Annotated in this window: 91 protein-coding genes (1 of these 91 only partly in view); 73 read left to right on the top strand and 18 right to left on the bottom strand. The window is 66.8% G+C overall.

Features of this window, described 5'->3' with window-relative positions:
• The 14 genes from ygfK to ade form a co-directional block, all read left to right on the top strand.
• On the top strand, window positions 1-1,960 hold the 3' portion of the coding sequence (gene ygfK, locus HMPREF1008_RS01075) for a putative selenate reductase subunit YgfK (RefSeq protein WP_009277997.1). 1,037 nt of this gene lie to the left of the window's left edge; 1,960 of the gene's 2,997 nt are visible here — the last part of the coding sequence; its start codon lies beyond the left edge, outside the window; the stop codon is at window positions 1,958-1,960.
• Window positions 1,961-2,065: 105 nt separating this feature from the next.
• Window positions 2,066-2,533 (top strand): 4Fe-4S binding protein, encoded by a 468-nt coding sequence (locus HMPREF1008_RS01070; RefSeq protein WP_009277996.1) that lies wholly within the window; start codon window positions 2,066-2,068, stop codon window positions 2,531-2,533.
• Between the two features lie 12 nt (window positions 2,534-2,545).
• A complete protein-coding gene (xdh, locus tag HMPREF1008_RS01065; protein WP_009277995.1) occupies window positions 2,546-5,317 on the top strand; it encodes a selenium-dependent xanthine dehydrogenase in 2,772 nt (923 codons plus the stop codon).
• Between the two features lie 110 nt (window positions 5,318-5,427).
• Window positions 5,428-6,939: an ABC transporter ATP-binding protein gene (locus HMPREF1008_RS01060; protein ID WP_009277994.1), complete on the top strand. Its 1,512-nt coding sequence runs from the start codon at window positions 5,428-5,430 to the stop codon at window positions 6,937-6,939.
• 12 nt (window positions 6,940-6,951) lie between these two features.
• A complete protein-coding gene (locus tag HMPREF1008_RS01055) occupies window positions 6,952-8,067 on the top strand; it encodes an ABC transporter permease (protein WP_009277993.1) in 1,116 nt (371 codons plus the stop codon).
• Window positions 8,067-9,002 (top strand): ABC transporter permease, encoded by a 936-nt coding sequence (locus HMPREF1008_RS01050; RefSeq protein WP_009277992.1) that lies wholly within the window; start codon window positions 8,067-8,069, stop codon window positions 9,000-9,002. Before HMPREF1008_RS01055 ends, HMPREF1008_RS01050 begins: the two co-directional genes overlap by 1 nt.
• A 193-nt stretch (window positions 9,003-9,195) precedes the next feature.
• Window positions 9,196-10,296 (top strand): BMP family protein, encoded by a 1,101-nt coding sequence (locus HMPREF1008_RS01045; protein WP_009277991.1) that lies wholly within the window; start codon window positions 9,196-9,198, stop codon window positions 10,294-10,296.
• Window positions 10,297-10,410: 114 nt separating this feature from the next.
• Window positions 10,411-10,908, top strand: a complete 498-nt coding sequence (locus tag HMPREF1008_RS01040) for a nucleoside deaminase (protein ID WP_009277990.1) — start codon at window positions 10,411-10,413, stop codon at window positions 10,906-10,908.
• 113 nt (window positions 10,909-11,021) lie between these two features.
• Window positions 11,022-12,098, top strand: coding sequence for a BMP family protein (locus HMPREF1008_RS01035; protein ID WP_156797650.1), 1,077 nt, complete (start codon window positions 11,022-11,024; stop codon window positions 12,096-12,098).
• Between the two features lie 515 nt (window positions 12,099-12,613).
• Window positions 12,614-14,956, top strand: a complete 2,343-nt coding sequence (xdhA, locus tag HMPREF1008_RS01030) for a xanthine dehydrogenase subunit XdhA (protein ID WP_009277988.1) — start codon at window positions 12,614-12,616, stop codon at window positions 14,954-14,956.
• Window positions 14,956-15,837: a xanthine dehydrogenase subunit XdhB gene (gene xdhB, locus HMPREF1008_RS01025; RefSeq protein ID WP_009277987.1), complete on the top strand. Its 882-nt coding sequence runs from the start codon at window positions 14,956-14,958 to the stop codon at window positions 15,835-15,837. Before xdhA ends, xdhB begins: the two co-directional genes overlap by 1 nt.
• Entirely contained in the window at window positions 15,837-16,343 is a 507-nt protein-coding gene (xdhC, locus tag HMPREF1008_RS01020; protein WP_009277986.1) for a xanthine dehydrogenase subunit XdhC, read from the top strand. Before xdhB ends, xdhC begins: the two co-directional genes overlap by 1 nt.
• Window positions 16,344-16,580: 237 nt before the next feature.
• The gene (locus tag HMPREF1008_RS01015) at window positions 16,581-17,963 is read left to right on the top strand and encodes an NCS2 family permease (RefSeq protein WP_009277985.1); all 1,383 of its coding nucleotides are present in this window, start codon (window positions 16,581-16,583) and stop codon (window positions 17,961-17,963) included.
• A gap of 54 nt (window positions 17,964-18,017) precedes the next feature.
• On the top strand, window positions 18,018-19,844 hold the full coding sequence (ade, locus tag HMPREF1008_RS01010; RefSeq protein WP_009277984.1) for an adenine deaminase: 1,827 nt from the start codon (window positions 18,018-18,020) through the stop codon (window positions 19,842-19,844).
• Window positions 19,845-19,961: 117 nt separating this feature from the next.
• Here the strand turns inward: ade and HMPREF1008_RS01005 are convergent, their stop codons facing one another.
• Window positions 19,962-20,441, bottom strand: a complete 480-nt coding sequence (locus HMPREF1008_RS01005; protein WP_009277983.1) for a hypothetical protein — start codon at window positions 20,439-20,441, stop codon at window positions 19,962-19,964.
• A 198-nt stretch (window positions 20,442-20,639) separates the two neighbouring features.
• Between HMPREF1008_RS01005 and HMPREF1008_RS01000 the strand changes: the two genes are divergently transcribed.
• The 13 genes from HMPREF1008_RS01000 (at window position 20,640) to HMPREF1008_RS00935 (ending at window position 39,748) form a co-directional block, all read left to right on the top strand.
• On the top strand, window positions 20,640-21,287 hold the full coding sequence (locus HMPREF1008_RS01000) for an MptD family putative ECF transporter S component (RefSeq protein WP_009277982.1): 648 nt from the start codon (window positions 20,640-20,642) through the stop codon (window positions 21,285-21,287).
• Window positions 21,277-21,999 (top strand): energy-coupling factor transporter transmembrane protein EcfT, encoded by a 723-nt coding sequence (locus HMPREF1008_RS00995; RefSeq protein WP_198003129.1) that lies wholly within the window; start codon window positions 21,277-21,279, stop codon window positions 21,997-21,999. The genes HMPREF1008_RS01000 and HMPREF1008_RS00995 overlap by 11 nt, the downstream gene beginning before the upstream one ends.
• Window positions 21,996-25,283: an ATP-binding cassette domain-containing protein gene (locus tag HMPREF1008_RS10535; protein WP_009277980.1), complete on the top strand. Its 3,288-nt coding sequence runs from the start codon at window positions 21,996-21,998 to the stop codon at window positions 25,281-25,283. Before HMPREF1008_RS00995 ends, HMPREF1008_RS10535 begins: the two co-directional genes overlap by 4 nt.
• Window positions 25,280-27,004 carry an ABC transporter ATP-binding protein gene (locus HMPREF1008_RS00980; protein WP_009277979.1) on the top strand — a complete coding sequence of 575 codons (1,725 nt, stop codon included), beginning with the start codon at window positions 25,280-25,282 and terminating at the stop codon, window positions 27,002-27,004. The genes HMPREF1008_RS10535 and HMPREF1008_RS00980 overlap by 4 nt, the downstream gene beginning before the upstream one ends.
• Window positions 27,005-27,314: 310 nt before the next feature.
• Window positions 27,315-28,529: a diaminopropionate ammonia-lyase gene (gene dpaL / locus HMPREF1008_RS00975; RefSeq protein ID WP_009277978.1), complete on the top strand. Its 1,215-nt coding sequence runs from the start codon at window positions 27,315-27,317 to the stop codon at window positions 28,527-28,529.
• Window positions 28,530-28,632: 103 nt separating this feature from the next.
• On the top strand, window positions 28,633-30,012 hold the full coding sequence (locus tag HMPREF1008_RS00970; protein WP_009277977.1) for a YgeY family selenium metabolism-linked hydrolase: 1,380 nt from the start codon (window positions 28,633-28,635) through the stop codon (window positions 30,010-30,012).
• Between the two features lie 91 nt (window positions 30,013-30,103).
• Window positions 30,104-31,306: a knotted carbamoyltransferase YgeW gene (gene ygeW, locus HMPREF1008_RS00965; protein WP_009277976.1), complete on the top strand. Its 1,203-nt coding sequence runs from the start codon at window positions 30,104-30,106 to the stop codon at window positions 31,304-31,306.
• Window positions 31,307-31,415: 109 nt separating this feature from the next.
• Entirely contained in the window at window positions 31,416-32,384 is a 969-nt protein-coding gene (locus tag HMPREF1008_RS09730; RefSeq protein WP_009277975.1) for an NTP transferase domain-containing protein, read from the top strand.
• 65 nt (window positions 32,385-32,449) lie between these two features.
• Window positions 32,450-33,802 carry a dihydropyrimidinase gene (gene hydA / locus HMPREF1008_RS00955; RefSeq protein ID WP_009277974.1) on the top strand — a complete coding sequence of 451 codons (1,353 nt, stop codon included), beginning with the start codon at window positions 32,450-32,452 and terminating at the stop codon, window positions 33,800-33,802.
• Between the two features lie 67 nt (window positions 33,803-33,869).
• Window positions 33,870-34,253: a Rid family detoxifying hydrolase gene (locus HMPREF1008_RS00950; RefSeq protein WP_009277973.1), complete on the top strand. Its 384-nt coding sequence runs from the start codon at window positions 33,870-33,872 to the stop codon at window positions 34,251-34,253.
• Window positions 34,254-34,606: 353 nt separating this feature from the next.
• On the top strand, window positions 34,607-35,398 hold the full coding sequence (locus HMPREF1008_RS00945; protein ID WP_009277972.1) for a xanthine dehydrogenase family protein subunit M: 792 nt from the start codon (window positions 34,607-34,609) through the stop codon (window positions 35,396-35,398).
• Window positions 35,395-38,274, top strand: coding sequence for a molybdopterin-dependent oxidoreductase Mo/Fe-S-binding subunit (locus tag HMPREF1008_RS00940; protein WP_009277971.1), 2,880 nt, complete (start codon window positions 35,395-35,397; stop codon window positions 38,272-38,274). Before HMPREF1008_RS00945 ends, HMPREF1008_RS00940 begins: the two co-directional genes overlap by 4 nt.
• 157 nt (window positions 38,275-38,431) lie before the next feature.
• Window positions 38,432-39,748 (top strand): uracil-xanthine permease family protein, encoded by a 1,317-nt coding sequence (locus HMPREF1008_RS00935; RefSeq protein ID WP_009277970.1) that lies wholly within the window; start codon window positions 38,432-38,434, stop codon window positions 39,746-39,748.
• A 40-nt stretch (window positions 39,749-39,788) separates the two neighbouring features.
• Here the strand turns inward: HMPREF1008_RS00935 and yqeC are convergent, their stop codons facing one another.
• Entirely contained in the window at window positions 39,789-40,529 is a 741-nt protein-coding gene (gene yqeC / locus HMPREF1008_RS00930; protein ID WP_198003128.1) for a selenium cofactor biosynthesis protein YqeC, read from the bottom strand.
• Between the two features lie 263 nt (window positions 40,530-40,792).
• On the opposite strand from yqeC, the gene yqeB reads away from it, so the two are divergent.
• The 12 genes from yqeB (at window position 40,793) to hisS (ending at window position 51,342) form a co-directional block, all read left to right on the top strand.
• On the top strand, window positions 40,793-41,587 hold the full coding sequence (gene yqeB, locus HMPREF1008_RS00925) for a selenium-dependent molybdenum cofactor biosynthesis protein YqeB (RefSeq protein ID WP_009277968.1): 795 nt from the start codon (window positions 40,793-40,795) through the stop codon (window positions 41,585-41,587).
• Between the two features lie 86 nt (window positions 41,588-41,673).
• Window positions 41,674-42,687, top strand: a complete 1,014-nt coding sequence (locus HMPREF1008_RS00920; RefSeq protein ID WP_009277967.1) for an XdhC family protein — start codon at window positions 41,674-41,676, stop codon at window positions 42,685-42,687.
• A 76-nt stretch (window positions 42,688-42,763) separates the two neighbouring features.
• Entirely contained in the window at window positions 42,764-43,636 is an 873-nt protein-coding gene (gene modA / locus HMPREF1008_RS00915) for a molybdate ABC transporter substrate-binding protein (RefSeq protein ID WP_009277966.1), read from the top strand.
• 6 nt (window positions 43,637-43,642) lie between these two features.
• Entirely contained in the window at window positions 43,643-44,326 is a 684-nt protein-coding gene (gene modB / locus HMPREF1008_RS00910) for a molybdate ABC transporter permease subunit (protein WP_009277965.1), read from the top strand.
• Entirely contained in the window at window positions 44,326-45,381 is a 1,056-nt protein-coding gene (locus tag HMPREF1008_RS00905; protein WP_009277964.1) for a sulfate/molybdate ABC transporter ATP-binding protein, read from the top strand. The genes modB and HMPREF1008_RS00905 overlap by 1 nt, the downstream gene beginning before the upstream one ends.
• Window positions 45,378-46,340 (top strand): GTP 3',8-cyclase MoaA, encoded by a 963-nt coding sequence (gene moaA, locus HMPREF1008_RS00900; RefSeq protein ID WP_009277963.1) that lies wholly within the window; start codon window positions 45,378-45,380, stop codon window positions 46,338-46,340. The genes HMPREF1008_RS00905 and moaA overlap by 4 nt, the downstream gene beginning before the upstream one ends.
• A gap of 2 nt (window positions 46,341-46,342) precedes the next feature.
• A complete protein-coding gene (gene moaC, locus HMPREF1008_RS10340; protein ID WP_009277962.1) occupies window positions 46,343-46,846 on the top strand; it encodes a cyclic pyranopterin monophosphate synthase MoaC in 504 nt (167 codons plus the stop codon).
• Window positions 46,827-47,306 (top strand): MOSC domain-containing protein, encoded by a 480-nt coding sequence (locus HMPREF1008_RS10335; protein WP_009277961.1) that lies wholly within the window; start codon window positions 46,827-46,829, stop codon window positions 47,304-47,306. The genes moaC and HMPREF1008_RS10335 overlap by 20 nt, the downstream gene beginning before the upstream one ends.
• 34 nt (window positions 47,307-47,340) lie before the next feature.
• The gene (locus HMPREF1008_RS00885) at window positions 47,341-48,369 is read left to right on the top strand and encodes a molybdopterin-binding protein (protein WP_009277960.1); all 1,029 of its coding nucleotides are present in this window, start codon (window positions 47,341-47,343) and stop codon (window positions 48,367-48,369) included.
• Window positions 48,369-48,881, top strand: coding sequence for a molybdenum cofactor biosynthesis protein B (locus HMPREF1008_RS00880; RefSeq protein ID WP_009277959.1), 513 nt, complete (start codon window positions 48,369-48,371; stop codon window positions 48,879-48,881). Before HMPREF1008_RS00885 ends, HMPREF1008_RS00880 begins: the two co-directional genes overlap by 1 nt.
• 306 nt (window positions 48,882-49,187) lie before the next feature.
• A complete protein-coding gene (ahpC, locus tag HMPREF1008_RS00875; RefSeq protein ID WP_009277958.1) occupies window positions 49,188-49,751 on the top strand; it encodes an alkyl hydroperoxide reductase subunit C in 564 nt (187 codons plus the stop codon).
• A gap of 277 nt (window positions 49,752-50,028) precedes the next feature.
• Window positions 50,029-51,342 carry a histidine--tRNA ligase gene (hisS, locus tag HMPREF1008_RS00870; RefSeq protein ID WP_009277957.1) on the top strand — a complete coding sequence of 438 codons (1,314 nt, stop codon included), beginning with the start codon at window positions 50,029-50,031 and terminating at the stop codon, window positions 51,340-51,342.
• 51 nt (window positions 51,343-51,393) lie between these two features.
• Here the strand turns inward: hisS and HMPREF1008_RS00865 are convergent, their stop codons facing one another.
• Window positions 51,394-52,797 carry a Na+/H+ antiporter NhaC family protein gene (locus HMPREF1008_RS00865; protein ID WP_009277956.1) on the bottom strand — a complete coding sequence of 468 codons (1,404 nt, stop codon included), beginning with the start codon at window positions 52,795-52,797 and terminating at the stop codon, window positions 51,394-51,396.
• A 156-nt stretch (window positions 52,798-52,953) separates the two neighbouring features.
• Between HMPREF1008_RS00865 and HMPREF1008_RS00860 the strand changes: the two genes are divergently transcribed.
• The 7 genes from HMPREF1008_RS00860 to HMPREF1008_RS00835 all read left to right on the top strand — a co-directional run bounded on the left by HMPREF1008_RS00860 (window position 52,954) and on the right by HMPREF1008_RS00835 (window position 60,410).
• Window positions 52,954-53,886, top strand: a complete 933-nt coding sequence (locus HMPREF1008_RS00860) for a LysR family transcriptional regulator (protein WP_009277955.1) — start codon at window positions 52,954-52,956, stop codon at window positions 53,884-53,886.
• 191 nt (window positions 53,887-54,077) lie between these two features.
• Window positions 54,078-55,736, top strand: coding sequence for an amino acid adenylation domain-containing protein (locus HMPREF1008_RS00855; RefSeq protein WP_009277954.1), 1,659 nt, complete (start codon window positions 54,078-54,080; stop codon window positions 55,734-55,736).
• A 10-nt stretch (window positions 55,737-55,746) separates the two neighbouring features.
• Window positions 55,747-56,925, top strand: a complete 1,179-nt coding sequence (gene dltB, locus HMPREF1008_RS00850; protein ID WP_009277953.1) for a D-alanyl-lipoteichoic acid biosynthesis protein DltB — start codon at window positions 55,747-55,749, stop codon at window positions 56,923-56,925.
• The gene (gene dltC / locus HMPREF1008_RS00845) at window positions 56,918-57,175 is read left to right on the top strand and encodes a D-alanine--poly(phosphoribitol) ligase subunit DltC (protein ID WP_009277952.1); all 258 of its coding nucleotides are present in this window, start codon (window positions 56,918-56,920) and stop codon (window positions 57,173-57,175) included. Before dltB ends, dltC begins: the two co-directional genes overlap by 8 nt.
• Window position 57,176: 1 nt before the next feature.
• Window positions 57,177-58,481, top strand: a complete 1,305-nt coding sequence (dltD, locus tag HMPREF1008_RS00840; protein ID WP_009277951.1) for a D-alanyl-lipoteichoic acid biosynthesis protein DltD — start codon at window positions 57,177-57,179, stop codon at window positions 58,479-58,481.
• Window positions 58,481-58,672 (top strand): hypothetical protein, encoded by a 192-nt coding sequence (locus HMPREF1008_RS10530; RefSeq protein WP_009277950.1) that lies wholly within the window; start codon window positions 58,481-58,483, stop codon window positions 58,670-58,672. The genes dltD and HMPREF1008_RS10530 overlap by 1 nt, the downstream gene beginning before the upstream one ends.
• Before the next feature lie 4 nt (window positions 58,673-58,676).
• Window positions 58,677-60,410, top strand: a complete 1,734-nt coding sequence (locus tag HMPREF1008_RS00835) for a serine hydrolase (protein WP_156797566.1) — start codon at window positions 58,677-58,679, stop codon at window positions 60,408-60,410.
• A 178-nt stretch (window positions 60,411-60,588) separates the two neighbouring features.
• Here the strand turns inward: HMPREF1008_RS00835 and HMPREF1008_RS10330 are convergent, their stop codons facing one another.
• A complete protein-coding gene (locus HMPREF1008_RS10330) occupies window positions 60,589-60,888 on the bottom strand; it encodes a hypothetical protein (RefSeq protein ID WP_198003126.1) in 300 nt (99 codons plus the stop codon).
• A 1,390-nt stretch (window positions 60,889-62,278) separates the two neighbouring features.
• Between HMPREF1008_RS10330 and HMPREF1008_RS00825 the strand changes: the two genes are divergently transcribed.
• The gene (locus HMPREF1008_RS00825) at window positions 62,279-63,007 is read left to right on the top strand and encodes an RluA family pseudouridine synthase (RefSeq protein ID WP_009277947.1); all 729 of its coding nucleotides are present in this window, start codon (window positions 62,279-62,281) and stop codon (window positions 63,005-63,007) included.
• Between the two features lie 225 nt (window positions 63,008-63,232).
• Complete coding sequence (locus HMPREF1008_RS00820; RefSeq protein WP_009277946.1) at window positions 63,233-64,855, top strand: 4Fe-4S dicluster domain-containing protein; 1,623 nt, start codon at window positions 63,233-63,235, stop codon at window positions 64,853-64,855.
• A gap of 286 nt (window positions 64,856-65,141) precedes the next feature.
• Here HMPREF1008_RS00820 and HMPREF1008_RS00815 read toward each other — a convergent pair whose 3' ends face one another.
• From HMPREF1008_RS00815 to HMPREF1008_RS00795, 5 genes are all read right to left on the bottom strand, one after another.
• Entirely contained in the window at window positions 65,142-65,450 is a 309-nt protein-coding gene (locus HMPREF1008_RS00815; protein ID WP_009277945.1) for a hypothetical protein, read from the bottom strand.
• A 259-nt stretch (window positions 65,451-65,709) separates the two neighbouring features.
• Window positions 65,710-66,360, bottom strand: a complete 651-nt coding sequence (locus HMPREF1008_RS00810; RefSeq protein WP_009277944.1) for an HAD family hydrolase — start codon at window positions 66,358-66,360, stop codon at window positions 65,710-65,712.
• Window positions 66,361-66,549: 189 nt separating this feature from the next.
• Entirely contained in the window at window positions 66,550-67,782 is a 1,233-nt protein-coding gene (locus HMPREF1008_RS00805; RefSeq protein WP_009277943.1) for an ABC transporter permease, read from the bottom strand.
• Window positions 67,779-68,510, bottom strand: a complete 732-nt coding sequence (locus HMPREF1008_RS00800; RefSeq protein ID WP_009277942.1) for an ABC transporter ATP-binding protein — start codon at window positions 68,508-68,510, stop codon at window positions 67,779-67,781. Before HMPREF1008_RS00800 ends, HMPREF1008_RS00805 begins: the two co-directional genes overlap by 4 nt.
• A gap of 8 nt (window positions 68,511-68,518) precedes the next feature.
• Window positions 68,519-69,982 (bottom strand): efflux RND transporter periplasmic adaptor subunit, encoded by a 1,464-nt coding sequence (locus HMPREF1008_RS00795; protein WP_009277941.1) that lies wholly within the window; start codon window positions 69,980-69,982, stop codon window positions 68,519-68,521.
• A gap of 553 nt (window positions 69,983-70,535) precedes the next feature.
• Here HMPREF1008_RS00795 and aspS point away from each other — a divergent pair.
• From aspS to HMPREF1008_RS00770, 5 genes are all read left to right on the top strand, one after another.
• Window positions 70,536-72,311 carry an aspartate--tRNA ligase gene (gene aspS / locus HMPREF1008_RS00790; RefSeq protein ID WP_009277940.1) on the top strand — a complete coding sequence of 592 codons (1,776 nt, stop codon included), beginning with the start codon at window positions 70,536-70,538 and terminating at the stop codon, window positions 72,309-72,311.
• Window positions 72,312-72,411: 100 nt separating this feature from the next.
• On the top strand, window positions 72,412-72,783 hold the full coding sequence (gene crcB / locus HMPREF1008_RS00785) for a fluoride efflux transporter CrcB (protein WP_009277939.1): 372 nt from the start codon (window positions 72,412-72,414) through the stop codon (window positions 72,781-72,783).
• 142 nt (window positions 72,784-72,925) lie between these two features.
• Window positions 72,926-73,240, top strand: a complete 315-nt coding sequence (locus tag HMPREF1008_RS00780; RefSeq protein ID WP_009277938.1) for a glutathione S-transferase N-terminal domain-containing protein — start codon at window positions 72,926-72,928, stop codon at window positions 73,238-73,240.
• A gap of 39 nt (window positions 73,241-73,279) precedes the next feature.
• A complete protein-coding gene (locus HMPREF1008_RS00775; protein ID WP_009277937.1) occupies window positions 73,280-74,425 on the top strand; it encodes a glycerate kinase in 1,146 nt (381 codons plus the stop codon).
• Between the two features lie 143 nt (window positions 74,426-74,568).
• Window positions 74,569-75,819, top strand: a complete 1,251-nt coding sequence (locus HMPREF1008_RS00770; protein WP_040656655.1) for an FAD-dependent oxidoreductase — start codon at window positions 74,569-74,571, stop codon at window positions 75,817-75,819.
• Window positions 75,820-75,863: 44 nt separating this feature from the next.
• On the opposite strand, the gene HMPREF1008_RS00765 is transcribed toward HMPREF1008_RS00770, so the two are convergent.
• Together HMPREF1008_RS00765 and HMPREF1008_RS00760 are read right to left on the bottom strand one after the other, a co-directional pair.
• Window positions 75,864-77,048, bottom strand: a complete 1,185-nt coding sequence (locus HMPREF1008_RS00765) for a hypothetical protein (protein WP_009277935.1) — start codon at window positions 77,046-77,048, stop codon at window positions 75,864-75,866.
• A 453-nt stretch (window positions 77,049-77,501) separates the two neighbouring features.
• Complete coding sequence (locus tag HMPREF1008_RS00760) at window positions 77,502-78,911, bottom strand: lipopolysaccharide biosynthesis protein (RefSeq protein ID WP_009277934.1); 1,410 nt, start codon at window positions 78,909-78,911, stop codon at window positions 77,502-77,504.
• Window positions 78,912-79,145: 234 nt separating this feature from the next.
• On the opposite strand from HMPREF1008_RS00760, the gene HMPREF1008_RS00755 reads away from it, so the two are divergent.
• The 9 genes from HMPREF1008_RS00755 (at window position 79,146) to HMPREF1008_RS00715 (ending at window position 92,542) form a co-directional block, all read left to right on the top strand.
• Entirely contained in the window at window positions 79,146-81,908 is a 2,763-nt protein-coding gene (locus HMPREF1008_RS00755) for a phosphoenolpyruvate carboxylase (RefSeq protein WP_009277933.1), read from the top strand.
• Between the two features lie 336 nt (window positions 81,909-82,244).
• Window positions 82,245-82,526 carry a FeoA family protein gene (locus tag HMPREF1008_RS00750; RefSeq protein WP_231782223.1) on the top strand — a complete coding sequence of 94 codons (282 nt, stop codon included), beginning with the start codon at window positions 82,245-82,247 and terminating at the stop codon, window positions 82,524-82,526.
• A gap of 60 nt (window positions 82,527-82,586) precedes the next feature.
• On the top strand, window positions 82,587-82,823 hold the full coding sequence (locus HMPREF1008_RS00745) for a ferrous iron transport protein A (protein ID WP_009277931.1): 237 nt from the start codon (window positions 82,587-82,589) through the stop codon (window positions 82,821-82,823).
• Window positions 82,824-82,947: 124 nt separating this feature from the next.
• Window positions 82,948-85,614: a ferrous iron transporter B gene (locus tag HMPREF1008_RS00740; protein ID WP_009277930.1), complete on the top strand. Its 2,667-nt coding sequence runs from the start codon at window positions 82,948-82,950 to the stop codon at window positions 85,612-85,614.
• Window positions 85,615-85,737: 123 nt separating this feature from the next.
• Window positions 85,738-86,613 (top strand): AraC family transcriptional regulator, encoded by an 876-nt coding sequence (locus HMPREF1008_RS00735; RefSeq protein WP_009277929.1) that lies wholly within the window; start codon window positions 85,738-85,740, stop codon window positions 86,611-86,613.
• Window positions 86,614-86,822: 209 nt separating this feature from the next.
• Complete coding sequence (locus HMPREF1008_RS00730) at window positions 86,823-87,125, top strand: hypothetical protein (RefSeq protein ID WP_009277928.1); 303 nt, start codon at window positions 86,823-86,825, stop codon at window positions 87,123-87,125.
• A 6-nt stretch (window positions 87,126-87,131) separates the two neighbouring features.
• Window positions 87,132-89,249, top strand: a complete 2,118-nt coding sequence (locus HMPREF1008_RS00725) for a heavy metal translocating P-type ATPase (protein WP_009277927.1) — start codon at window positions 87,132-87,134, stop codon at window positions 89,247-89,249.
• Window positions 89,250-89,375: 126 nt separating this feature from the next.
• The gene (locus tag HMPREF1008_RS00720) at window positions 89,376-90,086 is read left to right on the top strand and encodes an ABC transporter ATP-binding protein (RefSeq protein ID WP_009277926.1); all 711 of its coding nucleotides are present in this window, start codon (window positions 89,376-89,378) and stop codon (window positions 90,084-90,086) included.
• Window positions 90,087-90,091: 5 nt separating this feature from the next.
• Window positions 90,092-92,542: an FtsX-like permease family protein gene (locus HMPREF1008_RS00715; RefSeq protein WP_009277925.1), complete on the top strand. Its 2,451-nt coding sequence runs from the start codon at window positions 90,092-90,094 to the stop codon at window positions 92,540-92,542.
• A gap of 208 nt (window positions 92,543-92,750) precedes the next feature.
• Here the strand turns inward: HMPREF1008_RS00715 and HMPREF1008_RS00710 are convergent, their stop codons facing one another.
• A complete protein-coding gene (locus HMPREF1008_RS00710; RefSeq protein ID WP_009277924.1) occupies window positions 92,751-94,313 on the bottom strand; it encodes a DUF438 domain-containing protein in 1,563 nt (520 codons plus the stop codon).
• A 146-nt stretch (window positions 94,314-94,459) separates the two neighbouring features.
• Complete coding sequence (gene gpmA / locus HMPREF1008_RS00705) at window positions 94,460-95,224, bottom strand: 2,3-diphosphoglycerate-dependent phosphoglycerate mutase (RefSeq protein ID WP_009277923.1); 765 nt, start codon at window positions 95,222-95,224, stop codon at window positions 94,460-94,462.
• A gap of 738 nt (window positions 95,225-95,962) precedes the next feature.
• Between gpmA and HMPREF1008_RS00700 the strand changes: the two genes are divergently transcribed.
• The 11 genes from HMPREF1008_RS00700 to HMPREF1008_RS00650 all read left to right on the top strand — a co-directional run bounded on the left by HMPREF1008_RS00700 (window position 95,963) and on the right by HMPREF1008_RS00650 (window position 109,601).
• The gene (locus HMPREF1008_RS00700) at window positions 95,963-96,628 is read left to right on the top strand and encodes a DUF3793 family protein (protein WP_083823443.1); all 666 of its coding nucleotides are present in this window, start codon (window positions 95,963-95,965) and stop codon (window positions 96,626-96,628) included.
• Between the two features lie 94 nt (window positions 96,629-96,722).
• Complete coding sequence (locus HMPREF1008_RS00695; RefSeq protein ID WP_009277921.1) at window positions 96,723-97,127, top strand: flavodoxin domain-containing protein; 405 nt, start codon at window positions 96,723-96,725, stop codon at window positions 97,125-97,127.
• A 153-nt stretch (window positions 97,128-97,280) separates the two neighbouring features.
• Window positions 97,281-98,570, top strand: coding sequence for a phosphopyruvate hydratase (eno, locus tag HMPREF1008_RS00690; protein WP_009277920.1), 1,290 nt, complete (start codon window positions 97,281-97,283; stop codon window positions 98,568-98,570).
• Between the two features lie 151 nt (window positions 98,571-98,721).
• Window positions 98,722-98,943 carry a hypothetical protein gene (locus tag HMPREF1008_RS00685; RefSeq protein ID WP_009277919.1) on the top strand — a complete coding sequence of 74 codons (222 nt, stop codon included), beginning with the start codon at window positions 98,722-98,724 and terminating at the stop codon, window positions 98,941-98,943.
• Between the two features lie 161 nt (window positions 98,944-99,104).
• The gene (locus HMPREF1008_RS00680) at window positions 99,105-100,451 is read left to right on the top strand and encodes a glutamine synthetase family protein (protein WP_009277918.1); all 1,347 of its coding nucleotides are present in this window, start codon (window positions 99,105-99,107) and stop codon (window positions 100,449-100,451) included.
• A 264-nt stretch (window positions 100,452-100,715) separates the two neighbouring features.
• The gene (locus HMPREF1008_RS09720) at window positions 100,716-102,965 is read left to right on the top strand and encodes an ABC transporter permease subunit (protein ID WP_304411986.1); all 2,250 of its coding nucleotides are present in this window, start codon (window positions 100,716-100,718) and stop codon (window positions 102,963-102,965) included.
• Entirely contained in the window at window positions 102,955-103,824 is an 870-nt protein-coding gene (locus tag HMPREF1008_RS00670; protein WP_009277916.1) for an amino acid ABC transporter ATP-binding protein, read from the top strand. Before HMPREF1008_RS09720 ends, HMPREF1008_RS00670 begins: the two co-directional genes overlap by 11 nt.
• 147 nt (window positions 103,825-103,971) lie before the next feature.
• Window positions 103,972-104,646 carry a winged-helix domain-containing protein gene (locus tag HMPREF1008_RS00665; RefSeq protein ID WP_009277915.1) on the top strand — a complete coding sequence of 225 codons (675 nt, stop codon included), beginning with the start codon at window positions 103,972-103,974 and terminating at the stop codon, window positions 104,644-104,646.
• Window positions 104,647-104,855: 209 nt separating this feature from the next.
• Complete coding sequence (locus HMPREF1008_RS00660) at window positions 104,856-106,301, top strand: S1C family serine protease (RefSeq protein WP_009277914.1); 1,446 nt, start codon at window positions 104,856-104,858, stop codon at window positions 106,299-106,301.
• A 163-nt stretch (window positions 106,302-106,464) separates the two neighbouring features.
• Window positions 106,465-106,788 carry a metal-sensing transcriptional repressor gene (locus HMPREF1008_RS00655; RefSeq protein ID WP_009277913.1) on the top strand — a complete coding sequence of 108 codons (324 nt, stop codon included), beginning with the start codon at window positions 106,465-106,467 and terminating at the stop codon, window positions 106,786-106,788.
• A gap of 38 nt (window positions 106,789-106,826) precedes the next feature.
• A complete protein-coding gene (locus HMPREF1008_RS00650; protein WP_009277912.1) occupies window positions 106,827-109,601 on the top strand; it encodes a heavy metal translocating P-type ATPase in 2,775 nt (924 codons plus the stop codon).
• A gap of 325 nt (window positions 109,602-109,926) precedes the next feature.
• Here the strand turns inward: HMPREF1008_RS00650 and HMPREF1008_RS00645 are convergent, their stop codons facing one another.
• From HMPREF1008_RS00645 to HMPREF1008_RS00625, 5 genes are all read right to left on the bottom strand, one after another.
• Window positions 109,927-111,153, bottom strand: coding sequence for an MFS transporter (locus HMPREF1008_RS00645; RefSeq protein WP_009277911.1), 1,227 nt, complete (start codon window positions 111,151-111,153; stop codon window positions 109,927-109,929).
• 305 nt (window positions 111,154-111,458) lie between these two features.
• Complete coding sequence (locus tag HMPREF1008_RS09715) at window positions 111,459-112,292, bottom strand: DUF1700 domain-containing protein (protein WP_009277910.1); 834 nt, start codon at window positions 112,290-112,292, stop codon at window positions 111,459-111,461.
• Complete coding sequence (locus HMPREF1008_RS00635; RefSeq protein ID WP_009277909.1) at window positions 112,289-112,603, bottom strand: PadR family transcriptional regulator; 315 nt, start codon at window positions 112,601-112,603, stop codon at window positions 112,289-112,291. The genes HMPREF1008_RS09715 and HMPREF1008_RS00635 overlap by 4 nt, the downstream gene beginning before the upstream one ends.
• 147 nt (window positions 112,604-112,750) lie before the next feature.
• Window positions 112,751-113,521, bottom strand: coding sequence for a S9 family peptidase (locus HMPREF1008_RS00630; RefSeq protein WP_009277908.1), 771 nt, complete (start codon window positions 113,519-113,521; stop codon window positions 112,751-112,753).
• Window positions 113,522-114,061: 540 nt separating this feature from the next.
• Window positions 114,062-115,093, bottom strand: a complete 1,032-nt coding sequence (locus HMPREF1008_RS00625; RefSeq protein WP_050796575.1) for a hypothetical protein — start codon at window positions 115,091-115,093, stop codon at window positions 114,062-114,064.
• Between the last annotated feature and the right edge of the window lie 250 nt (window positions 115,094-115,343).

Raw genomic sequence — 115,343 nt, 5'->3', positions numbered from 1 at the left:
CGGCAAGCTGCGCATCTCGTACTCCGGCGGTGCCGACGCCAACAACGTGGCCTGGCTCGTCTCGGCCGGCATCTGGCCCGTCACCGTGGCGACCACCATCCTCAAGCCCGGTGGCTACCAGCGCTTCGGCCAGATCGTGCGCGTCCTCGAGTCCGTCGAGGCCAAGGCCTTCGACGGCGTTGACGCCAAGGCCGTCCGCGGCATGGTGGGCGAGGCCGTGAGGGGTGACGCCTACCGCAAGCCCATCAAGCCCCTGCCCGAGCGCCACGTCGCGGCGAAGCTTCCCCTCATGGACTGCTTCACGGCGCCCTGCCGCCACGACTGCCCCATCCACCAGGACATTCCCGGCTACCTCATGGCCGTGGACGAGGGCCGCTACGAGGACGCCCTCAACGTCATCCTCGAGCGCAACGCCCTGCCCTTCGTGACCGGCACCATCTGCCCGCACCACTGCGGCGACGGCTGCATGCGCAACTACTACGAGGAGCACGTCCACATCCGCGAGGCAAAGCTCAAGGCCGCCGAGGCGGCAAGCGAGAAGGTCCTGCCCACGCTCGCCCGCAGGGCCGAGGTCAAGGGCAAGAAGGTCGCCGTCATCGGCGGAGGTCCTGCCGGCCTCTCCGCCGCGTCCTTCCTCTCCCGCGCCGGCGTCGACGTGACCGTGATCGAGCGCACCCAGAAGCTGGGCGGCATCGTCCGTCATGCCATCCCCGAGTTCCGCATCTCGGGCGAGGCCATCGACCGCGACATCGAGCTCTGCAGCGCCTACGGCACCAAGTTCGAGTGCGGCGTCGAGGTCAAGTCGGTCGACGAGCTCCTGAAGCAGGGCTACACCGACGTCGTCATCGCCATTGGCGCCTGGGCGCCTGGTCGCGCCACCCTCAAGTCCGGCGCCGAGATGGACGCCATCGACTTCCTCGTGGCCGCCAAGGGTGACCCCGACTCCCTCGAGCTCGGCAGCGACGTCGTGGTCATCGGTGCCGGCAACACCGCCATGGACGTGGCACGTGCCGCCAAGCGCATCAAGGGCGTCGAGAACGTCCGCCTGGTCTACCGTCGCACCCGCCGCTACATGCCCGCCGACGAGGAGGAGCTCGCGCTCGCGCTCGAGGACGGGGTCGAGTTCATGGAGCTCCTCTCGCCCGACACGCTTGCCGATGGCGTCCTGACCTGCGAGGTCATGGAGCTTGGCGCTCCCGACGAGTCTGGCCGCCGCTCGCCTGTCTCCACCGGCAAGACCACGACCATCCCCGCCACCACCGTCATCGCCGCGGTGGGCGAGAACGTCGAGGGCACGCTCTTCGAGGCCTCCGGCATCGAGGTCGACCGCAAGGGACGCCCCGTGGTCGACGCCAGCTACAAGACCAACCTGCCCCACGTCTATGCCATCGGTGATGCCCGCCGCGGGCCTGCCACCGTGGTCGAGGGCATCGCGGACGCCGCCATGGTGACCGTCGCCATCTCGGGCGCGGACTTCAACGGCAAGGTCGAGTCCAACGTCAAGGCCGACTACGACGCCCCGCTCGCCAAGCGCGGCGACCTCTGTCTGGACGTCAAGGGCTGCGACAGGACCCGCTGCCTGGGCTGCGCCACCGTCTGCGAGACCTGCGTCGAGGTCTGCCCCAACCGCGCCAACGTCGCGATTCGCGTGCCCGGCATGCGTCAGCGCCAGATCGTGCACGTCGACGGCATGTGCAACGAGTGCGGCAACTGCGCCGTCTTCTGCCCCTACCAGGTCGGCCGTCCCTACAAGGACAAGCTCACCCTCTTCTGGAGCAAGGAGGACTTCGACAACAGCACCAACGAGGGCTTCCTTCCCGTCGACGGCGGCATGCTCGTCAGGCTTGACGGAGGCGCCAAGGTATACGATGTGAATGACAAGGACTGCGGACTGCCCGAGTCGGTGCGCGCCACCATCGCTGCCGTGCAAAGCGACTATGCCTACCTCATGATCGGCTAGCCTCGCGAGGCGCTGTGCCACAGCCTCAAACACAAACCGAGGGCCGGGGGTGGCGCGCTTCGGCGTGCCACCTCCCGGCGCTCATTCCGGGGGGATAGGCTCAATATGGCCAAGAGAAGGGACAAGGTAGCCGTCGTACATTGCTGGGGGGGAGCCAGCGGGTACTGCAACTACGGCTGCGTCGGCTGCGGTGCGTGTGTCGCCGCCTGCAAGGTCGACGCGATCGGCCTCAACGAGAACAACACCGCGCAGGTGAGGCGCGAGGCCTGCATAGGCTGCGGCCTCTGTGCGAGGGCCTGCCCGCAGGGAATCATCGAGATAGTCCCCCGCGAGGCGACGATCCTGCCGCTCTGCTCCAACCCGGACCCGGGCTCGGTCGCACGCAAGCTCTGCGACTCGAGCTGCATCGCCTGCGGCGCCTGCGAGCGAGCCTGCCCGGCGGATGCCATCCACGTGACGGACAACCTGGCAGTGACGGACGTCGAGCTCTGCATCGCCTGTGGCATGTGCGCGACCAAGTGCCCGCGCGGCGTCATCCGTGACGCCAACGGCATCCTGGCCAAGGGCTTCTAGAGGGGAGGGGACATGGGAAAGTACAGCTTCTTCGTCAACGGCGAAGAGATCTCGACGGACGAGAACGTATCGCTCCTGCGCTTCCTGCGCGACGAGCTCCACCTCACCTCCGTGAAGGACGGCTGCTCCGAGGGCGCCTGCGGCACCTGCACCGTCGTCATCGACGGGATTGCCACCAAGGGCTGTGTCATCACCACCAAGCTTGCCCAGGGCAAGCAAATCCTCACCGTGGAGGGCCTTGGCGAGGAGGAGAAGGAGGCCTTCGTCTATGCCTTCGGCGCCGTGGGGGCCGTGCAGTGCGGCTTCTGCATCCCCGGCATGGTGATGAGCGGGGCAGCCCTCCTGAGGGCCAACCCCAATCCCACCGAGGACGACGTCAAGGTCGCGATAAAGGGCAACGTCTGTCGCTGCACCGGCTACAAGAAGATCATCGAGGGCATCCTGCTTGCCGCCCAGATCCTCAGGGGAGAGAGGCAGATCGACCCCGAGCTCGAGAGAGGCGACGACTACGGCGTGGGCAAGCGCGCCTTCCGCGTGGACGTGCGCCGCAAGGTCCTGGGCTACGGCGTGTATCCCGACGACCTCAACGAGACCGACTACCCCGACATGGCCTACGCCTCGGCGGTGCGCTCGAAGTACCCGCGTGCCCGCGTGCTCTCCATAGACAGCTCCAAGGCCGAGGCCCTGCCTGGCGTCCTGGGCGTGCTCACCGCCAAGGACGTGCCCGTCAACCAGGTGGGCCACCTCATCCAGGACTGGGACGTGATGATCGCCGAGGGCGACGTCACCCGCTTCGTGGGAGATGCCATCTGCCTGGTGGTTGCCGAGGACGAGAAGACCCTGGCAAAGGCCAAGAGGCTCGTCAAGGTGATCTACGAGGAGCTCGAGCCCGTCCGCAACATCGAGGAGGCGAAGGCCGAGGGCGCCCCCATCATCCACGACAGCTTCCTGGCCTTCGGCAACGTCGTCGAGCTCCACGACAACGTCTGCCAGAGCCGCCACGTGACCCGCGGCAACGCCAAGGAGGCACTCGCCAAGTCCGCCCACGTGGTGACCAAGACCTTCGAGACGCCCTTCACCGAGCATGCCTTCCTGGAGCCCGAGTGCGCCGTGGCCTTCCCCTACAAGGACGGCGTCAAGGTCCAGAGCACCGACCAGGGCGCCTACGACACGCGCAAGGAAGTCGCCCACATGTTTGGCTGGGACGAGACGCCCGAGCGCGTCGTCGTCCAGACCATGCTGGTCGGCGGCGGCTTCGGCGGCAAGGAGGACGTGAGCGCCCAGCACCTCGCCGCCCTCGCCGCCCTGCACTTCGGGCGCACGGTGAAGTGCCGCTTCACGCGCAAGGAGTCCATCGACTTCCATCCCAAGCGCCACGCCATGCAGGGCACCTTCACCCTGGGCTGCGACGAGGAGGGCAACCTCACCGCCCTGGACTGTGAGATCAACTTCGACACCGGTGCCTACGCGAGCCTCTGCGGCCCCGTCCTCGAGCGCGCCTGCACCCATTCGGTCGGTCCCTACAAGTACCAGAACACCGACATACGTGGGTATGGCTACTACACCAACAACCCGCCTGCGGGCGCCTTCCGCGGCTTCGGCGTGTGCCAGAGCCAGTTCGCCCTCGAGTGCCTCATCGACGTGCTTGCCGACGAGGTGGGCATCTCTCCTTGGGAGATGCGCTACAAGAACGCGATCGAGCCCGGCGAGGTCCTGCCCAACGGCCAGATCGCCGACTGCTCCACCGCGCTCAAGGAGACCCTCCTGGCGGTGAAGGACGCCTATGACGCCAACGCCGACCACTGCGGCCTCGCCTGCGCCATGAAGAACGCGGGCGTGGGCGTGGGCCTGCCTGACGCCGGGCGCTGCAAGATCGTGGTCGAGGGCGGCAAGGCGATGGTCTATTCCGCGACCTCCGACATCGGCCAGGGCTGCAACACCGTCTTCCTCCAGGACGTGGCGGAGGCCAGCGGCCTTCCGCGCGCTCTCATCCGCAACGGCGAGTGCTCCACCGAGGCGGCGCCCGACTCCGGCACCACCTCCGGCTCGCGCCAGACCGTCATCACCGGCGAGTCCGTGCGCGGTGCCGCCTTCCTGCTCCGCGACGCAATGCTCGCGTACGAGGCGGGGGAGGGCGTGCCCCAGGGACCCGTTCGCGCCAGGGGTGACGGCGTCAAGGTCGAGTACGAGGACGGCAGGAGCTACGACGTCCATGCCTGCGAGCTCAAGGCCGGCGGCGGACGCCACGCCAATGACCCCGCTTCCGCGCTGGCGACGCTCGAGGGCTGCGAGTTCAGCTACGTCTACTTCGAGCCCACCGACAAGCTGGGGGCGGCCAACCTCAACCCCAAGAGCCACGTGTGCTACGGCTTTGCCACGCACCTGGTGATCCTGGACAAGAAGGGCAAGGTCTCCCAGATCTACGCCGCGCACGACTCCGGCAAGGTTGTCAACCCCATCGCCATCCAGGGCCAGATCGAGGGTGGCGTGCTCATGGGCATGGGCTATGCCCTCACCGAGGACTTCCCGCTCAAGGACTGCGTGCCCACCGCGCGCTACGGGACCCTTGGTCTCCTGCGTGCCAGCCAGATTCCCGACATCCACGCCATCTACGTGGAGAAGGACGAGCTCCTGCCCGTGGCCTACGGCGGCAAGGGCATCGGGGAGATCGCGACCATCCCCACCGCGCCTGCGGTGCAGAACGCGTATCGTCGCGTCAGCGGCAGGCTCCAGACCAAGCTGCCGCTCGTCGACACGCCCTACGAGAGGAGGCCGCGCGGGTAGGCCGATCCCTAGGATATTCAGGGGCCTCCTGCCGCCGTGCCGGGGGCTCCTGGGCAATGCAACACCCCGAAACGTGAGACCGGAAGAGCTGCGAAAGAGGTGGTCGTAACATGGGAGAGCTCTTGAGGATGGAGGGCGTCGACAAGCGCTTCGGCTCGTTCTACGCGAACCGCAACGTCACCCTCTCCATACAAGAGGGCGAGGTGCACACCCTGTTGGGCGAGAACGGAGCGGGCAAGTCGACGCTCATGAACTGCCTGATAGGCCTGTACACGCCGTCTGCGGGCAAGATCTACATGAGGGGCGAGGAGGTCCACATAGACTCCCCGCGCGATGCCGTCGCGCACGGCATCGGCATGGTGCACCAGCACTTCATGCTGGTGGAGGACATGAGCGGCCTCGAGAACATCATCCTGGGCGACAAGCGCCACAACACGCCCCTGCTCCAGAAGGCCGACGACCGCAAGACCATCGAGGGGCTCATGCAGCGCTACGGCCTGGAGGTCGACCTCGACCAGCGCGTGGGCGACATGTCCATCGGCATGCAGCAGCGCGTCGAGATCCTGAAGGTCCTCTTCCGCGGAGCCGACCTGCTCATCCTCGACGAGCCCACCGCCGTCCTCACCGACCTCGAGGTCCAGGGCCTCTTCGACATCATGAACTCCCTGACCGACGAGGGTAAGTCGATCATCTTCATCTCGCACAAGATGCGCGAGGTCATGCACATCTCCGACCGCGTCACGGTCCTGCGTCGCGGCGAGTGCATCGACACGGTCGAGGTCTCCAAGACCACCGAGCAGGAGCTCGCCGACCTCATGATCGGCCAGAAGTTCACCGAGAGCACCTACCAGAAGGTGGACGCGACCGACCAGTCCATGCTCACGCTCACCAACGTGTCCTACCATCCCGAGGTCAAGCACGGCGGCCTGAAGGACGTCACCCTCACCCTCCACAAGGGAGAGATCCTGGGCGTCGCGGGCATCGACGGCAACGGGCAGGGTGCCCTCGCCGAGGTCGTGACCGGCCTCATCGCCCCCGAGTCCGGCGAGGTCGTCGGTCCCGACGGCTCGAGCATCGCGCTCTTCTCGCCCCAGGCCTTCATCGACGCCGGCTTCGGCAACATCCCCGAGGACCGCAACAAGATGGGGCTCGTCGGCGACATGACGATCGCCGAGAACCTGGTCCTCAAGCAGACCAACACCGAGCGCTTCTCCGCAGGGCACGGCGCCTGGCTCAAGATGGACGCCATCCAGGAGTTCGCCGAGCAGCTGCGCGAGGAGAACGACATCCGCTGCACCTCCGTCAGCCAGACGGCCCGCAGCCTCTCGGGCGGCAACCAGCAGAAGGTCATCCTCGCGCGCGAGCTCGACAGCCACCCAAAGCTCCTCGTGGCCGTCTATCCCACGCGCGGCCTGGACATCGGCGCCACCGGCTTCGTCCACGACCAGATCGTGGCGCAGCGCGACGCCGGCTGCTCGGTGCTGCTCATCTCGGCTGACTTCGACGAGGTCCTGAAGCTCTCGGACCGCATCGTCGTCCTCTTCGAGGGCCAGATCATGGGAACGTACCCCGGCGCGAATCCCCCCATCAAGGAGATCTCGCTCGCCATGGCAGGAAAGTAGGAGGGAGGAACAATGGCAAAGAGCTCTAGCTCTGACAACAGCCGCGAGAAGCTGCTGACGACGCTCACCCCCGTCGTCTCGGTCCTCCTCGCGCTCATCGTGGGGGCCATCATCATCGCATGCCTCGGCAAGAGCCCCGTCCAGGGTTACGCCGCCATGCTCCAGGGCTCCCTGGGCTCCCTCTCCAAGGTCGCCAAGACCCTGGAGCGCTCCTGCCCGCTGATCATCACCGGCCTCTGCGCCGTGTTCGCCTACAAGTGCGGCGTATTCAACCTCGGCGGCGAGGGCCAGTTCATCATGGGTGGCTGCGCCACCGCCACCGTCGTCCTGGGCCTTGGCCTCGATGGCCCCATCGGCATGCTCTGCGGCCTCACTGCCGGAATCGTCGTGGGCGGCCTCTGGGGCCTGCTTCCCGGCATCATGAAGATCACGCGCGGCCTCAACGAGATGATCACCACGATCATGCTCAACTACGTCGCCATGTACTTCATGGAGTACGTCTTCAAGAACCTCTTCTCGGACAACGGCCTTCCCAAGACCCTTGCCATGCCCAGCGCCGCTCGCCTGCCCGGCATCGGCGGCATGCACGTGGGCGTCATCCTTGCCGTCCTCCTGGGCCTCTTCCTGTGGTACCTGATCTTCCGCACCTCCTTCGGCTTCAAGATCCGCGCCGTGGGCATGAACCCCATCGCCTCGCGCGTGAGCGGCTTCCCGGTGAACAGGCTCGTCCTTCTCGCCTTCGTCATCTCGGGTGCCATCGCCGGAATGGGCGGCGCCGTCGAGCTCCTGGGCAAGACCCCCTACCGCCTGGCGGCGGGCTTCGGCGCGGGCTTTGGCTTCGACGGCGTGGCCATCGCCCTCATCTCGCAGCTCAACCCCATAGCTGCCATGCTGGTCGCCATCCTCTTCGGCATCCTCAACACGGGCGGCACCATGATGCAGAGCGTCATCGGCGTCCCCACCGCCATCGTCGACATCATCCGCGGCCTGATAATCATCTTCGCCGTCGCCGGCATGGCCATCGTCAAGCTCCCCAAGATCATTGCGTTCTTCAGCTCCCGTGGACCCAAGCAGGGCGCGAACGAGCCTGAGGTCGCCACCGACAAGAAAGCGGAGGTGACGGCGTAATGGACTTCTTCATGACCTCGCTGCCCACGATCCTCAACGCCACGACCCTGAGCGCCGTGCCCATCCTCCTGGCCGCCCTGGGCGAGCTCTTCTCCGAGCGCGCCGGCCTTGTTAACATCGGCCTCGAGGGCATCATGGCCGTGGGCGCCTTCGTCGCCTTCGCCGTGGGCAAGATGACGGGCAACCTCTGGCTCGGCGTCTGCGCCGCCATCGTCGCCGGCATCGCCATCAACATGATCTACGCCTTCTGCACCGTCACGCTCTGCGTCGACCAGGTGGTCGTGGGCATGGCCATCAACATCCTTGCGCCCGCCCTGGCGCTCTTCGGCTACAACATGTTCGTCGGATCCAACTCCGCCAACGCCACCGGCGTCATCATGGAGAGGATCCAGATCCCGGGGCTGAGCGCGATACCCTACATAGGTGGGCCGGTCTTCGGTCAGCAGCTCCTTGCCTATCTCGCCTTCATCCTGGTGCCCCTCGTGACCTACTTCTTCAAGAGCTTCCGTGGCGGCCTCTCGTTCCGCTCGGTGGGCGAGAACCCCCAGGCTGCAGAGACCCTGGGCATCAACGTCATCCGCATCAAGTTCGTGGCCTGCGTCGCCTGCGGCGCGCTGGCTGGCATGGGCGGGGCGTTCCTCTCGGTCTGCATGACCCCGATCTACATCGACGGCATCGTCATGGGCCGCGGCTTCATCGCGCTGGCGACGGTCATCTTTGGTCGTTGGAGCGCCGTGGGCATCATGGCCGCGAGTCTGCTCTTCGGCTTCTTCGACGGGCTCAACGTCGCCCTGCAGGCCCAGTTCAACGCCGCGCCCGTCATGTTCTTCAAGATGATCCCGTACATCTTCACGATCATCGCCCTGATCTTCTTCGGTTCCAGGCACGCCGGGCCCAAGGCGAACGGCCAGCCCTACTACCGCGAGTCGCGTTAGTCCGCTGCCGCCCGGGCAACGCCCGCTGGGCAGCGCGATTTACAAAAGCACCGTTCAGCGTGCAAGAATGGGATATAAACTCTGGGCCTTTTGGCCATCGAGTCGAAGGGAGTGGGCACAGCACAGAGACACGAGGTTGGAAGTTCTTCGCATGTGTCAGTGGCAGGAATGTCTTCTTAGAAAGGGAACTACCATGAGCGAGTCCAAGTTCAACTTCATGCTTAACAGGCGTCAGGCCATCGCGCTGGGCCTCGGATCCGCGGCCACGGTCGCCCTCGCCGGCTGCAGCGGCGGAAGCGGCAGCGACGACAAGGCAGCGGGCGGGGATTCCTCCGAGGGCAGTTACAAGGTCGCCATGATCATGTCCGGCACCATCACCGACGGCGGCTGGGACCAGGGCCACTACGAGTCCCTGAAGCGCGCCATCGAGTCCCACCCCAAGTGGGAGATGCTCGAGCCCAAGGAGAACACGCCCGACGCCGATGCCGCCACCGCCGCCCAGAGCTACGTCGACCAGGGCGTCGACCTCATCATCGGCAACGGAAACCAGTTCGCCTCCGACTGGGCCGAGGTCGTCGCCGACGCGGAGGGCAACGACAAGGTCCACTTCCTCATCACCAACACCAACCCCACCTCCGAGATGGCCGACTACAAGTCCCTCGCCAAGGTGGAGACGGTGCTGCCCAACTTCAAGCAGACCGGCGCCCTCGCGGGCGTCGTCGCCGGCCTCATGACCAAGACCAACAGCATCGGCTTCATCGGTGGCATGAAGCTCCCCTCCACCGAGGCCAAGTACGCCGCCTACCTGGCCGCCGCCCAGAAGATCAACCCCGAGATCAAGGGCCAGTACAACTTCGAGGCCGGCTTCACCGACGCCTCCCTGGGCACCAAGCTGACCGAGAACTGGATCAGCACCAACAACGTCGACGTCATGTGGGGCGACGCTTCCGCAGTCGACAACGGCTCGCGCCAGGCCCTCGAGTCTGCCGGTGCCGACACCCACTTCGACATCGCCCAGCCCATCGACATCGCCGGTGCCGACCAGCCCACCGTCGTGACCTCCACCGTCACCGACTGGAAGATCGACCAGGCCATGGACGAGATCGAGAAGGGCGAGTTCGGCGACGGCAGGGTCATCACCGCCGACATGTCCAACGGCGGCGTCTCGCTGGGCAAGTTCTCGGACAAGGTCCCCGAGGACGTCCAGGCCAAGATCAAGGAGCTCGCCGAGCAGATCAAGAGCGACTCCTTCGTGACCGACGCAGAGGTCGAGGCCATCGCCTCCACCCTCTAGGCCAAGGCGCACAGGCGCCAAGACGCCCCAAAGCGGCGCCGGGATGTCCAGCGGGCACCCCGGCGCCGCACTTTTCAGGCGGCGGGGATGCCCGTCGCGCGGACGGGAGGTCGCATGGCAAGGAAGGACTTCAGCCACGAGGAGGACGTCGCACTGCTGAGGAGGTGCATCGAGGTCTCGCGCCGGTCGCGCGAGCACGGCAACACCCCCTTCGGGGCGATCCTGGTCTCCCCGGACGGGGAGGTGCTGCTCGAGCAGGAGAACATCGAGATCGACACACACCGCTGCACCGGGCACGCCGAGACCCAGCTGGTCGACCGCGCCTCGCAGATGTTCGACAAGCCCTATCTCGCGGACTGCTCGCTCTACACCTCGGCAGAGCCCTGCGCCATGTGCTCCGGCGCCATCTACTGGGCGGGCGTGGGCAGGGTCGTCTACGCGATGACCGAGCGGTCGCTGCTGCGCCTCACGGGCGCGAACGAGCAGAATCCCACCTTCGACCTGCCCTGCCGGCAGGTGTTTGCGGCGGGTCAGAAGGACATCGAGGTCGTCGGACCCTTCGAGGAGCTCGAACAGGAGGCCGCGGACGTCCACCGGGGCTACTGGGACTGAGGTCGGCGGTGGCTCTCGCCAGGCGTCGGACGAGAGACGAATGCAAGAACCGGTTGGTCTTTGAGGAGAAGGGAAGCTAGTCAATGAGTGGCATTCTTGGACTTCGCAAGGCAATGCCGAGCAGGCGCGAGGCCCTGGCCCTTGGGGCTGGGTCCGCAGCCCTCGCCGCAGGGCTGCTCGCGGGATGCGGCTCCGGCGGCAGCGCCGATCCCGGAACGGGCGAAGATGGCCAGCCCAAGCGCGTGGCGATGGTCATCAGCAGCCCAAAGAACGACGGCGGCTGGGGCCAGGGCCACTACGAGTCCCTGAAGCGCGCCATCGAGTCCCACCCCAAGTGGGAGATGCTCGAGCCCAAGGAGAGCGTGGCGGACGCCGACGCGGCGGATGCCGCGCAGAGCTACGTCGACCAGGACGTCGACCTCATCGTGGGCGCCGGCAACGAGTTCGCATCGGTCTGGGCCGAGGTCGTGGCGGAGGCGGCGGAGTCGCACCCCAAGGTCCACTTCCTCATCACCAACACCGACCCAGCCGTCGACCTGGCCGACTACCAGACCCTCGACAACCTCGAGACGGTGCTCACCGACCTCAGCCAGTCGGGGGCGCTTGCCGGCGTGGTGGCAGGCCTCATGACCAAGACGAAGAGCATCGGCTTCATCGGCGGCGCCAAGCTGCCCACGACCCTCACCAAGTACGCGGCCTACCTCGCGGCTGCCCAGAAGGTCACCCCTGGCGTCGAGGGCCACTACAACTTCGAGGCCGGCTTCACCGACGCCTCCCTGGGCGCGCGCCTGACCGAGAACTGGATCGCTGCCAACGACGTCGACGTCATGTGGGGCGACGCCTCGGCGGTCGACAATGGTGCCCGCCAGGCGCTGGAGGAGGCGGGGGCCGACACCCACTTCGACATCGCCCAGCCCATCGACATCGCGGGGGAGGGCCAGGCCACGGTCATCACCTCCACCGTCATCGACTGGAAGATCGACCAGGCCATGGACGAGATCGAGAAGGGCGAGTTCGGATCGGGCAAGACCATCTCGGCGGACATGTCCAACGGCGGCATCTCGCTGGGCAAGTTCTCGGACAAGGTCCCGGCCGACGTCCAGGAGAAGATCAGGGAGCAGGTCGAGCTCATATCGGCCGGCAACTTCCTCACTGACGCCGAGATTGACGCGGTGAGGTCCACCCTCTAAGGGCACGCCAAGCAAGGTGCAGGACGGCGGCATCCCTCTGTGGTGCCGCCGTCCCCGTATGAGCGCTGCTCTCAAATGACTAAACAAATGCAAAGAACACTGGTCAGCTCCCAGTTCGTTATATATAAAAAAACATAACGAAAAAATTGGTAGGCAAACAAACTTTTTGCCATTTGCCGTGCCTTTCGTACCGTATGCGGTAGCCGAGTAAAATCGTAAGGCGCGTGCACTGATAGCATGGATATAGCTAACGAGGTGGGAGAGGGCTAAACAATGGCTGATTTGCGGCAGTAAACGTCACCTTGGAGGCAGGGGGGACGGACGCAGGGGAGGGTTGCGCCCACGACATCCCAACGCGAGCTTCGGCACTTCTGGTCAGGAACACGGCAGCGCCGGAACCTGGCTTTTGTAGCATAGGAAGTTACGCCCCTCGAAGTCTGGGGAGCGCGGAGAGAGGGAAGCCGGGCAGGGAGGGAACGCCCGGTTGCGTGGGAGACCAAGCGAAGGGGTGAACCATGGAGAAGTTGAAGGAGGTCGGCAGGCCTCTGGTGCGCGTCGACGCGTACGACAAGGTCACCGGACGTGCCATGTACACGGACGACCTCTGCCCGAAGCCCTGCCTGGAGGCTCGAATCCTGCATTCGACCATCGGCAACGGCGTCGTGAAGTCCATCGACATCAGCGAAGCTCAGAAGGTTCCGGGAGTGGTGGGTGTCTACACCTGCTTTGACGTGCCCGACCATCCGTACCCCGTGGCAGGACACCCCTGGTACGCCGAGTCCAAAAAGGAAAAGCGCGACATCATGGACCGCAAGCTCCTTGACTCGCGCGTGCGTATCTATGGCGACAACATCGCTGCCGTCGTCGCCGAGGACACCGTCGCCTGCGACCGCGCCCTGGCGAAGATCAAGGTCGAGTACGAGGAGTACCCCGTCGTCTACGACCCCATCGAGTCGATGAAGGGCACCGAGCATCCCGTCCAGGAGGGCAAGCCCGACAACATCGTGGCCCACACCCTCGCCAAGACCGACGACGAGAAGCTCGCCAAGTTGGGCTACTCCTCCGTCGAGGATGCCGTCAGCGACCCCAAGTACCACCATTACAAGCTCCACATGGAGACGGGCGAGCAGTCCCAGGTGCACATCGAGACCTGTACCTCCTACTGCTACGAGGAGAACGGCAAGATCGTCTGCGTCTCGTCCACCCAGATCCCACACATCTGCCGCCGCGTCATCGGCCAGGCCCTGGGCATCCCCTGGGGCGACGTCCGCGTCATCAAGCCCTACATCGGCGGCGGCTTCGGCACCAAGCAGGACATCCACTACGAGCCCCTCAACGCCTGGCTTTGCAAGCAGGTCGGCGGCCGTCCCGTCCGCCTCGAGCTCAGCCGAGAGGAGCTCTTCTACGCCACCAGCGGCCGTCAGCCCAAGAGCTTCGACGTCGAGGCCGCCGTCGACGACGACATGAACCTCCGCGCCCGCTCCATCAAGGCCTGGTCCAACACCGGCGGCTACATCCACCACGGCCATGCCCTGGTGCTCAACTCCGTCAACACCTTCCGCTGGCTGTACCACAAGCAGGAGGACGCGATTCGCTGCGAGGCCTGGACCATCCACACCAACGGCCCGCACACCGGTGCCATGCGCGCCTATGGCGTGCCCGAGGGCAACTGGGCGGCCGAGTGCCTCATGGGTGACATCGCCCACGACATGGGCTGGGACGGCGTCGACTTCCGTCTGAAGAACGCCATCTACGAGGGCTACTACGACGAGTTCAGCCCCAGCAACTACATCGCCGCCCATACCTGCGGCCTTCCCGAGTGCGTCGAGAAGGGCAAGGCGTACATCGAGTGGGACAAGAAGAAGGCCGAGTACGCCAACGAGACTGGCCCCATCCGCCACGGCGTGGGCGTCTCCTTCTTCGTGTACAAGACCGCCGTCGCGCCCTTCGCGCTCGAGACCGCGACGGCCGCGATCACGCTGAACCAGGACGGCAGCTTCCAGCTCCAGATGGGCGCCACCGAGATCGGCCAGGGTGCCGACACCGTCTTCTCGCAGATGGCGGCCGAGGCCCTCGGCGTCGACACCGAGGACGTCCACATCGTCTCGTTCCAGGACACCGACGTAACGCCCTATGACGCAGGCGCCTACGCCTCCCGCCAGACCTACGTCTCGGGCACCGCGGTCAAGCAGGCGGGCGAGAAGCTGCACAAGCAGATCATCGAGTACGCCCACTACCTCTTCCCGGGCGCCCAGGGCGAGTTCACCCTGCGTGACCATGCCATCTGGGACTGCGTGGGCAACAAGGTGGTGGACCTCTCCGAGCTCGCCCTCGAGGCCTACTACAACACCGACCACAACGACCAGCTCTATGCCCGCTCCACCGCCAACGTGCACACCAACACGATTGCCGTGGGCTGCAGCTTCGCCGACGTCACCGTAGACATGCCCCTGGGCAAGGTCACGGTCAACAAGATCATCAACGTCCAGGACTCCGGTCGCCTCATCAACCCCAAGCTCGTCGAGCAGCAGGTGCACGGCGGCATGGCCCAGTCCATCGGGTTCGCCCTCTACGAGGAGGTGCAGGTCGACCCCAAGACGGCACGCGTGCTCAACCCCACGCTGCTCGACTACAAGATCCCGACCACGATGGACGTGCCCGACCTCGAGGCGCAGTTCGTCGAGACCGACGACCCCACCGGCCCCTACGGCAACAAGGCAGTGGGAGAGACGCCCATCATCTCGCCTGCGGCTGCGATCCGCGACGCCATCCTGGATGCAACCGGCGTCAAGTTCTACCAGGAGCCGATGACCCCTCAGCGCCTCTTCGAGGGATTCAAGAAGGAGGGTCTCATCTAATGTATGACATCGAATCGCTCCACTGCGCGACCAGCGTGGACGACGCAGTCCGCGCCCTCGCGGAGGACCCACAGGCCATCGTCGTCGCCGGCGGCACCGACGTCCTCGTGAAGGTGCGCGAGGGCAAGTTCGCGGGCGCCCACCTCGTCTCGATCCACGAGCTTCACGACGAGCTCGACGGCGTCACCCTCGCCGAGGACGGCACCGTTGAGATTGGCCCCATCACCTGGTTCCACCACGTGACCACGAGCCCCGTGATCCAGGCGACCGTCCCCACGCTGGGCGACGCCTGCGACACCCCCGGCGGCCCTCAGCTGCGCGTGTCCGGCACCATCGGTGGCAACGTCTGCAACGCCGCCACCTCGGCCGACTCCGCGTCAACCCTCTATGCCTACGGCGCCCTTCTCGACGTGAGGGGTCCCAAGGGGGAGCGCACCATCCCCATCGAGGAGTGGTACGCCGGACCCGGCCGCTCCACCAAGGACCGCGACGAGGTCCTCGTCAAGATTCGCATTCCCAAGGACCACTATGAGGGCTTCACCGGTCACTACTTCAAATACGGCAAGCGTCGCGCGCTCGAGATTGCGACCATGGGCTGCTGCTGCCTGGTCAAGCTCTCGGCCGACAAGAAGACCGTCGACGACATCCGCCTCGCCTTCGGCGTGGCGGGCCCCACGCCCATGAGGGCACAGAAGGCCGAGGACGGCGTGCGCGGGCTTCCCGTCGCCGAGGCCGTCGAGAAGATCGGCGAGCTGGCTCAGGCAGACACCAACCCCCGCGACAGCTGGCGCGCCTCCAAGGAGTTCAGGCTCCAGCTCATCAAGGAGATGTCGAAGCGCTCCCTCGCAGAGGCCGCGCGCAAGGGAGGGGCAGATATCTAATGGACATGAGAATCCTGAAGTGCAAGGTCAACGGCAAGGAAGTCCAGGTGGGCTATGACCCCCGCGAGTCCCTGCTCGACACCCTGCGCAACCGCCTGCACCTCACCAGCGTCAAGCGTGGCTGCGAGGTCGGCGAGTGCGGCGCCTGCACCGTCCTGATCGACGGCGTCGCCACCGACACCTGCCTCTACCTCACCGACTGGGCGCAGGGCAAGGAGATCCTGACCGTCGAGGGCCTCCAGGCGGCCGACGGCACGCTCCACCCCGTCCAGCAGGCCTTCGTGGACGAGTTCGCCGTCCAGTGCGGCTTCTGCATTCCCGGGCTCATCATGAGCACGGTCGAGATAGCAAACTCCGGCAAGACCTACACCAGGGACGAGCTGCGCAAGCAGCTCTCGGGCCACCTCTGCCGCTGCACGGGCTACCAGGACGTCATGAACGCGGTGGAGAAGGCCGTCGAGTTCTGCCACGAGCGCGTGGGGGCAGACGAGACGACCACCGCCTAGTTGACCAGCGCGGTGCGGCGGCCGTCCCGCCGCACCGCCAGTCAGGCACCATCCCTCGCAAAAACAGGTAGGGGACCAAGAGCCACGACGGCCCCCCATGTTTGGACCACGCCAGGGCGTGGTCTGGTTCCACTCATAGAAGTTATGGCTCCGCGCCACGTCAGGGCTGAGAGGAGGCGACTTTGGCCGCCCTCTAGGGACACTCTTGCAAACTTGCCAAGAAAGGATCGCTCGCTCATGAAGGACAAGATTCAGTCGTTCTTCCACCTGGAAGAGCACGGAACCAACATCCAGACGGAGATAATCGCAGGCATCACCACCTTCGTCACCATCGCTTACATCCTCGTCGTCAACCCCTCCATCCTAGGTGACGGCGGGATGGACCCCGGCGCGGTCTTCACCGCCACGGCAGTCACCGCCGCCTTCGGCACCTGCCTCATGGCCCTCTCCACCAACTATCCCTTCATCCTTGCCCCGGGAATGGGACTCAACGCCTTCATGATCTACACGGTCGTGCTGAGCATGGGCTACACCTGGGAGGTCGCACTCGCGGCGTTCTTCGTCGAGGGTCTCATCTTCCTGGTCATCGCCCTCACCAACATCCGTGAGGTCGTCCTGGACGCCATCCCGTTGAGCCTCAAGTTCGCCATCACGGCGGGCATCGGCCTCTTCATCACCCTCATCGGTCTCAAGAACGCCGGCATCGTGGTGGACAGCCCCTCCACGCTCATCACCATCTTCCCCTTCCACAGCAGCATGCAGGATGGCAGCTTCGCCACCGGCGGCATCTCCGCGCTCCTGGGCCTCGTGGGCATCGTCATCACCGCGCTCCTCATGATCCACAACGTCAAGGGCAACATCCTTCTCGGCATCCTCATCACCTGGGCGCTCGGCCTCGTCTGCCAGCTGGCGGGCGTCTACGTCCCCGACCCCGCGGCCGGCTACGGCAGCCTGATCCCCGACTTCTCCCGCGGCCTCTCCGTCCCTTCCATGGCTCCCACCTTCATGAAGATGGACTTCTCGCAGGTCTTTAGCGTCGGCTTCGCCACCGTGGTCATCGCCTACCTCTTCACCAACATCTCCGAGACCTTCGGCGCCCTCGTGGGGTCCGCCTCCAAGGCCGGCGTACTCCAGGAAGACGGCAAGTTCCCGCGCTTCAAGAACGCCCTCGTCGCCCAGTCCGTGGGCGTCCTGACCGCAGCCGTCACCGGCACCTCCGCCACCACCTCCGTCGTCGAGTGCGCGGCCGGCATCGCCGCCGGCGGCAAGACCGGCCTCACCTCGCTGGTCACCGGCATCATGTTCCTGATTTCCCTGCTCCTCTCGCCCATCTTCCTGGCCATCCCCTCGTTCGCCACGGCTCCTGCCCTGGTCATCGTCGGCTTCCTCATGATCTCGTCGCTGCTCAACATCGACTTCTCCGACATGTCCGAGGCCATGCCAGCCTTCATCTGCCTCTTCACCATTCCCTTCACCTACAGCATCGTCGAGGGCATGGCCCTGGGCTTCATCTCGTACGTCGTTATCAACACGCTCGGCGGAAAGGAGCGCCAGAAGAAGGTCAGTGTGGCAATGTATGTGATAGCGCTCCTGTTCGTGGCCAAGTACTTCTTCGTGTAGGCCTGGTCGCAGCTGCGACCTCGCAACAGCCGGTCAAAGAGAAGGGAACGCACCATGCTCAACAAGTTCTGCAAGATGCCCCTCTGGGAGTGCAACCGCACCCTCATCAAGGTGGCACAGGGCCAGGAGCCCGCTGACCTCGTGATCCGTCACGCCAAGCTCGTCAGCGTCACCACGCACGAGATCCTCGAGGACACCGATATCGCCATCGCCGGGGGGCGCGTCGCCTACCTGGGCATCGCCCCCTACACCGCCGACCACTGCATCGGCGAGAAGACCAAGGTCATCGACGCCAAGGGCCAGTACGTCGCCCCCGGCTTCATGGACGGCCACATCCACGTCGAGAGCTCGATGGTCGGCGTCGACGAGTACGCGCGCGCCGTCGTGCCCCACGGTACCACCGGCATCTACTGGGATCCCCACGAGCTCTGCAACGTCACCGGGCTCGAGGGCGTGGCTGAGGTCGCCAAGGTCGCCAAGAGCGTGCCCCTGAAGGCCATGATCACCACGCCGTCCTGCGTCCCCGCCGTCCCGGGCTTCGAGGACACCGGCGCCTCCGTCGACGCCGCGGGCATCAAGGAGACCATGGGCTGGGACTCCGTCGTCGCCCTCGGCGAGATGATGAACTACCCCGGCATCCTCGCCTGCGCCGACAACCCCATCGAGGAGGTCAACGAGACCCTGAAGGTCGGCGCGACCGTCACGGGGCACTACAGCGTCTGCGAGACCGACCGCGGGCTCAACGCCTACATCGCGTCGGGCGTCTCGTCCTGCCACGAGTCCATCCGCGCCGAGGACGTGCTCGCCAAGCTGCGCCTGGGCATGTACGCGCAGATTCGCGAGGGTTCCGCCTGGCAGAACCTGCACGACCTGGCTCCTGCCGTGGCTGACGGCAAGGTCGACACGCGCCTCTGCAACCTGGTCTCGGACGACAACCACCCCAACACGCTCGTCTCCGACGGCCACCTCGACCGCATCCTGCGCATGGCCGTGCGCGAGGGCATCGACCCCATCACCGCGATCCAGATGGTGACCATCAACGCCGCCACCTACTTTCAGATGGGGACCGACATGGGCTCCGTCACCCCCGGCAAGTGCGCCGACATCGTCTTCCTGGACGACCTCAAGGACTTCCACGTCACGCGCACCATCATCGACGGCGAGGTCGTGGCCGAGGACGGCAAGGCGCTCTTCGAGGCCGGCTCCTATCAGTACCCCGAGTTCATGACCGATACCATGCACGTCGCGGTCGACATCAGCGAGGCAACCTTCCATATTCCCGCGGTCGACTCCAAGGGCAACGCGCTCGCCGGTGACTCCGCGACCGTCCGCACCATGGTCGTCGCCCCTGGCTCCACCATCACCGAGGGCACCCTCGCCCAAGCTCCGATCAAGGACGGCCAGCTCGTGGCCGACTCCCAGAACGACCTGCTCAAGGCCTTCGTCTTCGAGCGCCACCACGACACCGGCAGCTTCGCCTACGGCTTCGTCAAGGGCTTCGGCATCCATGGTGCCCTGGCGCAGACCGTCGCGCACGACGCCCACAACCTGCTGGTCGTCGGCGACAACGACGCCGACATGGCGCTGGCCGCAAGGACCCTGGTCGAGTGCGGCGGCGGCGAGTGCGCGGTCGAGGACGGCAAGATCCTGGGCCAGGTCGCGCTTCCCATCTGCGGCCTCATGAGCCCCCGTCACGTCGAGGACGTGGCTGCGGACGTCGAGAAGGTCGAGGAGGCCTGGAAGAGCATGGGCTGCACCATGCCGTCGCCCTTCATGACCATGGGCCTGCTCTCGCTCGCGTGCATCCCCAGCCTGCGTCTCACCAACCGCGGCCTGGTGAACACCGACACCTTCCAGTTCGAGTCCCTCGTGGTCGAGTAGCCTCGCAGAGGCTCCCACCGCTGAACACGAAGAAGCCCGCAGCTCCTCGAAGCTGCGGGCTTCCGTGTCCGGGCGTCGCCTGGTAACCCGTGCGACGCCGTGTGGCGGACGTCCTGCCTACCAGCTGACGATGATGGTGCTGTCGTCGCGGTGGGCGTTCCCGCCCTCGGCGTCGTCCGACGCCTCGGTGCCGGTCTTCACGTCGTAGCCCAGCCGGCGCAGCGTGCGGATGAAGTGCACCAGCTGCGCGTTGTACTCGTTCAGCAGGCGCGCCTGCTGAAGGGGGCTGATGAGCGACTGCTCCCGGCCGTAGATGATGTCGCTCATCGCGTCCGCTACGATCATGTTGCTGTTCGCCAGCAGGTCGTTGTAGAACGAGTTGCCGCTGCCCCTGCCGTCTCCCTTGCCCGGCGCGAACTTCACCGTCAGGGACCTGCGCCCGTAGGTCGCGTACATGCGGATGCGTGTGTCCGTCTGGCCGATGGCGTTCTTCATGGCCCACTTGAGCGCATTGCCCGAAAGCGTGTCCGCCTCGGCGCGCTCGCGTCCCGGCTGCGCCTCGCCGGCGATCCTCTTGGCCTCCTCTGCCTCGAGCATGTCGCACCTCTCTTCCTCGCCCCCAAGGGGCGCTTGGCCTCGGTCAAATAAAGATACCCGATGGGGGCTCCCGTTCCCTTGCTCGCGAGGCGTGCGTCTCGCGTGGGCGTGGGAGGCTCGGATCGGCTCAGGCAACTCTCATCCAACCTATGCTACGATTCATGAGTTAACAGTAACTAACTTTTAGGGAGCGTTCGAATGTCAGGTGAGAAGGAAGACGAGAAGGGGAAGGCCACCGAGCCCAATCGTGGGTGGGGGGTCCGCGAGGTCGTGACCGCGGCCCTGCTGAGCGCGCTCACGGTGGTCATCATGTTCGTGGGGTCGATGCTCACCATGTTCTCCTACGACTTCGCGATGGTCGCCTCGGGCGGGGCGGCCGTGTTCCTCGCGGCGCCCGTGTACATGCTCATGGTGCGTCGCGTCAACCGCCTCGGCGTGACCACCGTCTTCACCACCGTCGCGGCGCTGCTCTTCTGCACCATGGGCAACATGCTCTTCATGCTGCCCTTCTACGTGCTGGGCGGGCTGCTCCTCGACCTCGTCTGCCTGCGGACGCCGCGGCAGCGCCAGAGCTCCTGGTGGGCCACCGCGTCATGGACCGCGTTCAGCGGCCTGTACCTGCTCTCCACGCTGATTCCCTACCTGGGCAACATGGAGGCGTACGTGTCGCAGACCATGCTGGAGCGTGGCCTGGACCAGTCCTATGCCGACACCTTCTTCAAGTACTACGGCAACCCCGCGTGGGTCGTCGCCATCATGCTCGCCACCATGGCCGTGGGCCTCCTGGGCTGCCTCGTCGGAAGGGCGCTCATGAAGAGGCACTTCGAGCGTGCCGGTGCCCTGTAGGGTGGGCGAGGGGGACGCCAGGGGAGCGGGGCTCACGGTCGCCACGAAGGCGGCCGTGCTTCTCCTGGCCATGCTGGCTTGTTCGACGAACCTGGGGCCGTATCCCATGCTCGCGCTCAGCCTGTCGTCGATCGCCTACCTGCTGGTTGCCAGGGAGCGGCGCGTTGCCCTGGGCATGCTGGCCTTCCTCGCGGTGCTCGGGCCGTTGTACGTCGCGTACACCTACTGGGGCGTCGCCCCCATCGTCATCTCTCCCATACACGTCTTCCAGATGTGGCACCTCTTCCCCGTGACGGCGGCCGCCTGCGTGCTCTTCATGACGCCTCCGGGCATGATCAGCGCTGCCCTCGCGCGGGCGCGCTGCCCCAGGAAGGTCATCCTGGGGGTCCTGGTGTTCCTGCGCTTCTTTCCGACCTTTGCCGTCAGCTGGCGCCTCCTGAGGGACGCCCTGAGGAAGCGTGGCCTCACGGCATGGCGCCAGCTGCTGTCAAACCCACTGGACAGCTACGAGTACGTGATGGTTCCTGCCCTGATGTCGCTCGTGGACAGCGCGGACCAGCTCTCGTCCTCCGCCGTGACGCGTGCGGCGGAGGCTCCCATGGCGCGCAGCAGCTACTATCAGCACCCGGCTGGGGCGCTTGACCTCGCCTGCGTGTGCCTCGCCCTCATGGCCTGCGCGGGGGCCGTAATAGCGAACGGGACGCTGGCGTGAGCGGTCCGAGGCGGGAGGTCCTCTCCCTGAGGGACGTCTCGTTCGCGTACAAGGGGGCGTCCCGGACCGTCGACGACGTGAGTCTCTGCGTGGCCGCTGGCGAGTGCGTGGTGCTCTGCGGTCCCTCGGGCGGCGGTAAGACCACCATCATCCGGCTCGTGAACGGTCTGGCGGGTGGGTACTTTTCCGGTGACGGCAGGGGAGAGGTCGTGTTGGCGGGTCATCCTGCCAAGGGACTCGCCCAATGGGAGCGCGCAGAGCTCGTGGGAAGCGTGTTCCAGGACCCCTCGACCCAGTTCTTCTCGAGCCAGCTCGCGGGAGAGATAGCCTTCACCTGCGAAAACCTGGGCTACGACCACGATCGCGTGGTCGAGCTCACGGACGGGGCGATCGAGGAACTGTCGCTCGACCCTCTGAGGGGGATGCCCAACGACAGCCTCTCCAGCGGGCAGAAGCAGAAGGTGGCGATAGCCTCCGCGCTGGGACCGCACCCGGCCCTCATGGCCTTGGACGAACCCTCGTCCAACCTGGACGTCGCGGCGGCGGACGCTCTGGGGCGCACCCTGCGGCAGCTGAAGGAGCGGGGCATGGCGATCCTGGTCGCCGAGCACCGCCTGGCCTACCTCATGGACGTCGCGGACTGCTTCCTGCTGGTGCGTGGGGGTAGGGTCGAGCGAGAGGTCACGAGGGAGGAGATGTTGGCCCTTCCCGACGAGACGCGCCTCTCCTGGGGGCTCAGGGACGTCCGGAAGACCATGAGGCCACAGCTTCCGGCTCCAAGTGCGAGTCCGGGACGAGGTGCCGTCCTCGAGCTGCGCGACCTGGGCGTCTCCTTCGGCAGCAGGCAGGTCTTTCGCAACGTCTCTCTCGTGGCGTCCGCTGGGAAGATACTGGCCGTGACAGGCGCGAACGGGGCCGGGAAGACCAGCCTCGCCCGCGTTTTGGCCGGACTCGCGAGGCCGAGCCATGGGACGGTGCTGGTGGGCGGGCGCGCCCGCAGACCTCTCGAGCTGCGTCGCATGGTGTGGTACAGCCCCAACGACGTCAAGGCCGAGTTCTTCACGCCGAGCGTCCAGGAGGAGGTCATGCTCCTGGTCGCGCATGACGAGCCGCACAGGGAGCGCGCTCGGCGCCTCTTGCGCGAGCTGGGCCTCTGGGAGCTGCGCGAGCGGCATCCTATGACGCTCTCGGGCGGGCAGAGGCAGCGCCTCTCCATAGCCTGCGGACTCATGAGCGAGAGGCCCGTGCTCGTGCTGGACGAGCCGACGAGCGGGCTCGACGCCATCAGCATGCGGGAGGTCTCCCGCGCGCTCCAGCTCGCCTGCGACGAGGGGCGCTGCGTCGTGGTGGTCACGCACGACAACGAGTTCATGCAGAGCTGCTGCACCCATGCCTACCAGCTACGACCGATGGAAGGAGCCACCATGCACGAGCGAGGGACGGAGGGCATGGAGACCAGGGGGCGCGGCGAGCCGGCCCCCGGGAAGGAGAGGGCGGGGAGGAGGCAGAAGAACGCGCGACTGTGGGCGCTCTACCTGCGACTGACCAAGCCGGTCCACCGCACCATCGTCATCGGAATGGTCATGTCGGCGCTCTCGGTCGTGGCAGGGGTCGTCCCGTACCTCGTCGCGATCTCCATAGCCCAGGCTGCGTTGAGGGGCACCCTGCCCGAACCCTCCTCGCTCGCACCCATGGTTGCCACCGCCGTCGTCTGTGCCACGCTAGACCGCATCCTCTTTGGTGGCGGGACGGGCGTATGTCACAAGGCTGACGCGGGATTTCGCGTGAACGCGCGCCACATCCTGCTCGACCACTTCTCCAGCTTGCCTCTAGGGTGGTTTGGCGAACGCAGCTCCAGTGAGGTCAAGCAGGCGGTCTCGGATGACGTGCTGGGCCTGCACCAGACTATCGGCCACGCCCCGACCGAGGTGGTCCGCGCGCTGCTCTCGCCCCTGGTCCCGCTCGTGGTCCTCTTCGTCGCGGACTGGCGGATGGCCCTCGTCCTCCTGGCTTACGTCGCCTTCTTCGTCATGGTGTCGATGGCATTCATGATGCGCGACTTCGAGACGCTCTCCGTGCGGTACGGCGAGGCGAACGTGGAGCTCTCCTCCGCCGTGGTCGAGATCGCCGAGGGCATCGAGGTCGTGAAGACCTTCGGAAGCGCCAAGCGGGTGGGTTCGCGCTATCGCGATGCCGTGGAGCGACTGTGCGACGTCACCTTCGAGTGGACAAAGCTCACGGCGGGGCCCTTCAGCCTGTTGGGCGGCTTCATCTCGCCGGGCATGATGCTCGCCTTCCTGGGCCTCGCGAGCAGCCTCTTCATTGGCTGGGGCTGGCTCGACTTCTCCGGTTGCGTGCCCTTCCTGGTGCTCGGCCCATCCATTCCGATTGGCATGCTGACCGTGACGTCAGGCATGGGCTTCCTGCGAACGGCGGGACAGAACCTCGAGCACCTGGACGCGGTCCTCTCGGCGGAGCGGCTTGCCGAGGCAGCCGAGCCCCGCGAGCTTCCCTTGGACCCGATCGGCCTGCGCTTCGACGAGGTCTGCTTCAGGTACGCACCCGACGCCCCCCTCGCGCTCGACCGCGTGAGCGCGTGCATCGAGCCGGGCAGCGTCTGCGCGCTGGTGGGGGACTCCGGCAGTGGCAAGACCACCTTCGCGCGTCTCGTCCCGCGCTTCTGGGATCCCACGTCGGGCGACGTGAGCCTGGGTGGCGTCGACCTGCGCGAGCTCTCCTCCCAGACGCTCCTCTCCAAGGTGGCGATCGTCTTCCAGGAGAGCATGCTGCTCTCGATCAGCCTGCGTGACAACATCCGGCTCGCCCGACCCGACGCGACGGACGAGGAGGTCGTGGAGGCTGCGAAGGCGGCGCAGGTCCACGAGAGGATCATGGAGTTCCCCGAGGGGTACGACTCGGTCTTCGGCTCTGCGGACTGCGAGCTCTCGGGCGGCGAGGCGCAGCGCGTGGCCATCGCCCGCGCCATCCTGCAGGACGCCCCGGTGCTGGTGTTGGACGAGGCCACGGCGCACGCTGACCCCGAGAACGAGACGGCCATCCAGGCCGCGCTGAGCCGCCTGTCCGCCGGGCGGACGACCATCGTGATCGCGCATCGCCTGAACACCGTGGCGGGCGCAGACAGGACGCTCGTCCTGGGGGACGGGCGCGTCATCGAGGAGGGGACGCACCGGGAGCTGCTTGAGGCCGGCGGGCGCTATGCCGAGCTCTGGGAGACGCAGCAGGTGAGCCTCTTCGCAGGCGACGACACGGAGGAGACCCGATGATCACCGACCGAGTCGACAGGCTCGCCGGTCGCAGGACCGGCATCAAGACGCAGGCCGTCTACTTCGTCCTCTGCGGGATCCTGGAGGGTGGCGTCTACGCGATGCTCCTCCCGCTCCTGCGGGCGCTCTTCGACGCGGACGGCGACGCCGCCCTGCGCTGGTCGCTCGCCCTGGTGGCGCTCGGCGTGGTCTGCGCGCTCGCGAACTACCTGTCCGAGACCCACGGCTACATGATCGGCGACGTGGTGATCGTGCGCAGCATCCAGGAGCGTCTGGGCGACCACATCGTGAGGCTGCCCCTGGGATGGTTCACGGCGGGCAGGGCGGGCGAGCTCGCCGCCCTGCTGGAGCGTGACCTGCAGATGCTCATGAACCTCCCGGGCATCTTCCTGAAGCAGCAGGTGATCGCCGTGACGGTCCCCGCCTGCATCGCCGTGATCTACCTCCTCGTGGACTGGCGCGTCTGCCTTGCGTTCGTGGCGCTCTCGCCTGCGCTCTGGGTCTGGTCGCGCAGGATGGGCGAGGCCGCCGGCATGGGCCACGAGGCCGAGGAGCGCTCGAACGCACGGCTCTCTGGCCGCGTGCTCGAGTTCGTGCGCGCCCAGCCCGTCCTGCGCGCGACGGGCGTGGCCCGGGGCGGGTGGAAGGCGCTGGAGGACGACATCCAGCGCGACCACGCGAGCACGGTGCGCACCCTCGACATGACGCAGAGGCCCATCACCGTCTACACGCTGCTCGTCTACCTGGCCTTCGGCCTCACCCTCCTCTGCGCCACGGCCCTGCTGGCCCTGGGGCGGCTGGGTGCCGTCGAATACCTCTTCGTCGTCGTGCTCGCCCTGCGCTCCGTGGACGCCCTCCTGAAGGCGGGGAGCCAGAGCATGTCCATGAGCGTCTGCCAGAACGCCATCGACACCTCCGAGAGGATCCTCGCGGCGGAGCCCCTGCCCGAGGCGGACGCCCCGCTGCGCCCCAGGGGGGCTGGCATAGAGTTCGACCACGTGAGCTTCTCGTACGACAAGGCCCGCCCCGTCATAGACGACGTGTCGCTGGCGTGTCCCGAGGGACGCCTGACTGCGCTCGTGGGTCCCTCGGGGTCGGGCAAGACCACCCTCACGCGCCTCATCGCGCGCTTCTGGGACGTGGACGGGGGTGCCGTGCGGATCGGCGGCGTGGACGTGCGCGACATGGCGGTGGAGGAGCTCCTGGGGATGGTCTCCCTCGTCTTCCAGGACGTGTACCTCTTCGACGGGACCATCGAGGAGAACGTGCGCTTCGGGCAGCCCGACGCCACGGACGAGCAGGTGCGCCATGCCGTGCGCGTCGCCCGTCTCGATCAGGTCGCCGAGCGCCTCGAGGACGGCTGGGAGACGCGCGTGGGCGAGGGGGGCGGAAGGCTCTCCGGTGGCGAGCGCCAGCGCGTCTCCATCGCCAGGGCCCTCCTGAAGGACGCGCCCATAGTCCTCTTCGACGAGGCGACGGCGGCACTCGACGCCGAGAACGAGGCGGCCATCGTCGAGGCGATGCACGAGCTCGCGCGCGACAGGACGGTCATCGCGATCGCCCACCGGCTCTCGACCATAGCCGGGGCGGACCAGATAGCCATGCTGGAGGACGGCCGCGTCACCCAGCTGGGGACGCATGGGGAGCTTCTCGCCCAGGAGGGACGCTACCGCAGCTTCTGGGAAGACCGCCGGCGTGCCCAAGGCTGGCGCGTGAGGTAGGGGGGCGGGGCCACCCTGCCACCCCATGAGAAGGAGACGGGAACTCAGGGGCCCGCCAGGCATGCGAGGCATGTCCGGCGGGCCCGTCCCATGCGCTGCTCTTGGGAAGCGTTATATGACAAAGAGAACAACGACGTTCAAAGCCCCAGAGGGGCCGTTCGTCGAACGGCCTGCCGCCTGCGGCGTACTCCTTGCGAAGCCCCTTGCCAAGCGCGGAAAAGAGCCTATATTTATTGGTACCAAACAAAAAGTTTGGTAAGCGCACAGTATGTAAGTGTCGGGGTCACGGAAGTCCAGGAGGGGACGCAGCATGGAGCCAAAGATCAAGTGGGTTGCCAACGGGATGCCCAAGAGCGAGGACGTGAACCTGCCGGTCATGTCGCTCGACAACGTCGCCAAGGCCCGCGCCTTCCACGGGAGCTTCCCCCAGTACTCGGTGACCCCCCTTGCCAACCTCGCGGGCATGGCCGAGCGCCTTGGCCTGGGCGGCCTCTTCGTCAAGGACGAGAGCTACCGCTTCGGCCTCAACGCGTTCAAGGTCCTGGGCGGCTCCTTCGCGATGGCCCGCTACATCGCCGACGAGACCGGGCGCGACGTCTCCGAGATGACCTTCGACTACCTCACCTCCAACCAGCTCCAGAAGGACTTCGGCCAGGCCACCTTCTTCACCGCCACCGACGGCAACCACGGCCGCGGCGTCGCCTGGGCTGCCAACAAGCTCGGCCAGAGGTCCGTCGTGCACATGCCCAAGGGCTCGACCAAGACGCGCTTCGACAACATCGCCAAGGAGGGCGCCAAGGTCACCATCGAGGAGCTCAACTACGACGACTGCGTGCGCCTGGCCGCCAAGGAGGCGGCCGAGACCGAGCATGGCGTCATCGTGCAGGACACCGCCTGGGAGGGCTACGAGAAGATTCCGTCCTGGATCATGCAGGGCTATGGCACCATGGCCGCCGAGGCTGCCGAGCAGCTCCGTCAGCTCGAGGTCAACCGTCCCACCCACGTCTTCGTCCAGGCCGGCGTCGGCTCCCTCGCCAGCGCCATGGTAGGCTACTTCGCCAACCTCTTCCCTAGCTGCCCGCCCAAGTTCGTGATCATGGAGGCCGGTGTGGCAGACTGCCTGTACCAGGGCGCCCTCGCCGGCGACGGTGACCCCCGCATCGTGGGCGGCGACCTCCAGACCATCATGGCCGGCCTCGCCTGCGGCGAGCCCAACACCATCGGCTGGGACATCCTGCGCAACCACGCGGACGCCTTCCTCTCCTGCCCCGACTGGGTCGCGGCGAAGGGCATGCGCATGCTTGCCGCCCCCACGAAGGGAGACCCCTCCGTCACCTCCGGCGAGTCCGGGGCCGTGGGCATGGGCGTCATCTCGACCATCATGAGCGACCCCGACTACGCCGAGCTGCGCGACGTCCTGGAGCTCGGGCGCGACTCCAAGGTCCTGCTCTTCTCGACCGAGGGCGACACCGACCCCGTCCGCTATCGCGAGGTCGTCTGGGGCGGCGCGTACGCCACCGAGTAGGGTTCCGAGGGTCCTCTCCTCCCTGCGGGCCAGGGGAGAGGGCCAAGAAGAGGCGGCTCGCGACGGATACCGGCACTGAAGGCTTTGACTTGGGAGGTAAGGAATGAAGGAGCTCGACTACGACAAGATCAAGGAAGTCGCGGAGTCCCATAGGGAGGACATGACCCGCTTCCTGCGCGCGATGATCTCTCATCCCAGCGAGAGCTGCGAGGAGAAGGAGGTCGTGGCCTGCATCAAGGAGGAGATGGAGCGCCTGGGCTTCGACGAGGTCAGGGTCGACGGCCTTGGCAACGTCATGGGCTTCATGGGCGAGGGCGACAAGATCCTCTGCATGGACGGCCACATCGACACCGTGGGCATCGGCAACCGCGACAACTGGGAGGCCGACCCCTACGAGGGCTACGAGACCGAGGACCTCATCTACGGCCGCGGTGGTTCCGACCAGGAGGGTGGCGTCTGCTCCGCCGTCTATGCCGCCAAGATGATGAAGGACATGGACCTCATCCCCGAGGGCTACAAGATCATGGTCGTCGGCACCGTCCAGGAAGAGGACTGCGACGGCATGTGCTGGCAGTACATCTACAACAAGGACGGAATCAAGCCCGAGTTCGTCATCTCCACCGAGCCCACCGACGGCGGCATCTACCGCGGGCACCGCGGCCGCATGGAGATCAGGGTCGACGTCCACGGCGTCTCCTGCCACGGCTCCGCCCCCGACCGCGGCGACAACGCCATCTACAAGATGGCCGACATCATCGCCGACGTCCGCTCCCTCAACAACAACGGCGCCGACGAGTCCACTGCCATCAAGGGCCTCGTCAAGATGCTCGACCCCAAGTACAACCCCGACCACTTCGAGGACGCCCGCTTCCTGGGCCGCGGCACCTGCACCGTGTCGCAGATCTTCTTCACCAGCCCCAGCCGCTGCGCCGTCGCTGACTCCTGCGCCATCTCCATCGACCGTCGCATGACCGCGGGCGAGACCTGGGAGTCCTGCCTCGACGAGGTCCGCAACCTGCCCGCCGTCAAGAAGTACGGCGACGACGTCAAGGTCTCCATGTACATGTACGACCGTCCCTCCTGGACCGGCGAGGTCTACGAGACCGAGTGCTACTTCCCGACCTGGATCAACAAGGAGTCCGCTCCCCACGTCAAGGCCCTCGTCGACGCCCACAAGGCCCTCTTCGGCGACGAGCGCATCGGCTGCGAGCCCTCGATGGACAAGCGTCATCGTCCCCTGGTCGACAAGTGGACCTTTTCGACCAACTGCGTCTCCATCCAGGGGCGCTACGGCATCCCCTGCGTCGGCTTCGGCCCCGGCGCCGAGTCCCAGGCCCACGCCCCCAACGAGATCACCTACAAGCAGGACCTCGTGACCTGCGCCGCCCTCTACACCGCCGCGCTGAACCTCTACGACGGCTCCGCCGCCACCGGTGACGTGACCGAGTTCCGCGCCGGCCTCACCAACAACGACATCAAGTAGCACACGCGCAAGCCGGCGTCCGCCATTCCCCGAGAGAGGTGGCGGACGCCTTGCACGCAGCAAGGAAACGCCTGACAAGGAAGGGGCACCGATGGACAGCAAGTTCAACGCCTACCTGGAGGAGCTCGGCAAGCTCGACTACTCCAAGATGTACAACAACGACTTCCTGCACACCTGGGACAAGACCACCGACGAGCTGAAGGCCATGTACATCGTGGCAGACGCCCTGCGCAACCTCCGCGAGCGCAACATCTCGACCCGCATCTTCGAGTCCGGTCTGGCCGTCTCGAACTTCCGCGACAACTCCACCCGCACCCGCTTCTCCTTCGCCTCCGGCACCAACCTGCTCGGCCTCCAGCAGCAGGACCTGGACGAGAGCAAGTCGCAGGTGGCGCACGGCGAGACGGTGCGCGAGACCGCCACGATGATCAGCTTCATGGCCGATGTCATCGGCATCCGCGACGACAAGTTCATCGGCGAGGGCGACGCCTACATGAAGGAGGTCTCCGAGTCCGTCGAGCAGTCCTGGCGTGACAGCATCCTGGACCACCGTCCGACCCTGGTCTCGCTGCAGTCCGACTCCGACCACCCCACGCAGTCCTCCGCCGACATGCTGTACCTCATCAACGAGTTCGGCGGCCTCGACAAGCTCCGTGGCAAGAAGGTCGCCGTCACCTGGGCCTACTCGCCCTCCTACGGCAAGCCCCTCAGCTGCCCCCAGTCCCTCATCATGCTGCTGACCCGCTTCGGCATGGACGTCACCCTGGCCCACCCCGAGGGCTACGACCTCATGCCCGACCTGGTCGAGCAGGCCGGCAAGTACGCCGAGGAGAGCGGCTGCAGCTTCAGGAAGACCAACAGCATGGCCGAGGCCTTCGAGGGCGCCGACATCGTCATCCCCAAGAGTTGGGCTCCCTACGCCGCCATGGAGGAGCGCACCAAGCTCTACGCCGCAGGCGACTCCGCGGGCATCGACAGGCTCGAGCAGGAGCTCCTCGCCCAGAACGCCACCCACATGGACTGGTGCTGCACGCCCGAGCTCATGGAGAAGACGGTCAACGGCAAGGACACCATCTACATGCACCCGCTGCCGGCCGACATCAACGGCGTGTCCTGCGAGCACGGCGAGGTCGCCAACGAGGTCTTCGACTACCACCGCGACGGCCTGTACAAGGAGGCCAGCTACAAGCCCTACGCCGTGGCGTCCATGATCTTCCTCCAGAAGGCCAAGGATCCCGTCGCCACGCTGAGGGCGCTCGAGGAGCGCGGCGAGGCCCGCTGGTACGAGGCGTAGAATCCGCATAACGGGGACCGCGGCCAGCCGGGTCGCGGTCCCGACGGTTTGGGGCGACGGTCCGCGCTGCGGTGCCGTCGCCCCGCCCCCAAGCTCGGGAGGAGCGGCTATGAGACCCTCACAGGCCATGTTCGTCCTGGATGACAACGGAACGCGGTGCTTCGGCCCGGGGCCCTGCAGGCTGCTGCAGGCCGTCCAGACCACGGGGAGCCTGCGTTCCGCTGCCATATCCATGGGCATGGCCTACACCAAGGCGATCCGCATGCTCAAGGTGGCGGAAAGGTCGATGGGGGTCAATCTCACGAGCCGCACGATCGGTGGCTCCGGAGGCGGCGGCTCTCGTCTGACCCCCGAGGCACTCGACCTGCTAGAGCGCTACGAGCGCTGGAGCGCCGCCTGCCGCGGCTTCGGCACGCGCTCCTTTGACGAGTGCTTCGACGGCTTCGGGGCAGGCGCTGCCGCGAAGGACGTTTCGGACGACGCCTCCCGCGGCCGCATAGGCGTCGTGGTCATGGCCTCGGGCCTAGCCAGCCGCTTCGGCTCGAACAAGCTCGTCGCCCCGCTGGCGGGCACCCCCGTCCTCGAGCGCACGCTGCGCTCGCTGCCCCTCGACCTGGTCGACCCCGTGGTCGTCACGCGCTGGCGGGAGGTCCAGGACCTCTGCGACCGCCTCGGCGTGCGCTCGATCAGGCACGAGCTGCCGCTCCAGAGCGACACGGTCCGCATGGGACTCTCGCTCGACGCCGGCTGGGACGGCTGCATGTTCGTCACGGGCGACCAGCCCCTCCTGGGCGAGAGGAGCGTCCGCTCCCTGGTGAGGGCCTTCCGCGAGGACCCCACGCGCGTCGTGCGCCTGGCCTGGCAGGGCAAGGCCGGCGGCCCCGTCCTCTTCCCGGCATCCTGCTTCGAGGGACTGAGGGGCCTCGAGGGCGACGTGGGCGGGACGGGGCTCCTGAAGAAGGATCCCGAGCTGGCCCGACGGATCCGCCTGGTGGAGGCCGAGCGCCCGGAGGAGCTCGAGGACGTGGACACGCCCGACGAGCTCGCCCGTCTCGAGCGCCTGGTCAGGGGGGAGTAGCGCCTTCGTTTGCGGATTGGCGCGGACGCCTGCGGGCGCCCGCAGCGAGTAAGGAGATGGTTCGCATGAAGCTGATCAAGGGTGGCATGCTCGTACTGCCCGACGGCCTGGTGCGTGGTGACGTGGTGCTGGACGGCGCCAAGGTCGCGCGCATAGCTGCCAGCATCGAGGCCACGGACGCCGACGAGGTCGTGGACGCCAGCGGCTGCTGGGTCTTCCCGGGCTTCATCGACGCCCACACGCACATGCAGTGCTGGACGGGCATGGACTGGACGGCGGACAGCTTCGAGACGGGCACCCGCGCCGCCGCCTGCGGTGGCACCACGACCATCGTGGACTACGCAACCCAGGACAAGGGTATGACGCTGGCGGAGGCCCTCAAGGAGTGGCACTCCCGCGCGGACGGCACCTGCACCTCCAACTACGCCTTCCACATGGCCATGGCGGACTGGAACGAGCGTACCAGGGCAGAGGTCGACGACATGTTCGACGCGGGCATCGTGTCGTTCAAGACCTACTTCGCCTACGACCACCTGCGCCTGGACGACGCGCAGACCCTCGAGGTCCTGGAGTCGATCAAGGACCGCGGCGGCATCCTCTGCGTCCACTGCGAGAACGGCACCCTCGTGAACGAGCTCCAGTGCCGCACGCTCGCCCGCGGCGTCACGGGCCCCGAGGGGCATCCCATGAGCCGCCCGGACGTCTGCGAGGCGGAGGCCATCTCGCGCCTGTGCTACCTCGCGGAGCTCTCGGGTGCTCGCATCAACATCGTGCACCTCTCCACCGCGCTGGGACTCGAGGCCATCCGCGACGCGAAGGCGCGCGGCGTCGACGTCGCAGTCGAGAGCTGCCCCCAGTACCTCCTGCTCGATGACACCCGCTACCTCGAGCCCGGCTTCGAGGGCGCCAAGTACGTCATGAGCCCCCCGCTGCGCAAGCCCCATGACGTGGCCGTGCTGCGGCAGGCGGTCTGCGACGGAGAGATCGACACCCTCGCCACCGACCACTGCGCCTTCAACCTCAAGGGCCAGAAGGACCGCGGCGTCGGCGACTTCACCAGGATTCCCAACGGCGGTCCCGGCGTGGAGCATCGTCCCGCGCTGATCATGACCAGTTTCGCCGACGCGCTTGGCCCCCAGGACTTCTGCCGCCTCATGAGCGAGAACCCCGCCAAGGTCTTTGGGATGTATCCCCGCAAGGGTGTGCTAGCCGAGGGCGCTGACGCGGACGTCTGCGTCTGGGACCCCAACTGCCGCTGGACCATCCAGGCGGCGACGCAGCACCAGAACGTCGACTACACGCCCTACGAGGGCTTCGAGGCCCAGGGACGCGCGAAGTACGTCTTCGTCAACGGCGTCCTCGTCGCGCGCGACGGGGAGCCCACGGGCGAGAAGCCCGGCAGCTACGTCAGCAGGTAGCGCGTCCCGACCATCAGGTTCCAGCGTCTGTGGCGAGGTGTCACGGATGAAAGAAGAAAGGAAGAGCATGAACAAGAAGGCAATCGTCACCGACAAGGCCCCCGCCGCGCTTGGCCCCTACTCCGCCGCCATCCAGGCCGAGGGCGTTTCGATCAACGTCTCGGGCCAGCTGCCCGTCGACCCCGCCACCGGCGAGTTCGCCGGCGACGACATCCAGACCCAGACCCGCCAGAGCCTGACCAACATCAAGAACATCCTCGAGGCTGCCGGCGCCAGCATGGCCGACGTCGTCGAGACCACGGTCCTCCTCACCGACATCGCCGAGTTCGGTCCCATGAACGAGGTCTACGCCGAGTTCTTCGAGGCCCCGTACCCCGCGCGCGCCGCCTTCCAGGTCGTGGCCCTGCCCAAGGGTGCCAAGGTCGAGATCAAGGCCGTCGCCAGGGTCTAGCGGAGAGGCTCGCGGTCGTCGCGTGCTGTGACATTGGGAGCCCTGGGCGGAGAGTCGCCCGGGGCTCCCTCGTGTCGAGGGACGAGACGGGCGCGGCAGCCAGGCGAATGCCGACCGAAGCCTGGTCCGTGGCTTCGCAGGCAGGCGTTATGTTTCTAAAAATATTACGTATCCGCAGGTCACAGGCCTAGTTCTTGGGGTCGTTCGCCTGGTTTCGACTATCTTTTGCCTTGCTTTAGGCGCACGATGAGGGTGCATGGAATAGTCCTCCCTGACCGTGCCGAACCGACGTTTTGCTGGGGGGGGTAGCGCGTGCCGCGACGTTCGCACGCGCCTGTTCATCGGAGCATCACATGGACGAGAGACTTGTCATTGCGGCCTCTGCGCAGGAGGCGGCCAAGCTGGCTGCCTCGGGCGCGGGCTACCTCGCCGGAGGGACCGAGCTCAACAGGCTCGGCTCGAAGCTGCACTACGAGAAGCTGGTTTCGATTCGTCGCATCGCCGAGCTCGCCAAGGTCGAGGCCAAGGGCGACGAGGTCCGCATCGGCGCGGCGGTGACCTTCCAGGACGCCCTCCAGAGCGAGCTGGTACCCGCCTACCTCAAGGAGGCCTTGCTCTTCATGGGCTCGCGCACCAAGCGCAACATGGCCACCGTCGGTGGCAACGTCGCATGCTGGCGTGACGACTCCTACCTCGCGGCGACGCTCCTTGCCGTCGGCGCGAGCGTCGAGCTCATGAACGAGACGGGCGCGACGAGGCGTCTGGGCCTCGAGGAGTGGGCTGCCACGCAGCCGGAGCACAGGCTCGTCTGTCGCCTCATCGTCCCGGCCAAGCCTGGCAGGGTCGTCTCCAAGCGCTACGCCAACACGATGGAGAGCCTCTCGTACCTCGTCGTCTCGCTCTGCCAGGACGGTGACGCCGCTCGCGTGGCGCTGACGGTCAAGGGCGTGGGTGCGTTCGTCTCGCCCGAGCTCTCCGAGGCGGCGGCGCGCGGTGCCGGCGAGGACGAGCTGGTCGAGCTCGCCTACGGGCTCGACGTGGCCGTTCCCAGCGACATGTACGGAAGCGAGAGATACAAGCGCTACCTCGCGGGTGTCACCCTCGCTCGTATGCTTGAGGACGGCGGAAGGGATGGTGCGCGATGAGGATCGAGTGCAAGATTGACGGGCGCGAGCGCAGCTTCGAGCTCGACCCGACGCTGTCCCTGCGCGAGCTCCTGGTGAGGAACGGCGACTTCTGCGTGCGTGACAGCGACGACGGCGAGGGCTTCTGCGGGTCCGACACCGTGCTGGTGGACGGCACCCCGGTGTACGCCAACCTCATGCTTGCGGGCGAGGTCGACGGGCGAGAGGTTCGCACCCCCGCCGGCCTGGCCGAGCCGGGCAAGCTGAGCTTCGTCCAGCAGGCGCTCATCGACGCCGGCGTGGTGCAGAGCGCCTACAACTCCCCCGCCACGGCGCTCATCCTCACCTGGCTCCTCGAGAACGAGTCCAACCTCACGCGCGAGCAGGTGAAAGACGCCCTGTCGGGCATCTACATCCGAGACGCCAGCTACGAGAACTACTACCTGGCGGTCAAGCTCGCCTGCGAGCTCCGCGACAAGGGCCGCTACGAGTCGACCATCGCTCCGGACTTCCGTCCCGAGCTCAGCTACGTCGGCAAGCCCGGCTCCAAGGTGGACGGCCCCCAGCTCGTGAGGGGGGAGCGCGCCTTCGTGGAGGACTTCGTCGACTCCGACGCCTGTCACCTGGTCATGCTCCGCTCGCCCTATGCCTCTGCCTACATCAACTCCATCGACGCGAGCGCGGCGGAGGCCCTGCCGGGCGTCATCGCCGTCATCACCTGCTTCAACTGTCCCGACATCACCTACATGCAGGCCGGGCAGGGCAACCCCGAGCCCTCCCCGCACGACACCAGGCTCTTTAACCACAAGGTCCGCTTCGTGGGCGACCGCGTGGCGGCCGTCATCGCCGAGACCAAGGAGATAGCCCAGGAGGCCTGCGGTCTCATCAGCGTCGACTACCAGGTCCTGGACCCGGTCTTCTCCGTCGAGGAGGCCATGGCCGAGGGTGCGCCGCGCGTGCACGACGGCATCGTGGAGTACGGCGTCGGCGCCCCCGAGGACCTGGACGAGTACAACAAGGACGCCGGCGATGAGCGCGAGGGCAAGGTTTTCTATCCCTTCCCGCTGAGGGCCGACATCCACAAGAACATCGCCGCCTCCAACAAGGGCGGCATCGGCGACGTCGAGCGTGGCTTCGCCGAGGCGGACGCCATCGTGGACGAGACCTACCGCACCACCAACGTGCAGCAGGCCCCCCTCGAGCCGCACCTCTGCTACGCCAAGATGGAGGGCGGGCGCCTCCAGGTCTATGCCTCCACGCAGGTTCCCTACCACGTGCGCCGCATCGTCTCGTGGGTCTGCGGGCTCCCCCAGAACAAGATCCACGTGGTCAAGACCAGGGTCGGCGGCGGCTATGGCTCCAAGCAGGACATCCTCGTCGAGGACGTCTGCGCCTACGCGGCCTACGCCACGCATCGTCCGGTCTACTACCGCCACACCCGCGCCGAGGAGCTCGTGGCCGCCTCCGCGCGCCACCCCATGCGCGTGCGCGTGAAGATGGGCGCCAAGAAGGATGGCAGCATCACGGCGATCTTCATGGAGGTGCGCGCCAACACCGGCGCCTACGGCAACCACTGCCTCACGGTTCCCATGAACTCCTGCTCCAAGGTGCTCCCGCTCTTCAAGGTCGACAACATGGCCTACGACCTCATCACCTACTACTCGAACAAGCTCCAGCCCGGTGCCTACCAGGGCTACGGCACGCCCAAGGGCAGTTACGGCATCATGATGGCCATGGCCCAGCTGGCCGAGAGGCTCGGCATCGACTTCAAGGACATGGCGGTCAAGAACCACGTCGAGACGGGCTACCGCCTCGAGATCCTGAAGGGCCTCGGCGAGGGCCGCGAGGGCAACGTGGTTCCCGTCGGCTCCTGCGGCCTGGACGAGTGCATCAGGCGCGGCTGCGAGATGATCGAGTGGGGCAAGCGCGAGGAGTCCGACGACCCCGACTGGAAGATCGGCAAGGGCTTCGCGATGATCATGCAGGGCAGCGGCCTGCCCGGCCTGGACCACGCGGAGGCGATCTGCAAGCTCGAGACCGACGGCACCGTGATCCTGAACAGCGGCGGGGCGGACATCGGCACCGGCCTTGATACCATCTCGACCAAGGTGGCGGCGGAGATACTCCACCTTCCCCTCGAGCTGGTCAGCGTCATCTCTGGCGACACCGACTCCGCCGCCTTCGACACGGGTTCCTACGCCTCGTCGGGTACCTTCTTCAGCGGCAACGCCTCCGTGGACGCCGCCCGCAAGCTCGCCCGCGGCATCATTGCCGAGGCCGCCCTGCAGATGGGGGAGGACGAGGCGGACCTGGAGCTTCGGTATCCGGGAGAGGTGCACTCCACCAGGACCGACGCGACCCTGAGCTACGGAGACCTCTCACACGCCTGCTGCGCCGGCGACGGCCGCGGCCAGGTGGTGGCGCACGGCAGCTTCATCACCACGGCCAACGCCATCCCCTATGGCGCCCACTTCGCGCAGGTGGCGGTCAACGTCCGCACGGGCCAGGTCAAGGTGCAGAAGTACTACGCGCTCCAGGACGCCGGCACGCCCATCAATCCCGAGCTCGCACAGTGCCAGATGTACGGCGCCGCGCTCAAGTCCATCGGCCACACCCTCTACGAGGACATGACCATCGACGAGAAGGGCCGTCCCCTGCGCACCACGCTCACGGACTACGGCGTGCCCATGATCTTCGAGCAGCCAGACGACTTCAAGGCGGTCATGGTGGATGTCAACGACGCCGACGGCCCCTTCGGTGCGAAGTCCATCTCCGAGATCGCCTGCAACGGCGCGGCCCCTGCCATCGGCAACGCCATCCACGACGCCTGCGGCGTCTGGATGCGCAGCTGGCCCATGACGCCGGAGAAGGTCCTGAGGGAGCTCGGAAGGATCTGACGTCCCCGCCAGATACTCTTCACGTTGTGAGCGGTACGTTTTCTAACCTAAGCGGCACGCAATGGCCAATCTCTCACTTTTGAAGCTTTTGTGAGGGATTGGCCATTAGACTTTTCGTCTTGTTGTCATACAAAAAGTCTTTAGGGGGGACGTACTCATGGCAGCAGACGATCTGAAAGAGTTGAGGAAGTTCGACGGAAAGCCCAGCTGGGGGGCCAGTGTCCCGCACGCGCTGCAGCACGTGCTGGCCATGATCGTGGGCAACATCACGCCGCCCATCATCATCGCCTCGACCCTGGGGCTTCCCGACTCGGACAAGGTCATCCTGATCCAGGCATGCATGCTCATCGCGGGCATCACCACGCTCGTGCAGCTGCTCTCTCCCTTCGGCGTGGGCATGGGCCTTCCCAACGCCATGGGCGTCGCCTTCGCGTACCTGCCCATCCTGCTCACCATCGGCAAGGCCTATGGCGTCTCGGGCATCCTTGGCGCCCAGCTGGTCGCGGCGTTCCTCTCCATCTTCATCGGCATGGCCATGGAGAAGATCCGCCCGCTCTTCCCGCCCGTCGTCAGCGGCACCGTGGTGCTCTGCATCGGCCTCTCGCTCTATGGCACGGCCATGAACTACATCGGCGGTGGCGCGTCCAACCCCAACTTCGGGGCACCGGCCTACGTGGGCGTCGCGGCCCTCGTCCTGGTGGTCACCCTGGCGTTCAACTTCTTCGGCAGGGGCATCCTCAAGACCCTGGGCATTCTCTTCGGGCTGCTCGTGGGCTACGTGGTCTGGGCCATCTTCATCGGCGTCGACACCTCGGGCATCGCCAGCGCCGCCTGGGTCGCGCTTCCGCAGCCCCTGCACTTCGGCCTGACCTTCGAGCCCAGCGCGATCGTCGCCATGATCCTCATGTACGTGGTACAGGCCGTCCAGACCATCGGCGACGTCTCGTCCACCACGGCCGGCGGCTTCAACCGCCAGGCGACCGACAAGGAGCTGGGTGGTGCCGTCAAGGGCACGGGCGTCTGTGGCATGCTGGGCGCGCTGCTCGGAGGCTTCCCCTCCGATCCCTTCAGCCAGAACGTGGGCATCATCGTCACCACGAAGGTCGTCGCCAAGCGCGTCTTCGTCATCGTGGGCACCATGCTCATCGTGGCCGGCCTCATCCCGAAGTTTGGAGGCCTCATGACCTCCATCCCCAACTCCGTGCTGGGCGGCGCCACGCTCTCGGTCTTCGCGGCGATCACCATGTCGGGCATCCAGCTCATCACCGAGCAGCCCCTCAACTACCGCAACCGCATGATCGTGGGCGTCTCGCTGGCAGTGGCCGTGGGCCTCACCAACGTGCCTGCCGTCCTGGGCTTCCTGCCCGCCGAGGTCGCCAGCGTCATCACCGGCTCGCCCATCATCACCGGCTTCGTCGTCTCGTTCCTGCTGAACGTCATCGTTCCCGAGGACGACTCCGAGGCGGAGGAGTAGGGGTCCCGCTCGGACCAGGGCTTCCGGTACCGGCACGCCGCTAGCGCAGCTGAACGAGCTCCTTCTTCTGGAGGCTCCCGGCAAGTACGGGGGCCTCCAGCCTCAGGTGGGAGGCGAGCCTGCGCGCGTCCTCGAGCGTCGACTCGTCCTCCGCCTGGTTGACGAGGACGACGTCGAAGTCGAGCAGTCCCAGCCCGAACTCCGCGTCCAGGAGGCGCGCCAGGTCCTCGGGGCGCACTGGGTCGTCCATCGAGGCTCCCGTGCGCTCGCAGTAGAGCTCGGGGCGATGCACCACCTCGCGGACGGGGCGCCCGAAGCCCGACGCCCCCATCACCAATATGGTCCTGGCGCTTCCCTCGGGAATCACGGGCTCCCAGGTCTCGTGCGCCTTGAGCGGCAGCTGCCGGGAGCCATCCGCCTCGACCAGCACGTAGGGCGAGGTCTGTGCGAGCTCCGCGGGCGAGAGGGTCGCGGGAGCGCCGAGCTTGCCGCCCTTGCCCAGGCCGCCCACGCACACCACCCCTCGTGTGGCGCCCGCCCGTGCGAGGTCCTCGCGGCTGGGGTCCACGAGGGTCTCGATTCCCTCGAAGGGGAGGAAGTGCGTGGTGGTCGTCAGGATCACCGCAAGTCCTAAGCACTTGTCCCCAGAGGGGGCCGATGACATGCCACCGGTGGCCGCGGTCACAAGGCCTTCCTCGCTGCCCGAAAGTTCCTCCGAGAGGGTCCTGAGCAGGGTTGTCTTGCCGCCGCTACCCACCACGCAGGTGATTCCGGGTGCCACTCGCAGAAAATCGCCAATAAGCATTAGACTACCTAATCCTTAGTAATATACTGGGGCGAACACGGACCGGCGGGCCTTCCGTGGCCTGCTGGCAACATCGTAGCAGCCGGTCTTCTCGCCCTCGGGGGCCTTTTTTCTGCGCGTCGTTATAGGCGCCCAGAAACAGCGATGCATGGCGGAGGGGCCGCTGCGGCGGGACGACGGAACAGCTCCTGTGATGCCGGGCGAGGGGGCCTGCCGCAGGGCGAGTGGGGAGTGGTCGCATGCTGGTCGTGATGAGGGGCGCCGGGGACCTCGCCTCGGGCATCGCCCTGCGCCTGCGTCGCGCGGGCATGGAGGTCGTCATGTGCGACATCGCCGTCCCCACGGCCGTGCGGCGCACCGTCGCCTTCTCTGAGGCCATCCGCCTGGGGCAGGCAAGGGTCGAGGACCAGCCCGCTCGGCGGGCCGCGGACGCCGCGGAGGCCCTGCGCATCGCACGCTCGGGCGAGGTGGCGGTTCTGGTCGACCCCGAGGGCAGGGTTATCGAGGAGCTCCATCCCGACGTGGTGGTGGACGCCATCCTGGCCAAGCGCAACCTGGGCACGAACAAGGGCATGGCACCCGTGGTCATAGGCGTGGGTCCCGGCTTCACGGCCCCCATCGACTGCCATGCCGCGGTCGAGACCAAGCGCGGCCACGAGCTCGGGCGCGTCTACTACGAGGGCACCCCCATCGCCAACACCGGCATTCCCGGCATCATCGCGGGCCACGGCGCGGACCGCGTGCTGCGCGCACCTGCTGACGGCGCCTTCGAGCCCGTGCTCAAGATCGGTGACGTGGTCAAGGCCGGCGAGGTCGCGGCATACGTCGCGGGCGAGCCCATGCCCTGTACCATCGACGGCGTGCTGCGTGGCCTCCTGCAGGAGGGCGTGCCCGTCACCCGTGGCATGAAGTCCGGTGACATCGACCCGCGCGGCAACCCAGAGCACTGCCTGACCGTCTCCGACAAGGCGCGCGCCATCGGCGGCGGCGTCCTCGAGGCGATTCTCCACTTCAGCTCCCAGGCACTTGCCTGACGGCCGGGGGAGAGCGGCCACCCCTCCGCCCGTTCGACCGACCTCGCCGCCCGCTACGAGCGGGCTCCGCACGAGAAAGGAACCCCATGAACGACTCCCGCGACTCCATGCGCGACCAGGACTTCGTACGCAGACTCATCGAGGAACTCGAGGCCGGGCGTCCCGTCGCCCTCTGCACTGTGCTCGCCACGCGCGGCTCCATGCCACGCGGTGCGGGCGCTCGCATGGCGGCCTTCGCTGACGGGGACTTCATGGGCACCGTGGGCGGAGGCAGGGTCGAGCAGATGGCGCTGGACCGTGCCCTCGCCCTGGCGGCAGGCACGGGCGAACCCTTCCTCGAGTGGCTCACCATGGAGACCACGGGCATGGCCTGCGGCGGGGACGCGCTCATCGCCTGCGACCTGCTGGGAAGGGTCGACCTGGACGCCCTGAGAGACGCCCAGAGGCCCAATGCCCAGAGCCAGCCTGGCGTGTACTGCGAGAGCTGGGAGGGCGGCGCGCATCACGCGGAGGTCCTCTCCCTCGACGAGCTCGCCTCCGACGACTCCCGAGCGACCCTCGAGGCGCCCCTCTGGGACGAGGCGAGCAAGAGCTACGCCGAGCCCCTGGGCTCCGACCCCGTCGCCTACGTCTTTGGTGCGGGCCACGTCTCGCACGCGCTGGTGCCCGTGCTCGCGAGCGTGGGCTTCAGGGTCGTGGTGTATGACGACCGTCCCGAGCTCGCAGTGGCGGAGCGCTTCCCCGCGGCGGAGCGCGTGCTCTGCGGTGACTTCCGCTCCCTGGGCGAGCAGGTCCAGGTGAGCCGGCGCGACTACGTGGTGGTAGCGACCCATGGCCACGCTGCGGACATAGACGTCCTGGAGCGCATCGCCCCGGCGGAGCCCGTCTACACCGGCTGCCTGGGCAGCGCCCGCAAGTCCGCCTTCGCCAGGGGCGTCCTGGCGAAGCGTGGCGTCTCCCAGGCGTGGATCGACTCGCTCTGCATGCCCATCGGCGACGACATCCTGGCCGTCACGCCCGGAGAGATCGCCATCTCGATCACGGGGGAGATGATCCGCCGCCGCGCGGAGCTGCGTCCCGTGCGTCCGCACGAGCACTGAGGCCTAGGGCATGGCCCTGGCGGGCACTCAGGCATTGGCCCCGCAAGGGGAGGTTCGTTGGAAGAGAGGTAGCACAATGAACGCAAACGTCACCAGGCGCGGCTTCGTAGCCGCAGCAGCGGCTGCCGGAACCCTTGGTGCCACCGCCTGTTCGAAGCCGACAGACAGCTCGGGCGCCACGTCCACGACGTCCGGGCAGGCCGCGACCGACACCGCCAAGGCGCTGACCGTCTTCGCGGCGGCGTCTCTCACCGAGTCTCTCACCGAGGCCGGCAAGGCCTTCGCCAAGGAGGGCAACGCCGAGCCCACCTACAACTTCGACTCCTCGGGCACCCTCAAGACCCAGATCCAGGAGGGCGCGGACTGCGACGTGTTCATCTCCGCCGCGCCCAAGCAGATGAACGCCCTGGACATCGACGCCGAGAAGGGCAACGACGACAAGCTCGACTTCGTCGACCACTCGACCCGAATCGACCTGCTCGAGAACAAGGTCACGCTCGTCGTCCCCGAGGGCAACCCCAAGAACGTCAAGAGCTTCGAGGACCTCAAGTCCCTGCTCACGTCCGGTGGGGTGCTTCTTGCCATGGGCAACTCCGACGTGCCCGTGGGCCAGTACACCCAGAAGATCTTCACCTACTTCGGCCTGGACGAGGCGAGCCTCTCTTCCGCCGGGGTACTCTCGTACGGCAGCAACGTGAAGGAGGTCACGGCGCAGGTCAAGGAGGCGTCCGCCGACTGCGGCATCATCTACAAGACCGACGCCACCTCCGCGAAGCTCACCGTGGCGGACGAGGCCACCGAGAAGATGTGTGGCAGGGTCATCTATCCCGCGGCCGTGCTCAAGGGCTCCAAGAACGCCGATGCCGCCAAGTCCTACCTCGAGTTCCTCCAGGGCCCCGACGCCTCCGCCGCCTTCGAGGCCGTGGGATTCACGCCGCTCAAGAAGTAACGGTCCATGGACTGGTATCCGCTCATAAACTCGCTGAGGGTGGCCGCCGTCTCGGCCACCCTCGTGTTCTTCCTGGGAATCTGGTTCGCCGACGTCGTCGCCCGCCTGCCGAGGGTTGTCAAGGGCGTGCTGGACGTCGTCCTGACCCTTCCCCTGGTCCTGCCGCCGACGGTCGTGGGCTATCTGTTGCTCATCCTGCTCGGGCCGCGCCGACCCATCGGTGCCTGGCTCCTGGACAACCTCTCGCTCAGGCTCACCATGGTCTGGTACGCGGCGATCTTCGCCTCGGTCGTCGTGAGCTTCCCCCTCATGTACCGCACGGCCCGCGGCGCCTTCGAGTCCTTCGACCAGACCCTCGCCGATGCCGCCCACACCCTGGGTCGCTCCGACGCCTGGGTGTTCTGGCGCGTCAAGCTGCCCTGCTGCCGCCAGGGCATCATGGCCGGCGTGGTCCTCGCCTTCGCGCGTGCGCTGGGGGAGTACGGCGCCACCTCGATGGTCTGCGGCTACACGCCCGGCTCCACGGCGACGGTCTCGACCACCGTGTACCAGCTCTGGCGCACGGGCGACGACGCGGGGGCGCTCGCCTGGGTGCTCGTGAACCTCGCCATCTCCGCCGTGGTGCTCCTGGCGGTCAACCTCATGGAGCGTCGCGAGCGCGAGTCCGCGGTCGTGGGGAGGTGGTCGTAGTGTCCCTCCTCGTGGACGTCAGGAAGCGCCTGGGGGGCTTCTCGCTGGACGTGGCCTTCGAGCTCGAGCGCCCCCACGAGGTCGTCGCCCTCCTGGGCGCCTCGGGCTGCGGCAAGTCCCTCACCCTCAAGTGCATCGCGGGAATAATGCGGCCCGACGAGGGACGCATCGTGCTCGACGACCGCGTGCTCTTCGACTCCGAGGCGGGCATCGACCTCCCTGCCCAGCAACGCCGCGTGGGATACCTCTTCCAGAGCTACGCCCTCTTCCCCAACATGAGCGTGGAGCAGAACGTCATGGCGGCGATCCGCGCGGGCAGCAGGCAGGAGCGCCGCAAGAGGGCGCGCCGCGAGCTCGAGGCCCTGCACGTGGGCGAGCTGGCCGCGCGACGTCCCCGGGAGCTCTCGGGCGGGCAGCAGCAGCGCTGCGCGATGGCCCGCATCTTCGCGAGCGACCCGGAGCTCCTGCTCCTGGACGAGCCCTTCTCCGCCCTCGACGGTTACCTGCGCTGGCAGCTCGAGCTCGAGCTCGCGGACACGCTGAGGCGCTTCCCGGGCGGGGTGGTCTACGTCTCGCACAACCGCGACGAGGTGTATCGCATGTGCGACGGCGTCTGCGTGGTGAGCGACGGCCGCTCGGGCCCCAAGATGGGCATGCGCGAGCTCTTCGAGGCGCCGCGCAGCCTCGCCGCGGCCCTCATCTCGGGATGCAAGAACGTCTCGCCCGTCAGCGCTCTGCCGGACGGGAGCCTGCGCTGCGAGACCTGGGGCGTGACGCTCTTTTGCGAGGTCCCCTTCGGGCTCGACGTCACGCACGTGGGGATCCGCGCCCACTACCTGCACATGGGCGAGGGAGAGAACCGCATTCCCTGCGTCGTGGACCGCATCATAGACAGCAGCTTCTCTACCATCGTGATGCTGCGGACGCCGGCCGGCGGCCTCCTGCGCTACGAGTGCGAGAAGGACGCATGGGAGGGCCTCGAGGCGGGGGAGAGCTGCGTGGTCCACGTCGCCAGGAGGGACGTGCTTCCGCTCGGGGAAGGTGGGGCGAGGTGAGGGACGGTCAGGGACGCAGCATCGAGTACCTGCGCGTCTCGGTAACCGACCTCTGCAACTGCCGCTGCCAGTACTGCATGCCCGCAGGCGGCGTGCCCATGCTCGCGCACGACCAGATCCTCTCGTTCGAGGAGATCGTCGAGGTCGTCGCAGCCTGCGCCGAGCTCGGCGTGCACAAGGTCCGGCTCACGGGCGGTGAGCCGCTCGTGCGTCGTGGCATCGTCGACCTCGTGCGCATGCTCGCAGATGTGCCGGGCATCGACGAGCTGGCGCTGACCACCAACGCCACGCTCCTGGCGCCCCTGGCGGCACCCCTGCGCGAGGCGGGGCTCGGCCGCCTCAACGTGAGCCTCGACACCCTCGACTCCGTGCGCTACGAGCTCATCACGCGCGGAGGCAGGCTGCGCGACGTGCTCGCGGGCCTCGAGGCAGCGCACGACGCGGGCTTCTCGCGCACCAAGCTCAACGCGGTCCTCATGGGTGGCGTCAACGACGTGGACGTGCGTCCCCTCGCGGAGCTCGCGCGCGACGGTGCGTACGGCATCTCGAGCGTGCGCTTCATCGAGCTCATGCCCATGGGGGAGTGCGCCTCGTGGCCGTCTGGCCGCTTCGTGCCCGCGGACGTGGTGCTCGACCGTGTGGGGGAGCTCGAGTTCGTGGGACAGGACGGCGTCTCGCAGGTATTCTCGGCACCGGACTGGAAGGGGACGGTCGGCCTCATCCGGCCGCTGAGCCACAAGTTCTGCAGCGGCTGCACGCGCCTCAGGCTCACGGCGGATGGCATGGTCAAGCCCTGCCTGCACTCAGGGCAGGAGATTCCCGTGCGAGGGCTGCATGGGGAGGAGCTCGCGCATGCACTACGCGGGGCCATCGCCGCCAAGCCCGCGGAGCATCACCTGAGCGCGGCGCTGGGCCAGGTGAGCGAGAGCCTGCGCGCGATGAACGAGATTGGAGGATGAGGATGGAAGAGCTCACCCACTTCAACGAGCAGGGCCGGGCGCGGATGGTGGACGTCTCGGCAAAGGAGAGGACCCAGCGCGTCGCCCGGGCGGGCGGCAGGGTGCTCATGAGCCCGGCGACGCTCGAGCTCGTGCGCACGGGCGGGATCAAGAAGGGGGACGTCCTGGCCGTGGCCCAGGTCGCGGGCATCATGGCAGCCAAGCGCTGCTGGGAGCTGATTCCCATGTGCCACCCCATCCAGCTCACGGGGGTGGACGTGTCCTTCTCCCTCGAGGAGGACGGCATCGCGCTCGAGGCGAGCTGCCGCTGCTGCGGCGAGACGGGCGTCGAGATGGAGGCGATGACCGCAGCCTCCGTGGCAGCCCTGACTATCTATGACATGTGCAAGGCGGTCCAGCGCGACATGGTGGTGACAGACGTCCGCCTCCTCGAGAAGGACGGCGGAAAGAGCGGGCACTTCGTACGGCCCGAGGGGGAGGGGGAGCATGGGAAGCACGCTGAGTGACGCACGGGAGGGCGAGGTCGTCTCCTGCTGCGTCAGCGAGCGCAAGGGCATCCGCAAGCATGCGGTCGACGCCATCGAGCTCAGGGTGGGCGTGGGCATCGAGGGCGACGCCCACGCCGGCAACTGGCACCGCCAGGTGAGCCTGCTCGGTGACGAGTCGGTTGACACCATGCGGGACAGGGGGGTGGAGCTCAAGGCGGGGGACTTCGCCGAGAACATCCTGACGCGCGGCCTCGCCCTGAGGGAGCTTCCCGTGGGGACGGCGCTCGAGGTGGGACCCTGCCTCCTCGTGGTGACCCAGATCGGCAAGACCTGCCACAACGACTGCGAGATCCGTCGCCTGGTGGGCATCTGCGTCATGCCCACCGACGGCATCTTCTGCGTGGTGGTGCGTGGCGGCACGGTACGTCCGGGCGACGCGATCCGCGTGCTCGATGAGGAAGCGGTCAAGCAGCTGTGAGCGCGGTGCGCGCGCGAGGCTCAAGGAGGTTGGCATGAGGCAGATTAGGACAGAGGACGCCGTCGGGCACGTGCTGTGCCACGACATGACGCAGATCATCCCGGAGGACGACGGGGACCGCAAGCGCTACAAGGGCGCGCGCTTCCGCAAGGGGCATGTGGTCGAGGCGGAGGACATCCCCGTGCTCCTCTCCATGGGCAAGCGCAACATCTACGTCTGGGAGATGGACGAGACGAAGGTGCACGAGGACGAGGCGGCCCAGCGCCTGGCGGCGCTCTGCCTCGGCGAGGGCCTGGAGCCCGCCGGCGAGCCTCGCGAGGGCAAGATCAACCTGCGTGCGACCTGCGACGGCGCCTTCGTCGTGGACTCCGGGCGGCTCGTCGCCGTGAACTCGGTGGAGGAGGTTATGGTCGCCACCAAGCCGGGCAACATCGCCGTCCGGGCGGGCCAGGTGCTCGCGGGCACGCGCGCCATCCCCCTCGTGGTGGACAAGGCGCGGCTCGAGGCGGCCGAGGCCGCGGCCGGCGGCAGGCCCCTCATGCGCGTCGCGCCGTACCGCCTGAAGACGGCGGGCATCCTGACCACGGGCTCCGAGGTGGCAGCCGGCATCATCAAGGACCGCTTCACCCCCGTGGTCGAGGAGAAGCTCAGGGGCGTCGGCGTCGTCACCACGCAGCGCGAGGTCGTGGACGACGGCATGGACAACCTCCTGGCAGCCCTCGCCCGCATGCGCGAGACGGACGTGGACCTCATCATCTGCACCGGCGGCATGAGCGTCGACCCGGACGACAACACGCCCGGTGCCATCAAGGGCTCGGGAGCGCGCATCGTGACCTACGGCGCGCCCGTGCTTCCCGGGGCCATGATGCTCCTGGGCTACTACGACGGGGAGTTTGGCGGCGCGGGTGCGACGGGTGCCTCGGGGCGTCCCGTCATGGGGCTCCCCGGTTGCGTCATGTACAGCAAGACCACCATCTTCGACCTGGTGCTCCCGCGCATCGCCGCCGGCGTCGAGCTGGGCAAGCGCGACTTCGTGGTCCTGGGCGAGGGGGGCATGCTCTGATGGCGGAGGGACCTGGGAAGGGCTACCAGGCGGCGGTCGTCACCGTGAGCGACCGCTGCTCGCGCGGGGAGCGCGAGGACGCGAGCGGCCCGGCGCTGAGGGACTTCCTCGAGGGGGTGGGCTACGACGTCGTGGCGAGCGAGGTCGTGCCCGACGAGCAGGCGCAGATCGAGCGCGTCCTGCGCGCCCTGGTCGCCCGGGACGTCGCCCTGGTCGTGACCACGGGAGGCACGGGCTTCTCGCCACGTGACGTCACGCCCGAGGCGACCGCCGCGGTCTGCGAGCGCATGGTCCCCGGCATCCCGGAGGCGATGCGCGCCGCATCGATGGCGATCACGCCGCACGGCTGCCTCTCGCGCGAGGCCTGCGGGATCTGCGGTGGCAGCCTGGTGGTCAACCTGCCGGGGAGCCCCAAGGCCGCATGCGAGAATCTCTCGGCGGTGATCGGGCCGATCGCACACGGCCTGCGCATGCTGCGCGGCGGGCAGGCCGACTGCGCGGCGGGGAAGTAGGGGCGGCCCGTCCCGCCTCGGGTGGGGCTCGCAGGAGGAAGAGAGAAATGCCGCGCAGGTTGAGAATTTCCTGCGCGGCATTTCCTGTCTAGCTGGGACTTTGTGCCCTTCACGCGCAAACCAGGCATGACCTGCGCGTCACGGGAAGCCCCTCTCCTCATGCGTGCCCCATGCGCGCATGGCGTTCGCAAAATTGCTATAGACCTAACAACATATATCTTGTTAGACTAGGTTAACCACCTTCGAGGGGACTGCAGAGAGGGACGCAGGCAGGGCCTCGTCCCGCAAGCGAACAAGGAGGAAACCATGTCTCTCATCGGCAAGGAAATCGACGACTTCAGCGTCAAGGCGTTTCACGAGGACCAGGTCAAGACCATCACCAAGGCGGACGTCCTGGGCAAGTGGTCGCTGTTCTTCTTCTATCCCGCGGACTTCACCTTCGTCTGCCCCACCGAACTCGAGGAGCTGGCGGAGAACTACGCCGCCTTCCAGCAGGAGGGCTGCGAGGTCTACTCCGTCTCCTGCGACAGCGAGTACGTGCACAAGGCCTGGCACGAGGAGTCCGAGCGCATCGGGAAGGTGGACTACCCCATGCTCGCCGATCCCGCGCACGTGCTCGCGCGCAGCTTCGACGTGCTCATCGAGGACGCCGGGCAGGCGGAGCGCGGTGCCTTCATCGTCGACCCCGAGGGTCGCATCCAGGTGTACGAGGTGACGGCGGGCGGCATCGGCCGCAACGCCGTGGAGCTCCTGCGCCTGCTGCAGGCAGCGAAGTTCGTCGCCGCCCACGGCGACCAGGTCTGCCCCGCCAAGTGGCATCCCGGCAGCGCCACCCTCACCCCGGGCCTCGACCTGGTGGGCAGGCTGTAGGCGGGCCGGCGGCGTTGCCCGCAGCTCAGGTCCGCCCGCAGCTCAGGTCCGCCCGCAGCCCAGGCGCGCCCACGGCCCAGGCTCGCCTGCAGCCCAGTCCCATACGTTGCCGCGCATTCCATCTCTGGAGTGCGCGGCATTCTCGTCTGACCTGCGCCTTCGTCGGATTCGGCGCACGCTGGCGCCGCATTGCGCGCATCCTTCTCGCATGACCGCATGGGGAGGCCGTCGTCTTGGGGATATACTGGCCGTTGCACACGAGCGGAAGGGAAGACCCATGGCACAGAAGATCCAGGGGACCGAGGACCTGTTTGGCGGCTACATGCGCGCCTGGCAGCGCATGCAGGACGTCGCGCGCGAGCTCTTTGGCGCCTATGGCTTCGACATGATCGAGACCCCGGCCATCGAGCAGGTGGACACCTTCGTCCACGGCATCGGCGAGTCGACCGACGTCGTGCGCAAGGAGATGTTCCGCGTGGTCTCCGGCGCGCTCATGGAGAACCTGCTCGCCGCCGGAAGCGAGAGGGGCCTCAAGGCCAAGCAGCGCATGGCCATGCGTCCCGAGGGAACCGCCGGCGTCGTGCGCTCGGTGGTCGAGAACAACCTCGTCCCGCAGGGGGCGGCTCCCGCCAAGCTCTGGTATGCCGAGGCGATGTTTCGCGGCGAGCGTCCGCAGAAGGGTCGCCTGCGCCAGTTCCACCAGGTGGGCGTGGAGTGGTTGGGTGCGCCCGACCCGGCGGCAGACGCGGAGTGCATCATCATGCTCATGGAGTTCTACAAGCGCCTGGGCTTCGACCCCGCACGCCTGCGTCTCTCGATCAACTCGATGGGCGACGCCGCCTGTCGTCCCGCCTACCGCCAGATGGTTCGCGACTTCATCCTTGCCCACGCCGACGAGATGTGCGAGGACTGCCTGGAGCGCGCCGAGATCAACCCCCTGCGCAGCTTCGACTGCAAGAACGACCACTGCCGCGAGGTCATGGCCTCGGCGCCGCTTGCAAAAGACAACCTCTGCGACGACTGCAGCACCCACTACGAGCAGGTCAAGCGCTACCTCGACGCCGCGGGCGTCGCGTACGTCGAGGACCCCACGCTGGTCCGCGGCCTCGACTACTACACCCGCACGGTCTTCGAGGTGGAGGCGCTCGACGCGGGCGTCGGCGCCATCGGCGGCGGCGGTCGCTACGACGGCCTCGTCGAGCTCGAGGGCGGCAAGCCCACGCCCGGCATAGGCTTCGCCGTGGGCTTCGAGCGCATCGCCCTGGCCCTCGCCGCCCAGGGCGGCAGCCTCGAGACCCCGGAGGAGAGCTGCGTCTACGTGGCCTGCGCCTCTCCAGAGCAGCGCGAGGCGGTGTTCGAGGCGACGCTGGCCCTGCGCCAGGCGGGCATCCGCAGTGAGGCGGACTACCAGGGCCGCTCCCTCAAGTCGCAGTTCAAGCAGGCGGACAAGTGCCACGCCCGCCTCTGCGTGGTGCTGGGCGAGGAGGAGCTCGCGCGTGGCGTCGCCACGCTGCGCGACATGGAGTCCCACGAGCAGGTCCAGGTGCCCCTGTCCGAGCTCGCTGGCCAGGTGGCCGGCAGGATCGCCTAGGTCCAAGCTCCCGGCACCAGACGCGGGCGAAGCCCTCGCATCGCCCGCTTTCTACGAGGCCTCTGCCAGCTTGGCGGGGACCTCGTGCCCAATCAGCCTCGCGTCGTCGCGCGCGTCAAGGCCCAGGACCCTGCCCCCGCGCTGGAGCGCGAAGCCCGGGTGCCGCCTCTGCCAGAGCGACACGACGAGGGTCCAGAGCGGGATGAGCATGCAGAGGAAGGCGTACGCCGCGCTGCCGGTGGGCATGCCGACGAAGGCGCAAAGTCCCACGCAGGAGGTCGTCCAGGGAATGACCGCGGGGATGATCGCCGCGCTGCTCGAGAGGTCGAGCGCCAGCGCGCTGCCGTCGCCCTCTATCTCGTCGCAGAGCTGGGCGGTGAGCATGAGCGAGACCACCTGGTCGCAGGCGATGCAGGCGGTGACCACGCTGGTCACGAGGACTCCCGCGAAGGGCGTGGTGCGCCCCGCGAGTCGGCGCACGAAGGCGCGGATGCCCCGGAGGAGGCCCGTCTCCTCGAAGAGGCCGGAGTAGCTGGAGGCCACCGCGACGATTAACGCGATCTCGGTCATGGAGAGGACCCCACCTCCGTTCACCATGCGCCCGATGGCCAGGTTGGAGGTCCTGAAGCCGAAGAGGAGGATGCCCGGGAGCTCCCCCAGGGGGACGTGCTGGGCGAAGACGCAGAGCAGAAGCGCGCTCGCGAGGCTCGCGAGCATGGTGCGCAGGACGCTGAGCTTTGCCAGCGAGAGGACCAGCACGAGCGCGATGGGCGCGAGGACGTACCACGAGAGGTCGAAGGACGTCGCGAAGGAGCCCCTGAACGAGGGTGCCATGCCCGCGCCTCCGGCGGCGGGACCCAGCGCGGCGTAGATCAGGGCGCAGGCCACGACGGGCACGACGGAGATTCGTAGCATGCGCCCGAGGTTCTCGCGCAGGCTGCTGTGGGTGATGGTGGAGACGAGCATGGCCGTGCTCGACATGGGCGAGCAGCGGTCCCCCAGGAAGGACCCGCTGATGATGGCCCCGCCCACGATCAGGACGTCCGCCCGCATGGCCGTCGCGATGGTCATGCACACCACGCCCACGGTGGCCGAGGCGGCGAAGGAGCTGCCGGTCATCGTGGACATGAGACCGCAGAGCACGAAGGATGCCAGCGGAAGGGTGGAGGGACTTACGAGGCGGACCGAGAGGCAGGTGACGGCGGGGATGGTCCCGGCCGCGCGCCAGGAGGCGGTGAGCATGCCTATGACCACGAAGAGCACGAGCACCCTTCCTATGGAGAGGGGCCCGCGCGCGGCGACGCGCAGGAGCTCTCCCAGGCGATGCCCCCTGTGGAGGCCGTAGCCCACGAAGAGCGCGAGGCCGCAGGCCAGGGGCACGAGGAGGGAGAGGCCGAAGGCTATTCCCACGGCAAGCGACAGCGCGAACGCAGCCAGGACCAACGCCTCTGCCATCTTTTACCGCCCCTTCCAGCATCGCCTGCCCCTCGCATCCTATGGGTCTCTCGGCTGTATTTCAAACTGTTATATTTGATACTTGTAACAAAATATTCTTGTGAGTTGCGACCGGTTCACAGGCCTCGTGCGCACGGTCGCAGAACGGAGCGAGCCATGAACTTCCAGACCATGGACTACTTCGTCGCGGTGGCGGAGGAGAGGAGCTTCACCCGCGCCGCCGCGCGCCTCTCGGTCACGCAACAGACGCTCTCGGCCCACATCGCGGGCGTCGAGCGCGAGCTCGGCGTGAGGCTGCTGGAACGCAGGGTGCCCCTCTCGCTCACCCATGCCGGGGAGGTGTTCCTGGGGTATGCCCGCCGCTTCCAGGGCGAGCGGCGCACCATGGGGCGCGAGTTCATGGACATCGCGGGAGACCAGCGCGGCCTTCTGGGCGTGGGCATCGCGAGCACCCGCGGCCACATGCTCATGCCCGAGGCGGTCGCGCGCTTCCAGGAGCTCAGGCCCGGCATCGACGTGAGGCTCGTCGAGGCCGAGAACCAGGAGCTCGTCGAGCTGCTCCGGCAGGGGACCGTGGACCTGGTCGTGGCCACGGTGGACGCGGACGAGCCGGGCCTCGTGGTGCGCGAGCTCAAGCGAGAGCGCGTGGTCCTGCTGGTGTCGGAGGGGCTGCTCCGGCAGCTGTTGGGCGGGGGCTGGGAGGCCGTCGTCCGGGAGGCGGAGCGCACGGGGAGCGTGGCGGCGCTCGTGGACTGTCCCTTCATGCTCCTGGGCAGGGGAGACGAGCCGGGCGACCTCTCCCGCAGGATCCTGGGGCGCTCGGGCGTGCCGCTCAGGCCGCGGGTGGAGTCCAAGAACTCCGAGACCCTCGTCGAGCTTGCGGCGCGGGGGGTCGGCGCTTGCTTCGTTCCGGACGACCTGGCGCGGGCGGCACTCGCGGCGCACCCTGGCTCCGACCTCAGGGCCATCGGGCTGGGCCCGGACGTGGGCATCTCCATCAGCCTTGCCTGGAGGGCGTCGAGCCACGTCTGGAGCGTCATCGAGTCCTTCGCAGACCTGCTTGAGGAGCAGGTGCTGGCGGCTGTATAGGGAGCCTGGACCCTCTCGCCCGGTCTCCCGTCCTGGGACAAGGTCCCCGCCTGCTCATTTCAAGGAAAAATTTATCTTGAACGTGCTTTTGTGTCAGACTTCCCTCGAACACGCCGCCTTCACATGCAGCGGAAATACTGCGAGCGTGGATCAAGGACCGACTCCGTGCAAGTAGCGACGAGGGAGTGGCCATGAACGTTACAAAGGACCTGCCGGGCATGTCGCCCGTCGCGTCGGCGGCATCCGCGTCCAAGCCGCCTCGGGACACCGTCCAGCCCGTGTCCGCCCAGGGAAACGCGCTCCTGGACGCCGTCATGGCGACGGTGCGCACCGCGCCGGGGTCCCCCGCCTACCAGGAGTCGGGTCACGAGGACGTCAGCTACGCGGAGCTCTGGAGGCTCTCGTGCAGGGTCGCGTGGCGCCTTCTGGAAGTCGCCCCCGGACGTGCCCCCGTGGTCGTCTATGCTTCCAAGTCCTACCTCGCCGTCGCCTCCTTCCTGGGATGCCTCCTGAGCGGACATGCCTTCGTCCCCGTGGACAGCGAGCTGCCGTCATCGCGCGTGCGTGACATCGTGAGCCAGATAGAGGATGCCGCCCTCGCGTGCTGCCAGAACGTGCCGTCGTCCCTCGCGGGCGTGCTGCCCTCCGACCGCATCGTCGACGTGCGCGAGCTTGCCGCCGACGAGGCCGTGTCGGGCAGGGAGGGCGAGCTCCCCGTGCCCCCTCGCGAGGGCTGGGTCCAGGGCGAGCAGACCAACTACGTCATCTTCACCTCGGGCTCGACGGGCCGCCCCAAGGGCATCGAGGTCTCGGCCGCCAACGTCGCCAACTTCATGGGCTGGATGAGGGACTTCCCCGTCGTGTCCGAGGGTGGCCGCGTCTTCCTCGACCAGGCGCACTACTCCTTCGACCTCTCGGAGTACGAGCTCGTGGGGGCGCTCTCGACGGGCGGCTGCCTGCATGCCGTGCCAGGCGAGGTCGCCGCGAGCTACAAGGACCTCTTCGAGGACCTGGCGGGCTCCGGCGTGGAGGTGTGGGTCTCGACCCCCTCGTTCGCGGACCTCTGCCTCGTGGATGGGCGCTTCGACGCCAGCCTCCTGCCAGAGCTCAGGATGTTCCTCTTCTGCGGAGAGGAGCTCAGGCGCCAGACGGCGCAGGAGCTGCGCGAGCGCTTCCCCGACGCCCTCGTGGTGAACACCTACGGGCCCACCGAGTCCACCGTGGCGGTCACCTTCGCCCCGATCGGCGATGAGGAGCTCGCCGGGAGCGCGCCGCTCCCCGTCGGCGTGCCCCGCCCTGGCACCGAGCTCAGGATCGTGGACCACCAGACGGGCGAGCCCTGCCCCGCGGGCGTCTCCGGAGAGATCGTGATCGTGGGCGACACGGTGGCCAAGGGCTACTACCGCAACCCCCAGAAGACCGCCGAGGCCTTCTTCCAGACCACGATGTCGGACGGCAGCCCCACCCGCGGCTATCGCACGGGCGACCAGGGCCACCTGGACGAGGGCGGGGTGCTGCACTGCGAGGGGCGCTTCGACTCGCTGGTCAAGCTCAACGGCTTCAGGATCGAGCTCCAGGAGGTCGAGGGTGCGCTCCTGGAGATGCCGGGTGTGAGCCAGGCGGCGGTTCTCCCCGTCGTACGCGACGGGAGGGTGCGGAGCCTGCGGGCCTTCGTGGTCCTCTCGCGCCGGGACGCCGACGAGGCGGACTTCGACCTCGCCCGCGGCCTGAAGGCGGACCTCGCCGTGCGCCTGCCCTCCTACATGGTCCCTCGCTCGGTGAGGATCCTCGATCGCATGCCCCTCACCCCCAACGGCAAGGTCGACCGCCGCTCCCTCCAGGCCCCCTAGCGGGTGAGAGATGGGCTTCTTCGCAGACCCCAGCTTCTTTGCGCTCACGGCGGCGGTCGTTGCCGTCGCCGCCGTGCTGGGACTCAACGGCCGACGGCTTGACCGCCTGGGCTTCGTCGCCTCGCTGCTGCTCGTCGGCTGCCTCGTGGCGGGCCAGCCCGCGCAGCTTGCCTCCCTCGCCCTCTTCCTCGTCGTCTCGCTGGGCACGACCCGCTGGCTCATGGCGGACCCCAAGAGCGAGAGGCGCTTCGTGGCGGCCGTCGCCCTCGGCATCCTGCCCCTCGTGACCTACAAGCTCACGGTCTCGTTCGCGTCCACGGCGCTCCTGGGCTTCGCGGGCATCTCGTATGCCACCTTCAAGTCGGTGCAGATCCTCATGGAGGTGCACGACGGGCTCATCGCGCGCGAGGACATGGGCCTGGTCGACCAGCTCCGCTTCCTGCTCTTCTTTCCGACCTTCGACTCGGGCCCCATCGACCGCAGCCGGCGCTTCCTCGAGGACGCACGCCACGTCTCGCCCCGCGACGAGTACGCGGGTATGCTGGCCCGCGGCATCCTCCTCGTCCTGGGCGGCATGGCCTACAAGATGGTGCTCGCCACCCTGGTGCACCGCCTCTACGCCCCCGCAGCCTGGGGGAGCGGCCCCTTCCTCGAGGAGCTGTGGAAGCAGGTCGTGACCTGCTACGCGTATGGCCTCTACCTCTTCTTCGACTTCGCGGGCTACTCGATGATGGCCATGGGTGTGGGCTACTGCCTGGGCGTGCGCGTGCCCCGCAACTTCCGCGCGCCCTTCCTGGCCGAGGACCTCCAGGACTTCTGGAACCGCTGGCACATCACGCTCTCGGCCTGGCTGCGCGACTTCGTGTTCATGCGCCTCTCGCGCTGGCTCATGCGCCGTCACCTCGTGAAGGGACGCCTGCGCACCGCCCAGGTGGCCCTCGTGGCAGACATGTTGCTCATGGGGCTCTGGCACGGAGTCACCCCCGACTACGTGGCGTACGGCCTCTACCACGGAGTCCTCATGGCGGCCACCGAGGGCTTCCACAAGACCGCCTTCTTCCGCGCCCACAAGGGCCAGGTCTGGTTCAGACTGGTGTCGTGGGCGATCACCATGCAGCTCGTGTTCTTTGGCTTCGCCCTCTTCTCGGGCCAGGTCTCCCTCGTCCTGAAAGGAGTACTGAATGTCTGACAGCATGCGCAACGACGACGTGGAGGAGCGCCTCCTCGACCTCATGGAGGAGGTCTGCGAGGACCCGGCGGTGCGGGAGCATCGCGACGAGGATCTCTTCGACCTCGGCTTGCTCGACTCGATGGCGGCTGTGGAGCTGCTCGTCGGCATCGAGGAGGAGTTCGGCGTCTCCATCGCACCCACCGAGCTCCCTCGCGAGGAGATGAACACCGTCGACCTGATCCTCGAGCAGGTCAGGAAGAGGCTCTAGGGTGACGGACGCCAACAGGGACGACGCCACGGTCGAGGAAGCCTCCCAGTCTTCGCGCGCAGGACGCTGGCCAGGCCCCGGCCTGCGCCTGCTGCTGGGCGTCGCGGGCGGCCTTCTCGCCTTCGCCCTCGCGGGCCTCGCCTACGTGGAGCTCGCCCTGCCGAAGAGCGGGCGGGCGGGCGAGTCGCGCATCTACGACTACGTGTATGCCAGCGGGAAGTCGGAGAACAGCTCCTTCGTGACCGCGAACATGTCCGCGGGCTCGCGGCTCTGCTTCGGCTCCTCCGAGTTCTACATCTCGAAGGACCTGGTGTCCATGTGCCCCCAGGCCGTCTTCGGCGAGTCGGGCTCCGGCGTGGACATGACCTACGTGGGGGAGGGCTACGACCAGAGCCTCTGGCAGGCGATCGCCGCCGGGGCGTACGCGCGCAAGACGACGAACAAGAAGGTCATGCTCGTGGTCTCTCCCCAGTGGTTCTTCAAGGGCAACGGGGAGCAGTCCAAGTTCTCGTCCAAGTTCAGCTACTCGCTTTACCAGGAGTTCTGCGACAACCCCGACATCTCGGACCAGACCAAGGCCTACGTGCGCCAGCGTGCCCAGGCCCTGGGCGTGGGCACGACGGAGCTGCGTGCGGCCAACGGCGACACCCCCCTGGACCGCCTCAACGCGGTCGCCTACTACCAGTCCGACCAGCTGCGCCTGCGCTCCAAGCTCTCCAACGTGATCTCGCTCGCCCCGAAGAAGAGCGTGCTGCGCGCGTCGGGCGAGTCGACGGGCGAGCCCGACTGGGCCGCCCTGCTCGCCCAGGCCGACGCGGAGGGCGCCCAGCGCTGCACCAACAACGACTATGGCATCTATGATGCGTACTGGGAGAAGAACTCCCAGTACGACCCCGAGTGGTACCAGAACTTCCACGAGGCTGACGACGAGTACGCCGACCTCGCCTGCATGCTCAGGGTGTGCAAGGAGGCGGGCCTGGAGCCCCTGGTGTGCATCCTTCCCGTGCACGGGTCGTGGTACGACCGATCCAACGTGAGCCAGGACGAGCGCCAGTACTACTACCAGCGCATCCGTGGCATCTGCGACGAGGCCGGCTCCGCATACGCGGACTTCTCGAGCTGCGAGTACGAGAGGTACTTCCTCTGCGACACGGTGCATCCCGGCTGGCGTGGCTGGGTGCGGATCGAGGAGTCCTTCTACCACTTCGTCAACGGAACCAAGGACGCCTTCCTGGGCGGAGCGGGCTACGGCAGCGCCGAGGGACTCACGTCCGAGCGGGCGACGCAGGCAGGGGAGGGCGCCTGATGTCCGGCAAGGGAGGGAAGGGCCCTCTCGCCCGCTCCAAGGCCTGGCTGATCGACCATGCCGCCGGGCATGGCACGCTCGTCGCCGTGGCGGCAGGCTGCCTTGCCTTCGCACTTCTGGCGGTCCTGCTGTGGTTCCTCGTCTTCTCGGGCCTCAACGGGCCGGTGCAGTTCGTCTATGCGGGCTTCTAGCTTCATGGGCGTCCTTGGAGATGGGAAGGCGGCTCCTGCGGCGTGCAGGGATCCCCGGCGATGGATTCGCAGGGTTCTGGTGCTTGCCTTGGCGATTGCCGTCGTGCTTGGCGAGGGGGAGCTCGCCGGGCTCCTGCGCGCCGTGGGGGTGGTACCCGGCTCGTACCGCGTTGCCAGCGGCAGCAGCCAGATCGAGGTTCAGACCGATGCGTCGACCGACGGGGGTTCGGGCGTCTCTGACGGAGGGTCGGACGCGAGCCCCGACGCCGACCCTGGTTCCGACGTCGGCCTCGACGTCGACCCGCAGGAGACCTTCCCCTTCGCCCGAGGCGACGACGAGGGCCTCGGCCTTCCCTCGGGGGGCGGCGGCGATGCCCAGGTTGACCCCGCCGACCCCGGCAGCACCCCAACGCAGGCCGAACTCGCCGAGCTCATGGACGCCTACCTCGACCAGAACTTCCCCCGGACCGGCGTGCCCGGCGTCGCCGTCGCGGTGGTGAGCGCCCGGGGAACGTTGTACGAGCGGACGTTGGGAGACTGCCAGGACGCAGGATCGACCTTCGTGATCGGTTCGCTTTCGAAGTCGTTCACGGCCGTCGCGGTGATGCAGCTCGTGGAGACGGGCCAAGTCGACCTGGACGATCCCATTGGCTGCTATGTGGCGGACGCTGGTCTGCCCGACTCCGTCACCGTCCGGTCACTCCTCAACCAGACGAGCGGATTCGGCTACTACGACTCCCCCGCGGACGCCTGGCCGGGAGCCTCGGCGGGAAGCTTCTCGTACTCCAACGCGAACTACGACCTCCTGGGCCGGCTCGTCGAGGCCGTCAGCGGCATGAGCTATGGTGACTACCTAGGGGAGAGGGTCTTCGCCCCCCTGGGAATGTACGACGCGTCCGCCTATGGCTCGGACGACGCCCGTGCCGGCGAGGCCGCACAGGGCTCCGTGCCGGGGCACCGCAACTGGTTCGGGCTCAATCTGGCAGACGGATACCTGCATCAGGACGGCGACCACGCCTGGGGCGGGCCCTCGTCCGGCTACGTGCGCGCCAGCCTGAGCGACATGGAGAGCTACCTGCGCATGTACCTGCGGGGCGGCTCCGGCGTCCTGAATCCCTCCTCCGTGCGGGCGCTCGCCCTGAGTCGCGTGCCTGACCCCTACGGCGACACCTACTACGGCATGGGCTGGACCACCTTCGGCTGGGACGGCGGAGAGCTCGTGATGAGCCACGACGGCCAGGTCGAGAACTACGTCGCTCGCATGATGGTGCTGCCCTCTCGCGGAATCGCCCTCGTCGTGCTGGGCGACGCGAGCGACTACTTCGGAGGCAACGAGGCGTTCTGGCAGATGGCCGACGGCGTCACCTTCATCGCCGTGGGTGGCGGTGGCGTGGAGGTGGACGGTGGCGAGAGGCTGTGGCTCCATGCCCAATACGATGCCCTCTACCTTGTGATGATTGGTCTCTCCCTGGCGAGCCTCCTCGGGCTGAGGGGTTGGGCGCGCAGGCTCGGGGCGGCTTGGTCCGAGGGGAGGGCACGCGACTTCCTGGCCTGGGACCTCGTGGCGTACGGCCTTCTCCCCCTGAGCCTGTTGTGGGTGCCGAGGCTCTATGGCGCCCCATGGAGGGACTTCGCGACCTTCGTCCCGGATGCCAGCGCGGTCATCCTGGCCACGGTCGCGCTGCTGCTGGCCTCCGGTGTCGCAAGGATTGTCGTGGCCCTGCGGGTCCGAGCTTGATGTGGCCTCATTAGTCGGTACTTTTGCGACCGAGAGATACCGGCAATCTAACCCGATCAGTCATCTTGAGGGCCTGGACGTTCGCTTGTCGGCACCTATTTGTTTTATGCGTACCGACAATCAAGCTCGAATCTGGGGCGACGCGTCAATGGGGCTGGCTCGGCTGCGTCCGATTGATTCACAGCTGTTGCCTGCGCGGATCGAACAGCCACTTCCTCAGTCGGTCACGTGCCCTCGTGGTTTCGGGTCCGTCGTCCCAGGCGTCCTTCCCTAGGCAGCTGGCGAGCTGTCTCGCCTTCGTGTCAAAGCGAGGGAAGGACGTCGTGTCCCTGCCACAGAACACTACCAGCTTCCATCCCGCCGCTTGTATGCGGCTCCAGCGGTCCTTGTCGTCAAGCACCTTGTCTGCGTCAAAGACGACTTCGCCCGATTCGAGGCGCCTTCCACCATGTGGCGCGAACCCGTCATATTCAACCACGACGCGTTCCTTCGGGTATGCAAGGTCGGCAATGCAGGAGCCAGCTCGCATGCCTGCCCCCAGATCCAAAGGGTGATTGAGCAAGGGGGTGCCCATGCCATATCCACCCAGCTTGGATGGTAGGTTGAGGGCAAGGTGGAGGGCGCTCTCACGTGGCGATCTGGCACCGTCGAGCACCCAACGCAAGGCGCGCCTGGATGCCACGATACCGTGCATGCCTTTCGACTCATTTAAAAACTCATGCAATCGGGCGACATTTGTCAAGGATGGCCTCCCCTCGCATCCAGCATCTAGCCGAGGGACTCGTCCCCTCTCCCCATGTTCGAGCTCCGTCTGGCCTTGCGGGGCGAGGTCACCCCTCACGTAGCTTCCGCAGAGCTCCATTCCAAGCTCGATTTTTGGCAGAAGCGCCCTCCCGTTGCCAAGCTGCAGGAAGATGAGCTCGGGTGATGCGAGGCGGACGTCCGTGTTCGGAATCCGGAACAAGGATCCCGACGGGAGAGTGGAGCGACATACCCGTACCTTTGCGCCCCTCATTCGATGTGACTTGTTCTTGTGGTCTACCAGGAGTTCGAATGGGCGCGCGCATCTTTGGACAACGCCAGGGAGCTGCGTCCTTGGTTCCAGGTCTCGGTGGCATCCACCCTCGTCGGGGATGGCTCCTGCAAGGAGAAGAGACTGGACTGCCGCGACAAGCTCTCTTGATGAAGCGGCGGAGTCAACGAGGCTGGTGCACGTGCAGCTGATGGGCATCGCGCATAGCCCCAGGGATGCGCGTCGCCAGATGTCAAGTGCCGTTCGTCCTCCCAGGTAGATGGCCACGTTATTCTCCTCGTCTTCTGCTGTGCGCGATGGGGTGCAGCTAGCTCGTTGCCGCGTGCGGCGGGACGTGGGTAGCTCGCACGCCAAGGTACCGGCTCGCTTTGCCAGAGAATAGGATTCTGAGCAGGTGATTTCCTGCATATGGCTGGCATCAGCCTGCAGGGTATGCTGCTGGGCCCATACCGTTCACGGAACCGAGGGCAGCTTGGAAGGGTCGCACGACTGGCGAGAGTTTGGCAGTTTGGGGCGAAGCGTCAGGCTCGTCCACAAGTTCTACCAAAATTCATGTCGCCGTGGTCCATGGCTGAGGGGTGATACGACCTGCCGGCAAACAAGAAGACGCTGTGCAGTAGTAGCTCAACTTGCCTGTTTGTCGGCAGAGAAAGACCGATAAACAGATCACATCATTGTCATATGAGTTATTTTGGCGCGTTTGCCGGTATATCGTGGTCAAGAATGTACCGACAAAAATGAAAGGCATGTCCGTCTAGCACCTGGCAGGTGAGATTTGCCGGATGATGTGCCCTCGCCAGCTGGCAGGGGCCGACCGGCGGGAGGGGAGAGGAACGTGGGCAAAGAGTTCGGGCTCATCTACCAGGACCAGTGGCTCGCCGCGGTGGACAAGCCCCAGGGCATCCTGGTTCATGGCGACGGCAGCGGCGCCCGCACCCTCACGGACGATCTGCGCGAGCTCCTCGAGGCCCAGGGGACGGACGCCAGTGGCCTGCAGCCCGTCCAGAGGCTGGACGTCGACACCTCGGGACTCGTGCTCTTCTCGCTCGACAAGGGGGTGCAGCCCAAGCTGGACGCCCTCGTGGCGTCGCATGGCATCGAAAAGCGCTACGTCGCCCTGGTGGAGGGCCGCTTCCCCGCGGGGACGCGCGACATCGAGCTCCCCCTGGGCCGCGACCGCCACGACGCCCGTCGCATGCGCGCGAGCCGCGGCGGCAAGCCCTCCCACACCCGCGTGAGGCTGCTGGGCACGGACGGCCATCGCTCCCTCGTGGCCGTCGAACTCCTGACGGGACGTCGCCATCAGATACGCGTCCACCTCTCTCAACTCGGCTTCCCCCTGGTGGGGGACGTGCTCTATGGCAGCAGGTCCGGTCGCGCCACTCCCCGCAGTGCCCGGAGCCGCAACGCGGGTCCGGAGCCCTCGCTCATGCTGCACGCCCTCGAGGAGGAGTTCGACCATCCCGTGACGGGCGAGCACCTGCGCCTCTCGACCGCCTGGCCCGCCCGCTTCGAGGAGGCCTTCCCCAAGGGAGAGGACCTCTGGCTCCGCCGCCGCGGCTAGCACAGGGCCGAGGGGCGGCCGTGCCACCTGTGCGGGGCGCCCAGGAGAGGACCTCTGGCTCCGCAGTCGCGGCTAGCACCCTCGCGGACGCCTGCCTGCGGCCCGCGTGTCCACGTGGTTCTCGCTTTGATGCATACTGGTGGGGCAGCCCGATGGGGCGCACGCCGGCGGGGGCCGGCTCAGGAGGGGACGCCGGTTCGTCCGGCGCACGCGAGAGAGGTTCCTATGGCCGGCAGCATGCGTGGCGTGTACACCAACCTTACCGAGATTCGTCGCAACGTCTTCCGCGAGGTGGCAAAGGTCTGCTACGCGATGGGGGACGACCCCGGCAAGACCGACAGCGACATCGACGATGCCTTCGACGAGCTGCCGTTCAAGATTCTCCCCGGCGACGTCGCGACCTACCGCGAGAGCGTCTTCCTCGAGCGCGCCATCATCGGCGAGCGCATCCGCCTCGCCATGGGCCTTCCCCTGCAGGGCGTCGAGCGCCCGGCACGCATCTCGGACGGCTTCAAGGAGGCCGAGACGGCGGACCTCGCCTACTACGAGCCTCCTCTGATCAACGTGATCAAGTTCGCCTGCAACGCGTGCAAGGACAACGTCTACGAGGTCACCAACACCTGCCAGGGCTGCCTCGCCCACCCCTGCCGAGAGATCTGTCCCAAGAACGCCATCTCGTTCGTGGACAAGCGGGCGTTCATCGACCAGGACGCCTGCATCCACTGCGGCATGTGCGCCAAGACCTGCCCCTACCAGGCCATCCATCACCACGTTCGTCCCTGCGCCGCCGCCTGCGGCATGAACGCCATCGGCTCCGACGAGCACGGGCGCGCCGACATCGACTACGAGAAGTGCGTGAGCTGCGGGCAGTGCCTGGTCAACTGCCCCTTCGGCGCCATCGCCGACAAGAGCCAGATCGCCCAGGTCATCTGGGCCATACATTCGGGTCAGGAGGTCATCGCCGCCGTCGCCCCCTCGTTCGTGGGCCAGTTCGGGGGCAAGGGCAACGTGGGCAAGCTGCGCGAGGCATTCAAGCTCCTGGGCTTCTCGGGCGTGGAGGAGGTTGCTCTGGGCGCCGACCTCTGCACCATGCAGGAGGCGGAGGACTTCCTCGAGGAGGTTCCCGACAAGCTGCCCTTCATGGGCACGAGCTGCTGTCCCGCCTGGTCGGTCATGGCCAAGCGCGAGTTCCCCGAGCATGCCAACTGCGTCAGCATGGCGCTCACGCCCATGACGCTCACCGCCCGCATGATCCGCGCACAGCACCCCAACGCCAAAATCGTCTTCGTGGGCCCCTGTGCCGCCAAGAAGCTCGAGGCCATGCGCAGGAGCGTGCGCAGCGAGGTCGACTTCGTCCTCACCTTCGAGGAGATGGCCGGCATGATGGCCTCAAAGGACATCGACTACCTGAGCCTCGAGGACGACAACAAGAGCGACTTCGACGTTGCCAGCACGGATGGCCGCAACTTTGCCGTGGCGGGCGGCGTCGCGAACGCCGTCGTCAACGCCATTCATCGTCGCTACCCCGACCGCGTGGTCAACGTCGTCAACGCGGAGGGCCTGGACGAGTGCCGCAAGATGATGAAGGACGCCGTGAAGGGCAAGTACCCTGGCTACCTGCTCGAGGGTATGGCCTGCCCAGGCGGATGCGTCGCCGGCGCCGGCACCCTCGTGGCCATCAACAAGTCTGCGGCGGCGGTCAAGCGCTATGCCAAGAAGTCCCCGCACGTGAACGCGACGGAGAACTCCTACCGCATGCTCCTGCCCGTCCTGGAGAAGGGCTTCACCAAGGACGACGAGGACCGTGAGGTTGCGGAGAGCCGCGAGGCCCAGGAGCCCAAGCGCTAGGAGTCGTCATCTGCGACCGCCCGGTTCGAGCGCCAGAAGAAAGGGAGCGCCAGAAGAAAGGGAGAGGGCCGCGCAGACCAATCGTGGAATGCGCGGTCCTCTCGCCTTTTCCCAGGTCAGTCGAGAATGACGCGCAGTCCGTTGCTGTTCTGTGCATCCAGCCCGCAGGCTTCCCCCGCGGTCGGCCTTGGGACCTTCCGACCGCTGTGGTCGCGCGCAAGAAAAGACCGCGCTGCCAACTGGCAGACGCGGTCCGATGCGTGCTATCGCGAACGAGGGGAGGGGCCTAGGGCTCCTTGACGCCCTTCACCGAGGCATAGAACTTGGCGGAGTCGAAGACGTCCTTGATGGTCTTGCCATGCATGAACGGAAGGGAGAGGAACTCGTCGACGGTCGGCACGAGGTCGCTGCAGTCGACGAAGTGGTTCTTGGAGTTGCGCCGGCTGGTGTCCTGCGCGCGCCACGCCTCGAAGTTGACGTCGGTGAGGTAGTAGACGTCGTTGTCGACCTTCATGTATACGGAGTGGTTGCTGTGCAGGTAATCTGCCAGCTCGTCGTAATTTATCTCGAGTTCCTCAGCTGCCTTCTTGCCCATATCGCATCCTTTCTCGAAGGAATACTGGTAACGGTGCCGCTAGGAAAAATAGTACCGCCCCGCGGCCGCTCCCATTCGCCGGTTCGCGATGCTTTAGGCAAACGTGGCCTAGGGACGTGCGGGTGGGGGAGGCTTGACCCGTCACCGGCACGAGGCCGTAATGGTGCGGGGTTACCGTCGGCGTAAGGTCTCTGGTCGGTCCTGCATCGAGCCTGGTGTCGTCTCCACCCCTCTGCCGAGGGATGACGCCCCCTCGGCATCAGAACAGGATGGCCTCGGCAAGCTCCTCGGTCGTGCCCACGATCGTGGTGGCGCCCTGGGCGCGCAGCCAGCCCACGTCCCTGAAGCCCCAGCTCACGGCGATGCAGTCGACGCCCGCGTTCCTTGCCGTCTGGAGGTCCACCTCGGAGTCGCCTACGTACACCACCCGCTCCGGCCGGCATCCCAGCTGGGACGTGACGGCGAGGAGGGAGTCCGGCGCGGGCTTGCGCCTCACGTCGGGCCGCTCGCCCACGACTGCGTCGAAGAGTCCCCCGAAGTAGGTCGCCACCAGGTCCTGGACGGCGGGGTCGGGCTTGTTGGACACGACGGCCCTCAGCACCCCCTCGCCCGAGAGCACGCGCAGCAGCTCCTTGACCTGTGGGTAGGGGGCGGTCCGCTCGGCGTTGTGGCGGGCGTAGTGCTCGCGGAAGGTCGCGAGCGCCCGTGCCTCCTGCTCCTCGGGCGTTCCCTCGGGGACGCTCAGGTGGACGAGACGGGCCACGCCGTTTCCCAGGAAGGCCCTCACGTCGCTCCGGGAGCGCGCGGGCAGTCCCTCGGAGGCGAGGGCGAAGTTGACCGAGGCGTGCAGGTCGTCGAGGGTGTCGAGCAGGGTTCCGTCCAGGTCGAAGATGGCCGCCTCGTATGCCATGTCCCTGCCTTCCTCCGCGTCCCGCGGTTTCTCCTACCGCCCTGAGTATAGGCTCCCGACGTGGGGCAGGAGCCCACCGCCAGGTCCCGCCACAAGGCGAGGCCCCCGCGTCTCCGGCAGGGCGCCGGTCGCGGGGGCCTCCAAGGGGTGCTCGCGGGCGAGAGGGGCGGTTCGCCCTCGCTGCGATTCCTACTGGAAGTGCAGGGACTCCACCGGGTCCAGGCGTGCGGCGTGACGGGCGGGATAGAAGCCGAAGAGGATGCCGATGGCGACGCAGATGCTCGTCGCCAGGGTGACGGCGGTGGGTTCTATGACGGGCGTGATGCCGCCGGAGCCCCCCATGCCGCTCATGATGCCCACTCCTGCCACCTTGGCCAGCCCGAAGGCGCCGGCATAGCCCAGGACGATGCCGATGACGCCGCCAGCGAGGCAGAGGCAGATCGACTCGAGCAGGAATTGCTTGGTGATGTCGGACCTCTTTGCGCCCAGCGCCTTTCGCAGGCCTATCTCGCGGATGCGCTCGGTGACGTTGGTGAGCATCATGTTCATGATGCCTATGCCGCCCACGACGAGGGAGATGCTCGCGACGGTCGTCATGAGCAGCTGGAAGGCGAGCATGGTCGAGTTGAGCTGGTCTGCGATCTGCTTCATCGAATAGACCATGATGCCGCCGCCCGTCCCCCCCTCGGAGCTCGCGTCCTGTTGGACGTGGTAGTGGGCCTCGAGTGTGGACTTGGTCGACTTCACGAGCTGGTCCACGTCCACGCCGTCGCGGGCAAACGCCACGATCTGGTCGACGGTCTGGCTTCCGGTGATGCGGGCGCAGCAGGTGGTGCGGGGGACGTACACCGTGATGCCGTTGCCCGTCGCCGCCCCCGTGGCGGGCAACACGCCGATGACGGTGTAGTCGTCGTTGCCCAGGCGGACCGTCCTTCCCACCGCCTCCGCGTCGGCGTCGCCGAAGAGGAGGCCCACGGCGTTCTGGTCTATGACGACGACGGTCGACATCCTGTCCAGGTCATCGGACGAGACGAGCCTGCCCGAGCTGGCATGTCTGCTCTGAGCCTGGAAGAACTCGGGGCTGACGCCCATCACCTGGGCGTTGGTCTGCTTCTTCTGCGTGGTGACGTCCGCCGATCCGTACGAGATGCCCGTGACGAACTCGTAGTCGGGAAGCGCCTGGGCGATGTAGCCAACGTCCTGCTGGGTAATGGGGTCACCCGTGTAGACGGAGATGTACACTGCCTTGGCCTGTGTCAGCCCCAAGCTGCTCACCAGCGCCTTCTTGATGCCGCCAATCAGCGCGGTCATGGCGATGACGGCGCTGATCCCTATGACGATGCCCAACACGGTGAGAAGCGAGCGGCCCCGGTTGGCGTCGAGCGCCTCCCAGGTCTCGCTGGCAAGGTCGCGTGCCCTCACGTGAGCCCCCTTCCTCCGGTGCTGCTGTGACGGACGAGCTCGCGCTCCTGCGCGTCGGTGAGGAGCCTGCCGTCCCTGATGTGGACGGTGCGGTCGGCCCAGGCCGACACCTCTGGGTCATGGGTGATGAGCACGATGGTCTTCCCCTCCTCCCGCAGGCGGCGGAAGGTCCCGAGGACCATGTCGCCCGTGGCGGAGTCGAGGTTGCCGGTCGGCTCGTCTGCCAGGATGAGCGCCGGGTCGTTGACCAGGGCGCGGGCGATGGCGACGCGCTGCATCTGCCCGCCCGAGAGCTCGTTGGACTTGTGGTCGAAGTACTGCTCGGGAAGCGAGACCGCGGCGAGCGCTCGGATGGCACGCTCCTCTCGCTCGCGCACGGGGCAGTCCGAGTAGATGAGCGGGAGCATGACGTTGCGCAGCACCGTGGAGCGGGACAGCAGGTTGAACGACTGGAACACGAAGCCGATGCGCGTGGCGCGCAGCTCTGCCAGCTCGTCGTCGTCCAGGGTGGACACGTCGGTCCCCTCCAGGAGATAGGTCCCGGAGGTGGGGGTGTCAAGGCATCCCAGGGTGTTCATGAGGGTCGACTTGCCCGAGCCCGAGGGACCCATGATGCAGAGGAACTCGCCGCGCCTGACCTGGAGCGACACGCCTCTCAGGGCATGGGTCAGCCCCGCTTCGGTCTCGTAGATGCGGTGTATGTCGCGAACGTCGAGTACGAGGTCCATCGTTGCCCCTAGTACATGATGCCGGCGCCGGCCATGGCTCCGGAGTCGTCGTCGGAGCTTCCGCCGCTCGTGCCCAGGAGGACGAGCTCGCCCTCCTTGAGGCCCTCCACCACGGCGTCACTGGAGTTCTGTGCGACGACCTTGACCTCGCGCTTCTCGCTCGACGCGATGCTGGAGCCGTCGTCCGAGAGCTTGACGACCTCGACCGTGCACGTGTCTCCCTCCCCGGGGGTGAGGGCGGTCGCCGGGACGGTCAGGGCGTTGGGGATGCTCTGGGTGGTTATGGTGGCGTTTGCCGTCATGCCTGGCTTGAGGCTCGGGTCGGGGCTGGGGATGAGCACCTCCACCGAATAGGTGACCACGCCGTAGCCGCTCCCGCCGCTGTCGCCGCTTCCGGTCGAGACGGTGGCGATGCGGGTAACCTCGCCCTCCATGTTGAGCTCGGGGAGGGCCGAGAAGCTCACGCTCGCCTTCTGGCCGACGGCGAGCTTCGAGATGTCGACCTCGTTGACCTGGGCGGTGACCGTCATCTGGGAGACGTCGGCGATTTGCACCAAAGGACCGGAGCCAGCCTGCCCGGTGCCGCCGGCGGTCCCTCCCGCAGAGGCGCCTGCCACCGCGTTGACCGCCACTACGCTGCCGGAGCAGGGAGCCTTGACTGTCCGCTTGGACGTGTTGGCCACGGCCTCGTTGTAGGCGTCGTTCGCGCCCTCGAGCGAGATGCGTGCGCCCTCGAGGCTGGACTGGGCGCTCTCGACCTCGGCGTACACCTGGTCGGGATGGGTCATGCCCTTCTGGGTCTCGGCGTCCGGGGCGCTGTTCCATGCGTCAAGCGCCTTGTTGTAGGAGTCCCAGGCGTTGTCGAGGGTGGTCTGGGCGCTGTTGACGCCGTTCTGGGCGCTTCTCACCTGCTGCGACGCCTCGCGCACTGCCTTGTCGAGGGAGTCGTTCTTGAGGGTGAAGAGCACGTCGCCCTCGCTCACCACCGAGCCCTCCTTCACCTGCACGTCCTCTATGATGCCGTCGACCTCGGGGGTGACGATGGTGGACGAGAGGGGCTGCGCCTTGCCCGAGGCGCTCACCGTGCTCGAGAAGTCCTGCTTTGTGACGGGTGCCGTTATGGGGGTCGCCTGCTGTGCCCCCTGCGCCGCGAGCTGCCTGGAGATGGCGATGCCGCCTGCGATGACGGCAACGATACCTACGGCGACGCCCACCTTGACGAGGCGCTTGCGCCTGCGCTTGGCACGACGCTCCTTGGCCTTCTGCATGGCAAGGGCGGTCTGGCGCTCGAGCTCCGCGTCGACGTCGCCGTCATCGGTTCCTGCGGCACCGATGACCGGAGGGATGTCCGGGAGGTCCACCCGGGCGGTCTGCCCGAGATGGGCGGCGGGCTGCCGCGCATCCTCTCCCAGGGGGCTCTTGGGAGCTCCGGGCCGGCTGGTGTTCGAGTCGGTGGAATCGTCTAGAGGCATCTTTGCTCCATTCCGCACAGGACGCCGCAAGGCGTCACGCGTTGCATGTGCTCGCACGGATCATGGGTGGTAATTAAATCAGAAATCTACCTGACCCCCCGGCCCGTGGCAACGACCTGGGAAGAGAAATAAGCAAAGCTTAAGACTGTCTTTCTCCCTTGCGTCGCGAGGGCGCATTGCCATGGCAACAAGGTGGTCAAGTGATGAGAGTTACCATAACCTAATTTTTTGGCTGGCACGCAGGCAAAAGGTCGCAAGATCCGCACCGCACTCACGGATCGCGGGCACGTTCAGTGCCGGCATCGACGAGAGGATCGACTCGTTCGTCTACTACCTCCGCTGAGCCGGTGGGCTCGCATCGCTGCTTCGTTCATGACACGCGCGCTCCGCCGCCTGCGTGCGGGCGTGGTGGCGCATCGGGCAACTAGCGGCCACGGTGTGGCCCGATGCTGCTAGACTGGCGTGTTGCGCGCGCCGGTGCCGTCTACGCCGGGACGCCGTCATCTGTAGGTCCGCCCGCAACGGCACGGGGCGGAAGAGGCGAGAGGAACCCATGGACTCACACAGCATGCACACCCACACCTGCGGGGAGCTCCGCACCTCCGACATCGGCCACGAGGTTACCCTCACGGGCTGGGTCTGGCACCGTCGCGACCACGGCGGCATGGTCTTCGTCGACCTGCGCGACCGCGAGGGCCTGACGCAGGTCTCGTTCGATCCCGACCACGCGGGCGGCGATGCCTTCCACGTGGCGGAGGCCATCCGTCCCGAGTGGCCCATCAAGGTCCAGGGCGTCGTGCGCGAGCGTCCCGAGGCGAACGAGAAGGTGGCGACCGGCCAGATCGAGGTCCTGGCCGCGAGCGTCGAGGTTCTCAACCGCTCCAAGACCCCCGCCTTCCAGATCGAGGACCAGCTCGACATCTCCGAGGACATCCGCCTGCGCTACCGCTACCTCGACCTGCGCCGGCCCAGCATGATGGGGCGCCTGCGCCTGCGCTCCGACTTCACCTTTGCCCTGCGCGAGGCCCTGCACGGCCGCGAGTTCATGGAGGTCGAGACCCCCGCGCTCTTCAAGTCGACCCCCGAGGGCGCCCGCGACTTCCTGGTGCCCAGCCGCACGCAGCCGGGCCACTTCTACGCCCTCCCGCAGTCCCCGCAGCTCCTGAAGCAGCTGCTCATGGTGGGTGGCGTCGAGCGCTACTACCAGGTCGCCAAGTGCTTCCGTGACGAGGACCTGCGCGCCGACCGCCAGCCCGAGTTCACGCAGGTGGACATCGAGATGAGCTTCGTCGAGCAGGACGACGTCATGGACGAGCTCGAGGAGGTCCTGGCCGACGCCTTCTCCAAGGTTGGCGTCGAGATGCAGCTTCCCCTGCGGCGCATCGGCTACTGGGACGCCATGGACCGCTATGGCAGCGACAAGCCCGACACTCGCATCGGGATGGAGATCCACGACGTGAGCGAGGTATTCTCTGCCTCGAAGTTCAAGCTCTTCGCGAGTGCCGCCGCCGACCCCAAGGCCCATGTCAAGGCCATCTGCGCCAAGGGTGCGGGCAGCTGGGCACGCTCCAAGATCGACCGCCTCTCCGAGGTCGCGGCGGGCTTCGGCGCCAAGGGCCTGGCCTACCTCGCCTTCCATGAGGACGGCAGCCTGAAGAGCCCCATCGCCAAGTTCCTCTCGGAGGAGGAGGTCCAGGGTGTGCGCGCCGAGCTCTCCGTCGAGCCGGGCGACCTCGTGCTCTTCGCGGTGGGCAACCGCCTCGAGTGCGACCAGATCCTGGGCGGCATGCGCAACCACATGGCCGACGCCCTCGAGCTGCCGCGAGAGGGGCACGACTTCCTCTGGGTCGTCGACTTCCCCCTCTTCCACTGGGACGAGGAGCGCAACGCCTTCGCGGCGGAGCACCAACCCTTCACCCAGCCAATCGAGGACCAGCTCGGCCTGCTTGCGAGCGAGGACCGCGACGAGGTCCTCTCCATCGGCTCGCACACCTACGACTTCGTCATGGACGGCTTCGAGGCGGGCGGCGGCGGCATGCGCATCCACGACGCCGAGCTGCAGATGCGGATCCTGCGCCTGCTGGGCTTCGATGAGGCGCGCGCCAAGGAGCAGTTCGGCTTCCTGATGGAGGCCCTCGAGTTTGGCGCGCCCCCCATGGGCGGCTTCGCTCTGGGCCTCGACCGCGTCTGCATGCTGCTGGCCGGCTCCGACTCCATCCGCGACGTCATGGCCTTTCCCAAGACCACCTCGGGCTCCGACCTCATGAGCGACGCGCCCGGCGAGGTCAGCGACCGCCAGCTCAAGGAGGTCTCGCTGAGGCTCCTCTAGCCCTGCTCTCCGGGGTGGCGAGAGTCGCGTCAGCCCTTGTCATTCTGTGTCTTCGGGGCGGGTGGGCCATCCATCCGCCCCTTTGCTATGGAGGTGTGCCATGGAGGCACTTGCGGTTGGCCTGGGAGGCTTCCTGGGCAGCCTGGGACGCTGGCAGCTGGGTGTGTGGCTCAAGGGGGTCGCCCCGTCGCTGCCCGCGGGCACGCTGGTCGCCAACCTGCTCGCTGCCCTGCTCATCGGCCTGGTCACCGGGGTGGGCCTTGCCGCCCCGATGCCCGAGAGGCTGCGGCTCTTCCTGGCGGTGGGCCTCTGCGGCGGCCTCTCCACCTTTTCCACCTTCTCCAACGAGACCTTCCAGCTCGTCTCTTCCGGCAACTGGGCCGGAGCCGCGTTCAACGTCGTCGCCAACGTGGCGAGCTGCCTTTTTGCCGTGGGTTGCGGGATCGCCCTGGGCAGGATGCTCGTCTCCTAGGCCTTGCCGTGAGCGGGCGCCGTTGAAGGAGGGACGACCGACCCCATGCCCGGTGCTTCGCACGACTCTGCTTGGGGTATATGACTCCCATCAGAGACAAGGCGCGGTCCCATCCGCCGCATGCGAAGAAAGCGAGTCCGTTATGGCTGAAAAGACGCTCGAGCTCTACATCAAGGACGGTTGTCCCTTCTGCCACAAGGTCCTCTCGTTCATGAAGAAGAACGGCATCGAGCTGCCCCTGCACAACATCAGCCGCAGCGAGGAGGACCTCAACCACCTCGTCGAGGTGGGCGGCGAGAGGCAGGTGCCCTGCCTCTTCATCGACGGCGCCCCCCTGTACGAGTCTGGCGACATCGTGGCCTATCTGGCCAAGGAGTTTGCAGTGGGGGCAACCTCCGCTGACGAGGCGGCGCCTGCGGGCGGCGTCTGCACCATCGGGGGCGGCTGCTCCTTCTAGGGCGTCTCGGGAACCGAGGCCGACGGGAGGTCGTCGTCCATGTCGCTGAGCGTGCTGGTGGCGTCCGACTCCTTCAAGGGCTCGGCGTCGAGCAGGACAATCGCAGAGCTCGTCGAGAGAGGCGTGCGTCGGGTAGATCCTGACGCACGCGTCTTTTGCCTGCCCATCGCGGACGGGGGAGAGGGAACCATCGACGCCCTGCTTGCCGCTCGGAGTGGCAGGTTGCGACACCTCGAGGTCAGGGGGCCCTTGGGTGTGCCCGTCGACGCGCGCTATGCGCTGCTGGACGACGGGTGCGCCGTGCTCGAGGCGGCGGAGGCCATAGGCATCGGCCTCTCCGACCGCAGCCCCGCCTCCGCCCTTGCCGCCTCGAGCTTCGGCCTGGGGCAGCTGCTGCTTGACGCACTGGACCAGGACGCGCGGAGGGTGCTTGTCGGCCTGGGCGGCAGTGCCACCAGCGACGGCGGCGCAGGATTCGCCAAGGCGCTCGGGGCCAGGCTCCTCGACCGCTACGGCATGCCCGTCGAGGAGGGCCTCGCAGGGCTCGTGCGCGTGGAGTCGCTGGACGTCTCGGGCTTGGACCCGCGCCTTGGGGAGGTGGACATGGAGCTCCTGCTCGACGTCACCAACCCGCTCGTTGGCTCCGCTGGGGCGGTGAGGGTGTTCGGACCCCAGAAGGGGCTGGACCCACGCGAGCTCGACCGTTATGACGGGTGGATGAGCGGATGGGGCGAGCTCCTGCACCGCGTCTGCGGCAGGGACGTCGCGGCTGTGGAGGGCGCCGGTGCTGCCGGAGGCCTGGGCGCTTGCCTCATGGCGCTCGCCGACGCCAGGCCGGGACGTGGCATCGAGCTCGTTCTGGATGCCGTCGGCATCGACCAGGCGCTTGCGGGGGTTGACCTCGTCATCACCGGCGAGGGAAGGATGGACGCCCAGTCCGCCTGCGGGAAGGCGCCGGTCGGCGTGGCACGTCGTGCGAAGGCGCAGGGCAAGCCGGTGGTCGCGGTGGTGGGAAGCTGCTCCGACGAGCTCGAGGCCGCGTACGCGCAGGGAGTCGACCTCGTCGTTCCCTGCGTCCACGAGCCATGCTCGCTCGAGGACTGCATGAGGGGCGTGGAGAGGAGCGTGCCCTTTGCCGCCGAGTCGGCGGTCCGGGCCTTCCTCTTGGGTCGGTCCGCGGTCTAGCCCGCCTGTGCCCACGAGTGCAGAGGGGCAGCACGTCGTTCTCGCTTGACCTCATCTCTCCCGTGGCGGAATCTGGGGTTAGCACGCGCGCCATCCTGCCGGGGGGCGGGGGTGCACAGATGACACAAAGGGAGAGGTTCGAATTGGCGCTGCACATAGTCGAGGAGGCAGACCGCCGTCTCAACTGCAAGAGGCCCCTCTGTCAGGAGGGATGCCCGGTCCATACGGCCATCCCCCAGGTGATTCAGATGTTTCGCGAGCGCAGGATGGAGGAGGCGGGCAGGACCCTCTTCGAGAACAACCCCATGAGCGTGGTGTGCGCGCTGGTGTGCAACCACAGCGCGCAGTGCGAGGGGCATTGCATTCGGGGGCGCAAGGGCACCCCGATCCACTTCTCGGCCATCGAGGACTACATCTCCGACGCATACCTGGACCGCATGGGGCCGGACGAGCTGCCTGAGCGCAACGGACGCCACGTCGCCGTGGTGGGCTCCGGTCCCGCGAGTCTCACGGTTGCCATCCAACTTGCCGCCCTTGGCTGCGACGTCACGATCTTCGAGCAGAAGATGGAGATCGGCGGCGTGCTGCGCTACGGCATCCCCGAGTTCAGGCTGCCCAACTCCATCATCGACCGCTATCGTGCGCTGCTCGATCGCCTGGGCGTGCTCGTGCGTCCCAACACGACGATTGGCGGTGCGCTGAAGCTCGACGACCTCCTGCGTGACGGCTACGACGGCGTCTTCGTGGGCACTGGCGCCTGGCGCGCAAAGACCCTGGGCATCAAGGGGCTGGCGCGCGGCAACGTCTTCTTCGGAATCGACTACCTGGTCAACCCCGAGGTCTGTGAGATCGGCCAGGACGTCGCCGTCATCGGCGTGGGCAACGTCGCCATGGACGTGGCGCGCACGGCGATCCGCCATGGGGCGCGTCGCGTGACGCTGTATTCCAACTGGGGTGGCGTCTCGGCAAACTCTGACGAGGTGGAGCTTGCGCAACTCGATGGCGCGCAGATCGTCTACGGGCAGTCCATCGAGTCGATCAACGACAGGGGGCCGGTGTTCCGCCACTCGATCCTAGACGAGGAGGGACAAGTCATCGACATGAGCGACGAACTCGTTCAGGTGGAGTGCGACACGGTGATCTTCTGCGTCTCGCAGGTGCCCAAGGACAAGCTGATCCTCACCACCCAGGGACTCAGGGGCACGGAGCGGGGGACCCTGGTGGTGGATGACGACTGCATGACCACGGTCGAGGGCGTCTTCGCCGCGGGTGACGTGGTGAACGGCCCCAAGACGGTGGTGCACTCCGTCGAGGGGGCCAAGAGGGCGGTCGTCGGCATGCTGCGCTACATGGGGCTGGACGAGTCCGGGCGTCCGGTCGCGGCGCAGGAGTAGGCCAGAGTCTCGCAAGAACCAAGGCCGCTTGGCCATGGGACCCGTCAGCTGGCGGGACCCGGCTCCTTGTTGCCGGGAAGCCTGGCATGCCTCTTCCTCTTGGCGCGCCTTGTCTCCCGTCTGTTGACCGACGCGACTCGTAGTCTGGATTGGGCAAGCAGGGATCCCAACACCTCTGCCCGGATGGCGTGCCGTGCGGGGTCGTCAAGCAGCCGCAGCACCCTCCTCGCCTCTGTCCTGTGGCCCTTGGCGTCAATTGCGTTTGCGATGCGGGCGAGGGTTCTCTCGAGGGAGGACGTATCCCTCAGGTCTTCGCTACGAAGGATGAAGAGCGTGTCGCCCATGGTGGAATAGTCCTCGATGCGCAGCTTGTCGTCTCGCATGCTCCGCTCTTGCGCATGGGAATCGCGGCCGTTGTATTCGAGCGAGATCCCAAAGCGGTCAAATCGGATGTCAGGCCTCATGCTGCGATGCATCAGCAGCCCCCTTGGGTCGTTCGAGAGGTCGATGGGCCTGTTGAGCGCCCCAAAGGTCAGGCTCACTCCCCCATAGCGCGGTGGGTTCGAGAGCATCAGCCCCAGGATGGATTCCATGGGGGAGGCGGAGCCATCGAGGAGCATCTTCGCCGCCTGTCGAGCCAGCTTCGCTCCGTGCCTCCCCCTGCTCGCGGCTAGGTACGAAGACACCTCCGAGGAGGTGGCAAGGGGGTCCAGGCCAAACCCACACCCGCCGTCGTGCCCTGGCTCAAAGGAGTATGTGCCGCAGAGCTCGCAGCCCAGGCCCATGAGCTCGGCAGTCGCGGAAAGATTGCTCATCCTTCCCGATGAAACGAGCTGGTTCAGTTCGGAGGCTCGTCCTAGGAGCATGAGCCCGGGGGCGTCCACATAGACGTTGACGCCCCTTATGGGACTGTCGAGAAAGGGGGTCCTGGTGTCATAGACGCGCAGGAGCGAGTTTGGCAACAGCTCGCCCTCGGTGACGCTGCAACTGAGGCCACGAACAAGAATGCGCTCCTTGCTTGATGCGACCCTGATGCCGATTGCTGGGTCCTCGGCCGCAAACAGGGGGGCAACGAGTTCCCTGACCCCGCTGTGCCCCATCACGTCTCGGCCGCTTGCGTCGACGGGAGGCACCGCCTGGAGCGTGGCTGGTGCCAGGCCGAGGTCGGACCTCAGGCGAGCGGCGCGAAGGAGCGCCACTCCCACTTTTCCCGTGATTACCAGATTCATCCCGTTGGCCCCTCTGACTGGAAACTTCGGTGTCGCAAGTGCTGCCGCGAGCTTTTCAAGGTGCAAGAAACCTAAATGACGTTAGTGTAAACAACGGACAGGAAAAATGGATGATTCTGGATGTGATTGACGATTGTGTAAGGATGATTAGCCCAACTTGGCAATGAGCCACAGAATTCTTTTACACAATCGGAGAACACGTCCATTTGCCCATGTTCTCCGGCAGCGAACTTCGCACAATCGTTGAAGTCGAAACCACTCTCGTTGGGAATCGAGTGCGGGGCGTTTGACGATTGGTGCGTGGCGAACGGGGAGCGCAGATGGAATGTCGTTTTTTGTCATAGCACTTGGGGATGTCGCGGGCAGAGCGGTCTGATGAGGCTCCTGACAAGGGCGTGGGGAAGTCTGGTGAAGATTCCCGGGCGCGTGCGGTTGGCGTCGGTCAGCCCCCTTCTAGCCCCTCACGCGGAGCAGGACGTACTGGACCACGAGCATGCCGAAGAGGGTGGCCATCGAGGCGAAGTAGGCCCAGACCGCACCATTGAACCCGAGCGTCGCCACCAGCGCCACGCTCAACACGACCGAGAGTGCGAAGGTGAGCGCGTAGCTTCTGGTGACGAGCTCCTGGCGGCGCAGCACGGTGATGATCTGGTAGAGGAAGTCCACGACCGCCGACATCCCCCCCGCGAGGACCATCAGGTACAGCTGGTTGCGCATCGGCTCGAAGTCGGTCCCGTAGAGGATTTTCAGGAGGGGCACGCCGAAGGCGGCGTTGAAAAGGAGGGTGCCGGCGGTCAGGGCCGCGGCGACGCCCGCCACGGCAATCACGATGAGGTCGAAGCGTCCCCGGTGGTTGGGCTCGGACCAGATGTTGGAGAGCCTCACGAGCTGGGGCTTGTACACCAGCCCCACGGTCATGGCTATGCCCTGGGCGGGGAAGTAGATGGCGTTGAAGAAGAGCTGGTTCTCGTATGCTAGCGCCCCCTCCATGGCGAACTTCGGCACAGACTCGATGAGTACGAAGAGAAACTGCGCCGCGAAGGCTGGTGCGCATTCGACGAAGATCTCTCGCAGCTCCACGAGGCGGACCCCACGCGAGCGAGGGGTCTCGAGCAGGGCGAGGGGAAGGCTCACCAGCAGGAGCGAGACCCCTGCCGCCCCGGCAAGCGCAAGGCTTGCCACCGCGACGTCATGCGTGACGAGCAGCGCCACGGTGAAGGCGAGCATGGACACGCCGCAGCGCAGCGCCTGGGAGACGCCAGCCAGCCAGAGCTTGTCACATTGCTGGAGCCGTCCCTCGTACACGTCTGCGAGCGAGTCGACCAGGCGGAAGGCGAAGGTACCCACGCAGATCGAGAGCATCTCGCCCGAGTAGCCCTTGACCAGGCACCAGAGCCAGGCCACCCCAACCATGAGCAGACAGCTCGCGGCCCTCTGGAGCTGGTACGAGCCAAACGACTCAGCCTCGTCCACGTCGGAGACCTGGTAGGTGCGCACGCCATAGGTCCCCACGAACTGCAGGAGGTTGGCGATGACGAAGGCCATGGAGAAGCGCCCCGCCGCCTCGGCGCCCGCGAGTTGGGTGGCGATGACGGTGAGCAGGGGGAAAAGCACTCCCCAGAGCCCTAGGCCCAGACTGTTGAAGAGGTAGTCGCTGCGGGTGCGGTGAGCCGCGTAGCGCGCGGTCTGGTCCGCGAGCGAGCCGGACCAGACGGAAGAGATGAGCCGGTCCCACCAGTCGTTGGCGAGGCGCGCAAGGAAGGGCGCCTTGGCCGTCCCGGCCGCACGAGGCCCGCCGGCGACGAAGCGTTTGCCCCCTCTTGTCCCCTTGCCTCGAAAGGTCCTGTCCAGTGGGTTGGTCATGTGATGCCTCGCACATCCTGTGAGCGCTCGTCCCGGTAGGTCGGGTCTGGACTCGACGGCCCCCCTGTCCCTTCCCGCCCTGGCGATTGTATCCCGCCCTGCGCGTGAAGATTGGGTTTCGCTGCGGTCGGCTACATCCTCGGCATACACCCGCCGGCTAAAGTATGGTGTGCGATTCTTTGGCACAAGAGGCTCGAGGCCGGCGCCCGCGACGTTGGCCCAGGGGGAGGTACGGTGTCTGAGCTGGATAGACTGAAGGAGGGCGGACAGGGTTCTGTCCGACCCTCCGCAAGCGAGGCAGAGCTCGAGTGGGCTGCCGCCCGAGAGGCGCTCTCCGAGGTCGAGGTTCCCGACGGGCTCAAGGACAACATGGCGCTCTTCCTGCGCCTGGTGCGCAAGGTACTTGGCGAGTACGACAGCGACCTGCGCGCGACCTTCGACGCGCTGCTCGTCGACACTATCAAGGCGAACTCCTACGAGCCTGGCACCAACGAGGTCGAGATGAACGCCTTCCGCGACGCGGTGCGCATCATCGACTCGCTGCCCGTGGAGAAGGCAACCCTGGTCATGCGGGCCTTCGCGGCCTACTTCCACCTCGCCAACGTCTGCGAGGAGAACTACCGCGTCGGCTCCCTGCGTGCGCGGGAGAGCGCCATCTCGACCAGCGAGCGCGAGGACACCATCAACGACCTGACCGTCGCATATCGCCAGCTCGTGGACGAGTGCGGCACCGGCAAGGCCATGGCCCTGCTCGACCGCCTCGAGTTCCACCCGGTCTTCACCGCGCATCCCACCGAGGCCCGGCGCAAGGCCGTCGAGGGCAAGATTCGCCGTATCGCCGGCCTTCTCGAGGAGCGTCCCCGCCTGGGCGGCGCGTCCCTGGCCGAGAACGAGCGTCGCATGCTGCAAGAGATCGACGCGCTCTTCCGCACCTCGCCCATCGGCATCAAGAAGCCGACTCCCGTCGAGGAGGCCGACACCGTCATTGACATCTTCGACAACACCCTCTTCGACATGGTTCTCGAGGTCTACCGCCGCTTCGACGACTGGGAGCTGGGCGAGAAGGCCGGCACCGTCTCGCCCATCTGCCCCGCCTTCTTTCATCCCGGCAGCTGGATCGGCTCCGACCGTGACGGCAACCCAAACGTGACCGCCAAGGTGAGCCGCAAGGTGAGCGAGAAGTTCCGCGTCCACATGCTCGAGACCCTCGCCGATGCCACGCAGGTCACGGGCCGGAACATCACCCTGGACGCCGCGTCGACCAAGCCCTCCTCCGAGCTGCTCAACCTCTGGAGCCACCAGGTCGAGATGAGCGAGTCGCTCACCAAGCGCGCCCAGGACGTGAGCGCCTCCGAGCTCCACCGCGCCGTGATGATCGTCATGGCAAACCGCCTGAGGGCGACCATCACCCGCACGGCCGACGTCATGTACGCCAACGCGGAGGAGTACGTCGCCGACCTCATGGTGGTGCAGCGCTCCCTCGCCAAGGCTGGCGCAGTGCGCACTGCCTACGGACCCGTCCAGAACCTCATCTGGCAGGCCCAGACCTTCGGCTTCCACCTGGTGGAGATGGAGTTCCGCCAGCACTCGCTGGTCCACAGCCGCGCCCTCGAGGACATCCGCGCGCACGGCCGCTGGGGCGAGCGCGGCGACCTCGCTCCCATGACCCACGAGGTCCTGGACACCTTCCGCGCCATCGGCTCCATCCAGCGCAAGAACGGCGTCAAGGCCGCTCGCCGCTACATCATCTCGTTCACCCAGAGCGCACAGAACGTGGCCGACGTCTACGAGCTGGCCCGCCTCGCCTTCGCTCACGAGGAGGACGTCCCCACCCTCGACGTGATTCCCCTCTTCGAGCAGGTGGAGGACCTCGAGAACGCCATCGACACCCTCAACGAGGTCATCGAGCTTCCCGACGTGCAGCGCAGGCTCCGCCAGACCGGCCGCAGGCTCGAGGTCATGCTGGGCTACTCTGACTCCTCCAAGGACGCCGGCCCCACCTCTGCCACCCTGGTCCTGCACGCCACCCAGGCGCGCATCGCCAAGTGGGCGGAGGAGAACAACATCGACCTCGTGCTGATGCACGGCCGCGGCGGCGCGGTGGGACGCGGCGGCGGCCCCGCGAACCGCGCCGTCCTCTCGCAGCCCAAGGGCTCGGTCAACTGCCACTTCAAGCTCACCGAGCAGGGCGAGGTCATCTTCGCCCGCTACGGGGACCCCACCCTGGCACGCCGTCACGTGGAGTCGGTCGCCGGAGCGACGCTGCTCCAGAGCTCCCCCTCCATCGAGTACGTCAACACCGAGACGACGGCCAAGTACGCCGACGTGGCCTCGGCGCTCGACCGCGCCTCGCGCGAGCGCTACCTCGACCTCCTCAACAGCGAGGGCTTCGCCGAGTGGTTCGCCGTCGTGACCCCCCTGGCCGAGATCGGCCTCATGCCCATAGGAAGCCGGCCGGCCAAGCGCGGCCTGGGCGCGAAGTCCCTTGCCGACCTGCGCACCATTCCCTGGATCTTCTCCTGGTCGCAGGCGCGCACCAACCTCGCTGCCTGGTACGGCCTGGGCACCGCCTGCGAGACCTTCGGCGACCTCGCCCGCCTGCGTGAGGCCTATGCCGAGTGGCCCCTCTTCACGACCTTCGTCGACAACATCGAGATGTCGCTTGCCAAGACCGACGACCGCATCGCCCAGATGTACCTCGACCTCGCCGATCGTCCCGACCTCAACGAGAAGGTCCTGGACGAGATGCGCCTCACTCGCAAGTGGGTGCTCGCCATCACCGGCAACGAGTGGCCCCTCCAGAACCGTCGCGTCCTGGGTCCCGTCATCCGCATGCGCCTGCCCTTCGTCAACGTCCTCTCGCTGGCGCAGGTGCGCGCGCTGGACACCCTGCGCAACAAGGGGGAGGCGCTCACTCCCGAGGAGCGCGAGCGCTTCATCTATCTGATTCTCTGCACCGTCTCCGGGGTCTCCGCCGGCCTGCAGAACACGGGCTGATCCTGTCGGACGGCGGTGCGCGATGACCCGTGGCGTGCCACGAGGGCAAGGGCTCATGAGGCGAGAGGGACGGGCCGTGGAGGTCGTCCCTCTCGTCCCATGACGGGCAATGGCTCCGGTCGGACCTCGCGGGCCGATGTGTCACCCAGTCTGAGCTGGGCTTCGCATCCAGGCCAACAGGATCCAATGTGTATGTTTTGCCATGATTTCCCCTTCCCAAATAATTTGTTAGCTTTGGCTTCCCCAGTTGCCAAAAATCTCTACAATAGCGTGTTAGCTAGCATAAACTTGTGGTCCGTAGCCCAAACGGGCGGGACCCGGGTGGGGGAGCGTCTGATGGATGGAAGCGTTGTGGATGGCACGAGCATGACGAGCACCGCAGGAGTGCGCGTGGTCGGGGCGCAGCTGCCCCTCTCGATGGTCTCGGAAGGCGAGACGGTCACCGTCGCCCGCGTCCGTGGCAGCCAGGAGCTCAGGCAGCATCTCGCCGAGCTCGGCTTCGTGCAGGGTGCCTCCGTGAAGGTCGTCTCGCGCGTGAACGGCGACGTCCTCGTGAGCGTCAAGGGGGCTACCTTCGGCATCGGGCGCGACATGGCCATGAAGATCGCCACCTGCTAGCAAGACAACGGGGGGTATTGGCGCCGGGCATCGCCCGGCCTGTTTTTCTAAGGGGGAAGAATGGCAAGTCTGAGGGACGTGAAGGTCGGCGAGAGCTGTACCGTCTCCAAGCTCACCGGTGCGGGGGCGATCAAGCGCCGCATCATGGACATGGGCCTCACCAAGGGCACCAAGGTCCTGGTCCACAAGGTCGCGCCGCTGGGGGACCCCATCGAGTGCACCATCCGCGGCTACGAGCTCTCGCTGCGCAAGGACGAGGCGGCGTGCATCGAGGTCGTGGACATAGCCAAGGAGTAGCTTCCCCGGGGGCACGGCCCCTTTTTTCTGGCCGAGCGAGTTACCTAAAACTAACAAATGTGAGTCTTCAGGTAGCAAAGGTAAGCCGAGAATAACTCCGGACACGTAGCAGGAAAGGCAAGGAATGGCAGACAAGATCAACATCGCCCTGGCTGGTAACCCCAACTGCGGCAAGACAACGCTGTTCAACGAGCTCACCGGCTCGAACGGCTACGTCGGCAACTGGCCCGGCGTCACGGTAGAGAAGAAGATGGCCACCTGGAAGGCCAACCACGACGTCACCTTCGTCGACCTTCCCGGCATCTACTCGCTCTCCCCCTATTCCCCCGAGGAGGTCGTCTCGCGTGACTACGTGGTCAATGACCGTCCCGATGCCGTGATCAACCTGATCGACGTCACCAACCTCGAGCGCAACCTCTACCTCACCACCCAGGTCCTCGAGGCGGGCCGTCCCGCCGTCGTGGGCCTCAACATGTGCGACCTGCTCAAGGAGCGTGGCGACGTCATCGACTCCAAAAAGCTGTCCCAGATGCTGGGCGTTCCCGTGGTCGAGGTCTCCGCCCTGCACAACAAGAACCTCGACGAGCTGGTCAACGCCTCCCTCGACGCCTCGAAGGCCGGCAAGTCCGCAGAGGGCGTCAAGTGCTTCTCCGCCGAGGTCGAGTCCGCCCTGCAGACCATCGCGGGGCTCATCAAGGATGCCTGTCCCGCCGAGCTCGTGCGCTGGTACGCCATCAAGGTCTTCGAGCGCGATGCCGAGGCCATCAAGCCGCTGAACCTCGGCAAGGACGTCCTCGCATCCGCCGAGAAGGCCATCAAGGCCATCGAGGACGACCGTGACGACGACAGCGAGTCCATCATCACCTCCGACCGCTACGACTGGATCGCCACGGTCATGGACGCCTGCGTCAAGAAGGCCCCCAAGAAGCTCACCACCTCGCAGAAGATCGACCGCATCGTGACCAACCGCGTCCTGGGCCTTCCCATCTTCGCGGCCATCATGATCCTGGTCTACTACATCGCCATCTCCACCATCGGCACCAGCTGGACCGACTGGGTCAACGACAACCTCTTCTCCGATGGCTTCTTCTTGAGCGGCCAGTCGCAGGCCGCCTTCGACGAGGCCAAGGAGGAGTGGTCCTCCAACCACTACGCCGACCAGATCGACGGCTACCTCGCCGCCGCAGAGAAGGCCGGCGTCAACACCGATGGCGTCGCGGACGCCATCGCCGCGGAGGAGCCCACCGCCGAGGACGAGGCGACCATCGCCGACTTCCAGGCTGCGGCCGAGAAGGCCAAGGTCGTCGCCACCGACGTCCCCGTGCACGACGACGACGGCAACTTCGTCGACACCGACGACGAGGCCATCACCGAGGAGACCAGCGACGGCGAGCCGGTGCTCGCCGAGGGCCAGAAGCTCCAGGTGATCGACAAGGTGGACGCCGCCGACTTCGCGGCCGCCCTCGAGGGCAAGGCTGCCGAGCCCGACGAGCACGACTTCGGCAGCTTCGTGGACTCCATCCCCACCGCCGCGACCAACGCGCTCGAGGCGGCTGGCGCCTCCGACCTCGTCAAGGGCCTCGTGGTAGACGGCGTCATCGGCGGCGTGGGCTCGGTCCTGGGCTTCATCCCCCAGATCTTCGTCCTCTTCGTGATGCTCTGCTTCCTCGAGGACTGCGGCTACATGAGCCGCGTCGCCTTCGTCATGGACCGCGTCTTCCGCCGCTTCGGCCTCTCGGGCAAGTCCTTCATCCCCATGATCGTCTCCTCCGGCTGCGGCGTCCCCGGCGTCCTCGCCACCAAGACGATCGAGAACGAGCGCGACCGCCGCATGACGGCCATGCTCACGACCATGATCCCCTGCTCGGCCAAGCTGCCCATCATTGCCCTGGTCATGGGCGTGCTCGCCGGCGGCTCCGACATGTGGTGGGTCGCCCCCATGTTCTACTTCCTGGGCATCGTCGCCATCATCGTCTCGGCCATCATGCTCAAGAAGACCAAGCCCTTCGAGGGCGAGCCCGTCCCCTTCGTGATGGAGCTCCCCGACTACCACTTCCCCAGCATCCGTTCCTGGGCGCTGCACGTGTGGGAGCGCGTCGCCTCCTACGTCAAGAAGGCTGGCACCATCATCTTCGCGGCTGCCGTGGGCATCTGGTTCCTCTCCAACTTCGGCATCGCGGGCTGGGACGGCGGCGACGGCGCCTTCGGCTTCCTCTCCGGCATGGAGGGCGTCCCCGAGAACTACATGGACTACTCCATTCTCGCCGGCGTGGGCGGCGCCCTGGGCTGGATCTTCCTTCCCCTGGGATTTGGCAACTGGCAGGCCACTGCGGCGTCCATCTCTGCCCTGATCGCCAAGGAGAACCTGGTCTCCACCTTCGGCGTCCTCTACGGCCTGGGCGGCGCAACCGAGAACTCCGTGAGCATGTGGCAGGGCTTCGCCGGGATGTTCACCGTTGCCGGCACGCTCCACGTCGGTGCCATGTGCGCGTTCGTGGCGTTCAACATGCTCTGCGCGCCCTGCTTCGCCGCCATGGGCACCATTCGTCGCCAGATGAACTCCGGCTGGTGGACGGCCTTCGCCATCGCCTACGAGTGCGTCTTCGGCTGGGTGATCGGCCTGTTCATCAACCAGTTCTACGAGCTGGTCGTCTTCGGGAGCTTCGGCATCTGGACCGTGATCGCCTTCGTGCTGCTCGCGGCCATGCTCTTCCAGCTCTTCCGCCCGGCCCCCAAGTGGGACAAGAAGGACGAGAAGATCCTGGACAGCCTTGCGGAGGACGTGGCCTAGTCCTGGGCCCGCCCGCATCGCGGGCACGACGGGGTTTCGCGTGACCCCAGACTGCAAGCCAAGGCGCGCCGCCTGCCTGGAAGGTGGGTGGCGCGCCTTCTCATGAACGAGGAGAGAGCGGAAATGGAGCGGACGCAGAGGTCGGTCGAGGTCTTCGAGCCCCTGAGGGGCGCTCGTCTCGCCATCTCGAGCCCCCTCGCGAAGGGGACGAACGCCGCGGACTCCTGCCTTCGCTGGAGTGACGGGGAGCTCCTCCTCATCTATTGCAAGGAAGGCATCCGCCCCGCCCATCCCAGGTGCGCCTCGTCCTCGTCGCCCCGGTCCAAGACGCTCCTGGCGCTTCGCGGAAGGGGAGAAGGCGTCCATCCCCTGCAGCTGCGCAAGCTAGGGGGCATCGTCCTGCTGCTTGACCTGGGGCGCATCGCGCGGGAGGAGGGAGAGGCGCTCGCCGAGTTCGGCGTGGATGCCGAGGGCCTGGCTCTTCTTTCCCGCATGGGCACCACGGTGGCCTCCCTGGACGGGCATCCCGAGCTCGTCCATGTGCTCTTCGAGCTGAACGGCGCCCCGGAGCGGGGTCGTGAGGGCTACCTCAGGCTCAAGGTCGTGGAGCTGCTTCGCCTCCTCTCGCACATCGAGCTCACGGGCTCCGTCAGCCGTCCGCCCGTCCGCCAGTCGCATCGGCAGATCGCCTATCGCGCCCAGGGCGAGCTCATGCGCGACCTCTCCACGCCGCTCACCATCGAGCAGCTGGCGGAGCATTGCGAAAGCTCGCCCACCGTGCTCAAGCAGTCCTTCCGCGAGACCTTCGGCAGTCCCGTCTATTCCTGGTACCGCAGGCAGCGCATGAGGCGTGCGGCGGAGCTTCTGGGGGACGGCCGGCTGGGCGTCTCCGAGGTCGCGGCAGCCGTGGGCTACTCCAACCCGTCCAAGTTCTCCCGTGCCTTCTCCGCCTGCATGGGCTGCTCTCCCAGCGTCTGGAGGGCGCGCCACATGGCCTGAGGTCTGCCTCGGAGCATCGTCGCACGGACACCTCTCGCGGGTCAGAACGGCACACTCCCCAGAAGACCGTCCAAGTAGCGCGTCCGATTGGAGCGGTGCATCCTCTCGGAGTTGTGAATTCTCTCGACGCTGCCTTAGCGTACGAGAGGGATGACTGCTGCACAATGTCAACCAAGGCGACCTTGTGCCACGAGAGAGAGGGAGTAGTCATGCACGCTCATCACATCTGGTTCGCCGTCGGGGGCGCCGCCGTCGCAGGGACGGTCGCAAAGCTCGCGAGCACGGGGCTGCTCCACAAGGGTGCCGTCGCCGTTGCCACCTGCGCGATGAAGGTCGACGCCGCCGTGACGGCCGAGACCCAGAGCATCGTGGACGACGCGAACGACGCCACGGCCGAGGCTCGCCGCAGGGCGAAGATCGACTCAGCCGTAAAGGAGCGCCTTGCCGTCGAGGAGGCAAGGATCCGCGAGGAGGTCACTGCCAAGGTCGATGCCGAGGGTTGCGAGGCATAGCCCTTCATGCATTACAAGATCATCTCTGACCTTCCTGGCCGCCTGCGTCTGCGCTGCGGCTCCAACCTCTTTGGAGACGAGGAGGCGCGTGGCGTCGCATACGCGCTCATGCGCAGTCCCGGCGTGAGGCATGCGGAGGTCCACCCCGCCAACGGGTCGGTCCTGGTGGTCTTTGACCCGTCCTGTCGCGAGCGCGTCTTCGGCGTGGTAGACGGCCTCGACGTCCTCAGGCTTCCGACTGCGGAAGTGGGCATCGAGTCGTACGCGAACGCCATCGAGATCGCGGCCGAGAACAACCGCTTCGCCCTGCGCCTGGGCGGCCTCATCGCCTGGCGTGGCATACGGAGCCTGCTTCTTCCCGCCCCCCTGCGCCACGCATGGACGCTCGTACGCTCCATCGGCTTCATCGCGGAGGGTCTGAGGCGCCTTGCGCGCGGAGAGATCACGGTCGAGGTGCTCGACGCCACCGCCGTGGTGGCCTCGCTCCTGAGGCGCAGCTTCGGCGAGGCCGACACGGTCATGTTCCTGCTGCAGCTCTCCTCGGTGCTGGAGAGGCACGTGCAGAGCCGCGCCCACCTCGCCCTCAAGGACGGCCTCATCACGCGCGCCGAGAACGTCTGGGCCGTGGTCGACGGCAGGGACGTGCGCATCTCCATGGACGAGGTCGAGCGTGGCCAGGTGCTCCACCTCCCGCAGGGGAGCGTGCTTCCCGTCGACGGCACGGTGGTGGACGGGGAGGGACAGATAGACGAGGCGTCCATGACCGGCGAGTCGCGCCTGGTGCACAAGTCGTCGGGGTCCACGGTCTATGCGGGCACCGCCCTCGAGGACGGCGACCTCCTCGTCCGTGTTACCGCGGCTCCGGGGGACGCACGCATCGACGGCATCGTCACCATGGTCGAGCAGTCGTCCGAGCTCAAGGCGGGCGTCCAGAGCAAGGCGGAGCACCTTGCCGACGCGCTGGTGCCCTACAGCTTCCTCTCGTTCTTCGCGATTCTCGCCCTGACGCGCAACGTGACGAAGGCCATGGCCGTCCTCATGGTCGACTACTCCTGCGCCATCAAGCTCTCGACGCCCATTGCGGTCATGAGCGCCATCGACGAGGCCTCCAAGCGCAGCATCGTGGTCAAGGGCGGCAAGTACCTCGAGGCGCTCGCCGCGGCGGACACCGTCGTCTTCGACAAGACCGGCACCCTCACCCATGCGTCGCCGCACGTCGAGAGGGTGCTGAGCCTCACCGGTGCGGACGAGGACACCGTGCTGCGCTACGCGGCATGCATAGAGGAGCACTTCCCCCACAGCATGGCACGCGCCATCGTGGCCGAGGCGGCCCGTCGTGGCCTCAGCCACGAGGACGAGCTGCACGCCAGGGTCAACTACGTGGTCGCGCATGGCATATCGACGCAGGTGGACGGGCTCGAGGCGCTCATAGGCAGCGCCCACTTCCTCTTCGAGGACGAGGGGATCGCGAAGCCGGACGACCTCGAGGAGACCATCCAGGAGGCCATGCCCACCGCCTCGGTTGTCTACCTGGCGCTCGGAGGCGAGCTCGTGGGTGCCATCTGCATCAGCGACCCGCTGCGCGACGAGGCTGCCGCGACCATCGCGCGCCTCAGGGGGCTCGGCATCCAGAAGGTGGTCATGCTCACGGGCGACTCCGAGTCCTGCGCCGCCCACGTCGCCTCCTCCGTCGGCATCGACAGCTACCATGCGCAGGTGCTGCCAGAGGACAAAAGCGGCTACGTGCAGGCGCTGCGCGACGAGGGCCACACCGTCATCATGGTGGGCGACGGCATCAACGACTCGCCAGCACTTGCTGCGGCAAATGTTTCGGTCGCCCTCTCTGACGCGAGCGACATCGCCCGCGCCGTGGCCGACGTCTCGGTGCTGGACTCGTCGCTCGAGTCCCTGGTGACCATGCGTCTCCTCTCCCAGCGTCTCATGGGCCGCATCCGTCGCGACTACGGCTTCATAGTGGGCTTCAACTCCGCGCTCATCGCCCTGGGAGTTGCCAGCGCCATATCCCTCACGACCGCCGCCTACCTGCACAACGCCTCCACGCTGGGCGCGGTGGCCCTCAACACGCGCCACTTGCTGCGAGCGGGGGAGGGAGGGGTCGACTAGCGCGCCTCTCTTGCCTTGGGCTGGCTGCGTGCGCCTGGGACTTCCTGCTCCCGTCCTGTCATTTGTGCTTGCGTCTTCCTATAATTGGTAAGCACGAGCTAACTTTTTGACATGGATGGGAAGCGCATGGAGAATGCAGCCTACCTCGAGGTCACGGACCTCAGAAAAGGGTACGGGTCGGGAGAGGCCCACGTGGAGGTCCTCAGGGGCCTCTGCACGGGTGTTCGGTCGGGCGAGATCTGCACCCTCCTGGGCCCCTCGGGATCGGGCAAGTCGACCTTCCTCAACCTCGTGGGTGGCCTCGAGTCGGCCGACTCCGGCAGCATCCGCGTGGGCGGAGAGGAGCTTACGACCCTCTCCAAGCGCGAGCTCGTCGAGTACCGACGCCGCGAGCTCGGCTTCGTCTTCCAGTTCTACAACCTCGTTCCCGACCTCACGGTCAGGGAGAACATAGAGGTCTGCGCCTACCTCTCGCCCGAGCCCCTCCCCATGGACGAGCTCCTCGAGTCCCTGGGCCTCTGGGACCACCGCGACAAGTTTCCCAGCCAGGTCTCGGGCGGCCAGCAGCAGCGCTGCGCCATAGGACGCGCCCTGGTCAAGGCCCCCCGCCTCCTGCTCTGCGACGAGCCCACGGGCGCCCTCGACTACAAGACCTCCAAGGAGATCCTCCAGCTCATGGAGGACGTCAACCAGCGCTATGGCTGCACGATGGTCATCGTCACCCACAACGAGGCCATCCAGTACATGTCCCATCGCGTGCTCCAGCTGCGCGACGGACAGATCGTCTCGGAGCATACGAACCAGACGATCAAGCCCGCCTCCGAGCTGAGCTGGTAGCCGCCATGAGGAACCCACTCGACAGGCGTATCCCACGCGAACTCAAGGCGGACCTCGGGAAGTACCTGGGCATCTTTGCCCTCCTCTTCCTCATCTCCGCCATGGTGACCGGCTACATGGTCGCCGCATCGTCGCTCCAGGCGACCATCGAGGGCATGCGCGACAGGTATGTCGTCGAAGACCTGCAGTTCGACTGCGACTTCGAGGCTCCCAAGAAGGCGGTGAGGGCCGTCGAGGCGCTGGGGATGACGGTGCACGAGAACTTCTACCGTGACCTCACGATGGGTTGGAAGAGGGCGTCCGGGGAGGAGGGCGTCGGCACCGTCCGCGTGATGCGCATCAGGCGCGACTTCGACCTTCCCGTATATGTGGAGGGGGAGGAGCCGGGCTCGAGAGGCCAGATCGCGCTCGACCGGACGTTCTGCGAGAACAACGGCCTGAGGGTGGGCGACCACGTCACTGTGGACGGGAGGGACTTCTCCGTCTGTGGCATCATGACGCTCTCGGACTACCCCACCCAGATGGTCCACAACTCCGACCTCATGTACAACACCCAGAGCTTCTCGGTCTCGCAGGTCTCTGACGAGGACTTCGACCAGCTCGTGGGAAGTTCGGCCCAGTGGCGCTACTCGGCGGTCCTGGACGACCGCTCTACGGCGCTTCCCCAGAGGGTCGAGCTCGAGAAGAAGGTGGCAGAGGCCATCAGCCAGAACGGCGCGTCGCTCTCGAGCATCGTGGACCGCGAGTCCAACCAGGCCATCACCTTCAGCCAGGACGACGTGGTCCATGACCAGGGCATGTGGGAGGTCATGCTGGTCCTGCTCGTGCTGATCATGGCCTTCGTATTCGTGGTGCTCACCAACGCCACCATCGAGGAGCAGAGCTCGGCGATAGGCACGTTGCTCGCCTCGGGCTGGCGCCGCTCGGAGATCTTGCGGCACTACCTCACCTTGCCCGTCCTGGTGGGGACGGTCGCCTGCGTCGTCGGCAACGTGGTGGGCTACGCGTTCCTGATCAAGCCCATGGGCAACCTGTACATGCGTAGCTACAGCCTGCCTCCGTATGTGGTGACCTTCCAGCCGCGCGTCTTCGTGATGACGACGCTCATTCCCCTGGGCATGCTGGTGCTCATCACCTTCTTCGGCCTGCTGCGCAAGCTGGGTGCGACCCCCCTGGCGTTCCTGCGACACGAGACCTCCCACCGCAGGGGCCTCGGCCGCGTGCGCCTCCCCAGCTCCTGGGGCTTCTCCCTGCGCTTCAGGGCGCGCGTCTTCCTGCGTAACATCTCCCAGTTCGTCATCCTCTTCCTGGGCATCTCGGTGGGAAGCATCCTCCTTCTGATGGGTCTGATCATGCTGCCCACCGTCGAGCACGTCGCCCGCACCATGAGCCAGTCGGTTCCCGCCCAGCACGTGTACCTGCTCAAGGCGCCGCTGCGCCTCGATGGGAGTGCCGACGAGCGTGCGGCGTTCGAGGCTGCGGAGACGCTCTCCACCTCGAGTGCGGAGGACGTCCAGGCACTCGATCCCGCGACACTCCTGGGCCTCGCGGTCAAGGCGCAGACGGTCAACCCGGACGACCGGGCGGTCAACGTGCGCGAGAACTCTCCCGAGCGCATCGCGCAGGCCGAGCGATTTGCCGCTGCAAGCCTCGAGGTCAAGCGCAACCTCGCCGACTCGATGGAGCAGATCACGCTCTATGGCATCGAGGAGCCGTCGCGCTACTGGTCTGACGTGCAGCTCTCGCGCGGCGGCATCGTCGTGGGGAAGGGACTGTCCCAGAAGTGCGACCTCAGGGTCGGGCAGACCTATCCCTTCGTCGACCGCTTCGAGGGCAAGACCTATGACCTCAGGGTGGATGGGATCACGGGCGGCGACACCAACATGGACGCATACCTGTCGCGTGCGGACTTCTGCGCGCTGATGGGGGAGCCGGACGACTACTTCAACGGCTATGCGTCGGACGAGGCCCTCGACCTCGATCCCCGCTTCACCGCCAAGGAGATCACGCCGCAGGAGATGCTCAAGGTCGTCGACCAGATCCAGGAGTCCATGGGCGACATCATGAACACCATGGTCGCCCTCTCGGTGCCCTTCTACCTGGTGGTCATGTACCTGCTCACCAAGACGGTCATCGACAGGTCCGCCCGCTCGATTTCGTACATGAAGGTGTTCGGCTACCAAGACGGCGAGGTCGCCCGCCTCTACATCCGCTCGATCACCACGGTCGTGGCCCTGACCCTGGTGCTGAGCCTTGGCGGAATCGTGAGCCTCTTCAGGCTGATCATGAAGTTCATGATGGTCAGCTACTCCGGGAACTGGACGCTCTGGTACGCACCCCAGCACCTGGTGGAGCTGGTGGCCATCGGATTCGCCACTTATGGCGTCGTCGCCTTGATTCACCTGCGCAACATTCGCAGGGTCTCCCTCTCGGAGGCGCTCAAGGTCCAAGAGTAGCTTGCGACGCGCCGCCAGCGACGACGCGACAAGGAGCGCGGCCTCCGTCTCCCAGGGGACGGAGGCCGCGTCATGCGGGGAAGGAAAGACCGCAAATCCCGTGAAATGCTGTCATCCCGGTGCGCCAACAGGCCAAACGCGAAAAACGACAGCATTTCCCGCAGAATGCTGTTTTCGTATCCTGCGCTAGCGTGTCTCCATCGTCGCGCTACTCCGCCTCCGCGCGCCGCTGGTCGGCACCGCGACGGTTCTCTCCCTCGAGCGAGCGGATGCGAGCCACGTCCTGCGTGGTCTCGAGCGCGCCGAGGTAGTTGCCTTCCGCGTCGCGCACCGCGAAGTAGCGGATGTAGAGGAACTTCTCGCCCTTGTTGATCCAGAACTCGTAGCTGTCCTTGGCACCGCTGCGGAAGTCCTCGAACACCTTGTGGACCATGGCCTGGCTCTTGGGGGGATGGCAGTCGTAGACGTCACGTCCCAGGCAGCTCATCGGGCGCGGGAAGGCGCGCGTGTCCCCGTGGCTGAAGTAGCGGGTCTTGTCGTCGGCGTCGACGAAGGTGAGGTCGAGAGGGATGGTGTTGAGGACGGCCTCTATCTGGGCGACGCTGAACTCTCCCGTGGAGAGCCTGACCTTCTGCGTGCCGTCCGCCTGGGGCGCCTCGGGGACGGGGGCGGACGCGCCGGCGTTGAGCCTCTCCTCGGCGATCTCGAGCGCGGAGGCGCGCCACGCGGGAGGCTCGTCGATCAGGACGTAGCCGAACTCGCCGCTCTCCTCGGCGATCTGCGTCCACTCGGATGCTCCCAGGGTCTCGAGCGAGAGGGGCACGAGGACGTTCTCCTCCTTGCTGACCATGGACTCCGCCCCCTCGCAGGCAGCGGCGAGCGTGTCCGCGGCGGCGGTGAGCCCCGCCGCGTCGCCGGAGCTCGCGAGAGCCTCCGTCATCTGCCTCAGGTCGCCCACGAGCTCGCGGACCTCGTCGTCCTTGCCCCACATGACCTTCGAGGGGCCCGTGACGCCGTGACGCTCGAGGTGGGGGAAGAGGAGCTCCTCCTTGCGCTTGTAGTGCGGGAAGATCGCGGCGAGCAGGTCCGCGTCCGCGCGCAGCTTCTGGGCGAGCGCGCGGACGACGTCGGCACCCTTGGCCGCGCGGGCGAGGTCGACGTCCTCGCGAAGCCCCTCGATTAGCTTGAGTATCTGCTCGTTCTCGCTGCGCAGGGTGTGGACGGGGTGGCCGGGCCTGTCCTGGGGATTCGTGCCCGAGAGGCCGGGAGCGCAGGACACGCTGCCCTCGAAGAGCGTGGCGTGCACGTCGCAGAGGCGCTGCACCTTCTCGACGGGAACGCCGCCCGAGATGAGGGCCTGCTCGGCCGCGGCGATCTCGCCGCCCGAGACGTTGGCGAAGTGGAGGGCGAAGTCCTCGCGCACGTCCTCGACGTCCTCGCCGGCGCCGAGGCGCTCGAGGTAGCTGGTGAGGAGCGCCTGGCGCTGCTCGGGGGTTTCGTCTGCCACTTCGGCTGCGGGGGCGTGTGCGGGCTCGTCCTCGTGGCCCTTGACGGAGAAGCCCGCCGCCTTGAGGCCCGAGATGACCTCGTCGAGGTCGATTCCCTTGGCCTTGCAGCCCTTGGGGATGGTCATGAGGCGACCCATGGTCTGGAGCCTGCCGGGCTTGGTTATCTCGTCGAAGCCGAGCGTTGCCATGACGTCCTTGAGCTCGGGGAGTTCGGAGCAGAGTTCGTAGACGGTCTTCTCGAGGTCGATGAGCTTGTGGTCCATTGCTTCCTCCGTGAGTTAGGGGTGGCTAATGTTTGCCAGGTACTTACTACCCCACGAGAACTGTCCCAAACAGGGCAGCATTTCCATGCACAGAAAAGGCCCCGCACTGGTGCGGGGCCCCGAAGACGCTCGCGTGCGAACGGAGGCTACTTCTTGGCCTTGCCCTGGTTGGCGACGGCGTTGATCTTCGCCTCGATGGTGGCGGGATCGCCGATGTAGTGCTTGTCGACGACGTTCCAGTCCTTGTCGAAGGTGTAGGAGCAGGGGATGCCCGTCGGGATGTTGACCTCGAGGATCTGCTCGGGGGTCAGGTGCTCGAACTGCATCACGAGGGCGCGCAGGCTGTTGCCGTGCGCGGCGATGAGGACGCGCTTGCCGGCCTCGAGCTGGGGCTTGATCTCCTGCTCGAAGTAGGGCCAGGCGCGGGCGATGGTGTCCTTGAGGCACTCGGTGTAGGGGAGGTCCTCCTGCGGCACGTCGCGGAACTGGTCCTGGACGTGGGGGTCGCGCTCGTCGCCGGGCTCCAGCGCGGGCGGGCAGACGTCGAAGGAGCGACGCCAGATCTTGACCTGCTCGTCACCGTGCTCGGCGGCGGCGTCGGCCTTGTTCAGGCCCTGGAGGGCGCCGTAGTGGCGCTCGTTGAGGCGCCAGGTCTTGTGGACGGGCAGCCAGTTGCGGTCCATCTCGTCGAGGACGTGGTTGAGGGTGTGGATGGCACGCTTGAGCAGCGAGGTGTAGCACACGTCGAAGTCGAAGCCCGCCTCCTTGAGGGCGCGCCCGCCAGCGGCGGCCTCCTCGTGTCCGGTCTCGGTGAGGTCGACGTCGGTCCAGCCGGTGAAGAGGTTGAGCTTGTTCCACTCGCTCTCTCCGTGACGGATGATCACGAGGTGCATGTACTCGTCGTTTGCCATGGCATTCCCTTCTCGTTGGGGGAGGGTCCTCCCCTCAGCTGCCTGCTACAACATGAATGATAAGCCTTGGGGCCCCTGCCTGCGCCTCTCGCGCGACCCGCCCTTCTCGCGACCTGACTCTCTCGCCTGACCGGCTGCTCCACCTGCTTGGCCGGCAGCTCCACCTGCCTAGACAGCCGCTCCCCTCGCACGGTCGCCCCCTCGCACAAAAACGATTTCGTGGGAAGGGAGAGGAACCTCAACTGGGAAAACGGCGTTTTTCTTCGCACAAATGCGCCAACGTGCGAAAGCCGATGCCAACATGTGAAGGCCGGCGCCGTCGCGCGTCAGGATGCCCTTGTGAGTATGCGCGAGAACACGCGGGCGTGCGAGGGGGGCCAGGACCTCCACCTGCGAAAAGTCGCTGGGAATGCTCCAATCGGACGTTCCTTTCCGTCCCGCTCGACATTAGTTAGCTTTGGTGTACTCTACTTGCCAGCAGGAGTTAACGGAAGTTAACAAACCGCCTCGAGGGCACAAGGGAAAGTGTCCAAGAGAAGTGGGAAGCATGGTTCCCGTGCAGCCCACAGCAAAGCGTTTATCCCTACCTGACGCAAGCGGACCCTCTCCCCGTCTTGCGAACAGGTCCTCAAGCGCCGCCCGCGTCCCCCCTTTCCTGCGCGAGCGGCGCTCTTTTTGTCACTTTGCCCGGGGACGTCGCCGAGCGCGTCGTCCCCGGGGCTCATAAGGGGTGATCCAATGAGCGGAAAGAGCGCGATGTCGGTGCGACTGGTCCATGCGCCGCTCGAGGGCTGCGACGCGGAACAGAGTGCCCTCGCGCACGCCTTCGCCACCACCCTCGTGCGCTGCTGCGCTGCCGTGATCGAAGGGACCAAGCCCGCGGCGCTCTTCTCGTTCAGACCTCCCGCCTGCGACTGTGGGAACGCGGCCTGCCGCAAGGCCCGCCTGAGGGAGACGATTGCCGCCTACGCGCGCGAGCTTCCCCTCCATGGCCTGGGCCTCACCGTCCTCGGCCACGCGGGGGACCGCGTGCAGCTCCTCGTCTGGCGCTCCTCCCTCGTGGAGGGAATCGTCTGCGACCCGGAGCTCAGCTCCTTCCTCGAGGCGTCGGGCTACCGCTGTGGGAGCGCGTCCGAGCTGGTGGGCTGCTTCCGCCATCGCCTCGCCGCCTTCCACCTGGGCATCGAGCTGCGCTTCCCCCATGAGGTGGGCGTGCTCCTGGGGTACCCGCTCGAGGACGTGAGGGGCTACATCTCGGGCGGGCGGGAGACCTGCCGCGGCCCCTGGAAGGCCTATGGCAGCGCCAGCGAGGCGCGTCGCCGCTTCGGGAGGGTGGCCGCGAGCGAGGAGCGCTGCCGCAGGCGCTTCGCCTCGGGCCTGAGCCTGGCGGCACTCCTCTCGTAGGCCCTGCGCGACCCGCGGACGGGTCCTGGCGCCTCGTCGGCACCCGCCCGCGCATCGCACAGGCGATGTCCAACCACGAGCAAGGAGGAGAGACATGAGCAAGACAGCGGTCGTCTACTGGAGCCAGTCGGGAAACACGGAGGCCATGGCAAACGCCCTGGCGGACGCCCTGGGGACGGAGGCCGTCGAGGTCTCGTCGTTCTCTGCGGACTCCGTCTCGGGCTATGACGCGCTGGCCTTTGGCTGCCCCGCCATGGGCGACGAGGAGCTCGACCCGGACTTCGAGGAGGTCTGGAACGAGTGCCTGCCCGCCCTGGGCGAGAAGCCCGTCGGCCTCTTCGGCAGCTACGACTGGGGCACCGGCGATTGGATGGAGACCTGGAAGTCTGCCGCGGAGGACGCCGGCGTCAACGTGGTCGGCACCGTCATCGCCAACCTCGAGCCGGACGACGATGCCCTCGAGGAGCTCAAGGTCCTGGGAGAGAAGCTCTCTGCCTGATGGCTCGGACATGGCCCCGTCGCCTCTCCTGACTATGAAGAAGTCGTGGAGAGCGCTGGCGGGGCTCCCGTTCGCACGGCCAGGGGAACAAGTAAGACATGCCTAACAGGTTCCCAGGCATGGGGGTCAAAAGCCTAGAGAAAGGTTCTGCCCATGAGCGAGATCATCGATGTCTACGGTCGCGAGGTCCTGGATTCGCGCGGCAACCCCACCGTCGAGGTGGAGGTCGCCCTGGCCGACGGCTCCGTCGGCCGCGCCATAGTCCCCTCCGGCGCCTCCACCGGCGAGTTCGAGGCCGTCGAGCTGCGTGACGGCGACCCCGAGCGCTATCTTGGCAAGGGCGTGCTCAAGGCCGTCGAGCACGTGAACAACGAGTGCAACGAGGCCCTGGTGGGCGTCGACGCGGCAGACCAGCGCGCCGTCGACGCGGCCCTGATCGCCGCGGACGGCACCCCCAACAAGGCCAAGCTGGGCGCCAACGCCATCCTGGGCTGCTCGCTCGCTGCGGCCCGTGCCGCAGCGGTCTCCGCTGGCCAGCCCCTCTATGCCTACCTGGGCGGCGTCAACGCCCACACCCTGCCCACGCCCATGATGAACGTCCTCAACGGCGGGGTCCACGCGGACAACAACGTGGACTTCCAGGAGTTCATGATCATGCCCGTGGGCGCCCCCGACTTCAAGACGGCCCTGCGCTGGTGCGCACAGGTCTACCACACCCTGAAGGGCGTGCTGAAGGACGCCGGCCTCTCCACCGGCGTGGGCGACGAGGGTGGCTTTGCGCCCAACCTCAAGACCAACGCCGAGCCCTTCGAGTACCTCATGGCCGCCGTCAAGAAGGCGGGCTTCACGCCTGGCAAGGACTTCATGTTTGCCATGGACCCCGCCACCAGCGAGGTCTACAACAAGGAGACCGGCATGTACGAGCTCAAGGGCGAGGGCCGCTCGCTCACCAGCGACCAGATGGTCGACTACTGGGAGGAGCTCGTCGGCAAGTACCCAATCATCTCGATCGAGGACGGACTCGCCGAGGAGGACTGGGACGGCTGGGTGAAGCTCACCGAGCGCCTGGGCAAGAAGGTCCAGCTCGTGGGCGACGACCTCTTCGTCACCAACACCGCCCGCCTGAAGAAGGGCATCGAGCTGGGCGCCGCCAACGCCATCCTGATTAAGGTCAACCAGATTGGCACCCTGACCGAGACCCTTGAGGCCATGCAGACCGCGCAGCGCGCCGGCTACACCTGCATCGTGAGCCACCGCTCCGGCGAGACCGAGGACACCACCATCGCCGACCTGGCCGTCGCCACCAACGCCGGCCAGATCAAGACCGGTGCCCCCGCGCGCTCCGACCGCGTGGCCAAGTACAACCAGCTCCTCCGCATCGAGGATGCCCTGGGTGACTCCGCCGACTACGCCGGACTCTCCGCGTTCTACAACGTTCGCTAGTCCCTGGGCCTCCGGGCGCGGGCTTTCGGGGCGGGCGCCCGACGCGGTCCTGTGGATTCGCGGTCGGGCGCCCGCCCTTTTCCCTCTCCTCGCATCGCAGGGGTGACCGTTCGCCTACAGTTTGTCTTGACTAACAGTATTGGAGGCCGACATGGGAATCGCCGACGTCGTCATAGTGCTTGCTGTCATCGCCCTCCTGGGGCTTTGCGTCCGCTCCTTCGTCAAGGGAGGGTCCGAGTGCTCGGGCTGTGCCTCGGGCGCGAGCTGCAGCGCACGCGCCACGGGTAAGGGGAGCTGCTCCGCCGCCCAGGATATGCTCGCCCGCGCCAACGCCGCGCTGGACTCCGCCGGACGGGCGGCCGGCGGCGAGTAGGTTCCCGCGCTTCCCGGTGCCGTCCGCCCGCGGTCGCCCGGGCCCCTCTCGCCTTGCGTGAAACAGAGGAGTAACCTCTGTGTGCGAACGTCTGAATGGCATGACTCGCGACCGTCGGGGCCGACGCGTGCGCGACCCAACGGACCTGCAAGGAGGAGCCCATGAGCGGCGACAGGAACATCGACTTCGTCCTGAGGACGGTGGAGAAGCGCGACGTCCGCTTCATCAGGCTCTGGTTCACCGACGTGCTGGGCAACCTCAAGTCGTTCTCGATCTCGTCCGAGGACCTCGAGGAGGCCTTCGAGGAGGGGGTCGGCTTCGATGGCTCCTCCGTGGCCGGCTTCGTGTCACAGGACGAGTCGGACATGCTCGCCTTCCCTGACGCCACCACCTTCCAGGTGCTCCCCTGGCGGCCCGAGAAGTGCGGCGTCGCCCGCATGTTCTGTGACATCCGCACGCCCAGCCGCGAGCTCTTCGAGGGGGACACCCGCTCGGTGCTGACCCGCGTCTTCACCGCCGCGGACGAGAAGGGCTACGTCATGAACGTGGGTCCCAAGCTCGAGTACTTCTACTTCGACCAGGAGAAGGCCCCCACGCCCGTGCCCCTCGACCATGCGGGCTACTTCGACCTGACCTCGTCCGACTCCGCTATGGACCTCAGGCGCGAGACCACCCTGAGCCTCGAGCACATGTCCATCCCGGTGACCTACTCCTACCACAGCAGCGCCCCCTCCCAGAACGGGATCGAGCTGCGCTACTCCGAGGCCGTCACCTGCGCGGACAACATCATGACGTCGCGCCTTGTCATCAGGCAGCTGGCCCACGAGCACGGCATGATGGCCTCCTTCATGCCCAAGCCCTTCACGGGGGCGTCGGGCTCTGGCATGTTCCTCTACCAGTCGCTCTTCGACCACGACGGCAACAACCTCTTCTGGGCCCCCAAGACCGAGCACCCCGCGCACCTCTCGCCCCTGGCCCAGCACTACGTGGCGGGACTCCTCAAGTACGCCCCAGAGTTCATGCTGGTCACCAATCCCACCGTGAACTCCTACAAGCGCCTCGTCTCCAACGGCGAGGTTCCCGTGTACGCCACCTGGGGCCGCAAGAACCGCTCCGCGCTGGTGCGCATACCCACCCACAAGCCGGGCAAGCACCAGGCCACCAGGGTCGAGCTCCGCAACCCCGACCCCACGGCCAACCCCTACCTGGCCCTCGCGGTCTCGCTCGCGGCAGGCATCCGCGGCATCGATGAGGGGCTCGAACTTCCCGAGGAGTCCTTCTCGGGCTTCGAGCGCCTCGACGACGGCGAGCTGGCGAGCAGGGGCTTCCGTCGCCTGCCTAGAAACCTCGGCGACGCCATAAAGCGCTTCGACAGGAGCGAGCTCATGCGAGAGACCCTGGGAGACCACATCTGCGACTACCTCGTGGCGCAGAAGTGGCGCGAGTGGGACGAGTACAGCGCCACGGTCACCGAGTGGGAGCGCAAGAGCTACTACGCGGGCCTGTAGGCGGGGCTGGGGCTCGGGTGGCCTCGTCCCGACGCCGTCTGGGATGGCGTGAGAGGACGGCGGCGATGGGTTCGCCGCCGTCCTCTCCCTTTCGTCCTCTCGACCTGGCTTTGTTTCGTCAAATTAAAACATTGCACCCACTGTTATGCAAATTTTGGAATTAACCCCTTCAAAATTCGTTGCATAAACTATACTTCCACCAAAACGCGCCCCAACTGGGACGCGGGCGGCGGGACGGAGTCTGGCACAGACCCGTCCCGTGCGATGTTCTTAGAGGGAGTGGTGGTCATGGGGGACGGCAGGCGCACGACGCGGCTCAAGGGCCTGGGGGTGACGCTTGTCCTCGCGGTGCTCCTGGCCTGTGGCCTGGGATTCGCGGGCTGCTCGGGCTCGACCTCCTCCGCCGGCGACGCGGCGGAAGACCTGGGCCTGGTGACCCCCGGCAAGCTGAGCGTGGTGTCGGACCTGGCCAACCCGCCCTTCGACTACATAGAGGAGGGGACCACCAACCCCGCGGGCTTCGAGGTGGAGCTCATGCAGGCGCTCGCGCAGAAGCTCGGCCTCGAGTGCGAGTTCCTGCCCGCCCAGAAGTTCGACTCCATCATTCCCATGATCAAGCAGGGCGGCAAGGCGGACGTGGGCGCATCGAACTTCACGATCACCGACGAGCGCCTGGAAGAGATCGACTTCACTGACGCCTACATAGACTCGAACCAGGGCGTCGTCACCTCCGCCGCCCTCGCGGGTCCCGTCGAGGCGGACTACTCCTCCGCGCTCGACCAGGCTGGCATGACCGTGGCCGTCCAGGCGGGCACGACCGGGGAGGCTTGGGCGCGCGAGAACCTGCCCCGTGCGAACGTCGTGGCGCTGGACGACCCCATCGCCGCCCTCACGGGCGTGCAGAGCGGGCTCTACCAGGCGGCGGTGGCCGACCTGCCCGTCATGCAGTACGAGGTGCTCAACTCCTACTCCCAGCTCAAGGTCGCGCTGCAGGTCCCCACGGGGGAGCAGTACGGCATCGTGGTGAGCAAGGACAACCCCAGGCTCACGGCCGCGCTCGACGAGGCGCTGGCGGAGGCGCGCGCGGACGGCACCCTGGACGCCCTCGAGCAGAAGTGGTTCGGCGCGAGCGAGGGTTCCGCGGGGTCTGCCTCCATGGCAGCCACCGCAGGCTCGGGTGATTCCTCCGCGACTGATGCCGGCGACGTCATGGTGGAGAAGGCCACCGCCCGTCCCAACGAGAACGGGGGCTCCGGCGTCATCGGCGGCATGGACACCCGCCTGACCTGGGAGGGGACGGTGCACGTCCCTGCGGGCGTCTCGTCGGTCACCCTGACCCTTCCCGAGGGCTCGACCTTCGACGGCTCCAGCACCCGCGTGACGGTGCTCGACGGCCTTGACCGCGTGAGCGTGGACGCCACCGCCAAGCCGTCCGGCATGAGCCTCGAGGTCGACTTCGCGACCCCCATCCCCGACGGCTCCCTGCTCAGGCTCGAGGTCACCGACATGCAGTTTCCTGCCGCGGGCGGGGACTACTCCGTGGGCGGGTCGTACGCCACGGCGGGCGGTGCCACCGGCAGCCTCGCCGACTCGCCCTCCATCTCCATCATCAAGAACACGCCGGTCCAGGCCGTCGTCAACTGGTTGGACGGCCAAGCGTGGGTCGGGGCGTGGAACTCCGTGCCCTTCCTCAACATGTTCTTCAAGCCGCAGCTCCTGGTGACCTCGTTCGTCTCGCTCTTCCAGGGCTGGCTCGTGTGCCTCGCCCTCGTGGTGGTCGCCTATCCCTTCGCCATCCTCCTGGGCCTGGCCTTCGCGCTGATGAAGATCTCGAAGCACCGCGTCCTGCGCGCCATCGCGATCGTCTACATCAACATCCTGCGCGGCACCCCGCTCTTCCTGCAGATCTACATCATGTTCTTCGGCCTGCCCATGCTGGGGATCAACATCGACAACAACGTCCTGGGCGTCATCGTCATCGCCATCAACTCCTCCGCCTACCAGGCCGAGATCTTCCGTGCTGGCATCCAGTCCATCCCCCAGGGGCAGTACGAGGCCTCCGCGTCGCTGGGCATGACGGGCATGCAGACCATGCTCTGGATCATCCTGCCCCAGACCGTGCGTCGCGTGATCCCCACCATCACCAGCGACTTCATCACCTCCTACAAGGACACGTCGCTGCTCTCGTCCGTGGGCGTCATGGAGCTCATGATGTTCTCGAAGAACCTCACCACGGTGTCGGGCAACATCACCCCCTACATCGCCGCTGCGGTCTACTACCTCATCGTGACCCTGCCGCTCACCAAGGCGGTGGGCGTGGTGGAGAGGCGCCTCTACGACGCCGAGCACGGGGCCGGGCCCCGTCCCAAGGAACCAGGCGAGGCCACGGGCGAGAAGGCCTCGGAGGCCCCTGCCGGCGGCGCCCCCGAGCCGCGTGCCTCGATGGTCGAGTCGCTTGCCGCCCCCTTCCGATCGCACGTTCGCACCGACGGAGGTGTCGCAGATGCTCTTTAGGAAGAAGAACCAGGCAGTGCCCGAGGCGGCGGAGGTCCCGCCCGCGATGGACGCCGACGAGGCGGCGCGCGTCGCCATCGCGCAGGACCGCGCCCTCTCGCGCCACCACTTCGTGGAGGGCGAGCATCCCGTGGTGCGCATCGAGCACCTCAACAAGACCTTCACCGACACCCCGGTGCTGCGCGACGTCAACCTCAACGTCTGGAACGGCGAGATCGTCGTGGTGCTGGGCCCCTCGGGCTCAGGAAAGTCCACCATGCTGCGCTGCATCAACCTGCTCGAGACCCCCACGGCGGGCCACATCCTCATCGACGACCACGAGATCACGGGGTCGAGCAAGACCGACACCACCAAGCTCAGGCGCGACCTGGGCATGGTCTTCCAGGGCTTCAACCTCTTCCCGCACCTCACGGCCAAGGAGAACGTGATGATTGGGCAGACCAAGGTCCTGGGGAGGTCAAAGGAGGAGGCCGAGCGCGAGGCCCTGCTGCAGCTCGAGGCCGTCGGCCTCGCCGACCGCGCAGACTTCAAGCCGCCCCAGCTCTCGGGTGGCCAGCAGCAGCGCGTGGCCATAGCACGCGCCGTGGCCATGCACCCCAAGGTGCTCCTCTTCGACGAGCCCACCTCCGCCCTCGACCCCGAGCTCGTCCGCGGCGTCCTTGCCGTCATGCGCGACCTCGCGCTCAACAGCGGCATGACCATGGTCGTGGTCACGCACGAGATGGGCTTCGCCCGCGACGTCGCCGACCGCGTGGTCTTCATGGAAGGCGGCGTGGTGGTGGAGCAGGGCCTTCCCGAGGAGGTCTTCGACCACCCCAAGACTGAGCGCACACGGGAGTTCCTGGGCTCGATAGGCTAGGCCAGGCACCCCTCGCAAGAAACGGGTCGTTACCAGGTGGGGCCCTTGCCAAGGGGTGGCGGGGCCCCGATTTATGCTAGTCTTCTAAAAAGTGTTTCGCGCACCGGTGGCTTGTCCCGGTCGTTCGTGGTACGTCTGGGGGCGTTCATGCACCACAAGAACATACTGCTCCTCGCAAGGACCTCGCGCTTCATCGAGCGCATGCGCGAGCTCAAGCACGCGCTGGACGTCTCGATCCTTCCCACCACGCCCGAGACCTTCTCGCAGGCGATCTCGTCTGGGCACGACTTCGACCTGGTCATCCTCGACATGGACGGCCTGAGCCAGGACACGCTCGCCGCGGTGGACTCCTACGTGTCGGACAACGGCTTCATCCCCACGCTGAGCATCCAGGACGAGTCCAAGCTCTCGAGCCTGCGCATGCCCGCGCAGGGGAGAAACGACTTCATCCTTGCCAGCGCCGGCGAGGCGGAGTTCGAGGTCCGCTGCGCCCTGCTTCTGTGGCCGGGCGAGGAGAGTGCCCCCGTGGACATCGTCACCGTGGACAACATGGCAATCAACCTGGCCACCTACCAGGTGTACATCGACGAGGAGCCCGTGGACCTCACGCTGATGGAGTACTCGCTCCTCTCGTTCCTCGCTACGCACCCCTCGCGCGCCTACTCGCGCGAGACCCTGCTGCATCGCGTCTGGGGCTTCGAGTACTGTGGCGGCACCCGCACGGTGGACGTGCACATCCGACGCGTCCGCTCCAAGGTGGGCCCCCAGGTCGCTGCCCACATCGTCACCGTGCGTGGCGTGGGCTACCTCTTTAAGCTCTAGGGCTGAGGCTGCGGGCTTGCGAGCTGCGGCGGCGTCGCGAGGCAGATTACGGCCGTTCTCGCCTAGGTTTTTCAGATAGCCAAAAGTGATGTTTCCCTTGCATGTGAGCTCTTGGTGCCTCGCGTTGCGCGCGCGGCCGACGGGTAGATTGAGGGCTGTGACACGCCGTCCCGTGGGTGCCCTCGCACCTTTGGAGAAAAGAGGCAGACATGGCCACGTTTGACGAGAACCGCCCTCCCGTGCCCGGCGCTCCCGCGCAGACCGACGACCAGACCCAGGTCGCTGCGACCCAGGTGCGCGTGCAGGCGGCGCACGCGCAGGAGCCCTTCGGCAGCGTTCCACCGTCCGGGGTCGACCAGGTGCCGGCGAAGGGACCCCGCAGGGGAGGGGTCGCAAAGGGAGCCGTCTTCGGCGCCGTCGGCGGCGTGCTGGGCGCTGCAGCCCTGGTCTTCGCGCTCAAGGCAGGAGGCGTCATCGGCGGCACGCAGATAATCAAGACCACCGACAGCTCCGCCGGGCAGACCGTCAACATCACCGCGAGCGACCAGGACGTGAGCGTCGCCCAGGCGGTCGCCGCCAAGGCGCTCCCCTCCGTCGTCTCGGTCAACGTCACGACCTCCGAGGGCTCCGGCATCGGCTCCGGCGTCATCCTGGACGCCGACGGCAACATCATCACCAACTACCACGTCATTGATGGCGCCACCGCGATCTCGGTCAGCTACGGCGGGAAGAGCTATGACGCCAGCGTGGTGGGCAGCGACTCCTCCAGCGACCTCGCCGTGATCAAGGTCGACTGGGCGGGCACCGAGGTGACCCCCGTCGAGGTGGACGACTCCAGCAAGCTCGTAGTGGGCGACTGGGTCATGTCCATTGGCAGCCCCTTCGGCCTCGACCAGTCCGTCTCGGCCGGCATCGTGAGCTCGCTCTCGCGCAACCAGCTCATGCAGTCGTCCTCGGGCAACACCCTCTACACCAACCTGATCCAGACTGACGCGGCCATCAACCCCGGCAACTCCGGTGGCGCCCTCGTCGACTCCCAGGGCAAGCTGGTGGGCATCTGCACGCTCTATTCCTCGAGCACCGAGTCGTCCGCGAGCGTGGGCTTCGCCATCCCGTCCAACTACGCGGTTGCCGTCGCCAACAAGATCATCGCGGGCCAGACCGTGACGCACGCCTACATCGGGCTCTCGATGCAGACCGTGAACTCCCAGAACGCCACCATGAACAACCTGGCGGTCAACCAAGGTGCCTACGTGAGCGAGGTCACGAGCGGCAGCCCCGCCGACACGGCCGGCATCCAGAAGGGCGACATCATCACCGCCGTCAACGGCGAGTCCATCATCTCTGCCGACGGCATGATTCTCAACATCCGCTCGCACGAGATCGGCGAGACGGTTGCCGTCACCTTCATGCGCGGCACCAGCGAGCAGACGGTCAACGTGACCCTGGGCTCCGACGAGGCCCTGCAGGAGCAGCAGAAGGGCAGCGGCAGCGACCAGGGCAACTCCGGGTCCGACTCCGGAAACGGCATCTCGACCAACGACCTGTACCGGTACCTGGAGGAGCTGTACAACCAGCGCAACCAGCAGAATGACCCGTTCGGCAACCGTGGCGGCGGCTACAGCCAGACCCAACAGGACGGCAGCCAGTCGTAGCCACGCTCGTGACGCACGTTCTCGGGGGGCTCGGCGGCGACGCCGGGCCCCTTCCTTCTGTGGCCGTCCTATGGTCGAGTCCGCCACCCCATGATTACATATGCCCCCAGGGGGTATAGTGACGTCGATGGAACATACCCCAAGGGGTATTGAGGAGGAAGCGATGCCAGAGGAGAGGGACGTGGACTCGCAGCATGCCTGCGACGTCAGCATGAAGGCGACGCCTCGCGACGAGAGGCTCAAGCGCGACCTCGAATGTCGGATCAACCGGGCGATCGGCCAGTTGGGTGGCATCAAGAGCATGGTGGAGGAGGACCGCTACTGCGGCGACGTCCTCACCCAGCTCGCCGCCGTCGAGTCCGCTGTCAAGGCGATCTCGCGCGAGGTCATGCGCGACCATCTTCAGACCTGCGTGGTCGAACGCATCCAGGCGGGGGACACCGAGGTGACCGACGAGGTCATGCGGCTCTTCAAGAAGTTCATGTGATCGCTCCCGCGGACGCGGGAAGAGGGGAGGCCCTGCCGATGGCAGAGACCGCTACATATGCCAAGGATGGCACGGCGCAGAGCGGTGCCGTGCGCGAGACCTTCGATGTCACGGGCATGACCTGCGCTGCCTGTTCGGCCAGGGTTCAAAGGGCTGCGTCGGGCGTTTCCGGCGTCGTCTCCGCCAACGTCAACCTGCTCAAGAACTCGATGGAGCTCGAATATGACGGGTCGGCTGCCACCGTGAGCGCGGTGCAGGCCGCCATCAGGAAGGCGGGCTACGGTGCCACGCCGCGCCGAACCCATGCGGAGGGCGCGGGCGCGGACGGGACGCACCTCTCGCCCGAGGCGGCGGGACTCGTGGACCCGCAGAGGGCTGCACAGCGCGCCATAGACGAGAAGCGAGGCCAGCTCGTCGTCTCGCTCGCCTTCTCCGTGCCCCTCTTCTACCTGGCCATGGGTCCCATGTTCGGCTGGCCCGAACCGCCCGCGCTTGCGGGCATGCAGGGCATGATGGCCTCCGCGCTCACGCAACTGTTGCTCTGCATCCCCATCCTGTTCGCCAACCGTCACTACTTCGTCATGGGCTTCAGGACGCTCGCACACCTCTCGCCCAACATGGACTCGCTCATCGCCATCGGCTCGGCGTCGTCCTTCGCCTACAGCCTGGTGGGCCTGTACCGCATGGCGCTCGCCCTGGGGGTGGGCGACGCAGGACTCGCGCACGCTGCCTTCCATGGGCTGTACTTCGACTCGGCGGGCATGATCTTGACCCTCATCACCCTGGGAAAGTTCTTCGAGGCCCGCGCGAAGGGCCGCACCACCAGCGCCATCAGCGCGCTCATGAACCTCGCTCCCAAGACCGCGACCGTCGTGCGTGACAGCGTCGAGCGGGAGGTGGCTACCTCCGAGCTGCGCGTGGGAGACCGCGTCGTGGTGAGGGCCGGAGAGTCCGTGCCGGTGGACGGCGTGGTCGCGGAGGGTGCCGCCTCCGTGGACGAGTCTGCCATCACGGGCGAGCCCCTTCCCGTCGAGAAGGGCGTGGGCGACCGGCTGACGGGCGCCACCGTGTCCAGGCGGGGCTGGCTGGCCATGGACGTGACCGCCGTGGGCGAGGACACGGCCCTCGCGCGGATCATCCGCCTCGTGGACGAGGCGACTAGCACCAAGGCTCCCATCGAGAGGCAGGCGGACCGCATCGCCGGCGTCTTCGTGCCCGTCGTCATTGCCATCGCGCTGGCCACGCTGGTGGCCTGGCTCGCGTTCCTCTCGCCTGGCGACTTTGCCGGCGCCTTCACGCACGCCGTCTCGGTCCTGGTGATCAGCTGCCCCTGCGCGCTGGGGCTGGCCACGCCGACGGCCATCATGGTGGGTACCGAGCGCGGGGCGGCCAACGGCATCATGATAAAGAGTGCCGAGGCCCTCGAGGGCGTCTGCAGGTTGGACACCGTGGTGCTGGACAAGACCGGCACCGTCACCGAGGGCGCGCCCCGCGTGACCGACGTGGTGATGGCCGAGGGCGTCGAGGAGGACGAGCTCGTGGGGCTCGCCGACGCGCTCGAGCGCAAGAGCGAGCACCCCCTGGCCGAGGCCGTCTGCGCCTATGCCGACGGGCGTGACGTGGCCAGCGAGGCCGAGGTCGAGGGCTTCGAGCAGGTCGCGGGTGGTGGCCTTGCGGGCACGGTGGCAGGCTATGCCGTGCTGGCCGGCAACGCGCGCCTCATGGCGCAGCGCGGCGTGGATGTCTCTGGGCTCACGCGTGCGGCGGACGACATGGCGGCACGGGGGCGCACGCCGCTCTTCTTTGCCGCCGACGGGAGCGCCCTGGGCCTCATGGGCGTGGCCGACGTGGTCAAGCCCAGCTCCGCCGAGGCCGTAGCCCGCCTGCGCCAGATGGGCGTGCGCACCATCATGCTCACCGGCGACCAGGCCGCGACGGCGCAGGTGGTCGCCGACCAGGTGGGCGTGGACGAGGTGGTGGCGGGGGTCCTTCCCGACCAGAAGGAGGAGAAGGTCCGCGAGCTCCAGGAGGCAGGCGCCAGGGTGGCCATGGTGGGAGACGGCATCAACGACGCGCCGGCCCTGGCCCGGGCGGACGTCGGGATCGCCATCGGTGCCGGGACCGACGTGGCCATAAGCTCGGCGGACATCGTGCTGATGCGCTCCGACCCGGCAGACGTCGCCACGGCGATCGAGCTCTCGCGTGCCACGATGCGCAACATCCGCCAGAACCTGTTCTGGGCCCTGTTCTACAACGCCATCTGCATTCCGGTGGCCATGGGCGTGCTGGCCCCGTGGGGCGTCACGCTCAATCCCATGATCGGGGCGGCCGCCATGGGCTTCTCGTCCGTGTTCGTGGTGAGCAACGCGCTCAGGCTCTTCGGCTGGAGGCCCAGCCGGGCGGCGCGGGGCGGTGGCGCGGGCGTGCGTGACGCCGGAGTGGGTGGCGCGGGCGTGCGTTCCGCCGGAGTGTGTTCCACCGGAGTGGGTGGCGCCGTGGCGAAGGGCGTCGAACTGCGCAGGATCGAGACGCGCGGCGGAACCAAGCAAGTCGATGTAAGCAGGAAGGCTCTCGAGGGAGCCGACGAAGGGAGAGAAGACATGACCGAGAAGACCCTGAACGTCGAGGGGATGATGTGCCAGCACTGCGTGGCCCATGTGACCGAGGCCCTGGAGGGCGTCAAGGGCGTCAAGAACGTCCGCGTCTCGCTGGAGGACGGCACGGCCAAGGTGGATGCCGGGCTGCTCGTCAAGGACGAGGCTCTCGAGCAAGCTGTGGTGGATGCCGGCTACAAGGTGACCTCCATCGCGTAGGAGGCACCGCCGAGGATGGCGCCTGGACTGAGGCGCCTGGCGCACATGGTGCGGGGGCTCGCTCCGGCGGACCCCCGTACTTTCTGCCTTGCGGGCGTGGACTTGCGGTTGTGCGGCGTCACCTCTCGTTCTCTATGCCTTTCTCTGAAATCACCAGCACAAAACCCCAGTTGAGAGGTGCGGCAGTTCAGAGAGTTGCATAGAGAAGCGAGGCTGGGGGGCTACGGCGTACTCGTGGCTGGGGGTGCGCTGGTGGCCGGGAGTGGCTTGTGCCGCGGGCGAGGGGCGCTTTCGATGAAGAGACAGCTCCCCGTCCCCACGGCCGCTATTCCGCCCTGCGCACCCTCAGCCGCAACAAGAAGGCAAGGGCGACGATTGCCACGGTCGTCGAGGCGGCAAACAGCACCGACTGGGCCCCAAGCCTGTCCGCGAGCAGCGGCGCGAGGAGCAGCGGCACGATGCCCGAGCTCATGATGCCCATTCGAATGACGCTGCTCACCCGCCCCAACTGTCCGATCTCGCAGCGTTCCTGGACGAGCGTGTGCTCGACGGGAACGGAAAGGCCGTTGCCCACGCCCAGGACAAGCTGTCCCAGCACGGCGCACCATGGCTTCCTGGTTCCGACATAGAGCATGGCACCCAGGCCCTCGACGAGGAGGGTGGTGGCCAGGAGCCTGAGGCTCACCTGGCGACGTGGGATGCGCAACAGCGCGAGCGACCCCAGCGTGCAGCCCACGCCAGCCACCATGGAGAGCCAGCCCATCCAGGACGCGTCGAGTCTCAGCACGTCACGGTAGTAGACGGACTCGAGGGCATCGAAGGCCCCAAAGGCAAAGAAGCCAAAGAAGCACATCGCAAGGATGAGGCGAAGGTCGCGGGAGGAGAGCGTCACGCGAAGCCCCTCCCCGAATTCGCGCAGGGTGGCCTTCGGCAGCGGGCCATCGTCCCTCTCGCCTGCCTGCCGTGCTCCGGGCAGCTCCTTGCATGCGACGGCGCAGGTCAGCGCAGCCCCGAGCGATGCCGCCATGAACGCGAAGACGCCGCTGGTCGATGACGCCGCAGAGATGGTCCCTCCGATGGCGGGCCCCACCACGACGGAGACGCTCGTCGCGGTGTCAATGAGCCCGTTCAACTGCTTGAGGCGCTCGCCCTCCTGCGTGAGGTAGGGGGCGAAGCTCGACAGCGTCCCACTCGAGACGCTCCACGCGAGGCCAAAGAGGCAGGAGGACATCATGAGCATGAGGGGGGAGAGGGGAACGGCCCACGCAAACGACGCCAGGCAGATTCCGCTGGCGAGCGAGGCCAGCAGGACCTGCCGCGGCCCTCTGCGGTCGATCAGTATGCCAGCGGCGATGCTGCCGAGGAACGTCGCCGCGTTGTACGCAAGGGTGAGAAGGAAGACCAGGTCGGGCCCCGCGCCAAGCGCATAGGTCGCATAGCCGATGATGCCTATGAAATAGGATGACTGGAAGGCGGTCACGAGAAAGAAGGATGCAAGCACGAGGGCGCGCTCGGATGGGCTGCACGCCCTGAGCGACTTGACGAGATGCATGGGTGGTCTCCTGGGTGACGTCTGCAAATGCCCATCGCCGCTGGCCCATGGGCCTCGCGTGCGGTGGCGATGCATATGAGGGATGCGGACAAGAGTGGACAGGCTGGCTGCCACGGCACGCCCTAATGGGCGAAGCGCTCCTTGATCCCAGCAGACATACGACATTCTCCCAGACGGAGTGGGCCATCAAGAGTCGACGACGGCCCCTTGCTCGTGCAACAACACGCGGGCAACTATAGCACAGCCCCGCCCGGCTCCACTACTTGGGCGGGGCGGGGCATGCTCTGCGCGCTTATCGCATCCTGTTAGAGATTTATGAGTATCGAGTCACCAAGGTGCAGGAGCCCATTGAGGTTCACCGTCAGCCGTCCCAGCTGCTGAACGGGGACGCCAGGCAGCGTGCTGATATCAAATCCGCAGCTCACGAGCGCTGTGAGAGTAGAGAGGGCCCCAAGTCCCACGAAGCCCAGGCCGGAAGAGAGCAACTCCTTGGGCCATCGAGGGGCGTGGAGCCTCGTGCGGGGTCGCGATTCCGCCGCATCACCCTGCCCGTCTCGCCTGAAGAGGCCGACGATCCGAAGGCCAAGCAGGCGGATGGTCTCCACGAGGGCTTGCGTCGCCCAAACGACCAGGGGAAGCAGGAGCAGCGCCGTGCCCGTGGAGAGCATCCCCACGCCAAGGACGAAGACCCCGGAGAAGGGCACACCCGCGTGGAGGGACGAGAAGAACGTCACGACGCTTGCGACCCCCAGGAGGATCCCGCAGCCAAAGAAGATCCACGTGCAGAGCAGGAGGGAGAAGAGCGTGACGTATGCCGACGCGACCACCATCAGGAACGCGATGACGAACATCCCCCATACGGGGAGCGTCAGGATCGCCAGCACGAGGTTGACCAACGCGAAGCGCGTGGCAAAGCGACGGACGAGGTGGGGGACGGGAGCCGTCTCGCTGGCTGCCGCCTGGGCACAGGTGACGGGCGACCCCATGCACGCGGTGGCTTCCTGCTCGGAGAGCCCGTCGTCCATGCGCTCGTCGATGGCGTCGGCGTAGTACTCCCTTGCCGCACGGACCTCGTCTGCCGAGAGCCGACGCTTTGTCAGCTCGCCTTCGAGCGCGTCGAGGAATGCCCCTTTGTTCATTGCTCCGCTCCCTTCTGGATGAAGTCCATAAGTCGGTCGATGGCGTCGCGCTCGGCGACGAATTCCCGTAGCTGGAGACGCCCCTGCTCGGTGATGGAGTAGTACTTGCGTAGGCGACCGTTATGCTCGCTGCGATACTCCGTGAGGGCGCCCTGCTTCTCCAAGCGACGAAGCACGGGATAGAGCGTCGACTCCGAAAGCTCCAGCGATGGCGGGGCATCCCTCACGATCTGGTATCCGTAGGAGTCCTGTGCGGCGAGGATGGCAAGAACGCACGCATCGAGGAACCCACGCTTGAATTGCGAGTCCAACTTTCCCCCCTCTCTCTAACTGTGCTTTACATCATACTATGTAAAGCACAGTATGATGTAAAGAGAAAAAGAGGCCGACTCCGCAGGAGAGGAGGGCGACGTGCGCGATGCGTGCGGGACGGTTCGGCGCCGTCGGGACGCTACGGGTCAGTGCGCTATGTGACTCACCAGGAAGTCAGCCGCCACGTTGACGACCTCGCTGTAGGCCGGCTCCACGAAGCCGTGGCCCCCGCCGTGCACGACGTGCAGCTCGGCGTGGGGGAACAGCGCCGCGGCACGCTCGGAGTACGAGAGCGGCACGGCCTGGTCGCTGTCTCCGTGGCAGATGAGCACGTCGCGAGGGAACGAGGGGATGTGCTCGAAGAAGTCGTAGTCCCAGCAGCTCTGCAGGAACGCCTTGCTCACCGTCGTGGTCATGATGGGGAACTCGTCGGGGATGTCCTCTCGCCTTGGGCAGGCGGCGCGCACGGAGTCGTGCAGGTTGAAGGCGGGGTAGAGCAACACGCAGGCGCGCACGAGCTCGGCGTTGGCGCGCGCGGCCATGAGCGTGACGGTGGCCCCCAGGCTGGCTCCCATGAGGAAGACGTTGTTCTCGTCCACGAAGGGCTCCCGCGAGAGCTCCCATGCAACGGACTCGAGGTCGTGCTGCTCGGTGAAGAGCGACATGCCGCCGGGCTGGTCGCTCGAGCGGCTGTAGGGTCCCGAGCCGCAGAAGTCGAAGACGTAGCTGACCATGCCGCGCTCCGCCGCCGTGCGGGCGTAGGGCTCCATGTCACCACGGTTCGTGGCGAGTCCGTGGGAGAAGATCGCGGTGGCTCGCGGGCGACCGTCGTCGAAACCCTCGGGCAGGAAGAGCTTGCCGTAGATGTCCCGGTCCTCGCGCCGGCCCCACCATTCGCGCTCGACGTAGCTTCCCATGTGGCCTCCATCCCCTGCGACGCATGGCGTCGTTGCGCGCATGCGTGGCGCTTGCGCCTGCGTCGCGTGCGATGCCATGCGCGGTGTGTTGCGCATTGTGAGGATTCTAGGGGACGACAGGGACGTTGGGTCGGCTGCTGCGCATTTCGACCCACGGACGTAATGCGAGGGATGATGTCGGCATCCCTCCGCCGTGACCCGTATTGCTGTGGCGCAGTGGTTTGCTGCGACGCGGTGACGTGCCCTGCTGCGATGCTGTACCCTGCCGCGACGCGGCGACGCGCCCCGCTACGATGCCGTACCCTGCTGCGACGCGCCCTCACCCTGCCGCCTCTCTCACCCTCCGTTCTCTATGCAAGTTCCTGACTTGTGCGCCCTCAACTCTCGTTCTCTATGCCTTTCTCTGAAATCGCTATTACAAAACCCCAGTTGCGATGTGTTGTCGTTCAGAGAGTTGCATAGAGAACGCCGTATGCGGGGGGGATTCCGCTGCCAACCCACCGCCGGAACTCACCACCGGAACCCCGCTGTTGGACCCCGCTACCGGGATCCATCGTCGGACGGCTGCCAATCACGATGGCCGGGGCGAAGCTCGATTCTTCCAGGCTCGCCCACCCTCGGGACCCCGTAAGCCACAAGCAGACGAGAGAAGCGCTGGTCATCGAGCAGGTCGGCGAACGAGAAGCGCAGGATGCGCGCACCCTGCGCGCTGATCCTGGATTCCCGCAGGCGCTCGTCGGCAAAGACGTCAACGGCATCTCTCCCCTGCGTCATGCGGGGGTTGCGGTACTTCTCTCGCCCGTCGAACTCGCCAAACACCGTCGCTCCGTCAAGCGCCGCCCAAGCGAAGTCGACACGGTAGCCATGCCAGGGCTCCAACGGGTCTGGCACCTCGACCTGCAGCTCGGGAAGCATGAAGCCAAGCTCTATCATCGCCCCACGAGCTATCGACTCGCCGCCGCTCTCCGCACGGCCATCGGCATAGGACGCCACCACGCGCGCGTGCTTGATGCCGCGAGCTCCCTTGTGAGGTGCCGCGAACAGGGACGTGAGCCACTCCCGTGGTTTTCCGGTCACCCTCAGTGCGGAGTCGGCGAGCGCGAGCCCGCCTCGGAAGTCGAGTCTCCTCAGACAGTCGTAGACGGTCCGCTCCAAGGTCGAGACCCGTACGCCCGCGACGACCGTGCGCTCGTCGCGCCCGATGACGTGCCTTCCGACGTTTCTTGTCGAACGACATGGTGCCTCTTTGCGCGTGGCGACCTCGATGCGACTGGCGGAGCGGTACGAGACGGAGAGCCCATGGACGAGCGCGGCTGAAGCCCCGCAGAACACCCAGTCGGGATGGAGTGTCGCGAGCGCCCGAATTCGGCACATCGCGCGTCTGGCCGCATCGAGCCCATCCCAGTGTGCCGCACGTGCGTAGGCAGAGCTCTGGACGCGCGCAAGCTCCCCACGTCGGGTCAGATGGTCGAGACGATTCCGTACGGCCGTGGTGGATGGAACCAGGCAGCTTTCGCGTGCCTCGGCGTCGTCCAGGGCCACTCTCAGCTCGTCCGCCACGCTTCCCTCCACGCCTCTCCCTTCGACGGGAACTACTGGTAAATGGAATGATTTCCCATATGTGGGGAGACGTCCACACCGCCCGTCTGGTTGTTGTTCCGCAAACGGTAGCTTTGCGCTTAGCTGCCACGTTCTCTATGCAAGTTCATGACAGGCCCCCTCCTTCTCTATGCCGTTCTCTGAAATCGTCATCGCAAAAGCCCAGTTGGTGCATGATTCATTTCAGGAGAATGCATAGAGAACGAAAGGGGGAACGGGGTCG

Origin of the sequence: Olsenella sp. oral taxon 809 str. F0356, from assembly GCF_000233535.1 — a bacterium.
Lineage (GTDB): Bacteria > Actinomycetota > Coriobacteriia > Coriobacteriales > Atopobiaceae > Olsenella_I > Olsenella_I phocaeensis.
This window is presented reverse-complemented; position numbering and strand designations above follow the sequence as displayed.

Coding starts and splice junctions, on each gene's coding strand:
- HMPREF1008_RS01070 (WP_009277996.1), top strand. CDS start 2,066: ATGGCCAAGAGAAGGGACAAGGTAGCCGTCGTACATTGCTGGGGGGGA.
- xdh (WP_009277995.1), top strand. CDS start 2,546: ATGGGAAAGTACAGCTTCTTCGTCAACGGCGAAGAGATCTCGACGGAC.
- HMPREF1008_RS01060 (WP_009277994.1), top strand. CDS start 5,428: ATGGGAGAGCTCTTGAGGATGGAGGGCGTCGACAAGCGCTTCGGCTCG.
- HMPREF1008_RS01055 (WP_009277993.1), top strand. CDS start 6,952: ATGGCAAAGAGCTCTAGCTCTGACAACAGCCGCGAGAAGCTGCTGACG.
- HMPREF1008_RS01050 (WP_009277992.1), top strand. CDS start 8,067: ATGGACTTCTTCATGACCTCGCTGCCCACGATCCTCAACGCCACGACC.
- HMPREF1008_RS01045 (WP_009277991.1), top strand. CDS start 9,196: ATGAGCGAGTCCAAGTTCAACTTCATGCTTAACAGGCGTCAGGCCATC.
- HMPREF1008_RS01040 (WP_009277990.1), top strand. CDS start 10,411: ATGGCAAGGAAGGACTTCAGCCACGAGGAGGACGTCGCACTGCTGAGG.
- HMPREF1008_RS01035 (WP_156797650.1), top strand. CDS start 11,022: ATGCCGAGCAGGCGCGAGGCCCTGGCCCTTGGGGCTGGGTCCGCAGCC.
- xdhA (WP_009277988.1), top strand. CDS start 12,614: ATGGAGAAGTTGAAGGAGGTCGGCAGGCCTCTGGTGCGCGTCGACGCG.
- xdhB (WP_009277987.1), top strand. CDS start 14,956: ATGTATGACATCGAATCGCTCCACTGCGCGACCAGCGTGGACGACGCA.
- xdhC (WP_009277986.1), top strand. CDS start 15,837: ATGGACATGAGAATCCTGAAGTGCAAGGTCAACGGCAAGGAAGTCCAG.
- HMPREF1008_RS01015 (WP_009277985.1), top strand. CDS start 16,581: ATGAAGGACAAGATTCAGTCGTTCTTCCACCTGGAAGAGCACGGAACC.
- ade (WP_009277984.1), top strand. CDS start 18,018: ATGCTCAACAAGTTCTGCAAGATGCCCCTCTGGGAGTGCAACCGCACC.
- HMPREF1008_RS01005 (WP_009277983.1), bottom strand. CDS start 20,441: ATGCTCGAGGCAGAGGAGGCCAAGAGGATCGCCGGCGAGGCGCAGCCG.
- HMPREF1008_RS01000 (WP_009277982.1), top strand. CDS start 20,640: ATGTCAGGTGAGAAGGAAGACGAGAAGGGGAAGGCCACCGAGCCCAAT.
- HMPREF1008_RS00980 (WP_009277979.1), top strand. CDS start 25,280: ATGATCACCGACCGAGTCGACAGGCTCGCCGGTCGCAGGACCGGCATC.
- dpaL (WP_009277978.1), top strand. CDS start 27,315: ATGGAGCCAAAGATCAAGTGGGTTGCCAACGGGATGCCCAAGAGCGAG.
- HMPREF1008_RS00970 (WP_009277977.1), top strand. CDS start 28,633: ATGAAGGAGCTCGACTACGACAAGATCAAGGAAGTCGCGGAGTCCCAT.
- ygeW (WP_009277976.1), top strand. CDS start 30,104: ATGGACAGCAAGTTCAACGCCTACCTGGAGGAGCTCGGCAAGCTCGAC.
- HMPREF1008_RS09730 (WP_009277975.1), top strand. CDS start 31,416: ATGAGACCCTCACAGGCCATGTTCGTCCTGGATGACAACGGAACGCGG.
- hydA (WP_009277974.1), top strand. CDS start 32,450: ATGAAGCTGATCAAGGGTGGCATGCTCGTACTGCCCGACGGCCTGGTG.
- HMPREF1008_RS00950 (WP_009277973.1), top strand. CDS start 33,870: ATGAACAAGAAGGCAATCGTCACCGACAAGGCCCCCGCCGCGCTTGGC.
- HMPREF1008_RS00945 (WP_009277972.1), top strand. CDS start 34,607: ATGGACGAGAGACTTGTCATTGCGGCCTCTGCGCAGGAGGCGGCCAAG.
- HMPREF1008_RS00940 (WP_009277971.1), top strand. CDS start 35,395: ATGAGGATCGAGTGCAAGATTGACGGGCGCGAGCGCAGCTTCGAGCTC.
- HMPREF1008_RS00935 (WP_009277970.1), top strand. CDS start 38,432: ATGGCAGCAGACGATCTGAAAGAGTTGAGGAAGTTCGACGGAAAGCCC.
- yqeB (WP_009277968.1), top strand. CDS start 40,793: ATGCTGGTCGTGATGAGGGGCGCCGGGGACCTCGCCTCGGGCATCGCC.
- HMPREF1008_RS00920 (WP_009277967.1), top strand. CDS start 41,674: ATGAACGACTCCCGCGACTCCATGCGCGACCAGGACTTCGTACGCAGA.
- modA (WP_009277966.1), top strand. CDS start 42,764: ATGAACGCAAACGTCACCAGGCGCGGCTTCGTAGCCGCAGCAGCGGCT.
- modB (WP_009277965.1), top strand. CDS start 43,643: ATGGACTGGTATCCGCTCATAAACTCGCTGAGGGTGGCCGCCGTCTCG.
- moaC (WP_009277962.1), top strand. CDS start 46,343: ATGGAAGAGCTCACCCACTTCAACGAGCAGGGCCGGGCGCGGATGGTG.
- HMPREF1008_RS10335 (WP_009277961.1), top strand. CDS start 46,827: ATGGGAAGCACGCTGAGTGACGCACGGGAGGGCGAGGTCGTCTCCTGC.
- HMPREF1008_RS00885 (WP_009277960.1), top strand. CDS start 47,341: ATGAGGCAGATTAGGACAGAGGACGCCGTCGGGCACGTGCTGTGCCAC.
- HMPREF1008_RS00880 (WP_009277959.1), top strand. CDS start 48,369: ATGGCGGAGGGACCTGGGAAGGGCTACCAGGCGGCGGTCGTCACCGTG.
- ahpC (WP_009277958.1), top strand. CDS start 49,188: ATGTCTCTCATCGGCAAGGAAATCGACGACTTCAGCGTCAAGGCGTTT.
- hisS (WP_009277957.1), top strand. CDS start 50,029: ATGGCACAGAAGATCCAGGGGACCGAGGACCTGTTTGGCGGCTACATG.
- HMPREF1008_RS00865 (WP_009277956.1), bottom strand. CDS start 52,797: ATGGCAGAGGCGTTGGTCCTGGCTGCGTTCGCGCTGTCGCTTGCCGTG.
- HMPREF1008_RS00860 (WP_009277955.1), top strand. CDS start 52,954: ATGAACTTCCAGACCATGGACTACTTCGTCGCGGTGGCGGAGGAGAGG.
- HMPREF1008_RS00855 (WP_009277954.1), top strand. CDS start 54,078: ATGAACGTTACAAAGGACCTGCCGGGCATGTCGCCCGTCGCGTCGGCG.
- dltB (WP_009277953.1), top strand. CDS start 55,747: ATGGGCTTCTTCGCAGACCCCAGCTTCTTTGCGCTCACGGCGGCGGTC.
- dltC (WP_009277952.1), top strand. CDS start 56,918: ATGTCTGACAGCATGCGCAACGACGACGTGGAGGAGCGCCTCCTCGAC.
- HMPREF1008_RS10530 (WP_009277950.1), top strand. CDS start 58,481: ATGTCCGGCAAGGGAGGGAAGGGCCCTCTCGCCCGCTCCAAGGCCTGG.
- HMPREF1008_RS00835 (WP_156797566.1), top strand. CDS start 58,677: ATGGGCGTCCTTGGAGATGGGAAGGCGGCTCCTGCGGCGTGCAGGGAT.
- HMPREF1008_RS00820 (WP_009277946.1), top strand. CDS start 63,233: ATGGCCGGCAGCATGCGTGGCGTGTACACCAACCTTACCGAGATTCGT.
- HMPREF1008_RS00815 (WP_009277945.1), bottom strand. CDS start 65,450: ATGGGCAAGAAGGCAGCTGAGGAACTCGAGATAAATTACGACGAGCTG.
- HMPREF1008_RS00810 (WP_009277944.1), bottom strand. CDS start 66,360: ATGGCATACGAGGCGGCCATCTTCGACCTGGACGGAACCCTGCTCGAC.
- HMPREF1008_RS00800 (WP_009277942.1), bottom strand. CDS start 68,510: ATGGACCTCGTACTCGACGTTCGCGACATACACCGCATCTACGAGACC.
- HMPREF1008_RS00795 (WP_009277941.1), bottom strand. CDS start 69,982: ATGCCTCTAGACGATTCCACCGACTCGAACACCAGCCGGCCCGGAGCT.
- aspS (WP_009277940.1), top strand. CDS start 70,536: ATGGACTCACACAGCATGCACACCCACACCTGCGGGGAGCTCCGCACC.
- crcB (WP_009277939.1), top strand. CDS start 72,412: ATGGAGGCACTTGCGGTTGGCCTGGGAGGCTTCCTGGGCAGCCTGGGA.
- HMPREF1008_RS00780 (WP_009277938.1), top strand. CDS start 72,926: ATGGCTGAAAAGACGCTCGAGCTCTACATCAAGGACGGTTGTCCCTTC.
- HMPREF1008_RS00775 (WP_009277937.1), top strand. CDS start 73,280: ATGTCGCTGAGCGTGCTGGTGGCGTCCGACTCCTTCAAGGGCTCGGCG.
- HMPREF1008_RS00765 (WP_009277935.1), bottom strand. CDS start 77,048: ATGAATCTGGTAATCACGGGAAAAGTGGGAGTGGCGCTCCTTCGCGCC.
- HMPREF1008_RS00760 (WP_009277934.1), bottom strand. CDS start 78,911: ATGACCAACCCACTGGACAGGACCTTTCGAGGCAAGGGGACAAGAGGG.
- HMPREF1008_RS00750 (WP_231782223.1), top strand. CDS start 82,245: ATGGATGGAAGCGTTGTGGATGGCACGAGCATGACGAGCACCGCAGGA.
- HMPREF1008_RS00745 (WP_009277931.1), top strand. CDS start 82,587: ATGGCAAGTCTGAGGGACGTGAAGGTCGGCGAGAGCTGTACCGTCTCC.
- HMPREF1008_RS00740 (WP_009277930.1), top strand. CDS start 82,948: ATGGCAGACAAGATCAACATCGCCCTGGCTGGTAACCCCAACTGCGGC.
- HMPREF1008_RS00735 (WP_009277929.1), top strand. CDS start 85,738: ATGGAGCGGACGCAGAGGTCGGTCGAGGTCTTCGAGCCCCTGAGGGGC.
- HMPREF1008_RS00730 (WP_009277928.1), top strand. CDS start 86,823: ATGCACGCTCATCACATCTGGTTCGCCGTCGGGGGCGCCGCCGTCGCA.
- HMPREF1008_RS00725 (WP_009277927.1), top strand. CDS start 87,132: ATGCATTACAAGATCATCTCTGACCTTCCTGGCCGCCTGCGTCTGCGC.
- HMPREF1008_RS00720 (WP_009277926.1), top strand. CDS start 89,376: ATGGAGAATGCAGCCTACCTCGAGGTCACGGACCTCAGAAAAGGGTAC.
- HMPREF1008_RS00715 (WP_009277925.1), top strand. CDS start 90,092: ATGAGGAACCCACTCGACAGGCGTATCCCACGCGAACTCAAGGCGGAC.
- HMPREF1008_RS00710 (WP_009277924.1), bottom strand. CDS start 94,313: ATGGACCACAAGCTCATCGACCTCGAGAAGACCGTCTACGAACTCTGC.
- gpmA (WP_009277923.1), bottom strand. CDS start 95,224: ATGGCAAACGACGAGTACATGCACCTCGTGATCATCCGTCACGGAGAG.
- HMPREF1008_RS00700 (WP_083823443.1), top strand. CDS start 95,963: ATGAGCGGAAAGAGCGCGATGTCGGTGCGACTGGTCCATGCGCCGCTC.
- HMPREF1008_RS00695 (WP_009277921.1), top strand. CDS start 96,723: ATGAGCAAGACAGCGGTCGTCTACTGGAGCCAGTCGGGAAACACGGAG.
- eno (WP_009277920.1), top strand. CDS start 97,281: ATGAGCGAGATCATCGATGTCTACGGTCGCGAGGTCCTGGATTCGCGC.
- HMPREF1008_RS00685 (WP_009277919.1), top strand. CDS start 98,722: ATGGGAATCGCCGACGTCGTCATAGTGCTTGCTGTCATCGCCCTCCTG.
- HMPREF1008_RS00680 (WP_009277918.1), top strand. CDS start 99,105: ATGAGCGGCGACAGGAACATCGACTTCGTCCTGAGGACGGTGGAGAAG.
- HMPREF1008_RS09720 (WP_304411986.1), top strand. CDS start 100,716: ATGTTCTTAGAGGGAGTGGTGGTCATGGGGGACGGCAGGCGCACGACG.
- HMPREF1008_RS00670 (WP_009277916.1), top strand. CDS start 102,955: ATGCTCTTTAGGAAGAAGAACCAGGCAGTGCCCGAGGCGGCGGAGGTC.
- HMPREF1008_RS00665 (WP_009277915.1), top strand. CDS start 103,972: ATGCACCACAAGAACATACTGCTCCTCGCAAGGACCTCGCGCTTCATC.
- HMPREF1008_RS00660 (WP_009277914.1), top strand. CDS start 104,856: ATGGCCACGTTTGACGAGAACCGCCCTCCCGTGCCCGGCGCTCCCGCG.
- HMPREF1008_RS00655 (WP_009277913.1), top strand. CDS start 106,465: ATGCCAGAGGAGAGGGACGTGGACTCGCAGCATGCCTGCGACGTCAGC.
- HMPREF1008_RS00650 (WP_009277912.1), top strand. CDS start 106,827: ATGGCAGAGACCGCTACATATGCCAAGGATGGCACGGCGCAGAGCGGT.
- HMPREF1008_RS00645 (WP_009277911.1), bottom strand. CDS start 111,153: ATGCATCTCGTCAAGTCGCTCAGGGCGTGCAGCCCATCCGAGCGCGCC.
- HMPREF1008_RS09715 (WP_009277910.1), bottom strand. CDS start 112,292: ATGAACAAAGGGGCATTCCTCGACGCGCTCGAAGGCGAGCTGACAAAG.
- HMPREF1008_RS00630 (WP_009277908.1), bottom strand. CDS start 113,521: ATGGGAAGCTACGTCGAGCGCGAATGGTGGGGCCGGCGCGAGGACCGG.